General features: G+C 65.2%; 99 protein-coding genes, 1 tRNA gene and 1 pseudogene (1 of these 101 running past the window's edge). 42 read left to right on the top strand and 59 right to left on the bottom strand.

Features of this window, described 5'->3' with window-relative positions:
• The 3 genes from pdxY to U5A65_RS35045 all read left to right on the top strand — a co-directional run.
• Positions 1–126, top strand: partial view of a pyridoxal kinase PdxY gene (gene pdxY, locus U5A65_RS35055; protein WP_321940257.1) — the 3' portion only. 747 nt of this gene lie to the left of the window's left edge; 126 of the gene's 873 nt are visible here — the last part of the coding sequence; the start codon falls outside the window, past its left edge; it ends in the stop codon at positions 124–126.
• Positions 127–219: 93 nt separating this feature from the next.
• Positions 220–681, top strand: a complete 462-nt coding sequence (locus tag U5A65_RS35050; RefSeq protein ID WP_321949153.1) for a hypothetical protein — start codon at positions 220–222, stop codon at positions 679–681.
• A 196-nt stretch (positions 682–877) separates the two neighbouring features.
• Positions 878–2,110, top strand: a complete 1,233-nt coding sequence (locus U5A65_RS35045) for a branched-chain amino acid ABC transporter substrate-binding protein (protein WP_321949152.1) — start codon at positions 878–880, stop codon at positions 2,108–2,110.
• A gap of 7 nt (positions 2,111–2,117) precedes the next feature.
• On the opposite strand, the gene U5A65_RS35040 is transcribed toward U5A65_RS35045, so the two are convergent.
• The 3 genes from U5A65_RS35040 to U5A65_RS35030 form a co-directional block, all read right to left on the bottom strand.
• Complete coding sequence (locus tag U5A65_RS35040) at positions 2,118–4,067, bottom strand: DUF3857 and transglutaminase domain-containing protein (protein WP_321949151.1); 1,950 nt, start codon at positions 4,065–4,067, stop codon at positions 2,118–2,120.
• A 7-nt stretch (positions 4,068–4,074) separates the two neighbouring features.
• A complete protein-coding gene (locus U5A65_RS35035; protein WP_321949150.1) occupies positions 4,075–5,061 on the bottom strand; it encodes an AraC family transcriptional regulator in 987 nt (328 codons plus the stop codon).
• 89 nt (positions 5,062–5,150) lie between these two features.
• Entirely contained in the window at positions 5,151–6,401 is a 1,251-nt protein-coding gene (locus U5A65_RS35030) for an aminotransferase class I/II-fold pyridoxal phosphate-dependent enzyme (protein ID WP_321949149.1), read from the bottom strand.
• Between the two features lie 143 nt (positions 6,402–6,544).
• On the opposite strand from U5A65_RS35030, the gene U5A65_RS35025 reads away from it, so the two are divergent.
• Positions 6,545–7,423 (top strand): LysR substrate-binding domain-containing protein, encoded by an 879-nt coding sequence (locus tag U5A65_RS35025; RefSeq protein ID WP_321917915.1) that lies wholly within the window; start codon positions 6,545–6,547, stop codon positions 7,421–7,423.
• A gap of 43 nt (positions 7,424–7,466) precedes the next feature.
• Here the strand turns inward: U5A65_RS35025 and U5A65_RS35020 are convergent, their stop codons facing one another.
• From U5A65_RS35020 to U5A65_RS35000, 5 genes are all read right to left on the bottom strand, one after another.
• A complete protein-coding gene (locus U5A65_RS35020) occupies positions 7,467–8,117 on the bottom strand; it encodes a hypothetical protein (RefSeq protein ID WP_321940250.1) in 651 nt (216 codons plus the stop codon).
• Between the two features lie 219 nt (positions 8,118–8,336).
• Positions 8,337–9,032, bottom strand: coding sequence for a histidine utilization repressor (gene hutC / locus U5A65_RS35015; protein WP_321949148.1), 696 nt, complete (start codon positions 9,030–9,032; stop codon positions 8,337–8,339).
• A gap of 29 nt (positions 9,033–9,061) precedes the next feature.
• Entirely contained in the window at positions 9,062–10,597 is a 1,536-nt protein-coding gene (gene hutH / locus U5A65_RS35010) for a histidine ammonia-lyase (RefSeq protein WP_321949147.1), read from the bottom strand.
• A gap of 124 nt (positions 10,598–10,721) precedes the next feature.
• Positions 10,722–11,654, bottom strand: a complete 933-nt coding sequence (locus U5A65_RS35005; RefSeq protein WP_321949146.1) for a LysR family transcriptional regulator — start codon at positions 11,652–11,654, stop codon at positions 10,722–10,724.
• 130 nt (positions 11,655–11,784) lie between these two features.
• Positions 11,785–12,732, bottom strand: coding sequence for a LysR family transcriptional regulator (locus U5A65_RS35000; protein WP_321912266.1), 948 nt, complete (start codon positions 12,730–12,732; stop codon positions 11,785–11,787).
• Between the two features lie 226 nt (positions 12,733–12,958).
• Here U5A65_RS35000 and U5A65_RS34995 point away from each other — a divergent pair, with 226 nt between their 5' ends.
• From U5A65_RS34995 to U5A65_RS34975, 5 genes are all read left to right on the top strand, one after another.
• Positions 12,959–14,266 carry an MFS transporter gene (locus U5A65_RS34995; protein WP_321912268.1) on the top strand — a complete coding sequence of 436 codons (1,308 nt, stop codon included), beginning with the start codon at positions 12,959–12,961 and terminating at the stop codon, positions 14,264–14,266.
• Positions 14,267–14,437: 171 nt separating this feature from the next.
• Positions 14,438–15,514 (top strand): porin, encoded by a 1,077-nt coding sequence (locus tag U5A65_RS34990; RefSeq protein WP_321912270.1) that lies wholly within the window; start codon positions 14,438–14,440, stop codon positions 15,512–15,514.
• A gap of 26 nt (positions 15,515–15,540) precedes the next feature.
• Entirely contained in the window at positions 15,541–17,022 is a 1,482-nt protein-coding gene (locus U5A65_RS34985; protein WP_321949145.1) for a M20 family metallopeptidase, read from the top strand.
• A gap of 134 nt (positions 17,023–17,156) precedes the next feature.
• Positions 17,157–18,062 (top strand): NAD-dependent epimerase/dehydratase family protein, encoded by a 906-nt coding sequence (locus tag U5A65_RS34980; protein WP_321912273.1) that lies wholly within the window; start codon positions 17,157–17,159, stop codon positions 18,060–18,062.
• 106 nt (positions 18,063–18,168) lie between these two features.
• Complete coding sequence (locus U5A65_RS34975; RefSeq protein WP_321912275.1) at positions 18,169–18,351, top strand: hypothetical protein; 183 nt, start codon at positions 18,169–18,171, stop codon at positions 18,349–18,351.
• 71 nt (positions 18,352–18,422) lie between these two features.
• On the opposite strand, the gene U5A65_RS34970 is transcribed toward U5A65_RS34975, so the two are convergent.
• The 3 genes from U5A65_RS34970 to U5A65_RS34960 are packed head-to-tail and all read right to left on the bottom strand — an operon-like array spanning position 18,423 to position 19,985.
• Entirely contained in the window at positions 18,423–19,163 is a 741-nt protein-coding gene (locus tag U5A65_RS34970) for a thioredoxin family protein (RefSeq protein ID WP_321949144.1), read from the bottom strand.
• Between the two features lie 34 nt (positions 19,164–19,197).
• The gene (locus U5A65_RS34965; protein ID WP_321912279.1) at positions 19,198–19,536 is read right to left on the bottom strand and encodes an SRPBCC domain-containing protein; all 339 of its coding nucleotides are present in this window, start codon (positions 19,534–19,536) and stop codon (positions 19,198–19,200) included.
• Entirely contained in the window at positions 19,536–19,985 is a 450-nt protein-coding gene (locus U5A65_RS34960) for a metalloregulator ArsR/SmtB family transcription factor (RefSeq protein WP_321949143.1), read from the bottom strand. The genes U5A65_RS34965 and U5A65_RS34960 overlap by 1 nt, the downstream gene beginning before the upstream one ends.
• 141 nt (positions 19,986–20,126) lie before the next feature.
• On the opposite strand from U5A65_RS34960, the gene U5A65_RS34955 reads away from it, so the two are divergent.
• Complete coding sequence (locus U5A65_RS34955) at positions 20,127–20,522, top strand: hypothetical protein (RefSeq protein ID WP_321949142.1); 396 nt, start codon at positions 20,127–20,129, stop codon at positions 20,520–20,522.
• Positions 20,523–20,643: 121 nt separating this feature from the next.
• Here the strand turns inward: U5A65_RS34955 and U5A65_RS34950 are convergent, their stop codons facing one another.
• Complete coding sequence (locus U5A65_RS34950; RefSeq protein ID WP_321912285.1) at positions 20,644–22,044, bottom strand: NCS2 family permease; 1,401 nt, start codon at positions 22,042–22,044, stop codon at positions 20,644–20,646.
• 532 nt (positions 22,045–22,576) lie between these two features.
• Here U5A65_RS34950 and U5A65_RS34945 point away from each other — a divergent pair.
• Both U5A65_RS34945 and U5A65_RS34940 read left to right on the top strand, forming a co-directional pair.
• Positions 22,577–23,614: a PRC-barrel domain-containing protein gene (locus U5A65_RS34945; RefSeq protein WP_321912287.1), complete on the top strand. Its 1,038-nt coding sequence runs from the start codon at positions 22,577–22,579 to the stop codon at positions 23,612–23,614.
• 11 nt (positions 23,615–23,625) lie between these two features.
• A complete protein-coding gene (locus U5A65_RS34940; RefSeq protein WP_321912289.1) occupies positions 23,626–24,879 on the top strand; it encodes an MFS transporter in 1,254 nt (417 codons plus the stop codon).
• Positions 24,880–25,091: 212 nt separating this feature from the next.
• On the opposite strand, the gene U5A65_RS34935 is transcribed toward U5A65_RS34940, so the two are convergent.
• Together U5A65_RS34935 and U5A65_RS34930 are read right to left on the bottom strand one after the other, a co-directional pair.
• On the bottom strand, positions 25,092–25,565 hold the full coding sequence (locus U5A65_RS34935) for a DUF3331 domain-containing protein (protein ID WP_051482004.1): 474 nt from the start codon (positions 25,563–25,565) through the stop codon (positions 25,092–25,094).
• A 792-nt stretch (positions 25,566–26,357) separates the two neighbouring features.
• On the bottom strand, positions 26,358–27,266 hold the full coding sequence (locus U5A65_RS34930) for a LysR family transcriptional regulator ArgP (protein ID WP_321949141.1): 909 nt from the start codon (positions 27,264–27,266) through the stop codon (positions 26,358–26,360).
• Between the two features lie 143 nt (positions 27,267–27,409).
• On the opposite strand from U5A65_RS34930, the gene U5A65_RS34925 reads away from it, so the two are divergent.
• Positions 27,410–28,027 carry a LysE/ArgO family amino acid transporter gene (locus tag U5A65_RS34925; RefSeq protein WP_321949140.1) on the top strand — a complete coding sequence of 206 codons (618 nt, stop codon included), beginning with the start codon at positions 27,410–27,412 and terminating at the stop codon, positions 28,025–28,027.
• A gap of 46 nt (positions 28,028–28,073) precedes the next feature.
• Here U5A65_RS34925 and U5A65_RS34920 read toward each other — a convergent pair whose 3' ends face one another.
• The 5 genes from U5A65_RS34920 to wecB all read right to left on the bottom strand — a co-directional run bounded on the left by U5A65_RS34920 (position 28,074) and on the right by wecB (position 37,395).
• Complete coding sequence (locus tag U5A65_RS34920) at positions 28,074–29,006, bottom strand: hypothetical protein (RefSeq protein ID WP_321949139.1); 933 nt, start codon at positions 29,004–29,006, stop codon at positions 28,074–28,076.
• 9 nt (positions 29,007–29,015) lie between these two features.
• Positions 29,016–31,562, bottom strand: coding sequence for a bacteriophage N4 adsorption protein A (locus tag U5A65_RS34915; protein WP_321949138.1), 2,547 nt, complete (start codon positions 31,560–31,562; stop codon positions 29,016–29,018).
• The gene (locus U5A65_RS34910; RefSeq protein WP_321949137.1) at positions 31,559–33,739 is read right to left on the bottom strand and encodes a glycosyl transferase family protein; all 2,181 of its coding nucleotides are present in this window, start codon (positions 33,737–33,739) and stop codon (positions 31,559–31,561) included. The genes U5A65_RS34915 and U5A65_RS34910 overlap by 4 nt, the downstream gene beginning before the upstream one ends.
• Positions 33,736–36,039, bottom strand: coding sequence for a cellulose synthase (locus tag U5A65_RS34905; RefSeq protein ID WP_321949136.1), 2,304 nt, complete (start codon positions 36,037–36,039; stop codon positions 33,736–33,738). The genes U5A65_RS34910 and U5A65_RS34905 overlap by 4 nt, the downstream gene beginning before the upstream one ends.
• 126 nt (positions 36,040–36,165) lie before the next feature.
• Entirely contained in the window at positions 36,166–37,395 is a 1,230-nt protein-coding gene (wecB, locus tag U5A65_RS34900) for a non-hydrolyzing UDP-N-acetylglucosamine 2-epimerase (RefSeq protein ID WP_321949158.1), read from the bottom strand.
• A gap of 523 nt (positions 37,396–37,918) precedes the next feature.
• Here wecB and U5A65_RS34895 point away from each other — a divergent pair.
• The 3 genes from U5A65_RS34895 to U5A65_RS34885 all read left to right on the top strand — a co-directional run bounded on the left by U5A65_RS34895 (position 37,919) and on the right by U5A65_RS34885 (position 40,823).
• Positions 37,919–38,911: a ferritin-like domain-containing protein gene (locus tag U5A65_RS34895; protein WP_321949135.1), complete on the top strand. Its 993-nt coding sequence runs from the start codon at positions 37,919–37,921 to the stop codon at positions 38,909–38,911.
• A 200-nt stretch (positions 38,912–39,111) separates the two neighbouring features.
• Complete coding sequence (locus U5A65_RS34890) at positions 39,112–39,861, top strand: electron transfer flavoprotein subunit beta/FixA family protein (RefSeq protein WP_321949134.1); 750 nt, start codon at positions 39,112–39,114, stop codon at positions 39,859–39,861.
• 14 nt (positions 39,862–39,875) lie between these two features.
• Positions 39,876–40,823: an electron transfer flavoprotein subunit alpha/FixB family protein gene (locus U5A65_RS34885; RefSeq protein WP_321936047.1), complete on the top strand. Its 948-nt coding sequence runs from the start codon at positions 39,876–39,878 to the stop codon at positions 40,821–40,823.
• Between the two features lie 100 nt (positions 40,824–40,923).
• Here the strand turns inward: U5A65_RS34885 and U5A65_RS34880 are convergent, their stop codons facing one another.
• The 13 genes from U5A65_RS34880 to U5A65_RS34820 form a co-directional block, all read right to left on the bottom strand.
• The gene (locus tag U5A65_RS34880) at positions 40,924–41,727 is read right to left on the bottom strand and encodes a CoA ester lyase (RefSeq protein WP_321949133.1); all 804 of its coding nucleotides are present in this window, start codon (positions 41,725–41,727) and stop codon (positions 40,924–40,926) included.
• Positions 41,724–43,103 carry an MmgE/PrpD family protein gene (locus U5A65_RS34875; RefSeq protein WP_321949132.1) on the bottom strand — a complete coding sequence of 460 codons (1,380 nt, stop codon included), beginning with the start codon at positions 43,101–43,103 and terminating at the stop codon, positions 41,724–41,726. Before U5A65_RS34875 ends, U5A65_RS34880 begins: the two co-directional genes overlap by 4 nt.
• A gap of 45 nt (positions 43,104–43,148) precedes the next feature.
• Positions 43,149–44,327, bottom strand: a complete 1,179-nt coding sequence (locus tag U5A65_RS34870; RefSeq protein ID WP_321912314.1) for a CaiB/BaiF CoA-transferase family protein — start codon at positions 44,325–44,327, stop codon at positions 43,149–43,151.
• 15 nt (positions 44,328–44,342) lie between these two features.
• Positions 44,343–45,506, bottom strand: coding sequence for an acyl-CoA dehydrogenase family protein (locus tag U5A65_RS34865; RefSeq protein ID WP_321912316.1), 1,164 nt, complete (start codon positions 45,504–45,506; stop codon positions 44,343–44,345).
• A gap of 38 nt (positions 45,507–45,544) precedes the next feature.
• Positions 45,545–46,390, bottom strand: a complete 846-nt coding sequence (locus tag U5A65_RS34860) for an FAS1-like dehydratase domain-containing protein (RefSeq protein WP_321949131.1) — start codon at positions 46,388–46,390, stop codon at positions 45,545–45,547.
• Positions 46,391–46,548: 158 nt separating this feature from the next.
• Positions 46,549–47,337 (bottom strand): citryl-CoA lyase, encoded by a 789-nt coding sequence (locus U5A65_RS34855; protein ID WP_321949130.1) that lies wholly within the window; start codon positions 47,335–47,337, stop codon positions 46,549–46,551.
• A gap of 32 nt (positions 47,338–47,369) precedes the next feature.
• Positions 47,370–48,239, bottom strand: coding sequence for a MaoC/PaaZ C-terminal domain-containing protein (locus U5A65_RS34850; RefSeq protein WP_321949129.1), 870 nt, complete (start codon positions 48,237–48,239; stop codon positions 47,370–47,372).
• Positions 48,240–48,260: 21 nt separating this feature from the next.
• Complete coding sequence (locus U5A65_RS34845; RefSeq protein WP_321949128.1) at positions 48,261–49,052, bottom strand: enoyl-CoA hydratase/isomerase family protein; 792 nt, start codon at positions 49,050–49,052, stop codon at positions 48,261–48,263.
• Positions 49,049–50,185, bottom strand: coding sequence for a lipoyl protein ligase domain-containing protein (locus U5A65_RS34840; RefSeq protein ID WP_321949127.1), 1,137 nt, complete (start codon positions 50,183–50,185; stop codon positions 49,049–49,051). Before U5A65_RS34840 ends, U5A65_RS34845 begins: the two co-directional genes overlap by 4 nt.
• The gene (locus U5A65_RS34835; protein ID WP_321949126.1) at positions 50,182–51,357 is read right to left on the bottom strand and encodes a hypothetical protein; all 1,176 of its coding nucleotides are present in this window, start codon (positions 51,355–51,357) and stop codon (positions 50,182–50,184) included. Before U5A65_RS34835 ends, U5A65_RS34840 begins: the two co-directional genes overlap by 4 nt.
• A gap of 45 nt (positions 51,358–51,402) precedes the next feature.
• Positions 51,403–52,602 carry an acetyl-CoA C-acetyltransferase gene (locus tag U5A65_RS34830; RefSeq protein WP_321949125.1) on the bottom strand — a complete coding sequence of 400 codons (1,200 nt, stop codon included), beginning with the start codon at positions 52,600–52,602 and terminating at the stop codon, positions 51,403–51,405.
• A gap of 59 nt (positions 52,603–52,661) precedes the next feature.
• Positions 52,662–53,954, bottom strand: coding sequence for an acetyl-CoA hydrolase/transferase family protein (locus U5A65_RS34825; protein WP_321949124.1), 1,293 nt, complete (start codon positions 53,952–53,954; stop codon positions 52,662–52,664).
• A complete protein-coding gene (locus U5A65_RS34820) occupies positions 53,954–54,859 on the bottom strand; it encodes an SDR family NAD(P)-dependent oxidoreductase (RefSeq protein WP_321949157.1) in 906 nt (301 codons plus the stop codon). The genes U5A65_RS34825 and U5A65_RS34820 overlap by 1 nt, the downstream gene beginning before the upstream one ends.
• Before the next feature lie 307 nt (positions 54,860–55,166).
• Between U5A65_RS34820 and U5A65_RS34815 the strand changes: the two genes are divergently transcribed.
• Positions 55,167–56,069 (top strand): LysR substrate-binding domain-containing protein, encoded by a 903-nt coding sequence (locus tag U5A65_RS34815; RefSeq protein WP_321912329.1) that lies wholly within the window; start codon positions 55,167–55,169, stop codon positions 56,067–56,069.
• A 52-nt stretch (positions 56,070–56,121) separates the two neighbouring features.
• On the opposite strand, the gene U5A65_RS34810 is transcribed toward U5A65_RS34815, so the two are convergent.
• The 4 genes from U5A65_RS34810 to U5A65_RS34795 form a co-directional block, all read right to left on the bottom strand.
• Entirely contained in the window at positions 56,122–57,279 is a 1,158-nt protein-coding gene (locus U5A65_RS34810) for an acyl-CoA dehydrogenase family protein (protein ID WP_321912330.1), read from the bottom strand.
• 70 nt (positions 57,280–57,349) lie between these two features.
• A complete protein-coding gene (locus tag U5A65_RS34805; RefSeq protein ID WP_321949123.1) occupies positions 57,350–58,882 on the bottom strand; it encodes a class I adenylate-forming enzyme family protein in 1,533 nt (510 codons plus the stop codon).
• Positions 58,883–59,202: 320 nt separating this feature from the next.
• On the bottom strand, positions 59,203–60,576 hold the full coding sequence (locus U5A65_RS34800; RefSeq protein WP_321949122.1) for an MFS transporter: 1,374 nt from the start codon (positions 60,574–60,576) through the stop codon (positions 59,203–59,205).
• Positions 60,577–60,623: 47 nt separating this feature from the next.
• Positions 60,624–62,963, bottom strand: a complete 2,340-nt coding sequence (locus U5A65_RS34795; protein WP_321949121.1) for a cytochrome P450/oxidoreductase — start codon at positions 62,961–62,963, stop codon at positions 60,624–60,626.
• 162 nt (positions 62,964–63,125) lie between these two features.
• Here U5A65_RS34795 and U5A65_RS34790 point away from each other — a divergent pair, with 162 nt between their 5' ends.
• Together U5A65_RS34790 and U5A65_RS34785 are read left to right on the top strand one after the other, a co-directional pair.
• Entirely contained in the window at positions 63,126–64,022 is an 897-nt protein-coding gene (locus U5A65_RS34790) for an IclR family transcriptional regulator (RefSeq protein ID WP_415766162.1), read from the top strand.
• 299 nt (positions 64,023–64,321) lie between these two features.
• Entirely contained in the window at positions 64,322–65,686 is a 1,365-nt protein-coding gene (locus U5A65_RS34785) for an NYN domain-containing protein (protein ID WP_321912339.1), read from the top strand.
• A 294-nt stretch (positions 65,687–65,980) separates the two neighbouring features.
• Here U5A65_RS34785 and U5A65_RS34780 read toward each other — a convergent pair.
• The 9 genes and pseudogenes from U5A65_RS34780 to U5A65_RS34740 form a co-directional block, all read right to left on the bottom strand.
• A pseudogene (locus U5A65_RS34780) lies at positions 65,981–66,226 on the bottom strand (hypothetical protein); the annotation flags it as partial.
• Between the two features lie 39 nt (positions 66,227–66,265).
• On the bottom strand, positions 66,266–67,096 hold the full coding sequence (locus U5A65_RS34775) for a hypothetical protein (protein WP_321949119.1): 831 nt from the start codon (positions 67,094–67,096) through the stop codon (positions 66,266–66,268).
• A complete protein-coding gene (locus U5A65_RS34770; RefSeq protein ID WP_321949118.1) occupies positions 67,093–69,342 on the bottom strand; it encodes a cation:proton antiporter in 2,250 nt (749 codons plus the stop codon). The genes U5A65_RS34775 and U5A65_RS34770 overlap by 4 nt, the downstream gene beginning before the upstream one ends.
• A gap of 12 nt (positions 69,343–69,354) precedes the next feature.
• Positions 69,355–69,942, bottom strand: a complete 588-nt coding sequence (locus tag U5A65_RS34765; protein ID WP_321949117.1) for a LutC/YkgG family protein — start codon at positions 69,940–69,942, stop codon at positions 69,355–69,357.
• Positions 69,929–71,323: a lactate utilization protein B gene (locus U5A65_RS34760; RefSeq protein ID WP_321949116.1), complete on the bottom strand. Its 1,395-nt coding sequence runs from the start codon at positions 71,321–71,323 to the stop codon at positions 69,929–69,931. The genes U5A65_RS34765 and U5A65_RS34760 overlap by 14 nt, the downstream gene beginning before the upstream one ends.
• Positions 71,320–72,063 carry a (Fe-S)-binding protein gene (locus U5A65_RS34755; protein ID WP_321912347.1) on the bottom strand — a complete coding sequence of 248 codons (744 nt, stop codon included), beginning with the start codon at positions 72,061–72,063 and terminating at the stop codon, positions 71,320–71,322. Before U5A65_RS34755 ends, U5A65_RS34760 begins: the two co-directional genes overlap by 4 nt.
• A 120-nt stretch (positions 72,064–72,183) precedes the next feature.
• Positions 72,184–73,395 (bottom strand): porin, encoded by a 1,212-nt coding sequence (locus U5A65_RS34750; RefSeq protein WP_321949115.1) that lies wholly within the window; start codon positions 73,393–73,395, stop codon positions 72,184–72,186.
• Between the two features lie 153 nt (positions 73,396–73,548).
• The gene (locus tag U5A65_RS34745) at positions 73,549–75,000 is read right to left on the bottom strand and encodes an APC family permease (RefSeq protein ID WP_321912352.1); all 1,452 of its coding nucleotides are present in this window, start codon (positions 74,998–75,000) and stop codon (positions 73,549–73,551) included.
• A 289-nt stretch (positions 75,001–75,289) separates the two neighbouring features.
• Positions 75,290–76,297 (bottom strand): AraC family transcriptional regulator, encoded by a 1,008-nt coding sequence (locus U5A65_RS34740; RefSeq protein ID WP_321912354.1) that lies wholly within the window; start codon positions 76,295–76,297, stop codon positions 75,290–75,292.
• A gap of 207 nt (positions 76,298–76,504) precedes the next feature.
• Here U5A65_RS34740 and U5A65_RS34735 point away from each other — a divergent pair, with 207 nt between their 5' ends.
• From U5A65_RS34735 to crcB, 5 genes are all read left to right on the top strand, one after another.
• Positions 76,505–78,487 carry a primary-amine oxidase gene (locus U5A65_RS34735; RefSeq protein WP_321949114.1) on the top strand — a complete coding sequence of 661 codons (1,983 nt, stop codon included), beginning with the start codon at positions 76,505–76,507 and terminating at the stop codon, positions 78,485–78,487.
• Positions 78,488–78,494: 7 nt separating this feature from the next.
• The gene (locus U5A65_RS34730) at positions 78,495–79,475 is read left to right on the top strand and encodes a hypothetical protein (protein WP_321949113.1); all 981 of its coding nucleotides are present in this window, start codon (positions 78,495–78,497) and stop codon (positions 79,473–79,475) included.
• A gap of 48 nt (positions 79,476–79,523) precedes the next feature.
• Positions 79,524–81,002: a phenylacetaldehyde dehydrogenase StyD gene (gene styD / locus U5A65_RS34725; RefSeq protein ID WP_415766158.1), complete on the top strand. Its 1,479-nt coding sequence runs from the start codon at positions 79,524–79,526 to the stop codon at positions 81,000–81,002.
• 120 nt (positions 81,003–81,122) lie between these two features.
• Positions 81,123–81,869 carry an SDR family oxidoreductase gene (locus U5A65_RS34720; RefSeq protein WP_321949112.1) on the top strand — a complete coding sequence of 249 codons (747 nt, stop codon included), beginning with the start codon at positions 81,123–81,125 and terminating at the stop codon, positions 81,867–81,869.
• A gap of 168 nt (positions 81,870–82,037) precedes the next feature.
• Positions 82,038–82,418, top strand: coding sequence for a fluoride efflux transporter CrcB (gene crcB / locus U5A65_RS34715; protein ID WP_321912362.1), 381 nt, complete (start codon positions 82,038–82,040; stop codon positions 82,416–82,418).
• Between the two features lie 67 nt (positions 82,419–82,485).
• Here crcB and cfa read toward each other — a convergent pair whose 3' ends face one another.
• Positions 82,486–83,649: a cyclopropane fatty acyl phospholipid synthase gene (cfa, locus tag U5A65_RS34710; RefSeq protein WP_321936070.1), complete on the bottom strand. Its 1,164-nt coding sequence runs from the start codon at positions 83,647–83,649 to the stop codon at positions 82,486–82,488.
• 235 nt (positions 83,650–83,884) lie between these two features.
• Between cfa and U5A65_RS34705 the strand changes: the two genes are divergently transcribed.
• Complete coding sequence (locus tag U5A65_RS34705; protein WP_321949111.1) at positions 83,885–84,301, top strand: HIT family protein; 417 nt, start codon at positions 83,885–83,887, stop codon at positions 84,299–84,301.
• Between the two features lie 20 nt (positions 84,302–84,321).
• On the opposite strand, the gene U5A65_RS34700 is transcribed toward U5A65_RS34705, so the two are convergent.
• Together U5A65_RS34700 and U5A65_RS34695 are read right to left on the bottom strand one after the other, a co-directional pair.
• Entirely contained in the window at positions 84,322–84,993 is a 672-nt protein-coding gene (locus U5A65_RS34700) for a nitroreductase (protein ID WP_321912366.1), read from the bottom strand.
• A gap of 86 nt (positions 84,994–85,079) precedes the next feature.
• The gene (locus U5A65_RS34695) at positions 85,080–86,285 is read right to left on the bottom strand and encodes a porin (RefSeq protein WP_321949110.1); all 1,206 of its coding nucleotides are present in this window, start codon (positions 86,283–86,285) and stop codon (positions 85,080–85,082) included.
• Between the two features lie 220 nt (positions 86,286–86,505).
• Between U5A65_RS34695 and U5A65_RS34690 the strand changes: the two genes are divergently transcribed.
• From U5A65_RS34690 to U5A65_RS34680, 3 genes are all read left to right on the top strand, one after another.
• A tRNA-Ser gene (locus U5A65_RS34690) sits at positions 86,506–86,596 on the top strand.
• A gap of 744 nt (positions 86,597–87,340) precedes the next feature.
• A complete protein-coding gene (locus tag U5A65_RS34685; RefSeq protein ID WP_321949109.1) occupies positions 87,341–89,299 on the top strand; it encodes a hypothetical protein in 1,959 nt (652 codons plus the stop codon).
• A 98-nt stretch (positions 89,300–89,397) separates the two neighbouring features.
• Positions 89,398–90,363, top strand: a complete 966-nt coding sequence (locus U5A65_RS34680; RefSeq protein ID WP_321949108.1) for a T6SS immunity protein Tli4 family protein — start codon at positions 89,398–89,400, stop codon at positions 90,361–90,363.
• Between the two features lie 408 nt (positions 90,364–90,771).
• Here U5A65_RS34680 and U5A65_RS34675 read toward each other — a convergent pair whose 3' ends face one another.
• From U5A65_RS34675 to acs, 4 genes are all read right to left on the bottom strand, one after another.
• The gene (locus U5A65_RS34675; RefSeq protein ID WP_321949107.1) at positions 90,772–91,101 is read right to left on the bottom strand and encodes an Arm DNA-binding domain-containing protein; all 330 of its coding nucleotides are present in this window, start codon (positions 91,099–91,101) and stop codon (positions 90,772–90,774) included.
• A 431-nt stretch (positions 91,102–91,532) separates the two neighbouring features.
• Complete coding sequence (locus U5A65_RS34670) at positions 91,533–93,551, bottom strand: sodium:solute symporter family protein (RefSeq protein WP_321949106.1); 2,019 nt, start codon at positions 93,549–93,551, stop codon at positions 91,533–91,535.
• On the bottom strand, positions 93,548–93,913 hold the full coding sequence (locus U5A65_RS34665; RefSeq protein ID WP_321912372.1) for a DUF4212 domain-containing protein: 366 nt from the start codon (positions 93,911–93,913) through the stop codon (positions 93,548–93,550). The genes U5A65_RS34670 and U5A65_RS34665 overlap by 4 nt, the downstream gene beginning before the upstream one ends.
• 100 nt (positions 93,914–94,013) lie before the next feature.
• Complete coding sequence (acs, locus tag U5A65_RS34660) at positions 94,014–95,996, bottom strand: acetate--CoA ligase (protein ID WP_321912374.1); 1,983 nt, start codon at positions 95,994–95,996, stop codon at positions 94,014–94,016.
• A 356-nt stretch (positions 95,997–96,352) separates the two neighbouring features.
• Here acs and U5A65_RS34655 point away from each other — a divergent pair, with 356 nt between their 5' ends.
• The 9 genes from U5A65_RS34655 to U5A65_RS34615 all read left to right on the top strand — a co-directional run bounded on the left by U5A65_RS34655 (position 96,353) and on the right by U5A65_RS34615 (position 104,128).
• Complete coding sequence (locus U5A65_RS34655) at positions 96,353–97,246, top strand: DMT family transporter (RefSeq protein ID WP_321912376.1); 894 nt, start codon at positions 96,353–96,355, stop codon at positions 97,244–97,246.
• A gap of 176 nt (positions 97,247–97,422) precedes the next feature.
• A complete protein-coding gene (locus U5A65_RS34650) occupies positions 97,423–98,067 on the top strand; it encodes a TIGR00645 family protein (RefSeq protein ID WP_321912378.1) in 645 nt (214 codons plus the stop codon).
• Positions 98,068–98,119: 52 nt separating this feature from the next.
• On the top strand, positions 98,120–99,643 hold the full coding sequence (locus U5A65_RS34645) for a fumarate hydratase (RefSeq protein ID WP_321912380.1): 1,524 nt from the start codon (positions 98,120–98,122) through the stop codon (positions 99,641–99,643).
• A 203-nt stretch (positions 99,644–99,846) separates the two neighbouring features.
• A complete protein-coding gene (bfr, locus tag U5A65_RS34640) occupies positions 99,847–100,326 on the top strand; it encodes a bacterioferritin (RefSeq protein ID WP_233882110.1) in 480 nt (159 codons plus the stop codon).
• 71 nt (positions 100,327–100,397) lie between these two features.
• On the top strand, positions 100,398–101,258 hold the full coding sequence (gene murI, locus U5A65_RS34635) for a glutamate racemase (protein WP_321912382.1): 861 nt from the start codon (positions 100,398–100,400) through the stop codon (positions 101,256–101,258).
• 363 nt (positions 101,259–101,621) lie between these two features.
• Positions 101,622–101,876 (top strand): bacterioferritin-associated ferredoxin, encoded by a 255-nt coding sequence (locus U5A65_RS34630; RefSeq protein WP_321912384.1) that lies wholly within the window; start codon positions 101,622–101,624, stop codon positions 101,874–101,876.
• 288 nt (positions 101,877–102,164) lie between these two features.
• Positions 102,165–102,896, top strand: a complete 732-nt coding sequence (locus tag U5A65_RS34625) for an energy transducer TonB (RefSeq protein ID WP_321936075.1) — start codon at positions 102,165–102,167, stop codon at positions 102,894–102,896.
• A gap of 47 nt (positions 102,897–102,943) precedes the next feature.
• Positions 102,944–103,690, top strand: coding sequence for a MotA/TolQ/ExbB proton channel family protein (locus U5A65_RS34620; protein ID WP_321912387.1), 747 nt, complete (start codon positions 102,944–102,946; stop codon positions 103,688–103,690).
• Between the two features lie 18 nt (positions 103,691–103,708).
• The gene (locus tag U5A65_RS34615; RefSeq protein ID WP_133183537.1) at positions 103,709–104,128 is read left to right on the top strand and encodes an ExbD/TolR family protein; all 420 of its coding nucleotides are present in this window, start codon (positions 103,709–103,711) and stop codon (positions 104,126–104,128) included.
• A gap of 429 nt (positions 104,129–104,557) precedes the next feature.
• On the opposite strand, the gene U5A65_RS34610 is transcribed toward U5A65_RS34615, so the two are convergent.
• Positions 104,558–105,598, bottom strand: coding sequence for a LysR family transcriptional regulator (locus U5A65_RS34610; protein ID WP_321912390.1), 1,041 nt, complete (start codon positions 105,596–105,598; stop codon positions 104,558–104,560).
• 121 nt (positions 105,599–105,719) lie between these two features.
• On the opposite strand from U5A65_RS34610, the gene U5A65_RS34605 reads away from it, so the two are divergent.
• From U5A65_RS34605 to hemP, 4 genes are all read left to right on the top strand, one after another.
• Complete coding sequence (locus U5A65_RS34605) at positions 105,720–106,601, top strand: pirin family protein (protein ID WP_321936076.1); 882 nt, start codon at positions 105,720–105,722, stop codon at positions 106,599–106,601.
• A gap of 136 nt (positions 106,602–106,737) precedes the next feature.
• Positions 106,738–107,136 carry an OsmC family protein gene (locus tag U5A65_RS34600; protein ID WP_321912394.1) on the top strand — a complete coding sequence of 133 codons (399 nt, stop codon included), beginning with the start codon at positions 106,738–106,740 and terminating at the stop codon, positions 107,134–107,136.
• A 38-nt stretch (positions 107,137–107,174) separates the two neighbouring features.
• Positions 107,175–107,660 (top strand): SRPBCC family protein, encoded by a 486-nt coding sequence (locus tag U5A65_RS34595; RefSeq protein WP_321912395.1) that lies wholly within the window; start codon positions 107,175–107,177, stop codon positions 107,658–107,660.
• Between the two features lie 177 nt (positions 107,661–107,837).
• Positions 107,838–108,098: a hemin uptake protein HemP gene (gene hemP / locus U5A65_RS34590; protein WP_321912397.1), complete on the top strand. Its 261-nt coding sequence runs from the start codon at positions 107,838–107,840 to the stop codon at positions 108,096–108,098.
• 339 nt (positions 108,099–108,437) lie between these two features.
• Here the strand turns inward: hemP and U5A65_RS34585 are convergent, their stop codons facing one another.
• From U5A65_RS34585 to uvrB, 6 genes are all read right to left on the bottom strand, one after another.
• Complete coding sequence (locus U5A65_RS34585) at positions 108,438–108,845, bottom strand: GlcG/HbpS family heme-binding protein (protein WP_321936077.1); 408 nt, start codon at positions 108,843–108,845, stop codon at positions 108,438–108,440.
• A 141-nt stretch (positions 108,846–108,986) separates the two neighbouring features.
• Complete coding sequence (locus tag U5A65_RS34580) at positions 108,987–110,414, bottom strand: 4Fe-4S binding protein (protein WP_321949105.1); 1,428 nt, start codon at positions 110,412–110,414, stop codon at positions 108,987–108,989.
• Positions 110,411–111,256: an FTR1 family iron permease gene (locus U5A65_RS34575; RefSeq protein WP_321912404.1), complete on the bottom strand. Its 846-nt coding sequence runs from the start codon at positions 111,254–111,256 to the stop codon at positions 110,411–110,413. Before U5A65_RS34575 ends, U5A65_RS34580 begins: the two co-directional genes overlap by 4 nt.
• 52 nt (positions 111,257–111,308) lie before the next feature.
• Positions 111,309–111,662 (bottom strand): cupredoxin domain-containing protein, encoded by a 354-nt coding sequence (locus U5A65_RS34570; RefSeq protein ID WP_321912406.1) that lies wholly within the window; start codon positions 111,660–111,662, stop codon positions 111,309–111,311.
• Between the two features lie 91 nt (positions 111,663–111,753).
• Positions 111,754–112,302 carry an iron transporter gene (locus U5A65_RS34565; protein ID WP_201698127.1) on the bottom strand — a complete coding sequence of 183 codons (549 nt, stop codon included), beginning with the start codon at positions 112,300–112,302 and terminating at the stop codon, positions 111,754–111,756.
• A 295-nt stretch (positions 112,303–112,597) separates the two neighbouring features.
• Complete coding sequence (gene uvrB, locus U5A65_RS34560; protein WP_321949104.1) at positions 112,598–114,679, bottom strand: excinuclease ABC subunit UvrB; 2,082 nt, start codon at positions 114,677–114,679, stop codon at positions 112,598–112,600.
• Between the two features lie 337 nt (positions 114,680–115,016).
• On the opposite strand from uvrB, the gene U5A65_RS34555 reads away from it, so the two are divergent.
• Positions 115,017–115,343, top strand: a 327-nt coding sequence (locus U5A65_RS34555) for an aminotransferase class I/II-fold pyridoxal phosphate-dependent enzyme (RefSeq protein ID WP_321949103.1), incomplete at its 3' end; no start/stop codon positions are given.

Below are 115,343 nucleotides of genomic sequence, written 5' to 3'. Positions count from 1 at the left end.
GCGGTGAACGCCGTGGTGAAGGCGACCTACGACGCGGGCCGTTACGAACTGGAGATCGTCGCGGCGCAAGACCAGATCGCGCGCCCGCGAGAATGGTTCGATGCCTGGTCGGTGGATGCCGCCTAGACTAAGGAGGTGCGCGCGCGGCCTATAATGCGGTCCGCATGATATGCGGCGGCGGAAGCGGCCGCGGCGCCCACCGTCTTTAGAGAATGACCGATGTCCGATTCAATCCGTAGCGAACAGGAAGAGTATTTCGAGCAGCTTTGCGTTGCCGTCGACGCCGGCGAGACGCACGAGCAGGAAGCGATCGAATACTTCGAGGAACATAGTCACGAAAGCGATTTCGACGCCGCCGTGTGGCTCGACATCGCGCTTTACCATGCGCCCGACGTCGCGCGCGGCATCATCGACTTCGTCGACGAAAGCGAGCGCCAGCGCAGCGACATTGCCCAAACCATTGCCGACACGCTCGACATCTCGTACGGCGACGACGAATGCGAACGCTTCGAAGCGACGATTCGCTTCGCGCTCGCCAACGGCATTCCCGTGGATCTCGACGTGGTGCTCGACGGCTGCAATCGCGCGCTCGACGACCTCGAAGGCTGGGCGAGCGCCGACACCATGGCGCCGCTCGTGGGCCTGCGCGACGCGCTCTTCGAACTGCAACGGGACAACTAGTTCTATCCGCACGAGCAAGCAGCCGTTCGTAAAACACGTTCTGGCAAGCCGCAGTCGCTAACCGCAAGACCCAGCAAAGCCTGGCAAGACCCGAAGACGAGACGCCCCGCCTACGCGCCACGGCCGGCGCGCGGCGCGGCGTACCCGGAAAAAACGCACACAAGAGCACCGCGCCGCTGCCGCGCAAGGAGTCACGATGAGTCTCGCCACCGCGCCCAGATCCGCCACCGCCTACGCATTTGCCACGGCGTGCCGTGCGAGCGGTAAGCGCCGCAGATTGGGCAAATTGGGCAAGCTTGCAGCCGGACTCCTGATCGGCACGCTGTGCGCAATTGGCACCGGCAGCAGCGCGCTGGCCGCCGGGCCACTCGACGTACGCATCGGTTTCGTCTCGCCGCTCTCCGGCGACTACGCGAACTACGGCCGCGACCTGGAAAACGGCGTCCGGCTCGCCCTCGACGAAGCGAACGCGCAAAACCTCAAAATAGGCGAGCAGACGGCGCACTTCGAACTCGTGCCCATCGACGACCGCAGCGACCCGCGCCTCGGCGTGCAGGCCGCCGCAACGCTCGCGAACGAGGGCGTGAACGCCGTGGTCGGCCACTTCAACTCGGGCTCGGCCATTCCGGCCTCGCGCATCTACGAAAGCGCCGGCATTCCGATGATCAGCCCCGCCGCCACCAATCCGGTCATCACCTCGCAAGGCTTTGCCAACACCTTCATGGTGATTGCAAACGACGCGCAAAACGCAGGCGTAGCCGGCGCGTGGGCCGTGGACGTGATGAAAGCCAAACGCGTCGCCATCATCGACGACCGCACCGCGTTCGGCCAGGGCGAAGCCGACGTGTTCGAGCACGCGGTGCGCGAGCATGGCGGCAACGTGGTCGCGCGCGAGTTCGCGGAAAGCATCGCGAGCGACTTCGGTCCGCAGTTATCGAAGATCAAGGCCGCCGATGTCGACCTGCTCTACTTCGGCGGCCTGGCCCACCAGGGCGCGGCGCTCGTGAAGCAGATGAAGGCGCGCAGCATGAACGCGCAGTTCGTGGGCGGCGGGGGCGTGGCGAACGCCGACTTTATCCGCGACGCGGGCGCGGCCGCCGAAGGCGCAATGGCCTGGGAATACGGGCGCCCGCTCGCGCAACTGCCCGAGGGCCCGCGCTTCGAGCAGGCCTATAAAAGCCGCTTCGGCACCGACGTGCTCGCCTACGCGCCGTTCGGCTACGACGCGGCGTGGGCCGCGATCCATGCGATGGTCAATGCGAAGTCGGCAAAGCCCGAGGTTTACCGCAGCGCGCTCAAGGCGCTTGCCTTCGACGGCGTGACGGGCCGCATCGCCTTCGAGCCGGATGGCTCGCTCAAGAACGGCGCCTCCACGCTCTGGCAGGTGAAAAAAGGCGTGTGGGTGCCGGTGACGACGCGCGGCGGCTGAGCGCCGCTCATCGCGCCTGCGCCGCAGGCGCCGCCCGCACGACGATCTGGGCATGCGTGTCGCGCTCGATCCGCAGGAGCGCGTCGCGCATCTGCGCGAATTCGTCGGCTGTGCACATCTGGTGGCCAAAGCGCGCCGATAGCCGCCGCTCGATCTGCAGCGTGAGCGAGTGCGCGTCGAACACGTAGTGCGATGTGTAGTCGAGAAACGCGTCGCTCACTTGCGTATCGTGCGGCACGTCGGTCACGCGCGCGAACGCGGGCAGTTCGATTTGCGCGCTCTCCGCAAACTCCCCCCCGATGCACGCCCACGGTTGCGTCCGGCGCGGCTGCGCAAGCCAGCTGTCGATCTGCGTGGCGATGCCGCCCGTGAAACTGCTCGTCGCGGGAATCGCGGTTGTGCCGTCGCGCCAAACCATATGATCGAGCGTGCCTTGCATCGTCACCGAAAACGGGCCGTCGGTCGCGTCCGTCGCGCTCGTGCTCACGCGCGCGGTGCCGGCGAGGCCCGTGAGCCGCAAGCGTTGCGTTGCGAGTTGCTGCGCGCCCGCGTGCGTCGCGCGGCGAAACGAATTGCGCTCGGGCTCTGCGCCCGCGCCCTCGTCTTGCACGTAATAGCTGTAGGCGGCGTCGCCGGATGAGGCGACGTCGAGCGAGAGGCGCGCCGTGCGCTCGCGCCGCTCGGTCGCGGGCGCGCGCGAGAGCACGCCCTGGTCGACGAGCAGTACGGGCCGGTCCATCGCGCCCGGCGGCAAGTAGCCGAACGCGTAGCCGCCCGACGACGTGTCGGCGTACACGCCCAGGTCGGGCAGCCACGCGATCGCGTGATTGATCGCGTGCGCGCCATAGCCCGGCACGTCCGGCAGCGTGTAGACGGGGCCGAGATTGAGCAGCACGGGCTCGGCGCGGATGCCCACTGCCGCCAGCAGCGCGCTGAAAAGCGCCACGTGGTCCTTGCAGTCGCCGTAGCGGTTGCGCAGGATGTCGGTCGCGCGATGCGGCACCGCTGCGGTCTCGCCGAGAAAGAGCGCGACGTAGCGAATGTTGAAACGCATCCAGTCGTAGATGCGGCGCGCCTTCTCGCGCGGGTCGCTCACGTCCGACGTGAGCGCTTGAGCAAGCGATGCGATGGCCGCATCGGCCGAGGTGGGATCGGCGGCGGCTTCGCGGTAGCGCGCGGCGAACGCGGCGAAGTCGGGCACGGTCGAGACCATCAGCCGGTCGCCCCAGTTCACATAGGCCACCGCGCCCGCTTCGAGCGGCGCATAGGGGCCGTGCCGGTAGTCGAACGCGTAGCGGGTGCGGCCGTTCGCCGTCTCGGGAGCGAGCGCCGTATAGCCGCGCGCATCGGCGTGAAGCGGCACGTTGGCGGGCAGATCGAAGATGAGGCGTTGAAATTCGACGGGTTCGCCGGTCGGCTCGACGAAGTACGAGAACGTGCCCGCTTCCAGCGCTTTCGCACGGCGCTTCGCAAAATGCAGATGCACGCGCGAGCCGACCTGGACGCCAGGAAAGATCACCGTGCGCAGCACGCCGTCCTCGAACGTGGGCGCGCCCGCCGAGCGCGGCTCCTGCACGTCGCGTATACCGCTCGCGCCAACGGCGTGCGCGGTGCCGTCCGGGTCGATGGTTTCGGCCGCGAGTTTCGTGATCGTTTCGATATCCTTATTGAACCAGACGTAGCGCTGCGCAATCTCGTCCACGCCGGCAGTCGTGTTCGCGCGCAGCACGGTGTCGTCGTCCTCGACGACCGAGCCGTCCTGCTGCACGACGAAAAGATGCACGTCGCGCTCGAGCGTGAACGCAGGGAGGTCGATTTGTGCGGCACTTCCGGGGCTTCCGTCGCTCGCTTGTGCGCGGGCTTGTCCGCTCGCGAACGCAACGAGCAACGCGAGGGACAACGCAAGGCACGACGCGACGCACAGGCCGCCGCGCCTGAACCACTCGCCTCGCGTCATGGGCGCCTCAGGTGCGCACAGCCGCTTGCGCGGCGTTCGGCCATGAGGTCTGCGCGAGGTGGCGCCCGCGCTGCCCGGCACGCCACGCACGCGGACTCGCGCCGAACTCCGCGCGAAACGCGGCGTTGAAGTTCGACAGGTCATTGAATCCGCTCGCGAGGGCAACGTCGACGATTTTCGCTTCGTCGTCGGCGGCGAGACGCAGCGCGGCGGCGCGCAGCCGCGCACGCAGCAAGTACTGATGCGGGGTCACACCGGCCACGGCCGAGAACGTGCGCAGAAAATAGAACTCGCTCACACCCGCCGCGCTCGCAAGGCTGGCAAGCGTATGCGCGTCGTCGGGCGTCTCGTCGATCATGCGCAGCGTCGCGACCACGCGTGCCGCCGCGGCGGCGCCCGGCGTGGCTGGCGCAAGCGCGTCCTTGCCGCTCGCCACCACACGCAAGGTTGCGAGCGCCAGTTCCAGTGCGATTTCATCCCACGCTGCGCCGCCGAACTCGCTCGCGGGACTCCGTTCCTGCTCGAGCGCGGCGGCGCAAGCGTGCGCCACGAGCGGCGCGAGCGCGCGCACCGGCGGCACCCGCGCGGCCCGCCAGCGCCTCGCGCCTGGCGCGAGCCCCGCAGCCGCGGCCTGCTCGTCGAGCCAGGCCGGGTCGTAATGGAACGAAAGGCAGCGGTCGCCCGCCGCATGACGATGCCCGCATTCGAAGCAGGCGCCGGTTTCGCCCAGCATGAGCGCGCCGGGCGTCATGAGCGCGCGTGCGTTGCCGCTGCGGTAGCCGAACACGCCTGCCGCCACGATGGCGAGGCACGCGCTCGAGTGGCGCTCCTCGTAAGGCCGGTCGCCGGGCCCGAGCGTACAGACGACGTCGTCGACCGACCAGCCCGCGCCCGCCGCGAGCGGACGCGCCGTCGGCGCACGGCCGCTATCGGCGCGGCCTTCGCGCTCGCGTTGGGCAAGCGCGCGTTGCAGGGAAGCGGCGAGACCTTGCACGGCAACCTCGCGTGAGTTTGGCTACATTCGTGGGCTACGTCTGCCGTTGTAGCACATCGACGCGAGAGCCGCCGAGCCGGCCCTGAGCGCTACGCCCTGCGTTCGTCGACGGCGCGCAGCAGCGAAAGCGCGATGCCTTCGGCGGCGAGGCGCACCTCGTCGAGCGACGGATACGACGGCGCAATCCGCAGATGGCTGTCGCGCGCATCGACGCCATACGGAAACGCCGCGCCCGCAGGCGTGAGGACAAGGCCCGCCGACGCCGCGAGTTCGACGGTGCGCCGCGCGCAGCCCTCGGGTGCATAGAGGCTGATGAAATAGCCGCCGCGCGGCACGTTCCAGCTCACGCCGGGCACGGCGGCGAGGCGCTCGCGGAACACCTCGTCGACAGCGTCGAACTTCGGCTTGAGGAGCACCCGATGGCGCGCCATCAGTTCAGTGAGCGTTGCGCGGTCGCGCAGAAAGCGCACATGGCGCAACTGGTTGAGCTTGTCCGGCCCGATGGTGCGCACGGCCGAATGCCTCTGCCACCAGGCCACGTTGCGCGGCGCGGCGGCGAGCCACGCGAACGCCCCGCCGCCGAACGTCACTTTCGAAAGCGATGCGAACATCAGCGCGCGCTGCGCATGACCCGCCGCCGCGCAGGCCTCGAACACGTCGAGCGTCGCGAGCACGTCGTCGGTGAGAGGGTGGAAGCGGTAGGCATCGTCCCAGAAGAGACGGAAGTCGGGCGCGGCAGGCATGGCGGCAAGACGGCGTATGACCGCGTCGGACCAGATCGCGCCCGTCGGGTTGCTGTAGAGCGGCACGCACCACATGCCCTTGATCGACGGATCGTCGCGCACCAGCGCTTCCACGCGGTCCATGTCGGGGCCGTCCTCGCGCATCGGCACGGCGATCATGCGCACGCCGAGCGCCTCGCAGATCGCGAAGTGGCGGTCATAGCCCGGCACCGGGCACAGGAAGGCGATCTCGCCCTGCGCGCGCCACGGCGCACCGATGTCCGCGCCCTCGCCCACCGGCACGCCATGCAACAGCGCGAACGTCAGCGCGTCGTGCATCAGTTCGAGGCTCGAATTGCCCGCCGCGATCACCTGCGCGGCCGGCACGCCGAGCAGTTCCGCGCCCAGCTCGCGCGCCTCGGGCAAGCCGCTCGCGAGGCCATAGTTGCGGCAATCGAAGCCGTCGCGCGCGAGATAGCCCGCCTGCCCCGCTTCGTCGATGAGCGCCTGCGAAAGATCGAGCTGCTCGGGCGAAGGCTTGCCGCGCGACATGTCGAGCCGCATGTTCAGTTGCTGGAATCGTTCGTAGGTCAAATCGACGGGCGGCGACATCAACATGGGCTTCTCCCAGAAGCGAAGAACTGCGGCGAAGGACTGCGCGGGGAACGGCGCGAAGGGTCGGTACGTCCCCAGTATCGGCCTGCCCCCGCGTTCAGACAAACGCGTTATATTGAAGCCTTCGATCAATTTTTCTTATACCAATGAAGACCCTCGACCTCGACGTGCTCGCCATGGTGGTGGCCGTCGCCGACGCCGGCAGCTTCGTGCGCGGCGCCGCGCTCGTGCACCGCTCGCAGGCGGCGCTCAGCATGCAGATCCGCGCGCTCGAGGAATCCATCGGCAAGCCGCTCTTCATCCGCGCGCCGCGCAGCGTCACGCCCACGCCCGACGGCCAGACGCTCATCGCCTACGCGCGGCGCATGCTCGCGCTGCGCGACGAAGCGTGGGCCTCGCTCGCGCACCCGGAGGTGACAGGCCGCGTGTCGATCGGCGTGCCCGACGACTATGCGTCTTCCCTCATGCCGCCGGTGCTGCGCAAGTTCTCGGCGAACTGGCCGAAGGTGGAAATTCAGGTGATCGGGCTGCCGAGCAGCGCGCTCATGCCGCTCCTGAAAGACAACAAGATCGACCTCGCCTGCATCACGCGCACGCACGGACTGGCGGGCGAGTTCATCCGCTTCGAGCCGATGGTGTGGGCCGCACCGCCCGCGGCGGTCAGCGCGGCGAGCGGGCGCGAGATCTGGCGCGAGCGCCCGCTGCCGGTCGCCCTCTTCGGCGGCGGCAGCGTCGCGCACACGAACGCGATCCAGGCGCTGGAGCGCGCGAAGATCGCTTATCGCACTTCATATGAAAGCCCAAGCCTGATGGGCCTGTGCAGCATGGTGGCCGCGGGTCTCGCCATCGCGCCGCTCGCGCGCTGCGCGGTGCCCGAGACGTTCGTCACGCTCGGCCGCCAGCATGGCCTGCCGGCGCTGCCCGAGCTGGAAGTGGTGCTCGCACGCAGCGCGCGCTCGAACCGCCCGCCGTGCGACTTTCTCGCCGATCAGATACTCACGGAGCTGCGCGTGCAGGAGCGCTGATTCATCAGACGGCGTCGCTTCAAACGATGATTCGGGCAACGAATCATTCGTCGCCCAGCCGCGAAAGCAGCGCGTAGAGGCGCGAGACATGCCGCAGCAGCATCTCGCGATGTTTCTCGATCTGTTCGAGCCGCCCTTCGAGATCGGCGCGCACGCGCTCGTCGGGGTCGGCGTAATTAATGACGTCTTCAATGCGCGAGCGCAGCACCGCAGGCTCGACCGGCGGCACGCTCAAGTAGCGCTCGAGCTTGCGCACGTCCTGCGCCGCGAGATCGCGGATCTTGCGCATGCCCGCAAGACGCCGGTGAACGTCTGGCGTGGCCGGCGCCTCCTCGCGCTTCGCGCCCTGGCCGAAAATCGGCTCCACGCGCAGCACGGGCGCCTTGCGCACCGGATGCGCCGTGCCGCGAAAGCGCGCGCGCGGCGTCTCGCTCGCGATCGCCTCGCGCGTCTCGTCGGGCACGTCGGTGCTCTCGTGCTTCACGTCCATCCAGCCTTCGGGCAGGCCCGTGACGGCTTCCACGCCGCGCACGAACTCCGCGCTGAAGTCGCGCTCGCCCGACACGATCAGCTTCATGTAGCTCGCGGAAAACGTCATCATGCGCGCGAGCCGCGTCGCAGACCCAACCTCGCGCGTGAGCAGCGCCAGATTGGCCCGCCACATCGGCATGAGCGTGGCGTTGGCATCGTCCATTACGGCGCTCCTCCTTCGTTCGCGTCACGTCTCAATAATACGGGCTGCGGCGCTGCACGCGCGATTTCCCGCGCCGTCCGGCCCGATTGGCGCGATGTTGTCGGCGATCTGCAACGGCAGCAAGACGCATGCCGGCGCAAATCGGCCGGGTACGCGAAAAAGGCTGAGGAAATGGCGGTGTGCCGCGCAGCGCGCGTGGCGCGCGTCTGGGCGGCCCTGCTAGAAATGCCCGGTGAAGCGGTAGCGACTGCCCGGATGCCAGAGATTGGCGACCGAAGCGACGAGCCCGCGCGAGCGCGTGCGCCGGTGCAACACGAGGCACGGCTCGGACTCGCCCATGTTGAGGTGCACGCGCGTATCGGCCTCGGGGGCGAGCGCCTCGATGCGGTACTCCACGCCCTGCAGTGGCGCGACATGCACGAGGTACTGGTTCGGCGTGATATGCGTGAAGTCCTGCGCCGCGTAGTCGGGCGCGATGGCCGGATTGACCCAGCGCTCTTCGAGTTGTACGGGCTCGTCGTTCTCGAAGTGGAGCACGCGCGAGTTGAACACCTGGTCGTTCGCGGCGAGCCCCATTTCTACGGCGAGCGCCTCGTCGGCGCGATGCACGCCGATCTCGAGCACCTCGGCGCGGTACCGGTGCCCGCGCGCGAGGATTTCGTCGGAGATGCTGCGGATGGCGACGAGCGTCGATTCGTATTTGGGCCGCGCGACGAACGTGCCCGCACCCTGCACACGCGTGAGCACCTGTTCCGCGGTGAGTTCGCGCAGCGCCCGGTTCACGGTCATGCGCGCGACCTTGAACTCGCGCGCCAGTTCGTTCTCCGAAGGCACCTGGTCGCCCTCGCTCCACTCACCGGCGTGAATGCGCGCGAGGATGAAGTCCTTGATGCCCTGGTATGCGGGAGCGTTCATCGCATTGGCCCGTGCCACAGCAACGCGGCTTAGCGCGCCTCGGATTCGAACGAGAGCGGGCTGTGCGAAGCGATCGCGCCGTTCTGCACGAGACGCGTGATCGCTTCGATGTCCGGCGCGAAGTAACGGTCGAGGTCGTAATGCGGCACTTCGGCGCGCACCGACTGCATCACGTGCGCGAGCGCCGGGCTCGTGTGGTGCGGAGCGCGCAGGTCCACGCCCTGGGCTGCCGCGAGCAACTCAATCGCGAGGATGTTGGCCGTGTTGTCGGCGATATCGGCGAGCTTGCGCGCGGCGAACGTCGCCATCGAAACGTGGTCCTCCTGGTTCGCCGAAGTCGGCAGCGAATCGACCGAGGCCGGATGCGCGAGCGTCTTGTTTTCCGAAGCGAGCGCTGCTGCCGTGACGTGCGCGATCATGAAGCCCGAGTTCACGCCACCGTCCTTCACGAGGAAAGGCGGCAGGCCCGACAGCGTGGCGTCGATCAGCAGTGCGATGCGACGCTCGGCGAGCGCGCCGATTTCGGCTGCGGCCAACGCGAGATTGTCGGCGGCGAAGGCCACCGGCTCGGCGTGGAAGTTGCCGCCCGACAGCACTTCGTTCGTTTCCGGGAAGATCAGCGGGTTGTCCGACACCGCGTTCGCCTCGATGAGCAGCACCTGCGCCGCGTGGCGCATCTGGTCGAGACACGCGCCCATCACCTGCGGCTGGCAGCGCAGCGAGTACGGGTCCTGGACCTTGCCGCAGTCGCGATGCGAGAGATTGATCGCCGAGCCTTCGAGCAGCGTGCGATAGGCCGCGGCCGCATCGATCTGGCCGCGATGGCCGCGCAATTCGTGAATGCGCGCGTCGAACGGCTTGACCGAGCCAGCCGCTGCATCCACGCAGAGCGCGCCCGATACGAGCGCCGTGCGGTACAGGTCTTCGATCGCAAACATGTTGTAGATCGCGAGCGCGGCGGATGCCTGCGTGCCGTTGAGCAGCGCGAGACCTTCCTTCGCCTGCAGGGCGAGCGGCTTGAGGCCTGCGGCCGCCAGACCCGCCTCTGCGCTGGCGCGCTCGCCGCGGATGAACACTTCACCAATGCCGAGCAGCACGGCCGACATATGCGCGAGCGGCGCGAGGTCGCCCGAGGCGCCGACCGAGCCCTTCACGGGAATGAGCGGCAGCACGTCGGCGTTGAAGAGCGTGATGAGCGCGTCCATCACTTCGCGGCGGATGCCCGAGTAGCCGCGGCCGAGGCTCGAGAGCTTCAGCGCCATCAAGAGGCGTACGACCGGACGCGACATCGGCTCGCCCACGCCCACGGCGTGCGAAAGCACCAGGTTGCGCTGCAGCAGTTCGAGCTGGTCGCTCGGGATGTGCGTGCTCGCCAGACGCCCGAAGCCCGTATTGATGCCGTAGGCGGGCTCACCCTTTGCCGTGATCTCGGCAACGGCGCGTGCGCCGGCGTCGATGGCCGCGAAGCTGGCCGGATCGAGCTCGAGCCGCACTGCCTCGCGCGCGATCTGGCGCAGTTGGGGCAGGGTCAGATGGCCGGGCGTGAGGCGAAGGGTCGGGAGCATGGTCGAATCCTGTCTATACAAGTCGCGAAAGTGGCCGAAGTCTAGCCTGGCGCGCCTGTCTATACAACTCCTCTTTGCGGCCCTTGTGGCCTGGGACTATCCACGAGAAGGCCGCGAGCGACCGTCACGTATCGAGTTGCAGCCTGCCCCCAATAAACGCGAGAAAGCACTGCACGCGCGCCGCAAGCGCCGCGCTGCGGTAGTACACGGCGTGGATCGGCTGGCGCGATTCGATCAGCGCGTCGTCCAGCACCGTGACGAGGCGTCCCGCCCCACGGTCGGCCGTGGTGAGGAAGTCGGAAAGGCACGCGATGCCGCTTCCGGCGAGCGCGAGCTGGCGTATCGTCTCGCCGCTCGACGCCAAAAGCGCGGGCGCGATGGTGTAGCCGGATTCGGTCTCTTGCGTCCTTGCGGCCGCGCCCGCTTCGCCGCCGCCGGCCGCACGCAGCGGCCAGCCGTTCAGATGCGCGGGCGCCGTAAAACCGATCAGCCGATGTTCGCGCAACGCGGCCACGCTGCGCGGCGTGCCGTGCGCCGCGAGATAGCCGGGACTCGCGACGATGCGCAAACGGCTCGTGCCGAGCGAGCGCGCGTGCAGCGTGGAGTCCTGCAGCGTGCCGATGCGAATGGCGATATCCACGCGCTGCTCCAGCAAATCGACGATGCGCTCGTTATTCGTGAGCTCGAGTTCGATCTCGGGATACGCGTCGGCGAACGCCGCGACGTGCGGCACGATGCAGTGAAGCATGAACGGCGTGGCCGCATCCACGCGCAAGCGCCCCGAAGGACGCTCGCGGTGGCGCGTGACGGCCTCTTCGGCATCGGCCATCGCCGCGAGAATGGCGCGGGCGCGATCGAGGAACAGCTCGCCCTCCTCCGTGAGCTGCAAGCGCCGCGTGGTGCGCAAAATCAACGCGACGCCCAGCTGCTTTTCGAGCCGCGTCAGCGCGCGGCTCACGCCGGATACGGTTTGCTCGAGCTTTTCGGCGGCGGCGGTGATCGACCCCGCATCGATCACGGTGACGAATACGAGCAGTTCGTCGGTGGAGGTTTTCATGGTCGGTTCGCGCCTGGACTGCGTTGGCACGCAACGGGTGCGGCGCGCCTCTAGCGCCCGGATTGTCGCCCACGGCGCGGGCAACGCCAAGCGTCTGCGTGAGACGCCAGCGGCGCTCGGCAAGGCGCGCTCAGCGTGCCGCCGTCGGCCGTCTGGCAGGCGCACCGCGGCCGCGCGGCGTTTCGTCGATCGCCTGAATGGTTTCGGTGATGCAATCGACAAAGCGTTGGGCCATCGCGGTTAGCACCGCATCTCGGCGGAACAGCAGGTAGAGCCGTCGCGCGGGCGGCTGCCCGATCAGGTCGAGCGTTTGCAGATGCTCGAGCGCCTCTTCGGCGCGCAAGGCGAGATGCGTCCACGATGTCACCACGTTGGCGTTGAGCGCGAGCCCGTAATAGAGCGCCTGCGAGGCGCAGCGCGTCACCCGGCGCGGCGGCGGCAAACCCGCCTCGGCAAACTGTGCGGCGAGAAACGCGCGAAACTCCTCCGACGGCCCCGTGTGCAGCCATTCGGCATCCTGAAGATCGATGAGCGACTTCGCCTTCGTCAAACCACCGCGACGGCTCACAGCGAACCACATCGGAAACGTCGCCAACTCCACGCAACGCACCGTCGCGAACTCGCGCGGCTGCACGCTCGGGGCAAGTGCGAAATCCAGCTCGCCGTTCTTCAACAGTTCGACGAGCTGCGAAGGCGCGTGTTCGACGAACTCGAGCGCGACGTCGGGCATACGCTGCCGGAACCGGTCGTACGCGCCCGGCAGGACGCTGATGCCTGCGAGCGGCGTCACGCCGATTGTCACGCACCCCTGACGCTGATCGCGCAGGTTCGCCAACGCGTTCTCGGTACGCAGGATTTCGTTGACGATCAGCTCCGCGCGCGCGAGCAACACACGCCCGTCGCTCGTGAGCGTGACGCCCGATGAACTGCGCGTCATGAGCAAGAGCCCCACTTCGTCTTCGAGATCGCGCAGCGCACGCGTGACGGCAGGCTGCGTCACGCACAGCAGGCGCGCGCCCTCGTGCACGCTGCCCGCCCGCGCCACCGCCACGAGTGCGCGCAACTGATGCAGCTTCATGACCTATGCGCCTTCGCGAAGCGGTCTGCGCCGGACGACGCTGGCAGCGCTGCACGCCGCGACATGGATGTCAGTTCTGACGCGGGATTCACCTGATAAACCGTTTTTATCGGAATAAGAATTTATGTCTATTTCGATTATAGAGACGTTCCTATGATTTGCCGCATGACATTGCGCGACGTTTGTCCCGACGCAATGCGCGATATATCAATCAAGGAGACCGCGCGTGCAGCAAAACCTCGCCTCATCGATCGACACCGCCTCAGCTGCTTCCCACCGAGGCTCGCGGACCCGTACGATCATCGCCACATCCGCCGGCAATGCGCTGGAGATGTTCGACTTCACCGTGTTCAGCTACTTCGCCGCGCTGATCGCCAAGGCGTTCTTCCCGGTCGATTCCGGCGCGGGCTCGATGCTGCTCGCGCTCGCGACCTTCGGCGTGGGCTTCGTGATGCGGCCGCTCGGCGGCGTGCTGATCGGCGGCTACGCGGACCGCAAGGGGCGCAAGGCCGCGCTCACGCTCACCATCGCGCTGATGATGGCCGGCACGGCGCTCATCGCGCTCACCCCCACTTACGCGCAGATCGGCGTTGCCGCGCCGATCGCGGTGGTCGCGGGCCGTCTGCTGCAAGGGTTGTCGGCGGGCGGCGAAATCGGCACCGCGACGGCGTTTCTCATGGAGTCGGGGCCGCTCTCGCGGCGCGGCTTCATGGTGAGTTTCCAGATGATGAGCCAGGGCGTCGCGGCGCTGCTCGGCGCGCTCAGCGGCGCGCTGCTTTCGGCCGTGCTGCCGCCCGATGCGCTCGAAGCCTGGGGCTGGCGCCTGCCTTTTCTGTTCGGCCTGCTGGTCGGACCGGTCGGCTTGTACATCCGCCGCCATCTCGACGAAACCCACACGCCGGAACCGAAAACGCAGAGCGCCGTGCGCGAGTTGCTCGCCGGCTACAAATCGCGCCTGCTGCTCGGCGTGCTGATGATCGTCGGGCCGACCTCGATGCTCTACATCATGGTGTTCTATATGCCGGGTTACGCGGTGCGCGCGCTGCATCTGCCGGTGGCGACGTCGTTCCTCGCCGGCTGCGCTTCGGGTCTGACGATGACGCTCGCCGCGCTGCTCGCGGGCCTGTGCATCATCGACCGCCTGCCGCGCCGCAAGCCGCTCGTGTTCGTGACCACGCTGCTTTCGCTGCTGTGCGTGTATCCGTCGTTTCGCGTATTGCTCAGTTCACCGTCGATCCCCGTGCTGATCGCGATCGTTACCGTCGTCATGGGGCTCGCGACGCTCGGTACCTCGTCGTTCTTTCTGCTCATCATGGAAGCCTTTCCTCAGCGGGTGCGCGCCACGGCGCTCGCGGTGATCTACAGCGTGGGCGTGACGGTCTTCGGCGGCTTCGCGCAATTCAACGTCACGTGGCTGCTCCAGCACACCGGGGACGCCATGTCGCCCGCGTGGTATCTGCTCGCGGCGGGCACGGTCAGCCTCGTCGCCATCGCGAGCTTTCCCGAACGGCGCGGCATCGGCGCCGCGCAATGACCGCACGGTGATCGAGCGCTAACCATCGCTCGCACCGCGCCCCTCCTGGGCAACGTCTGCTTTTTCGTCTTTCCGGTGCGCCTTCGGCGCGTCGGAGGCAGGCGTGCGCGCGCCAGCTTGAGTCCCGTGCGCATCGCATCCGTGATCCATCAGACCAACAACATTAGAGACATGAAGACATTCTTTCCCACCGCTTCGCAATGCTTGCGCCCACTCGCGCTGGCAATCCTCGCCTTGGCCGCTCATGGCGCGCAGGCGTCGATGACGGTCTACGGCGCCGTCGACAGCTTCCTGCAATACTCGAACAACAGCGGAGACACCGCGCTGCGACTGCAAAGCGGCGGCGCGTCCACCTCGCGCTGGGGCATCACCGGCTCCGAGGACCTGGGTGCGGGCGTCTACTCGGGTTTCAAGCTCGAAGGCGGCATCAACCTGATGAACGGCCAGCAGCAGAGCGCCACCTCGATGTTCAATCGCGAGGCCAATCTCTGGATCGGCTCCGAGCGCTGGGGCCGCCTGAAACTCGGCAAGCAGTATCCGGCAATTCCACCCGAAGGCGCCGACCCGTTCTATGCCGTCGGCATGCTGTCGCCGTGGGCGAGCGCCGTGCTCGCGGTCGGCGACCTGGGCCCCGGCGCGACGACCGTGCAGGCGCGCGTGGACAACGCCGTGAGCTATCAGACGCCGACTTACAACGGCCTGAGCGCGACCGTGCTCTACGCACTGCGCAACGAGGCCGGCGCGAGTCCAGTCGCCCGCAACGTGGGCGGACTCGTCGACTACGCGAACGGTCCGCTCGACCTCACCGTCTCGTACAACGCGATCTGGGCCGACACGCCGCACGGCAAGGCACCTGGCACACCGGACGGTCCGCGCACCGACCTCGTGATGGCAAGCGCGCTCTATCAGTTCGGCGCGCTCGGCGCTTCGGCGACCTTCACGCTCACGCGCCCCACCGCCATCAACACTTACGTGGCGAGCGTGTACTCGCTCGGCGCGGTGTGGTCGCAGGGGCCGCACGCCGTGCGCGCCGGTGCGATCTACCGCAACGTGTCGGGCCGCGAGGACAGCGCGTTCGGCCTGCTGCTCGGCTACGACTATCAGTTCTCCAAGCTCACCGGCTTGTACGCGCGCGTGGGCGGATTCCGCAACCAGGGCCAGTCCCAGCTCTCGTTCGGCTCCGATCCGCTCGCGTCGCCGGGTCTCAATCCGCTCGTCGTCGCGCTCGGTCTGCGCAAAAAATTCTGATCGACTCTCTCACCTGCCTCGAAACCATGACACCTCCTACCGCTCTCGCCTCGCTCGCCACCGCATTCATCGACGAACATGCGCCGCGCTACACCGCGCTCGCCGACGCCATCTGGCAACTCGCCGAAGTGCGCTACGAGGAAACCGTCTCGGCGGCCCTGCATATCGACGCACTCGAAGCCGCGGGCTTTCGCGTGACACGCGGCGTTGCCGGCATACCCACTGCTTTCGTCGCCGAATACACGAACGACTCGCAAGGCGCCGCCACGGCCGATAACGCGCCGGTGGTCGCGATCCTTGGCGAATACGACGCGCTCTCGGGGCTGAGTCAGGAAGCAGGCGCACTCGCCTGCCATCCCGCCAGCGACATCGCCAACGGCAACGGCCACGGTTGCGGCCACCATCTGCTCGGCACCGCCGCGCATCTCGCGGCGGTCGCCGCTGCCGCCGAGTTGAAAGCGACCGGCCGGCCCGGCACGGTGCGCTTCTACGGCTGCCCGGCCGAGGAAGGCGGCTCCGGCAAAACCTTCATGGCGCGCGCCGGCTGCTTCGACGACGTCGACGCCGCGCTCTCGTGGCACCCCGCGACGCACACAGGCGTGTTCGCGGCCAGTTCGCTCGCCAATATTCAGGCGTACTTCCGGTTTCACGGCCGGGCGTCGCACGCGGCCGCGTCACCGCATCTCGGACGCAGCGCCCTCGACGCCGTCGAATTGATGAACGTGGGCGTCAACTATCTGCGCGAGCATATGCTGCCGGAAGCGCGCGTGCATTACGCCGTGACCAACACGGGCGGACTCTCGCCGAATGTCGTGCAGGCGAACGCCGAAGTGCTCTACCTCGTGCGTGCGCCTCGCAACGATCAGGCGCGCGATCTCTACGCGCGCGTGTGCGACGTCGCGCGCGGCGCGGCGCTGATGACGGGCTGCCGTCTCGAGATCGTGTTCGACAAGGCCTGTTCGAACCTGCTGCAAAACACGATCCTCAACCGCGTCGTCGATCGCCATCTGCATGCGTTCGGCGCGCCCGCCTGGAGCGAGCCCGAGACCGCGTTCGCACGCGCGCTCCAACAGGAAACCTTGAGCGCCGAGGACATAGACAGCGCGGCGCGCTCGCTCACCCATGCGTGGCGCGAACCGCAACCGCTTTTCGACCGCATCGATCCCTACGAGCCAGGCAACGAAAAACCGCTCTATGGCTCGACCGACGTCGGCGACGTCAGCTGGGTCACGCCGACGGCGCAATGCTTCGTGAGCTGCTTCGCGTTCGGCACGCCCTTCCATTCGTGGCAGCTGGTCGCGCAAGGCAAGACCTCCCTTGCGCACAAAGGCATGCTGCTCGCAGCGAAAACGCTGGCCGCCGCCGCGCTGGATCTGCTCGCCCACCCACGGCTCGCGGCCGAAGCGAAAGCCGAATTGATCGAACGCCGTCGCGGCAAGCCGTACGAATGCCCGATTCCCGCCGACGTGCCATTGCCCTTCACTCGTGCCACCCACGCAACGGCCTGAGCGCGGTGCGGCTCGTCGTCGTCCGCATTATTGATCGCGAGTCAAGATTCATTTGAGACTAAAGCGGTTTTTGCAAAGCCGGAATGCGCCGATACTGATCGCCGTCGCAAATCGAACAGAACCAGGAGCAACCCATGAAAGTATTCGTGACAGGCGCAGGCGGTTTTATCGGCGGCACGATCGCAGCGCATCTCGTGCGCGCGGGCCACACGGTGCGCGGCCTCGTACGCCGCCCCGAGCAGTTCGCCGACCTCGAAAAACTCGGCATCACACCCGTGCAGGGCGATCTCGACGACCGTGCGACGCTGATGGAGCAAGCGCGCGCCGCCGACGCCGTGATCAACGCGGCCAGCAGCGACCATCGCGGCGCGGTCGAGGCGCTCATCGACGCGCTCGCAGGCTCCGGCAAGCCGCTCCTGCACACGAGCGGCTCGAGCATCGTGGGCGACGCGTCGGGCGGCGAAGCGACCGATCGCATCTATTACGAAGACGCCCTGCCCGAGCCGACCGCCGACAAGGCGCCGCGCGTGGCGATCGATAATCTCGTGCTCGCGGCGGCGGCGCGCGGCGTGAAGAGCGCCGTGCTGTGCAACACGCTGATCTATGGCGTGGGCGCCGTGCCGGGCGCCGCAAGCGTGCAACTGCCGCGGCTCATCCGTCAGGCGCAGAAGAGTGGCGTGATGCGCCACGTCGGGCGCGGCCTGAATATCTGGTCGAACGTGCATGTCGACGACGTGGCCGAACTCTATCGCCTCGCGCTCGAAAATACGCCGGCGGGCACGTTCTACTTTGTCGAAAGCGGCGAAGCGAATTTCCGCGACATGACCACGGCGCTCGCCGATGTGATGGGTCTCGGCGCGCCGCAGGACTGGCCGCTCGAAGCAGCAATCGAGGAATGGGGTTATGAGATGGCGTCGTACGGCCTCGGCTCGAACAGCCGCGTGCGCGGCGAGCGCGCCCGCAAGCTGCTCGGCTGGCAGCCGCAGCGCACTTCGGTCACCGACTGGATTCGTAAAGAGATGCCAAAACCGCAAAGATAAGTGCTGTAGAGCACGTTATTGTTGCGTATCCGTAAGGTCGATTCGCTAGAATCCGAGCGTCTTGCACTAGCTGCTGGCGCGTTGCGCGCCGGCACCGGATACGCCGATGCTACTCGCGCTGAACTTCTACTGGCTGACCAATCTGCTGGCCGTCCTGATCATCGTCGCGTGCCTCTACGACACGCGCTACGATGAATATGGCACGCTGACGCTCGCCGCCAGCGCGATGGGACTGATCGTGATGGCGATCGAAGTGCTGCTGCGCCCCGCGTTCGAGATGTCGCTCTAGCCCATTTCTTACGCTGACATCGCAGCATCCTTTCGCTGTACTAACAACTGCCTATCCTTATTGCACGGCATTTACTGCTTCTCGTGCGCACAGCACGATGACTGCGCGGGCGCATCTTCATAGCGATCGTGGTGACGCATCCACTCGCGCATGTCCTTCTCTTCGTTGCGCCCCTTCGCGGTGAGTTCCAGCATCGCATACGTTCCGATCAGCATGTCCCCGCCGCGCGCGTATGTTGAATACGTGTGGTACACGTTGCCCGCTTCGTCGCGATAGAACGCGCTGACGCCGGGCAGTTCGTCGCTCATGTATTCCTGCTCGGTGTAGTTGTAGATTGCCTTGCCGCGCGCCTTGTCGGTCTCGCTGAACGACACGTGATAGTCGAAGTTGAAGTCGCTCGCATTCGACGACACCCACGGAAAGCGCCAGCCCATGCGCCGCTTGAACGCCTCGATCTTCGCGAGCGGCGCGCGCGATACGGCCACGTAGGTCACGTCGTGATGCTCCAGATGCGGCAGCATGCCGTCCACGTGGTCGGAGAGGAACGAGCAGCCCGGGCATCCCTCTTCCCACTCCGGCCCCAGCATGAAGTGGTAAATGATCAGCTGGCTGCGCGACCCGAATAGCTCGGCAAGCGTGCGCGCACCTTGCGGCGTATCGAACGTATAGGTTTTCTCGACTTTCACCCACGGCAGCGCCTGACGCTTCGCCACCAGCGCGTCGCGTGCATGCGTGAATGCGCGCTCCTCTGCCAGCAACGCCTTGCGGGCCTCAAGCCATTCGGCCTCCGAAACGATCTTGTGCGTCTCCATCGTCCAATCCTCCTTTCGGTTACATGCGCGCCGTTCAGGCGAACAGCGCCACCAGTTGATCCATCGCGCTTGTCCAACCCTCGTTATGCGAATCGCGCGCCGCTTCGTCGAAGAAGCGTTCGTGTTTGAGCGTGAGGTCGGTGGCGGGCCCATCGGCGCGCAGCGTCACCGTGACGAGCGACTCGCGCTCCGGCGTGCTGCGCCACGCCCACGTAAATACGAGCTTTTCGTCCGGCACGACTTCGAGATACGTGCCGCTCACGTCGTGCTCCTCGCCGTTCGCGCCGCGCATGATCACGCGAAAGCGCCCGCCCACGCGCACATCCGCTTCAGCGTGGATGCAAGTGTTGTCGAGCGGTTGCATCCAGCGCATCAGCTGCGCCGGCTGCGTCCACGCGGCGTAGACCTTCGCGGCAGTGGCGTTGAGCCGCCGCCGGATGGTGAGACTTGGAGCTTGCCAGGTGCCGGGTCCGGCTGCGGGCTGGGTAGACATGCATCTTCCTCCACGAAAGCGGCGAGTCGATCGAGCGTTTCGCTCCAGAAGCGTTGATAGTGCGCGAGCCACTGCATCGCGTCCTCCATCGGCCCCGCGGCGAGCCGGCACGCCACGGTGCGGCCGGTTTTCGCGCGCGTGACGAGGCCCGCCTGGGCGAGTACATCCAGATGCTTCATGACCGCGGGCAACGACATCGAGAACGGCTGCGCGAGCGCGCTCACAGAAAGATCGTCGTGCTGCGAGAGGCGCGCGAGCAGCGCGCGCCGCGTGGGATCGGCGAGCGCCGCGAAGGTGCGGTCGAGGGTGTCGTCTTCATACTTAACCATGCGGTTAAGCATAGACGGCGAGCGCGCGATGTCAAGGAAAGCGTCGGCATGGACTGGCGGCGGCGCGCACGGCCGCACAGCCGCCACTAAAATGGCCGTTTCACCGCGCCGCGCATTTCCCCATCTCTGCCACGTCACGCCATGCCGTCCAAAATCCGCAACTCGCTGCTCTGGATCTTCGACGCCTTCGAGCGCGAGCCCAGCTACCTCTGCAAGCCCATGTTCGGCTGCGACGCCGCGTATCTGGACGGCCTGCTGTGCCTCGTAGCCGCCGACCGCGACGCGCCGTTCAACGGCGTACTTGTCTGCACGTCGCGGGAGCACCATGCGTCGCTCATCGAAACGATCCCGGCGTTGCGAGCACATCCCGTGCTCGGCAAATGGCTCTATGTGCCGCAAGCCGATGCGGCCTTCGAAGATACCGCCGCGACGTTGAGCGCGCTTGTCCTCGCGCGCGACCCGCGCATCGGCGTGGAGCCTAAACCGCGCAAGCCACGCAACGCGGGCAAGGGGCGTAACAGCGTGCTGCCGAAGTAACGCGCCAAAACATCACGCGCCGAAAGCCACACGGCCCGCGCCGCCGTGAAGCGACGCGGGCCGTGCAGCCGCCCGGACGGGCCGCCGTGGCCGCCGGGCGAATGACCGGGTCATCCGATTCTCAGATGGCCCAGCCGCCCAGGTAGAACGCGGCCAGCACGCCGGCGATCACCACCGTGCCCACATTCAGCTTGCGGATCTCGCCGCTCACCACGCGGCCGATCACGAGCGTGCAGAAGCCCAGCATGATGCCGGTGACGATGTTCGCCGTGAGCACGATGAACACAGCGCACACGAGGCCCGACATCGCATCGACCATATCGGCCATGTCGAGGCGGCTCACGCTCGACAGCATCATGAGGCCCACGTACATCAGCGCGGGCGCCGTGGCGTACGAGGGCACGAGGCCCGCGAGCGGCGCGAAGAACATCACTGCGAGGAACAGCACGCCCACCGTAGCGGCGGCGAGGCCCGTCTTCGCGCCTGCGGCCACACCCACCGTCGATTCGATATAGGCCGCCGCCGGCGCGCCGCCCAGGAAGCCCGAGAAGATCGAGCTGACCGAGTCGGCCGTCAGTGCCCGCCCGCCGTTGACGATACGTCCGTTCGCGTCGAGCTGACCGGCCTGCCCCGCCACGGCGCGGATCGTGCCGGTGGCGTCGAACACGGCCGTCATCACGAGTGCCAGCACGCTCGGCAGCACGGCGAGCGAGAGCGCGCCCTTGATATCCATCGCACCAATCAGCGAGGCATGGCCCGGCGCCGAAAGCGACGGCCACGCGAACACGCCGTGAAAGCTCACGGCCGGGTCGATGGCGAGGCCGAGCGCCGAGATCGCGACGATCACGATCAGGATCGAGCCCGGCACACGGCGGCGCACGAGGCCGAAGATCGCGGCGAGGCCGACCACGGAAAGGATCACAGGCAGCGAAGTGATGTGGCCGAGCGAGACCGGCAGGCCCGCGCCCGGATTCTTGACGACGAGGCCCACGTCATTGGCGGCGATCAGCAGCAGGAACAGGCCAATGCCGATGCCCGTGCCATGTGCAATGCCGTGCGGGAGGTTGCGCAGGATCCACGAGCGCACGCCCGTCACCGAAATGCCCGTGAACACAAGGCCCATGAGGAACACCGCGCCGAGCGCCACTTCCGGCTTCAAGCCCTTGCCGAGCACGAGGCCGAAGGCCGTGAACGCCGTGAGCGAGATGGCGCAGCCGATGGCGATCGGCAGGCGCGCCCACAGGCCCATGAGCAGCGAGCCGAACGCCGTGGTCAGACACACGGCCACGAACACGGCGCTGGTGTCGAAGCCCGCCTTGCCGAGCATGCCCGGCACGACGAACACGGAATAGACCATCGCGAGGAAGGTCGTGACGCCCGCAATCGCCTCCTGGCGCAGCGAGCTGCCGCGCGCGGCAATGTCGAAATAACGGTCGATGAAGCCCGAGGCCTCGCCCAACTCGATGGGCTCGGCTTCGGCGGCGGTCGTGCCGGCAAGCGGCTGCGCGTGGGGTTCGATCATGGTGAGTGCCTCCTTTATCAGCATGCTGAAACGGTTCACGGCTCACCAGCCGATCCGTCATCAGGTTTGTCTCGAATGATGTAGTTGTGTCGACGCGTTGCCGGCGCCTGGCTCAACGTCCGGCGCTCATCGTTTTGACATCTCTTTATGGATGGAGCGAAGGTTAGGCGAACACGTTATGCGCTCCCATCGCATGAGTCGCATTGAGTTCATGCCGCGATGCTTATATGCCCGTGTACTGGGCGCGCCGCGCGGGCTGGCCCCGCGTTTACACCTGGACGCGCCTGGAAGCCCCTGAACGCGGCGCAGGCGGTTTTCAGGGCGGCCTGACCTGTTTCGTCTGACGAAGGCGCGACGAATCGCCATCGCTACGGCTCGAGCGGGCATCCTGCCGCCCGGCGCGGCGTTTGCGGCACGTCAACCGCGTCGTCATTAAGCGGATCGGCCTGGCGCGCGGGTTACACTCACGCATCCCGACCCGGTTTCCCCCCGCCGCGCGCGTCGCGCCGGCTGCTCCAAGGAGTTTCAGTAGATGAGACGCGGCATCTTGCGTTCCGCACGTCCTGTTTTTCACTTTCCGTACGCCCTGACGCTGCTGATGCTGCTCACGCTTTCGGGCTGCAGCCTGTTCCGGCCGGCCCCGCCGCCCGAGCCGGAAGCGCCCGTGGCCACGGAGCCCGAGCCGGCCGCAAGCGAGCCCGAGGCCGCGTCCGCGCCGGAGGCGGCGAGCGAGCCGGAAACGGAGAGCACGGTGAGGCCTGCGCCGAAGAAGCCGCGGCCCGCGCTGGTGCGCCGCCCCCGTCCGGCGCCGCCGCCGCCCGCGCCCGCGAGTGCCCCGCCGGCACCGCCCCGGCCGCCGCTCGTGCAGGTACGCACACTCGAGCGCGGCACCTTCCGCACGCTACTCGACAGCGAAGTCCAAAAAACCGACGGCAAGGTCGTGGGCCGTGCCGTCGATATGGTCACGGGCCCCGGCGGCAAGCCGGTCGACGTCGTGGTGAACCTGCAAGGCTTCATGGGCATTGGCGATCGCAAGGCCAACTTCCCGTGGAGCGGCGTGCGCGTGAACACCCAGGCAAAAACACCCGCCATCACGCTCGCCCTGCCCGCGAGCCAGCTGCAGGTGCCCGACCGGCCCAAGGCCGGCGCGCCGCAGCCCGGCAACCCCGAGGCGAGCGCGACGCGCCTGCCCATGCTCGACGCGGACGTGGAGCGCGCCAACGGCGCCAAGGTGGGCCGCGTGGTGGACGTGCTGCTCGACGGCAGCGCCGCCCCGCAGGCCGTGGTGCTCGACGTAAGCGGCACGCTCGAGAAGCGTCATACGATCGCGGCCGACTGGTCCGCGCTGCGCTTCGTCACGAAGAACAATGCGCTCGAGGCGCAGCTCGAAATGAGCGATCAGCAGGTGGATGCCTCGCCGCCCTACGCTCCCGACCAGCCGGTGCGCGCCGTGACGCCCGCGGCTCCGCCGCCCCCAGCCGCCCCGGCTGGACAAGCCGCCCCGCCGGCCCAAGCCGCGCCCGCTGCATCGCCTGTCGCCTCCGCAGCCAATGCCCACGGTGCCAAATGACGGACGGCACCATGCAACAACCCAATCCAGACCCGCGCAGCGTGCGCGCGCTCGACTGGCTGAACTTCTTCGTAGCGAACGTGCAGACGGGCTTCGGGCCGTTCATCGCGTCGTATCTGGCATCGCACAAGTGGACGCAGGGCGAGATCGGCCTCGCCCTTTCGGTGGGCACGATCAGCGCGATGGTGAGCCAGGTGCCGGGCGGCGCGGCGGTGGATGCCCTGCGCAACAAGAAGGCCGCTGCCGCGTGGGCGATCATCGCGATCATCGTCTCTGCCGTGCTGCTCGCCGCAAGCCCGACTGTCGTGGCGGTCATGGCCGCCGAGGTGTTCCACGGCTTCGCCAGCTGCATGCTCGTGCCGGCCATGGCGGCGCTCGCGCTCGCGCTGGTGGGCCGCCAGAACCTGGGCGACCGGCTCGGCCGCAATGCGCGCTGGGCCTCGATCGGCAGCGCGGTGGCCGCCGGGCTCATGGGCTTGTGCGGCGAGTACTTCTCGCCGCGCTCCGTGTTCTGGCTGACGGCCGCGCTCGCGCTGCCCGCACTCGTCGCCCTCGCGATGATCAAATACGACCAGAATGCCGCCTACGCCAAACCCGCAGCCAAGCCCGGCAAGGCTGGCGCCGCGGCGGGCTCGGGCGAAGCTCGCGAGACGATTTTCGACCTGCTGCGCGACCGGCGCATGCTGACCTTCGCGGCCTGTGTGGTGCTGTTCCACCTCTCGAACGCAGCGATGCTCAACCTCGCCGCCGGCGAGGTGACGGCCGGTATGGGCGACAACGTTCAGCTCGTGATCGCGGCGTGCATCATCGTGCCTCAGGCCATCGTCGCGCTGATGTCGCCGTGGGTGGGCCGCACCGCCCAGGCCTGGGGGCGCCGCCCCGTGCTGATTCTCGGCTTCTGTGCGCTCCCGCTGCGGGCGCTCCTGTTCGCGGCGGTCGGCAACCCGTACTTCCTCGTGCCGGTGCAGATGCTCGACGGCCTTTCGGCTGCCGTGTTCGGCGTGATGCTGCCGCTCATCGCCGCCGACGTGGCGGGCGGCAAGGGCCGCTACAACCTCTGTATCGGGCTCTTCGGACTTTCGGCGGGGATTGGGGCCACGCTCTCGACGGCGCTTGCCGGCTTTATCGCCGACCACCTGGGCAATACGGTGAGTTTCCTCGCGCTCGCGAGCGCGGGCGCCGCTGCGGTGCTGATGGTCTGGCTTGCGATGCCCGAGACGCGCGACGCGCTCGAAGAAGAAAACGCCCGCGACGCCACGGTTTGAGCGGTGCGCCGCCGCAGCGGGCGCCGGTTGCGCCTGCCCCGGCGGACGGTGGCAACCCGCTTTTGTCGGGACGCACGAAAACCGGCGCCCTCAGGGCGCCGGTTCGTGCAAATTCATGACGGTGGCTGACGGGGTGTGGCCCGGTTCAAGGACAAAGAAAGAGGCAAACCCCGCAAACCCGCGCGGGCGACCGGTACGCCCGTGCACGCCGCTCAGGCGGCCAGTGCCTCGTCCAGACGCGCCGCGACGACGGCGTTGGGAAGGTTGTCGAGCTTGCTCGCGAGGATCATCGCGTCGGCATTGGCCGGACGATGGCGGCGATTCGGGCTCGGCCGGAACACCGCGTCGCCGCGGCGGATCTTCTCGCCGGTCAGTGCGCAAACGGCGCTGCGGCGCGCTGTGCAAACCCGCCACAACTGGTCGGAGTACCGGCCATAGGTGGCGTCGCTCCAGCAAACGGTGATGCTGTCCGGATCATGCCGCCGGATCAAGGTAATGCCCTGCGCGTCCCACGAACGTACGGTGGCACGCCGCCGGTTGGCCGCCTCCGAAGCGCCGCGTGTGATGGGTACCGGTTTGCAGCTTCTGCCGCCTTCGAATTCGCTGTCCAGGCTTAGCGGCTCGGAAGCCGCGGACAGAAGGTCAATGGTTTGTTGCCAAACGCTGCCGGTATCTAATTTCGTCATAATGCACCTCGTGCACGTGGAAACGATTCAAATATGCCGGTCGAATAAGCACTCTGCCACGTCCGGATTATAGCGTGTCTAACTCGCAATCCACAGGAAAAACGCAATTTTCACACGATAATGCCAAACGCAAAAAACGAGATGGCGGAGCTTTCAGTTCCGACTGTAAGCCTCCAATGTTGGTTTCTTTACATCCGTGAACTTTTTTGCCGATTTGATGATACTTAACAATCCCGCTGCGGAAAAAATAACCGGTTTCTGGCTTGATGTCACTAGCGGCGTGACTTTCGAACATAACTGAATTGTTACAGCGCCCGCTGCGTCCGATAGGCGCATGCCGCCCGAAACGCCCGCCCAGTGCCCATCTAGCGGTCTTTACGCGGAACGCACTGGCTCCACTCTTACACACGACACGTGACCGATCAATGAAACGCAATGCCCTATTCGACATAGGCGCATCAGACATATCACATACTAAACGTCAGTCTATTGACCGTAATATTCTCGCACGAAGCTTGCATCATCCTGTGCATCGAATATCGAGACATTCCACTATTCGGAATAGCAATTAATGGATTTTGAATATTCCTTTAGCGGCTTTGCTACCTGTCAATCCTGTCATTGTGCGATGCGTTCCATACGAATAGCAACAAAGCGGTGATGTTACAAGCACCATCATCCGCACCGAAAGAATGCACACTAAACCCCCATTGAATCCGCGGATAAAGACAAACGAATGAAGATATCGCGCGGTTCGTCTTAGGTGCGTCTTAGGTGCGTGCTGGTTTCGCCTCAGGTGGCGCGGCCCTGATCGAGAAATTCGCCGGCGCGTACTCTGAGCATCGAGCCGAAGTCGTCGAGCCAGCCAATGGAAAGCCGCCAGCTCTGCCAGTAGAGTTCGACGTCGAGCGCCCGGCCCGGCGTGAGCTCAACGAGTTCGCCGCGCGCGAGATGCGGCGCGATCATGCGCTCGGGGCACATGCCCCAGCCCAGACCATTCAGGCAGCAACGCAGAAAACCGGCCACATGCGGAATCCAGTGCAGCGGCGCATCGATCTGCGCACGCGTGATGCGGCGAATGAAGCGCTTTTGCAACTGATCCTTGGGATTGAACTCGACGCACGGCGCGCGGCGCAGCGTGTCGCGCGTCACGCCCTGCGCGAAATACTGCTCGAAGAACGCCGGCGAGCACACCGCGAGATAGCGCATGCGGCCAAGGCGTGTCGAGCGGCAGCCCTGCACGGGCTCGGCCTGCGTCGTGACGGCGCCCTGCACGCTGCCGTCGCGCATGCGTTGCGCGGTGTGATCCTGGTCGTCGATCACAAGATCGAGCAGAATGCCGCGCTCAACGCAGAAGGCCGCCACGGCGTCGATGAACCAGGTGCCCACGCTGTCGTCGTTCACTGCCACCCGCAGCGTCGGCCGCGCTGCCCCCAGCGCGCTCGTGAAGGTCGGCATCGCCCCGCCCAACTCCGCCTCGAGCAACTGCACGCGCTCCGTGTGACGGCACAGCAGCGCACCCGAAGCCGTCGCGACGCAAGGCTGGCCACGTTTCACGAGCACGGTGCCCACGCGCTCCTCCAGCAGCTTCACGCGCTGCGAGACCGCCGACGGCGTGACGTTGAGCGCGCCCGCAGCACGATCGAACGAACCATGCCGCACGACGGCGGCGAGCGCATCGAGCAAGGCATAGTCGAGCATTAGCGTTCCTTAATCCGGTTAATGAAAATGAGCTGTTCTTATGCGGCTCATGGCGGCAGACTAGCGCCATTCCCTGTCGATGTCCAACGATCGCAGGCGCCGCGTACTGCGCCGCCCGCGCTCCCACTTTGCCCGCAACCGTCATGAACTGGCTCGCTTTCACTCACGGCGCAGCGCTTTGCGCCTCGCTCATCGTCACGATCGGCGCACAGAATGCGTTCGTACTGCGTCAGGGCATCCTGCGCTCGCACGTCGGCAAGATCGTCCTGCTTTGCACGCTGTCCGACTTCGTGCTGATCGGCGCGGGGGTGGGCGGCGCCTCGGCGCTCGTCGAGCGCTATCCGACTTTCGTGCACGTCGTGCTGTATGTGGGGCTTGCCTGGCTCGTGTGGTTCGGCATTGGCGCGCTGCGGCGCGCGGTGCGCCCTTCGCACGCGGTGCTGGAAAGCAATGCCGCGGCGGATGCGCCCGAGCAGCGCGCATGGCCGATCATCCTCATGACGCTCGCGTTCACCTGGCTCAATCCGCACGTGTATCTCGACACCTTCCTGCTGATCGGCACGGCCGGCGCGCGCGAACCGCAGGGCAGCCGCCTCGCCTTTGCGATCGGCGCCATGTGCGTGAGCGCGGTATGGTTCGTCGCGCTAGGCTACGGCGCACGTGCGCTCGCGCCGCTGTTCCGGCGTGCGAGTGCGTGGCGCGTGCTCGACGGCGCCATCGGCGGCATGGTGCTATTGATCGCATTTGCGCAATTGCGCTAACACGCGCGCCCACTCAACACGCGGTTGGCGATCGGCGCATGCGCCGCTACTGTGCCGCGCCCCTCGCCTTCTGCTGCTGCAGCAGGCCCTCGACGAGTTCCGGCGACATATAGTGCGGCCCGTCGAAGAGATAGACGCGATAACCGTGATACGCCTCGAGCTGCGGCGCGAGTTCCGCGGCCGTGGCTGCACGAAAGCCCCCACCCTGCTTCGGGCGGAACGCCTCCGCAATGATGCGCACGCGCTTGTGGCCCAGATGCGCCGATAAGGCGTCCGCGTATTCGCGCGCCGCCGCCGGGCCGCGCGCATAAACACCGCAGCCGTCCTGCAGCAGCACGCCGACATCTTTCGGCAGCCAGGTGTCGAGCCATTTCGCCAGCGCCTCGCCGCCCATGTTGCTGGTGTCGTACACGCTGAGCCACAACGGATGCGGCAGCTTTTCCAGCAGCGGCGCCATACGTGGCGCGTCGGCCCAGGTGGGATCGACTTCGACGGGGAAATACCAGCCCGTGATGTGCACCGGCGGCCGCACAGCCGCTAGCTTCAGCGATCGTTCGACCAGCGTTTCGAGGTTCTCGCGCGCTTTCTTCTCGTCCGAATAGCCCGCCAGCCCGACGATCACGCCGCGCGCCCACGGTTCATTGGCAATGCGCACCCAGTCGGGCACGCGCGGCGCGGGAATGCCCGCGCCCGCCATGAACGCCACGTCGTCCACGGCGATCCATTGCACCAGCAGTTCGTTCACGCCTAACCGGTCCCAGTCGCCGCGCAGGTCGAGATGGTCGTTATCGGGCTGCCAGACGATGCCTTGCGCGAGCGCATCGGCGTGTGCGGGAACCTGCAGCGTGCAACCGGCGGCAGCCAGCGCGCACAGTGCCGCGCCTGCCAGACGCGCGCAGCGCCGCACAACGCACGAGCGCTTTCGTGCGGCTTCTGCCGCGTGGCCCGCATTGCCCTGGGCCGTTCTTCGCACGATCATCAGGTTTCCTCAATAAGAAAGCACGGCGCCGAAGAACACGCCGCCCGCCCGGTCGTCGCCCGATATACGCCAACGGTATTGCACCGTCACGTCGACATACGAGCGCGGCATATCGTAGAAGCTGTCGCGGAACCAGTAGCGCGTGGAAACGCCTACCCCCATCCCCACCGGCACGCTGTGGTTGATGCTCGAATCGTAATCCACGCCGGCCACCGCGTATGGAAAGACCGTGAGCTTCGGGCTGATGGTGTCGAGCCGCCAAGTGCGGCCCGCCTCGATATAGCCGGTGCCGTAGTTCCAGCCGTTGCTCACGTAATGGCCGACTTCGCCGTAGTCTTGCACCGTCCACCACGACGGCACGTCGAGCCGCCGCTCGGTGCCGATGCCACCCGAGTAAGCCAGACGCAGCAGCCAGTCAGACGGCGCGCGCGAGCCAATGGGGATGAGCCGCTCGAACGCGATAACCGCATTGACCGTTTCGAACGGCTTCGCACGCGCACCGATCGCCCCGAGCGCCGTGGAAATGCCGCTAGGCGCGTCGCCCTTCGCGCCGACGTCCTGATACACGCGCGCGTAGACCTCGAAGTTGCGGTCGCCGAGCGCGCCGAACGGACGCCAGTATCCTTCGAGGCCCATCTGCCAGTTGTTGTACGAGCCTGGCACTTCACCCGTCGACACGCCGGGCTGCAGGCCCGAGCCGCGATAGTTGACCGCGGCGATGGCGCCCCAGTCGCGCGTGACGTCCGCGTGCGCGTTGCGCAGGTCCTGCAGCTGCACCAACGTGGCGGGCGCAACACCGGGCGGCGATGAGGTGCCGTAGTCGATCGCGCGTTTGAAATAGCTTGCGGCCAGCGCGTCGAAATTCGCGCGATACGCGCTGTAGCCCGCATCGCCGGCAGCCTGCGGCGGCAACTGCCCGGCTTCGTCGGCGCGCGCGAAATACGTGGCGGCGCGGCGGTCCTCTCCTGCGCGTTGCGCCAGGTACGCCGCAGAAAGCGGCGGCAGCGCGTCGAGCAGGCCCGCGTCGGCCATCGCACGTGCTTCGCGCTTTGCACCCTCCGTGTCGCCTGCGGCGGTGAGCGCATCGATCAGTTCGAGCCGATGCTGCGGATTGCGCGGGTCTGCGGCAACAGCCCGGCGCTGCGCGGCGAGCGCGGCTGCCTGATCGCCGCTTTGCGCTGCGACGATCGCGGCGCGCCGGTCGGCGAAGCCGGAGTCGGCTGCGTAGACGTCGCAGGCGCTGCCGTACTGGTCGACCGTGCAATCGAGCACCGGGCGCGCCGCCGTGGCAACACGCTCGCCGGGCGTGGATGGACCGGCAGGCTGCGCGAGCGCCGCGCGCGCGTAGTAGCGGCGCATGGCGATCAGCGCGTCGGTGTCGTCGCCAACGGGCGGCAGCGTGGCGAGCAGATCGAGCGCGCGCTGAGGCTGGCCTTCGGCCGTCCACACATCGGCGATGATCGCGTGCGCCACCCGCTCGTCGCGCACCGACGCGCCTTCGCTCAGCAGCGCCTGCGCAAAATCCTCATCGGCCTGTGCCGCCCTGCCCTGTGCCGCACGCGCATAGCCGCGCAACACGTACGGCATGAGAGTCGGCGTGGCGCCCGATGCAATCGCATCGCCCGCCGCGGTCTCGAGTCCGGCCATGTCGTTCTGTTCGAGCAGCATCTGGCACAGCAGCAGCCAGTTGCCGATCTGCGTTGGCGCGTAGCCGGTCGCCTCGCGCATGAGCGCGATCGCTTGCGCGTTGTCGCCGCGCGTGCGCGCGGCCTGCGCCGCTTGCACCGCCGTGGGCGCGAGTCGCGCGCCGATCTGCGTGCGGCGCTCGCGCAGCGCCTGGCTGTCGCCGAAACGCCGCTGCGCTTCCTGCGCCGCCTGCCAGGCTTCGCGGTCGTGGCCGCCCGCCGAGGCGGCGTCGATGGCGAGCAGGCGCAGACGCAATATGTCCGGCCGCAACGCGATCACGGCGTTCGCCTCGCGCCAGGCGGCGTCGTATTGCTTCGCGCCGTATGATTTGTAGGCATCCTGAGCAAGCTGCCATGCCCGGCCGGTCAGATAGTCGGGCGGTCCTGAGCCCGGCGGCGGCGCCGGGCGCGCCGTGCGAGCACCACTTGTCGCTGCGCCTGGCCGCGCCAGTGCCGCCACCTGCACATCGACCTCGCGGCGCCGTGCCGTGAGCGTCGCGTCGGGACCGATCTGCGCGATCGCGTCGGACAGCGTGCGGCTCGCCTCGCGCCACTGTCCGCGCGCCGCCTGCGAATTGGCAAGCAACAAACGCAGCGAAGCGAGATCGGGCCGTTGACGGATCGCCTCGCGCGCGTAGCGCTCGGCCCCAGCGTAGTCGTGGCGTGCGAAGGCTTCGTAGCCTTGCTGGGCGACGCGATAAGCCGCGCCGCTCAGCGGCAAAGGCTGCGTGCCTTGCGGCAGCGCCTGGGCATGGGCGCGGCCCGTGCCTGCGAGCGCACCCCACAACGCGGCGAGCAGCAACGCTCGCGGCACGTTCGCGCGACCGCGTGAAAATCGCCTCGCCGCAAAATGCTTCGGAGTCCGTCTCATGGCGTAGCGGCGCCTTCGGTGCGCAAACGTTCCTGCTCCGCGATCGCCGCGGCCAGCGCATCCCGAGTGATCACGCCCTGCTCGACCATGAAATCGCCGATGCGCCCGTGCTCGGCAGGGCGGTAGCGCTGCAGCGCGCCTTCGAACGCGGCGCGCTTCACCGCACCGCGTTCGATCAGCAGATCGCCTAGCAGCGGAACGCCCGGCGCGGCGGCGCCGCGTGCTTCGGCACTCGCCTTCGCCTCATGCGCTTCGCGCACCTGCACCGGCGGCACGCCGCGCAACAGGCGCAAGCCGTCCGCCACCTCGCCCTCGCGCACAATGCGCTGCACGATCGGCAACGCGCATTGGGCCTGCAGTTCCGCGAGCGACGCTTGCGCAAGCGGGCTCGCGCATAGCAGCACCTCGTGCCCCTTGCCGTCGTCGCCTTGTGGCAGCACGCGGTAGCGCACCGCGAGTTCGAGCGGCACATCGCCCGCGTAGCGCGTGAGCCGCTCGTGATCGAGCCGGCCGCGCGGCAGGTCTGCCTGGAACGCGATGGCCTCCGCGAGCGTTTCTTCATCGAGCCAGCCGTGCGCCATCAGCACGCGCCCGAGCGGCGCTTCATGCGCGTGCTCTTCCGCTAGCGCCTGCTCCAGTTCCTTCGGCCCGATCGCCTGCCAGGAAAGCAACAGCTCGCCAAGACGCTGCTTGCGATCCGTAAAACCGTCCGACGAGGGGAAGTCGTGCATGGTCTTGTCCCACACGAGCCGCTTGCCGGTGACGAGATACGCGAGATACATCTTCCACGCGCGCGAGACCGCCATGAAGTTCACGAAGTTGCCGATCACCATGCGCGGCACCGAAAGCACGCCATGCTCCCAGCCGTACAGACGCGAAACGAAGTACACGCGCTGAACTACGCGCAGCAGCAACGCGACACCGTTGGCCCACAGCACAATGGTCAGAAAGCGCGAATTCGCGAACGGCGACGCAATGAGATCAGGCCGGATGCCAAGGAACTCGGCGTACGCAAAGAGCAGGAACTGCGCGAGCAGCACATAAGCAATGATGCCGACGAACGCCGTGACGATGCCCTTGCGGTCCCGCGCAAGCAGATAGCGGTTGGCGAGCGTGCCGACCCAGCCTGTTTGCTCCCAGCCCTGCAGGCCGATGCCGAGCGTCCAGCGTGCGCGTTGACGGTAAGCGGTCCGAAACGTATCGGGAAAGAACTCGCGCACGCACAACGGCATGGTCAGCGTGACGTCGCGCTCGGGCCCGAAGCCGAACCACGACTTGCGCCGCGTGGCGAACTCCACGGGAAAGCGCGCAAAGATCGAATGCATGCCCATGCGGCCCAGCCGCTCGCCCACGTCGTAGTCTTCGGTCAGCGTTTCCGTATTGAAGGGCTGATTCTGCGTCTGCTCCGCGAGCCCGGCCAGCGCGCGGCGCGAAAAGCACGTGCCCACACCCGCCGACGGCACCGTGCCGGCCAGGCTCTCGCGCACCACGAGATCCTTTGCATGCCACTCGGCGAACTCATCCATATACGTGCCCGCAACGAGCTCGTACCATTCGCGCTCGAGCGAAGCCACTGGCAACTGGATCATGTCCTTGCGCGGCAACAGATAGTTGAAGAAGCGCAACTCGAGCGGATGCAGCACGTCCTCGCTGTCGTGCAGGATCACGCCCGCGAATTCGATGCCGGTTTCCTTCTCCATGCGAAAGATCGCCTGCACGATCCAGTTCAGGCAATCGGCCTTGCAGGTGGGACCGTCGTGCGGCACCTCAACGCGGTGAAGCTGCTTGTAGCGCCGCCGCATGCGCTCGACTTCGGCAATGGTCGCCGCATCGTTCTGGTAGGTGCCGGCGAACACGACATAGTTCTTGTAGTCGAGCACACGCACGAGATCGGTCACCATCGAGGCGATCACATCCTCCTCGCGCCAGGCAGGCACCATGATCGCCAGCGGCTGCTGCTCGCGCGTGTAGAGCTGCTCGGCGCGCAACGGCTCGTAGCGGCGCTCGATCGTGAAGTGACGGATGACGCGGCGAACCCAGTACCACGCGTCGATGAAAAGATCGTCGATGCTCGATAGCAGGATCACCACCGCCACCACCGCCGCGAGATACTCCATGCCCTCGTAATAGCGGCCGGCGTAGTAGTTGAGCCACCAGTCGATGGCGTGCGTGCTCACGATCCGCTCTGCGTGTTGTCCGGGTTTTCGGCGCTCTCCTGCGCCGCGCGCGCCGCGGCGGCGGCCGCCGTCCTCGCCCGCGCTCGCTTGCGCGCGAAGCCCGCGGCGAGCAGCAGCAACACCAGCACCGCGGTGGCGATGCTCGGCACGCCCCAGCCCGCCCAGTGCCGCGTGAGCCAACCGCGCTGATCGTCGGTCGGCGGCACGCCGCCTGGATACTGCGTGTCGAAGGTCTTGAGTACGCCGCTCGCGTCGACGATGGCCACGTCGCCCTGCTGCAACTGCATGCCCGGCGGCAGAACGGGCGCATTGCCCACGCTGCGGTACACGACGCCGGGCGTCGTGCCGGCGCGCACCACCTGAATCAGCCCGAGATTCGCGAGACCCGACATGTCGGCGAGCATCGAGCCGCCGCGCGCCTTGAGCGTGAGACGGCCGTCTGCGAAGCTCGCATGGCCCGCCTCGCTGTCGAGCGCGACATCGGCGGCGAGAAAGGCCTCTTTTGGTTGCGCGCTCTGGCCGTTGGGCACCACCTGAAGCGTCGCGCGCGTGGGCGCGACGCCCGCCGCGTTCGCAAGCCGTGCCACGCGCGGCAGCGTCGTTACCGGGTCGGCCAGATAGGCGTCGGGCACGAGCACGTCCGCCGTACGCGAGAAGCGCGCCACCATGCCCGTGAAATTCTCGCCGAGCGGACCCTGGCCGACGACCAGATGGCTACCTGGCAGCACGGCCGCAGGATAGCCCTGCTCGCGCGGGCGGCAGCCGCCCGCCGGCTGCCGCTGGAACAACACGCGCAGCGTATTGGTGGTGCCGAGCGCATAGACGGGAATGTCCGCGCTCACTCGCTGCGCATGACCGTCGGTGTCGAGCAGATGCGAGCCGATCAGCACGCCGTTGAAGAAAATCGACGCCGTCTGGCCATTGCGGTCCGCTGCAGGCGCGGCAGCCAGGTCGAGGACGACGCGGCGCGGAATGCGTCCATCGCCCGAGACGGCTGCAAGATCGAAGTTGGCGTCCCATGCCGCGCTCGTTAGCACATCTACCGTTCTCGGCGTGCCCCCGATCAGCGACAGTGCGATCCGGTCGCTCGTGCCTCCTGCGCTCAGGTTCGGCGACGCAGCCAGCTCGTGCACGACGAGCCTGCGCGACACGTCGATCCCGCTCCACGTGCGCGAAAGCGCGCTCACGCCGGTGTCGTCGCCGACCACCACGGTGGGCAGGCCGCCCAGATGCGCGAGGCGCAGCTCGCCCTTCTCGAATGGCGTGGCAAGCGCACCGCCGGAATGCGTGCGCCATGCATCGAAGGCGCTCGCGGCATCGGCGGAAACGGCCAGCGCTTCGCCGCGCAACGCGTCGAGCGCTGCACCCGCCTGCGCGCGCAGTGCGTCGTCGGCGACCACGACGTTGGGCGCGAAAGCGCCCGCCGGCGCAAGCGCGATGAGCGCGCCCAGTTCGGCGGGATTCGCGATCTTGTGCGAACCGCCCGCCGCGAGCGCGGCGAAAGCGGGCATCGCCTGCAGCGCGGCCGGCACCTGCACGGTGCCGAGATTCACGGTGTCGCCCACCGCAGGCATGCGCGTCGTGACGGGTGTCGCACCGCCGCGCATCAACAGGGCTTCGAGCCGCCACGCGACGTCATAAGCCGCGGCGTCGAGCTTGCCGCCGCTCACGAGCACCACTGGTTTCGCAGGCAGCGCGCTCCACGCGGTGCGCACGTCGTTCACGGCCGAGGTGTCGAACTGATACGTGAGGCGCGTGGTGGGCGCGACCTTCCAGACATTGCCGATGGCCGTCTGGTCCGTGCAAACGTTTTCGTTGAGAACCGACGACCATTGCAGCCCTACGCGCACGAAACCCGAAGGGCGCGGTGCGCCATCCACGCCGATGTTGAGCGACCCGTCGCCCTGCGCGTCGGTGACGTTGCGCACCTGTACGGGCGAGCCGTCGAGCGAGAGCAGGAAGGTCGTGCGTCCGCCGTTGCCGCGCAGATAATTCGCGTCGAGCTGCAGCGTTGCGTTGCTGATCGGCAAGCCCGCGGGCACGGGCAAATAGAGTTCCTGAATCGCGTCGGGCGCGCGCAGCACGACCGGATCGCGCACGCCGAGATCGGCCAGCGACACGGTTCGCGATTCCACGCGCCCGGCCCCCAACTGCGCAAACGCGCCGGCCAGGTCGCCAGGCGCTGCGTACGCGCAGTGCCCCAGCGCGGCGAGAAGCGCTGCGCCCACATACGCGCAATGCCGCGCACCCACGCCCTTGCGCCCCGCTGCACTCACCTGCCGGATCGAATGGAGTCTCACGTGTCATGCCTCATTTTGTGGGCGCGGCGGCGCACCCGCCGCGTCGCGGTACTGGCCATCCCGCCTATGGAATGCACTGATTGCCTGGTACTGCGATACAACTGCCAAGCCGGTGTCGAATCGGCGTCAGGACGCCGCGTCGGCCTCATCCGTCTCGCCGGGCTCCGGCCGCATGGCGACCACCGGATGCCGGTAGCCAGGCAACTCGCGGCTCGGAAATGGCTCGAACGGCCGGCCGGTGAGCGATGCGACGATGCGCTCCGAAGCGTGCCCGTCGCCGTAGGGGTTGACGCGCCGTGCATAGGCGCGCCGCTCGTCTTCGTTCTCGACGAGTTCGAGCACCGCGCGCACGATCGCCACACGGTCGGTGCCGATGAGTTTCACCGTGCCCGCAGCGAGCGCTTCGGGGCGCTCGGTCACGTCGCGCATCACGAGCACGGGCTTGCCGAGCGCGGGCGCCTCTTCCTGTACGCCGCCCGAATCGGTCAGCACGATCGCCGCGCGCTGCATGAGGCGCACGAACTCGGGATAATCGAGCGGGTCGGTAAGGTGAACGTTGGGTGCGTTGCCGAGCGTGGCGAGCACGGGGCCGCGCACGTTGGGATTCAGATGCACGGGATAGACGATCTGCATCTTGCCGGAATGCGCGAGCGTGGCGAGCGCCGCGCAGATATGCTCGAAGCCCTCGCCGAAGCTCTCGCGCCGATGGCCGGTCACGAGAAGCAACGGGCGGCCGCTGTCCATGGGTTCGAGAAACGGAAATTGCGCATCGAGGCGCTCGCGCAACGCCGCGTCGTTGTCGAGCCGCTCGCACATGAGATGCAGGGCATCGATCACGGTATTGCCCGTCACGACCACGCGCCCACCCAACGCCTCCGCTTCGAGATTCGCCCGCGAGCTTGCCGTAGGCGCGAAAAGCAGATCGCTCACGACGTCCACCACGCGCCGGTTCATTTCCTCGGGCCAAGGCTCGAACAGATTGCCGGTGCGCAGCCCGGCCTCCACATGACCAACCGGTATGCGCCGATGAAAGGCGGCAATGGCGCCGGCCATGCTCGTCAAGGTGTCGCCGTGCACGAGCACGCGTTCGGGCTGCTCGGCAGCGAGCACGTCGTCGAGCCCGCCGAACAGGCGCCCGGCGAGGCCGTTGAGCGTCTGGTTCGCGGTCATCGCGCCAAGGTTGTGGTCGGGCACGATGCCGAAGAGATCGAGCACCTGCTGCAGCATGGTCTGATGCTGCCCCGTCACGCAGACGATGGACTGCACGCCTGGCTCAGCCTCAAGATGTTTGACGAGCGGCGCCATCTTGATGGCTTCGGGCCGCGTACCGAATATCGACAGGATGCGCACAGGCAGGTTTCCGGTTAGCTGGAGTGTCCAGGCGCCGCGGCGTTGCCCGACGCCCCCTTTTACCGACTGTCTTCATGCCATTGCGCCGGCCATCTGTTCGCTGCCGCCTCGTTGAAGGCGGCTAACGGGCCGGTCAGCCGTACTCTACATGCTTAATTAGACCATTGCGTTCGGGCGTGCCGCGACGCAAAGCTCAGCCCGTCCGGTTGCGCCGCGATTATTCAAGGAATCGATATGACCCGAACGATTATTGCTTCGGGCGAGACGTATTCGATATTCAAGCCGCATTCGTCCATGCGCGGCGCGAGCATGAACGATAGCTAACGACTCAACGAGCCGGCACGCTCGTCGCGTTTTGCGCGGGTTCGAAGTAAGCTCGTGAGACGATAGCGATCTCTTCTGCATCAACTCGTGCACGCACGGCGACACCCGTCGAAGGCTCCTGCCAGGCCCCTGCCGCGGCGGCGCGCGGCCGTGAAAAAATCGCCTGCAAACCGCGTGTCCTGGCCACCAGCAAAAGAACAGCGAGATGGACGACCTGATACTCGACGCCTTCGATGCGTCGCAACTCATTCCCGGTTTCCATGCGCCGGCGTTGCCCGTCGAGCGTCCGGACCGCGAGACGCTCGACGCCGCCGAGCACAACACGCGCCACTGGACGAGCCGTGTAAGTGGTGCGCTTACGCGCGGCACCGACGTCCACCGCGACGAAATGTGCCGCATGTTCCGCGAGACCTTCAATCCTTACCGGCCCTCGGTGCTCGATTGGCCCACGCTTGAACCCGCCGCGCTCAAGCGCATCACCGATCTGCCCATCTGGGACATCGCGGTGCAAACGGAAGGCCGCGCGCGCCTGCGCATGGCCGCCTACGCCGCCTCGCTCGACGACGCGGTGATGCGCGACGCGCTCGCGCTCAACGCGTGGGAGGAGCACCGCCACAAGGAAGTGCTTTCGCGCATGGTGGCGGCGTATGGCATCAAGCTGGCGAGCGAGCCGCCCTACGTCTACCCTAAGGACGCCGAATGGGCTTATCTCGTGACGGGCTATAGCGAATGCGTGGACAGCTTCTTCGCGTTCGGCCTCTTCGAAGTCGCACATCGCTCGGGCCTCTTTCCGCCCGAGCTCATCGACACGTTCGAGCCCGTCATGCAGGAAGAATGCCGCCATATCCTGCTATTCGCGAACTGGGTTGCCTGGCACCGCGCCCGGCTCTCCTGGTGGCAACGCATTCGCTTCGAGCTGAAAGTGGCCGGCGTATGGGCCTTTCTGGCGTGGGAGCGCATCGGACTCGCGCGCGCCATGGATGCCGAGGGCAATGAGCACAAGCACGACAACAACTTCACGATGAACGGCGCACAGCAGGTGACCGACGTGGATATCAGCGTGCCGGATCTCATGCGCCTGTGCCTCGCCGAAAACGACCGGCGCTTTTCGGGCTACGACGCGCGCTTGCTGCGGCCTGAAACCATGCCGCGACTCGTGCGCTTCGCACTGCGCTTCGTGCGCGACAAGAAGAACTGACGCTTCCCTCTCGCCAGTACGTGCGCGTGCGCCGCTTCGTTCGAACGGCCGATTGCGGCGCGCGCGGCTTGCTTGCTCCGCTTCAACGCGCTCGAAGCACGCCTTCCACAAAGCTGAATTCCACGCCGCTCACGCGTCTGTCACAGTGACGAAGGCGTTCGTCAACGACGAAAGCATTGTCCCTATCGAGGAGAGAGAGCTTGAAAATTCTGGTGCCCGTCAAGCGCGTGGTCGATTACAACGTGAAGGTTCGTGTGAAGTCGGACGGCACGGGCGTGGATATCGCCAACGTGAAGTTCTCGATGAACCCGTTCGATGAAATTGCGGTTGAAGAAGCGGTACGCCTGAAGGAAGCGGGCGTGGCGACCGAAGTCATCGCCGTTTCCGCGGGCGTCACGCAAGCGCAGGAAACGCTGCGCACGGCGCTGGCCATCGGTGCAGATCGCGCCGTGCTGATCGAGTCGAATGACGATCTGCAGCCGCTCGCGGTGGCGAAGCTTTTGAAGGCGCTCGTCGATAAAGAGCAACCGTCGCTCGTCATTCTCGGCAAGCAGGCTATCGACGACGATTCGAATCAGACCGGGCAAATGCTCGCTGCGCTTGCGAATCTGCCGCAAGCGACGTTCGCTTCGAAGATTGTCGTCGCAGACGGTAGAGCCACGGTTTCGCGCGAAGTGGACGGCGGTGCGCAAACGCTCTCGCTCACGCTGCCCGCCGTGGTCACGACGGACCTGCGCCTGAACGAGCCGCGCTACGTCACGCTGCCGAACATCATGAAGGCGAAGAAGAAGCCTTTGGAAACGGTCAAGCCGGAAGACCTGGGCGTCGATGTCACGCCGCGTCTGAAGACGCTGAAGGTTGCCGAGCCGCTCAAGCGTAGCGCAGGCGTGAAAGTGCCGGACGTTGCGGCGCTCATCGCGAAGCTGAAGTACGAAGCCAAGGTGCTGTAAAGGAGTTGAGAGAAATGACGAATCTGGTTATTGCCGAACACGACAATCAGTGCATCAAGGCCGCGACGTTGAACGCCGTCGCAGCAGCACAGAAAATTGGTGGCGACGTGCACGTGCTGGTCGCGGGCCACAACGCGCAGGCCGCAGCCGACGCAGCCGCGAAGATCGCAGGCGTTGCGAAGGTGCTGCTCGCCGACGCCCCGCAACTCGAGCAAGGCCTTGCCGAGAACGTCGAATCGACGGTCCTTGCCCTTGTGCAAAATGCGGCGAAGCACTACTCGCATATCCTCGCGCCGGCCACGGCAGCGGGCAAGAACGTCACGCCGCGTATCGCCGCGAAGCTCGACGTCGCGCAGATCAGCGACATCACCGCCGTGCATAGCGCCGACACGTTCGAGCGCCCGATCTACGCAGGCAATGCGATCGCGACGGTTCAATCTCAGGATGTGATCAAGGTCATCACGGTTCGTACGACGGCGTTCGACGCAGTGGCAGCCGAAGGCGGCAACGCAACGGTAGAAAAGATCGAAGCCGCAGCAGACAGCGGCCTTTCGCAGTTCGTGAGCCGCGAAGTCACGAAGCTCGACCGCCCGGAACTCACGAGCGCGAAGATCATCGTCTCCGGCGGCCGGGGTCTTGGCAGCGGCGAGAACTACACGAAGGTGCTGGAGCCGCTCGCCGACAAGCTCAACGCAGCGCTCGGCGCTTCGCGCGCGGCAGTTGACGCAGGCTACGTCCCGAACGACTACCAGGTCGGTCAGACCGGCAAGATCGTCGCGCCGCAACTGTACGTGGCGGTGGGCATCTCCGGTGCAATCCAGCATCTCGCGGGCATGAAGGACTCGAAAGTCATCGTCGCGATCAACAAGGACGAAGAAGCCCCGATCTTCAGCGTGGCCGACTATGGCCTTGTGGGCGACCTGTTTACGGCCGTGCCCGAACTGGCTGGCGCAATCGGCTAAAACCAGCCGCAAGCTCGCTAGCAAAAACCAAGGCGCCTTTGCGAAAACAAAGGCGCCTTCTTTATCGACGCTACCGCAGCAAGCTCAGCTGCTTTCGTGATCAAACACCCAAAATCCGGCGTGCCTTGAGGATCACCGGCATGTCCACCATCTTGCCGTCGAGCGCCACGGCCGCCCCGCCGCTCGCCTGCACTGCGTCGAGCACGCGCTGCGCCCATGCGCGCTCCGCCTCGCTCCACGCGTACGCGCGATGCACGGGCTCGATCTGCTTCGGATGAATGCAAAGCTTGCCGCCGTAGCCAAATCGCCGAGCGCGCCGCGCCTCGCGCTCCAGCGCCTCTGCGTCGTCGAATACGGTCGACACGCCGTCGACGGGCGCTGCAATGCCCGCGAGCCGCGAGGCCAGCACGATCTGCGAACGGAACGTGTCGAGTTCTTCGCCGTCTCCGTCGATACCCATGTCCACCTGAAAGTCGAGCGTGCCGAACGCCACGCGTAGCACGCCTTGCGCGCCACACAGCGCGTTCAGGCCCGCGATGCCGCGCGCGGTCTCCACGATCGGCAGCACATGCAGCGTGCCGTGCGCGCCTGAGCGTACCGCCGTGATCTGCTCCGCGCTTTCCGCCTTCGGCAGCATGATGCCCGCCACGCCCGCGTGTGCGCCAAGCGCAGCGGCATCGTCGGCGAACCAGGGTGTGTCGGTGCCGTTCACGCGCACCCACACGGGGCGCGCAGCGTCCAGCGCCTTGAGCACGGCGTCGCGCGCGGCGCCCTTTTCCGCAGGCGGAACCGCATCCTCCAGATCGACGATCACGGCATCGGCGCCTGCGCTGCGTGCCTTTTCGAATCGCTCGGGCCGGTTGCCCGGCACGAACAGATAGGAGCGGGAAAGCGTCGCGCTCATGCGCTCGCCCCTGCGCCGAACAGCGAGCCAACTCGCTGCGCCTCGGCAATGCCCCACGCGGCGTCGAGCAGGCGCTGTGCGTCGCTATCGCTCGCTGCGCCCGAAAATGCGGCGAGGCGCACGAACTTCGCTGCGATCTCGTCTCGCGAGAGCGTATTGCCCGGGTCGCCCTTCGGCTCATCCACGCGCCCTTGCAACGTGCGGCCATCGCGCGTCGTGACGCTCACCTTGCCGATCCAGCGAGCGGGATACGCGCGGTCCACTTCCTCGTCGAGCGCCATCGTCACACGCTCACGAAACGCGGCGATATCGCCCGCCGAATAGTCGCGCTCGAACTCGTTCACGCCCGCGTACCCGCGATAAGCAACGAGGCCCAGCACGGTCCCCATGTTGAACTTCGCCTGGTGAACGGTGCTCGGCACGATCACGCTGCCGAGCACGTCGATCGCCCCCTGATGCACATGCGCCGTCACGCTCGCAATCTCGTCGGGATTCAGACGGTGCGCTTCGATCACAGACAGCAACGCGTCGGCGGCCGGATGCGTGTGGCGGCACGCCGCGTGATACTTGAACGACGTTTCAACCGTCGCCCAACGCTCGCCAAGGCGATCGACCAGCTTTGCGGGATCGGCGTCGCTCGACATGCCCGCCGCCATGCCCTGCGCGCCTTCGAGAATACGCTGCGCGCCGCGAAAGCCGTCCGCCGCGAGTTGGGCGGCCATCAAGCCGTTTGCGGCCGCCATGGCCGTGTGCAGTTGCTTCGAATCGGCCGCGTCGCGCAGGAACTCCCACAAGCCGCTCGCCTGTGTACCCGCCGAGCCGAACGCGTCGAGCATCTGCTCGGGCGTGAGCTTGAGCAGCCGGCCCGCCGCGGCAGCCGCCGCAATCGTGCCCACCGTGCCGGTCGTGTGAAATATCTTGTAGTGCGAACGACCCATGAATTCGCCTACCCGTATACCCACTTCATAGCCGGCCACCGAAGCTGCGATGAACTCCTGCCCTGAAGCGCCCAGCGCCTGTGCGAGCGCGAGTGTCACCGGGAACACGACGGTAGCCGGATGCAGCACTGAGCCGTTGTGCACGTCGTCCTGCTCGACGAAATGCGAAGCGGCGCCGTTGGTCATGGCCGCGAAATACGCCGTGGTGCGAGTGCGGTCGACGATGACGTCGCACGGACCTTGTGCGTCGGGCGCACCGCGCGCGGCGCGCGCGAAACGCGCGATCGTCTCGACCGGACGCGCGCCCTTGCCGCCCAGCGCGGAGCCGAGCCAGTCCACATAGAGATTGACGGTGCGCTCGACCACGTGAGGCGGAATCGAATCGAAACGCAGTTGCGAGGCGAAGGCCGCGAGCGCGCGGCTGGGATGATCTGTCATGGCAGCGTAGTTCAGTAATGTCGGTTTGCGACGCGCGAGGCGCGATCAGATTGCGCCGTCTTCGCGCAGCGCACCGATACGCGCCGCGTCAAAGCCAAGCTCACGCAAAATAGATTCGGTATGCTGACCGAGTGCGGGAACGGCATCCATGCGCGCATCGAATGCGCAGGGCGCGCCTGGCGGCAACAGCGCCGGCACCGTTCCCGCCGGTGTCTGCACCTCGCGCCAGCGCTCGCGCGCCTGCAGCTGCGGATGCGCCCACACATCGGCCATCGTGTTCATTTGCGCGTTGGCGATGCCAGCGCGGTCGAGCCGTTCGATGACCTGCGCCGCACTGAGCTTCGAAAACGCCTCGACGATCAACTCACGCAATTCGTCGCGGCGCGCGGAGCGCTGTGAATTGGCGGCAAAGCGTTCATCGGCGGCTAGCTCCGGCTGCGACAGAACGTGTTCGCAAAAGAGCTTCCATTCGCGGTCGTTCTGCAGGCCGAGCATCACCGACTTGCCGTCGCCTGCCGGAAACGGGCCATATGGGTAGATCGTCGCGTGCGAGGCACCTGCGAGCGGCGGCGGCGATTGACCGTCGATCGCGTAATAAAGCGGATAGCCCATCCACTCCACCATGCTTTCCAGCATCGAAACGTCAATGCGGCACCCACGTCCGGTGCGCCCACGCATCAGCAGCGCGCTCAAAATGTTCGAATACGCATACATGCCCGCGGCAATGTCGGCAATCGAGCAACCCGCTTTCGCCGGTTCGCCGGGCGACCCCGTGATCGAGAGAAATCCCGATTCGCTCTGGATCAGCAGGTCGTACGCCTTGCGCTCGCGGTAGGGACCGTCGTCGCCGTAACCGGAGATATCGCACACGATCAGCTTCGGGTAGCGCTCGCTGAGCGCCTCGTAGCTGAGCCCGAGCCGCGCCGCTGCGCCCGGTGCGAGATTCTGCACGAGCACGTCGGCGTCGGCGAGCAACGCGTCGAGAATCGGTGCGGCCTCCTTGTGCTTCACGTCGAGCGAGAGGCTTTCCTTCGAGCGGTTCGTCCACACGAAGTGCGAAGCGAGTCCATGCACGCGCTCGTCGTAGCCGCGCGCGAAGTCGCCCACGCCAGGCCGCTCGATCTTGATCACGCGCGCGCCGAGATCGGCAAGCTGGCGCGTGCAGAACGGCGCGGCAATCGCATGTTCGAGCGTGACGACCTTGATACCGTCGAGTGGTCTCATGACGCGCGCCTCAGCTCAGAACGAACGCGGCAGGCCGAGCACATGCTCCGCCACGTACGAGAGGATCAGATTGGTGGAGATCGGCGCGACCTGGTAGAGGCGCGTTTCGCGGAACTTGCGCTCCACGTCGTATTCGCAGGCGAAGCCGAAACCGCCGTGGAATTGCAGGCAGGCATTCGCGGCTTCCCACGAAGCGTCGGCTGCGAGCAGTTTCGCCATGTTGGCCTGTGCGCCGCAGGCTTCGTGCGCGTCGAACCGGCGCGCGGCCTCGAAGCGCATCAGGCTCGCGGCTTCGACGTTGACGAACGCGCGTGCAATGGGAAACTGCACGCCCTGGTTCTGGCCGATAGGCCGTCCGAACACGATGCGCTCCTTCGCATAAGCGCTCACCTTGTCGATGAACCAGTAGCCGTCGCCGATACATTCCGCCGCGATAAGCGTGCGCTCCGCGTTCAGGCCGTCGAGGATGTACTTGAAGCCCATGCCCTCTTCGCCGATCAGGTTTTCCGCCGGAATTTCGAGGTTGTCGAAGAAGAGCTCATTGGTCTCGTGATTGACCATGTTGAGAATCGGCTGCACGGTGAGGCCGTTGCCGATCGCTTCGCGCAGGTCGACCACGAAGATCGACATGCCCTCGGACTTCTTCTTCACGTCGGCGAGCGGCGTAGTGCGCGCAAGCAGGATCATGAGGTCCGAATGCTGCACGCGCGAAATCCACACCTTTTGCCCGTTGATCACGTAGCGGTCGCCCTTGCGCACCGCCGTGGTCTTGATCTTCGTGGTGTCGGTGCCCGTGGTGGGTTCGGTCACGCCCATCGACTGCAGGCGCAGTTCGCCGCTCGCGATCTTCGGCAGATACTTGCGCTTTTGCTCGGCCGAACCGTGGCGCAGCAGCGTGCCCATGTTGTACATCTGGCCGTGGCACACGCCCGAGTTGCCGCCCGCCCGGTTGATCTCCTCCATGATGACCGACGCCTCGGTCAGGCCCAGCCCCGATCCGCCGTACTCCTGAGGAATCAGCGCAGCGAGCCAGCCGGCTTTCGTGAGTGCGTCGACAAATTCCTCGGGATAGCCGCGCGCCTCGTCGATCTTGCGGAAATATTCGCCAGAAAACTGCTGGCACAGGTCACGTACGGCTTCGCGGATGTCCTGAAACGAATCTTGTTGCGTGGTTTGCATGATCGATATGAAGTCGCTATGAATGTTCGTGGTGCCGTTCAGGCGAGCGTTGCGGTGGCCTGCATCGTCAGATAACCGTCGTGGTCTTTCGCCCAGAGTTCGACCGAGCGCGCGTCGTCGGAGAGCTTGCCGCACAGCGTGAATGCGTTGCCCGCGAACGTGGGCCGTACCGCGCGAAATGCGTACGTTGCGATCGTGGCGTCGGGCCGCTCACGGTGCACGAGGTCGAGCAGCAGCGTGGCGATGAGCGGGCCGTGCACGACGAGGCCCGGATAGCCCTCTTCCTGCGTGACATACGGGAAGTCGTAGTGAATGCGATGACCGTTGAAGGTCAGCGCGGAATAGCGGAACAGCATGAGCGCGCTGGCGTTGAGCGTGCGCGACCAGGTCTCGCCTTGCGGCGCCACGACGGGCTTGGGCGCGCTCGCACCGGGCTGCGGCGCGTCGCGATAGACGATGTCGTGCTCTTCCTCGATGCACAGCGCCCCGCCGCTCTCGTAGCGATGCTGCACCGTCACGAACACGAGGCGGCCGCTGCGACCGGTCTTGTCCTCGATGTTCGCGATAGTGGAAGTGCGAGCGGCCACGTTGCCCGCATGGAGCGGTGTATGAAACGTCAGGCGCCCGCCTGCCCACATGCGGCGCGGCAGTTCGACGGGCGGCAGGAAGCCGCCGCGTTTCGGGTGTCCATCGGGACCCGCTTCGGCGAGCGGCGAGACAGGCAGAAAATAGAGCCAGTGCCACAGCGGCGGCACGGCGCTACCGGGCGCTTCGCGGTCGAGTGTGGCGGCGAGCGCGCGCAGCGGGAACGCGGTGATATCGTCGGTGAGCGTTTCGGTCTTGTCGAGCCACGCACTGAGCGATGGCGTTTGCGATTCCGGCATGGCGTTTCTCCGTTGCGAGACTAGTTGCCATACTATGAACGGCTCACGCCGTTTCGCGAAGTTGCCTTTGCCGAATCAGCCCTTTCGCTTTCGTTAATCCCCCGACCATTGCTGCGCGATACTTGCGCGCGGCTTTCAACCACAGCCGCGCGCCGCCCTTACGCTTCGCCGCGCAGATGAGCGGAGGCTTCGTCTTCCACACGCTGCCACAACTCGAACGACATGGGGCGCTCGCCCTCTTCGAGCAGATGGCCAACGAGGCCGATCGCGCGCGCCATCACGCCGAAGCCGCGCACGATGCGCCAGGGAAAGCCGAATTCGCAGCAAATCGCGCCGATTGCGCCCGTTGCGTTGATCGGCAGGGCTTTGCCCGACGCCCGCTCGGCCTCCGCGCCAATCAGCTGCATGAGCTTCACATAGCGCCCCGACATGCCGTTTTGCGCGGCCAGTTCGAAAAGGCGCGGTGTGCGCGGATCGATGGGCTTGTGCAGTGGATGACCGAGCCCCGGAATCGGCGTGCCGCGCGCGCGCCATGCGGCGACGGTATCGACGGCGAGCTTTTCCAGGTCGTCGCACTGGGCGTCATAAGGCAGCGCTTCGGAAAGCATGCGGCACGCCCCTTCCATGCTGCCGACGAACACCGACCCAAGCCCGCATAGCCCTGCCGCGACGGCAGCCTGCAGCGACTCGGGCGCGCCCGCATACGTCATGCGCGCGGCGATGGCGCTAGGCGTCATGCCGTGCTCGACGAGCGTAATGACGATGGCGTTGAACATCGCGGACTGCTGCGGCGTGGCCGTCTTGCCCGTGAGTTGCAGAAATGCAAAGTCGCCGAGATTCATGTGTCCGAGCACTTCGTCGGGCAGGCTCTTGCCGCGCACGACAATACGATCGGGTGTGCTGTACGCAATATCGGAGCGCACGAGCGGTTTCGGTTGACGGGCCATAATCCTGATTCCTTCGTTATACAGAATAGCGTTTAGCGCAGTTGAGCACGGCCGTGGTTGAGCACGAGCACGTCGCGTTCCAGCACACGCGCGCGAAAGCTCACCTCGTTGCCGTCACGCCACATCTCGGTACGGATCGTCTCGCCCGGATAAACCGGCGCGGTAAAACGCGCGTGAAATGCCGCAAGGCGTTGCGGGTCGCTTGCGCACAGCGTCTTGAGCACGGCATGCGCGGCCACGCCCCACGTGGCAAGTCCATGCAGGATAGGCCGCTCGAACCCCGCCGCGCGCGCAACCTGGGGGTCGGCATGCAACACGTTGTCGTCGCCGCACAGGCGGTAGAGCAACGCCGTTTCCGGGCGCGTAGGCAGATCGCAATGATGATCAGGGTCGCGCTCAGGCATCGGCGGCGGCGGCGCGGGCGCTTCGTCGCTCAAGCCGTTGTCCGCGCTGAAGCCGCCATCGCCCCGGCAGAACGTGAGTTGCGTAACGGTAGCGTACAGTTCGCCGCTTGCCTTGTCTGTAATGCTACGCTGGATTTCGAGTAGCGCGCCTTTGCCCGCGCCTTTATCGACCACGCGCGTGATGCGCGAGCGGCCGACCACGGTTGCGGCCGGCGGCAATGGCTTGTGCATCACGAGGCTCTGCTCGCCATGCAACAGCCGAACCCAGTCGATGCCCGAGCGCGGGTCGCGCGCCCAGAAGCCGGGAAAGCCGAGCACGACGGCAAGTGTCGGCGGCACGCGTAACTCCTTTTCGTAGACGAATGCCAGGTCGTCCGAATCAACGGGATTGGCGCCGTAGCCCACGGCCAGGCTGTAGAGCATGGCGTCGCGCGCGGTATAGGTCTGCTCAACGTCCTTGAACGGCCAGTTGCGCAGCGTGTGATAGTCGATCGTCATGGCTGTGTGCTCGGTGAGAGATCAGGCCTCGGCGGCGGGCCACTTGAAGAGCGGATCGGCCTTCTCGCGAAAGCGCTTCACGGCTTCGCGATGGAATTCGGTCGTAAACGCAATGCCCTGCGCCGCCGACTCGATTTCGAGCATCGCGCGCAGATCGCTGCCAAGCGACTGGTTCAGCGCGCGCTTGGCGAGGCCGAAAGCAATGGGAGACGCAGCCGCGAGGCCGCCCGCGACCTGCGCGGCGCGTGCATGAAGCTTGTCCGGCTCGACCACTTCGAGCACCGCGCCGATCTCCCTCGCTTCGGCAGCGCGTATCTCGCGCGCCGTAAACACGAGGTCTTTCGCGCGCGCTAGCCCCACCACGCGCGGCAGCGTATAAAACGCCCCGCAATCGGGCACGAGGCCGACTTTCATGAAAGGCATGCAAAAACGCGCGCGCGTGCTGGCGATCACGAAGTCGGCGGCGAGCGCAAAGCTGAAGCCCGCGCCGTAGCACACGCCATCCACGGCCGCGATCACCGGGCGATCGAGGTCAATCAGCATGCTCACCCAGCCGTGCAGATCGTCGATACGATCGCGTCCCGCGTCGGCGCTGGTCACATTCATGGCGCGTACATCGCCGCCCGAACAAAAGTCATTCCCCGCGCCGCGCAAAATGACCGCACGCACGCTGCGATCGGCACGAATACGCTGCACGGCTTCGAGCAGTTCCACCCGCATCTCGCCGTTGAGCGCGTTTTTGGCCTCCGGGCGATTGAATGTGAGCGTCGCAACGCCCGCCTCCTGTTCGACCCGTAGCGTCTTTTCGCTCATGCGCTCACCCCCGCGTTTGCCAGTTCAGCGAGCGCCTTGTCGAGCGCCGTAATGAGATGCACGGGTTCGACGCCCGCGAACTCCACGTCGGGACGCGCGAGGAACGCCTCGATATGCGCCGCGCACGCCTCGCGCGTGGCGGCGAGACCGGTGAACCCGTCTTCGAGCCAGGCGACCGAAGCGAGCGGACGCGGATGCCAGTCGCCATTCACGATCGCTTTGACCACGGTGCCGTCACGCACGAGCAGGCTCAGCCAGATCAGCCCGGCCGGGGCCTTTTCGCGTCCGCGCACGACACGGTCGCCCGCGCGGGTGACAGGGCTGTAACGCGTCGCTTCGCTCTTCTCATGGAACCAGCTTTCCTCATGCAGTTCGCGCTCGTATTGCTGCGCGAAAACGAGTTCTTCGCTGCCTAGCGCGCCTGACTCCAGCGCCATGTCACCGAACGTGCGGCGAACGCAGGCCGCAACCCAGGTGCTCAGTTCATCGGCGCTCACTTCGCGGCCCAGTTCCTGCTCCAGATACGTATAGCGCGAGCCAAGATCCTTGTGCTTCTTGTCCTTGACCTTTTCGGGCGCCATCGGCATCGCGCGCGCCGCAATTGCCGTGTCGATCGCCTTCACGTTCAGCAGAATGCGGAATGTCAGCACGCCGCCTTCGATCTTCAGCGACGTAGCCACGAGCTTGCGTCCGTCGATCTCGACGTCGTTGAGCGGACGATAAGCGGCCTGCAGGCCGAACACATCGCGTAGTGCTTCAGCAACGTGGCCGAGTATCGTGGGGAACGCCTGCGTCGCCGTTTGGGGCACACCGGGCAGACCGATCGGCAAATAGAACGCGAGGAAGGCCGAACCGCGCCCCGCATAGATCGCACCGCCGCCGCTCACGCGCCGCCGCGCGATCACTTCGTTTTCGCGGCAGAACGGCAGATCGAGCACCTGGTTCGGATCTTCGTTCACGCCTACGGTTATGCTGTCTTCGTCGAAGACGTTCAGATAGACCGTGGGTGGCGCGAGATTCTCGGCCACGGCGCGCTCGACGGCCGGCGATACCGAAATCGAGAAGTCAGCATAGCTGTGGCCGCCTACGACGAGGCGCCACGGGGTGTGGGTGTTCGTTGCGCTTGCATTCATGTTGTTTGTCTCCGTTGATCTTCTACCAGCGTTGCGCCTTCGAGCTTCGGCACAATCTCGATCGCGTCCGCGTGTATCAGCGTCTGGCGCTTGAAGCGCTCCGCGATGGCCTCGATGGCGGAACGCTCCACCGCGCCTTCCACCTGCAGCGTAAGATGGTCGCCGCCATGTTCCTTCGTGCCGACCACGAGGCGGTACGCAAGCGTCGCGCCTTCCACGCCCAGCAGCACCGTCTTCAACTCGGACGGATAAACCTTCACGCCCTTGATCTTCACCATCGAATCGGCGCGGCCGAACACCACGCGCGGCAACGACACCGTGCGCCCATGCACGGGCGCGGTATGTTCGAGCACGGTAAGGTCGCCGGTGCGGTAGCGCACGAGCGGCTGCAGTTCCTTCTTCAGATGCGTGAGCACAAGCTCGCCACGCTCGCCTTCGGCAACAGGCATGCCGGTGTCGGGGTCGATGACTTCGGCATACAGCAGTTCATCGAACACATGCACGCCCGTACCGCCGGGGAACGTACGTGCAACGGGCAGGCATTCGGAAAGCGAGAAACTGTCGATCAGCAACGTGCCCGGCATCGCTTCGCGCACGCGCGCGTAAAGCGCCGCATTACCCGTGAACGCTTCGCCGCCCGCAAAGAACACGCGCGGAACCGGGCAGCCCGCTTCGATGAGTTTGAGCGCGTGAGACGGATTGCCGGCGAGCACTGTCACGCCGCATTGCTGCGCAACGCGCGCGGCACGCTCGGTTTCGCCGGGGCCGTGCGGAATGCACGCCACGCCGCGCGCTTCCATCTGGGTCTGATAGAAAAGCCCGGCTACGAAGAGGTGATAGCCAAAGGTCACCATGCAGACGTCGCCGGGGCCGATGCCGCATGCGTCGAGATGTTGGCCGCACGCGGCTTCGATTGCGCGCAGATCGGCTGCACTGTGCAGGATCGGCACGAGCGCAGCGCCCATTGGCGTGAGGTGCACGCGCACCGGCGGCACCGCAGGCGCAAACTTGCCGTAGCCCGGCCGATTCATCTCGGCCACGAGTTCGGCACGCGTCATGAGCGGCACGCGCTCGGCGAACTCCGCCGCGCTCGCGACGCTGCGCGGCAAACGTCCCTCGTAGAACGGATGCGCTTGCAGTCGCGCTAGCTGCGCGTTCAGTGCATCGAGCATCGTCTCCTCCTTTTTATGTTCAGTAGGGATGCGAATCTTTCGTACTCAAGCCGCGCGCTCAAAGATCGCCGCAATCCCCTGCCCGCCGCCCACGCACATCGTTTCGAGGCCGTAGCGGCCCTTGCGGCGCTGCAGTTCATGGAGCAACGTAGTCAACATGCGCACGCCGGTCGCGCCGATCGGGTGACCGAGCGAAATGCCCGAGCCGTTCACGTTCAACCGCGATTCGTCGTGCCAGCCCCAGCCCTTGAGTACCGCGAGCACCTGGCACGCGAAGGCCTCGTTCAGTTCGACGAGATCGAGTTGATCGAATGTGATCCCGGTCTTTTGCAGCAGCTTTTGCACCGCGGGCACCGGGCCGATGCCCATCGTCGCAGGCTCGCATCCCGTGGCCGCCCATCCGGTCAGATAGCCCAGCGGCGTGAGGCCCAGTTTGTCGAGCTGATCTTCGGCGACGATCAGGCATGCGGCCGCGGCGTCGTTCTGCTGGCTTGCGTTGCCCGCCGTCACCGTGCCGCCTTTCATGAGCGGCTTGAGCTTGGCGAGCGATGCCTCGGTCGCGTCGGCGCGCACGCCTTCGTCGCGCGCGAACCGTACCGGGTCGCCCTTGCGTTGCGGCACCGTTACCGCCACCACTTCCTCGTCGAAGCGGCCCGCTTCCCATGCCGCCGCCGCGCGCTGGTGGCTGCGCACCGCGTACGCGTCCGCTTCCTCGCGCGTGATGCCATATTCTTTAGCGAGGTTCTCGGCCGTTTCGATCATTCCCGAGATGTAGCCGAAGCGCGCCTCGGGTTGCGAGCGTTCGCGGCCGCGCTCGAGGCGGTCGTGCATCTTCACCGAACCGGCGCGCGCGCCCCAGCGCATATCGGTCGTGTAGTACTCGATATTGCTCATGCTCTCCACGCCACCGGCCACGACCACATCGGCCGCGCCGCTCTGCACCATCATCGCGGCGGTCACGACCGCCTGAAGCCCACCGCCGCACCGGCGGTCGAGCTGCATGCCGGGCACCTGCACCGGCAGCCCCGCTTCGAGCGCGGCCCAGCGGCCGATGCAAGGCGTTTCGCTGTTCGCGTACGATTGCGCGAAGACCACGTCTTCGATGCGCGCCGGGTCCACGCCACTGCGCGCGATGGTTTCGCGCAGCACAGTGGCCGCGAGCGCTTCGACGGAAACGGGACGCAGGCTGCCGCCGAACGTGCCAACCGGCGTGCGCACCGGCGCGACTATCGCTGCTCTTCTCATTTCGGATTCCTTTTCATGTTGTCTGGTTGTCTGCCGCTTCGCTGTGCGCCTACACGGTGTCAAGCTGCGAGCGTGTGCCTTCGCGCGTGGTGCTCGGCCGCGAGCGGTTCGCGCCACTCGGGCGGTGCGATGGCGAGCATGCGCTCGACGCGCTGCGCGAGCGTGAGCCCGCGCAGGTCCGCCACGCCGTGCTCGGTGACGATCACGGCCGCGTCGCTACGCGGCGTGCTGACCGGCCCGGAAAGACGCGCGACGATACGGCTCCCGTGCCGCGTGCTCGCGGCGAGCGCAACGATCGCGACGCCACCGGCCGAGCGCGCCGCGCCGCGCATGAAATCGAGCGCCCCGCCCACCGCACCCACATAGCGGCCACCAGCCGCTTCCGCATTGACCTGCCCCGTTAAGTCGACTTCCAGCGCCGAATTGATCGCCACGAACCGATCGAGGCCGCCGAGCACGTCGATGTCGTGTGTATAAGCCGTGGAGCGGAACTGAAGCTGCGCGTTGCGGTGCGCATGCGCGTAGATCTTGCGCGTGCCCATCATCGTGCCGGCCACGCTCACGCCTCGGTCCCGCGACTTGCGGGCATTCGTCACCACACCGGCTTCGATCAGGTCGACTACAGCGTCGCCGATGGTGCCGCTATGCACGCCCAGGTCGCGACGATCGTGCAACTGCGCGACGATAGCCTCGGGCAGCGCGCCTAGCCCGAACTGGATCGTCGCGCCGTCTTCGATCAGCGAGGCCGCATGTTGCGCGATGCGCCGCTCGGTGTCGCCAGCCTGCGTTGCCGGCGCTTCCAGCGGCGCGCGGTCGGTGTGGATCAGCGCGTCGAAGTCTTCGGCTCGCAACCTGCGCTCGCCGTAAGTCCAGGGCGCCGCCGCATTCACCTCCGCAATCACCACGCGCGCACTGTCGATCAACGGCACGAGATACTCATGCGCAATCGAGAGGCTGTAGCAGCCCGCTTCGTCCGCCGGAGCGACTTGCAGCAGCAGCACGTCAACGCGATTCGGGCCGCCAGTCAGCACGGTGCGAAACTGCGAGTAGTGACACGGCAGGATGTCGAGCACGCCCTCGCGTTCGAGCCGACGGTTCGTACCCGATGCGCCATAGGCCATGAAGTCGATACAGTCGGCAAACGCGGGATCGAGCGTTTCGGACCACGAAGCGCCCACGAACACGCGAAACCGGCCGCCGATCGCCATGCGCTGCGACATCAGCAGCGCGGTGAGCGTGCACGGCTCCGCACCGCACTGGCCCCACGCAACCGTGTCGCCCGGACGCACATACTGCGCGAAATCGAGCTGCGCGGCATCGACCTGGCGCGCCGCGCGCGGGCCGCGCGTCATCAGACGGGGTCCCAGCTAAAGACGTCGGCCGACACGTCGAGCGTGTGGAACGACTTGCGCAGCGCCGGCATGGCATGCTCGGCAATCGTCTCCGGCGTCCAGCCCTCGCCGCGATGCACTGAACGCACGGGCCGCGGCTGGCTCATCAGGAAGATTTCGTTGTTGCGGACCGCGAAAATCTGGCCCGTCACATCGGCGGCCTGCTCGCTCGCGAGGTAGACGGCAAGCGGCGCGATCTTCGCGGGCGTCATCTGCTTGATCTTCGCAACGCGCGCTTCCTGCTCCGGCGAGTCGATCTTGATCGAGTTGATCATGCGGCTCCAGGCGAACGGCGCAATGCAGTTCGAGCGCACACCGAACTTTTCCAGATCGAGCGCGATGGATTTCGACAGGCCCGCAATGCCGAGCTTCGCCGCGCTGTAGTTGGCCTGCGCAAGGTTGCCGATCAGGCCGGACGTGGACGTCATATGCACGAACGCCCCACTACGCTGTTCCTTGAAGTGGTCGGCGGCGGCGCGCGAGACATAGTACGAGCCGTAGAGGTGAACCTTCAGCACGGCGTCCCATTCTTCATCGCTCATCTTGTGGAAGAAGCGGTCGCGCAAAATACCCGCGTTGTTGACCACGCAGTCGATGCGGCCGAACACATCCAGCGCGTTCTGCACGATGCGTGCGGCGCCAGCGGCGTCGGCCACGCTGTCGGTGTTCGCGGTGGCCTGGCCGTCGAAAGCCTTGATCTCGTTCACCACGGCCTGCGCGGGACCGTCGTTATGGCCCTCGCCGGTAAGCGAAGCGCCCACGTCGTTCACCACGACTTTCGCGCCGTGGCGCGCCATCATGAGCGCGATATCGCGGCCAATGCCGCCGCCCGACCCCGTCACCACCACAACCTTACCGTCCAGCATTCGTTGCGTCGTCATCGTTTTCGCTCCTCCAGCCCGCTTTGCGCCGGGCGTTCATTCGATTTGAATCGTTATGCGGCAAGCTGTGCCGTTCGTGTTGCAGCTTGACGCATCGGGTACGGGTGCACAATTTGGATATGCCGAACGCCCGTTTCGGCCAGGATTAACCCGTACTATCGCTAATGGCGTGCATTGCGCTGCGGCGCAATAATGCTCGGAGTCCGCTCGTGCCCCGTGTCTTCTCGAACGAACGGGCAGGCAGACGCAGGCAGGAAAACCCGCAGGAACTGGAGTCACGGCAAGTCAACCCATGCATTTCGATCTCGTCGACCTGAAGCTCTTCACCCACGTAGCCGAGGCGAGCAGCCTCACCCGCGGCGCGGAACGCGCGCACCTCTCGCTGCCCGCGGCCAGCACGCGTATCAAGAATCTCGAAGAACAGGTGGGCGTGAAGCTCTTGAGCCGCACGAGCCAGGGGGTCACGCTAACCGGGCCCGGCGAGACGTTGCTCGCGCACGCGCGCCGCGTGCTCAAGCAACTCGAGCAACTCACGGGCGACCTGCAGGAGTACTCGCAGGGCGTGAAGGGACATGTGCGCGTGTTTGCGAACACCACGGCGATGAGCGAGTTCCTGCCCGCCGTGCTGCGCACCTACCTTATCAACCATCCCGACGTGTACGTGGATATTCACGAGCGTCTTTCGCCCGATATCGTGCGCGCCGTGCAGGACGGCACGATCGATATCGGCATCGTGGCCGGCAATGTGCGCACCGAGGGCTTGCAGGTGCTGCCCTACCGGCGCGATCGCCTCGTGCTCGTCACGGCGCTGAGCCACCCGCTTTCGCAGGCGAGCGAAATGGCATTTGCCGATACGCTCGACTACGACTTCATCGGGCCGCCCGAGGAAAGCGCGATTTTCTCGTTCCTCAAGCGTGCGTCGTCGGATTTGCAGCGCACCATACGCTGGCGCATCCAGATCGGCAATTTCGAGGCCGCATGCCGCATGATCGAAGCGAACATCGGCATTGGCGTGCTGCCCGAGGGCACGGCGCGCCGCCACGCGCAAACCATGTCGCTGAAGATCGTGCCTCTCACCGACGAGTGGGCCGTGCGCAAGCTGCAGATCTGCATGGCCGATCGCGACGCGCTGCCGCTGTTCGCGCGCAAGCTCGTCGATCTGCTCGTGGCCGACGGCATCGGCCGGCTCGAATAAGCCCGAATAAACCCATCAAGCGGCGCGCGTGCTGCGCGCCGCTGCCTCTTGCTTACCGCCCGCCAGCCGCGCGAATCATGTTGCGTGCGATGACGATCTGCTGGATCTGGCTCGTGCCTTCGTAGATGCGGAAAATGCGCACATCGCGGTAAAAGCGCTCGATGCCATAGTCGGACATATAGCCCGCGCCACCGAAGATCTGCACCGCGCGGTCTGCCACACGCCCGCACATTTCCGATGCGAACAGCTTCGCACACGCCGCTTCCGTACTCACGTTCTGGCCGGCGTCGCGGCGGCGCGCCGCGTCGAGCACCATGCAGCGCGCCGCATAGAGTTCGGTCTGGCTGTCTGCGAGCATGGCCTGCACGAGCTGGAACTCGGCGATCTTTTCGCCGAACTGCTCGCGCTCCATTGCGTAGCGCAGCGCGTCGTCGAGCATGCGCTGCGCCACGCCCACGCAAATCGCCGCGATATGGATGCGCCCCTTGTCGAGCACCTTCATGGCCGTCTTGAAGCCCACGCCTTCCTTGCCGCCGATGATGTTTTCCGCGGGCACCTTCACGTCTTCGAAAATCACGTCGCAGGTATGCGCGCCGCGCTGCCCCATCTTCTTGTCGCGCTTGCCGAAGCTGATGCCGGGCGTTTTCGCGTCGACGATGAACGAGGTGATGCCGCCCGCGCGCGGCTCGTCGGGATTGGTGCGCGCCATCAGCGTGAACATGCCGGCCTGCGGCGCATTCGTGATGAAACGCTTGGTGCCGTTCACCACATAATGGTCGCCGCGCCGCTCGGCACGCGTCTTGATGGATGCGGCGTCCGAGCCCGCGCCCGGCTCCGTGAGCGCGAAGCTCGCAATGATCTCGCCGCTCGCAAGTTTCGGCAGCCAGCGGGCCTTTTGCTCCTCGGTGCCGTCGATCACGATGCCCTGCGAACCGATGCCCACCGTCGTGCCGATGATCGAGCGAAATGCGGGCGAGGTCTTGCCCAGCTCGAGCATCACGAGCACTTCTTCTTCCATCGTGAGATCGAGCCCGCCGTACTGCTCCGGAATGGTCAGGCCAAAGAGGCCCATGGCCTTCATATCGTCGACGATATCGGCCGGAATCTCATCCGTTTCCGCTACGCGCTCCTCGTTCGGCACGAGACGCTCGCGCACGAAGCGCGCGACGTTGTCGAGCAGAACGTTCATCGTTTCCTGGTCGCGAATCATGGTGTATGCCCTGCAATCGTTGATCGGGCGGCACGGCGCCGCCCGGAGAGAAATAAAAAATCAGGAATGCTCAGCGAGTGCGCACGGCGCGTTTGGCCATTTCGCGCAGCGGCTGCTTTTGCAGCTTGCCGCTCGCCGTGGTCGGAATCATGTCGATGGTCACGATTTCCGAGGGACGCTTGTACGCCGAAAGCCGCTCGCTCAGGTAGTGGGCGAGATCGGCCGCGTCGATCGTCGCGCCCTCCTTCGCTTCCACGAAGGCCACGACTTCCTCGTTGCCTTCGGCGTCGCGCCGCCCCACCACGGCACTCTGGCGCACCGCCTCGTAGGTATTGATGACCGACTCGACCTCGATCGGATAGACGTTGAAGCCCGAGCGGATGATGAGGTCCTTCGAGCGGCCCACGATGAAGAGCGCGCCGTCGGCGTCGAGCCGCCCGAGGTCGCCGGTCTTGAGCCAGCCTTGCGCGTCGAGCACTTCGGCGGTCAGGCCCGGCTCGCGATAGTAGCCACGCATGACGCCGGGACCGCGCACCCACAGCTCGCCCGGCTCGCCGCGCGGCACATCGTGGCCGTCGGGTCCGACCACGCGCAGCTCCGCACCCTCGACGATCTCGCCCGAGGACACATCCTTGCGCGGACGGTCCATGCGCGTGATGAAGAGCGAGCCCGCGTACTCGGTCATGCCGTAGCCGTGATGCAGCGGCATGCCGAAGAGCGTTTCGACCTGCTGCTTGAGCGTGGGATCGAGCGGACCGCCGCCCGTATAGAGGTAGCGCAGACGCGGCGCATGCACCGCGCCGCCGTGCTCGCGCACATAGGCGACGATACGCGTGAAGAGCGTTGGCACGCCCTGAAGAATGGAGATTTCGGAGGCGCCAAGCGCCTTCACGACCTCCTCCGCCGAAAAGCGCGCCGCGAGATGCAGGCTCGCGCCCGCTTCGAACGTGGCGAGCAGCAACGTGGCGAGGCCGAAGATATGCGACATCGGCATGACCGCGTAGGCGCAGTCCGCCTGCGTCATGTCGCGCGAGGTGGCCGAGACATGCGCGAAATGCAGCAAGCCGCGATGCGTGGCCATCACCCCCTTGGGCTGGCCCGTCGTGCCCGACGTATAGATGAGCACCGCCACTTCGTGCGCGAGCGCTTCGGGTTCGCGCACGGCGTTGGAGTCGGGCGCGGCCATCATCAGCGGCCCGAGTCCGGCCGGAGCGATTTCGCGCGCGCGATAACGCACGCCATGACGCAGCGCGTCGGGCGACGCGCCGTGCGTAAACAACATGAGACGCGGTCCGCAATGCGCGCGGATCGTCTCGATCTCGCGCTCCGAAAGCCGCGCGTTGACGACAGCCGGCCACGCGCCGATTTCCGAAAGCGCGAACAGCAGCGTCACCACGGCCGAACAATTTTCGGCCACGATCAGCACGCGGTCGCCCACGTCCACGCCCTGCTCGCGCAAAAACCGCTGCGCCTGCTCGACGTCGCTCCAGAGCTGCCCGAAGCTCGTCACCTTTGCTTCTTCGCGTATCGCCACCGCCTCGGGCGACACCTCCGCCCAGTGCCGCGCGATATCGCTGATCTTGCGCGCCGCTCGCCTCACCACTGTCACCTCCCGTCGTTGCTCTTTGACTGCGTACGGCGCGCCGTGGCACGCCGCATCGCGACAGGTATCAGTGTGGTTCAGGCGCGGCCTGCCAACAATTCGTTTTCGAGAAAGCCGGCATTCGTCTGCCGAGAAGTCGGAGTTGACCCCGATGACCGGGCGTTCACTCCTCGCTGGTGATGCGGGCGAAGCGCCTGCGGGCGCTCGCGCCGGCGCGCTCCGCGCACAGCCTCGCGGGCGCAGTCCACGCGCCGTCGCCGCCATGTCCGTGCGGGCGCCTAGCGGCTGCGAGCGCGGCCAGACGCAGGCGCTGCCGCCAGTCACTCCATCTGCGCCGCCGCACGCTCGCCTCCCATCGTGCCCCTGCAAGCGCCATTCGCCCGATGAATCGCCACGATGCCCGCGAGCGAGACACAGGCCGGCACGGCAGCCGCGATAAAGAGCGACGAGGACGACCATTGCAGGTGCAGAAGCGCGCCGCCGAGTACCGGGCCGACGACCGAGCCGATACGGCCCACGCCGAGGCTCCAGCCGATGCCGGTCGAGCGCAGCGAGGTCGGATAGTAGGTCGCGGCGAGCGCGTTGAGCGCCGGCTGGCCGCCGATGATCGTAAAGCCGGTGATAAAGATCGCGACGAACATCGCGGCCACCGAGACCATCACGGCCGGATTGCCGATCGCCGCCGTCGAGACGATGGCGATCAGGAACGTCGTGCCGAGCACGCGCGTAAAGCCCGCCATGTCGATGATGCGCCCGAGCAGCAGCGTGCCGATCACGCCGCCGCCCCACAGCGCCGTGCCTGCGAACACGGCGGTCTGCGTCGAATAGCCGGCGTCGCGGATCACGGTCGGCAACCAGTTCGAGAGGAAATACATGGCAAGCAGGTTCGCGAAGTTCACGACCCACAAAAGCACGGTCACCCGCGCGCGCCCTTCCTTGAACAGCTCGACGAACGGCACGCCGCGCGAGCGCGTTTCCGTGGTCGTGAACTGCGCGCCCGTGGGCAGATGCAGGGCGGGCGCCACACGCAACAGATTGCGGCGCACACGCGCCTCCGTTTGCTCGCCGCGATTGCGAAACAGCAGGAACTGGATCGACTCGGGCAGCGCGAGCCACATCAGCACGCCGAGCACGAGCGGAATCGCCCCGCCCACGAAGAACACGGCGCGCCAGCCGAACGCCGGAATCAGCGCCGCGGTGATGAGGCCGCCCAGCACGCCACCGAGCGTAAAGCCGCACGAGACGATCATCATGAGCGTGACGCGCATGCGGCGCGGGCTGTACTCGCCCGCGAGCGCCATCGCGTTCGGCATGATGCAGCCAAGGCCCAGACCCGCGACGAAGCGCCAGGCCACCAGTTCCGCAATGGAATGCGCGAAGCCCGTGGCGACCATGCACGCGGAAAAGAACAGCGTCGCGCCGATCAGCACCGGGCGGCGGCCGATCTTGTCCGCGAGCGTGCTGAACGTGAGCGAGCCCACCAGCATGCCGAAGAGGCCCGCGCCGAACACCGGCGAGAGCGTTTCCTTCGCAATGCCCCACTCGCGGATCACGACCGGCGCCACATATCCCATCGCCTGGACGTCGAACCCGTCCATGACGAGGCATAGCGCGCACAGCGTGACCACGAGCAACTGATACGGCCCGAACCGGCTTTCGTCGATGATGCCGGTGACCTCCACCGCCTTGTTCATGTTGTGTCTCCAATCCTTGTTTTATTGTCTCGATCGCGCTGCGGCGACTAGAGTTCGAGTACCAGCCGCCCGCTTTTCGCGCGCGAGCAGCAGGTCATCATGCGCGATTGCGTGTCGCGTTCGGCGCGCGTGAGCACCACGTCGCGGTGATCGATCTCGCCCGCCAGCACGCGCACCTCGCACGAGCCGCACAAGCCTTCTTCGCAGTCGCTTTGCACGTCGATGTTCGCGCGGCGCAGCGCGTCGAGCACGGTCTGATCCGCGCCCACGCTCAGCACGAGCCCCGAGTCTTTCAACTCGACTTCGAACGCCTGTTCCTGCGCGGGGTCGAGCTTGCCGCCGGTTGCGGCGAAGTGCTCCACGCGCAGCGCGTCTTCTGGCCACGCCTCGCTGCAGGCTTCGAGCGCTTCGAGCATGCGTGCGGGGCCACAGGCGTACACGCGCGTCTGTTCGTCGACGCGCAGCGCGGCGAAATCGTTGCGTGTGCCCTCTTCCGATACGTGCATATGCAGACGTTCGCCATGCAGTTGCGCGAGTTCGTCGGCAAGCGCCATCGTCTTGCGCGAGCGTCCGCTGTAGTGCAATTCATAATCGATGCCCAGTTCGCGCGCGCGGCGCGCCATGGCGCTCACCGGCGTGATGCCGATGCCGCCGGCAATGAAGATCGCGCGACGCCCTTCCTCGTCGAGCCGGAAATGATTACGCGGGCCGCGAATCTTCAGGCGCATACCGGTGCGCAACGTGTCGTGCACCCAGGCCGAACCGCCGCGGCTGTGCGTTTCGCGCAGCACGGCGATCTCGAATGCACGCGTGTCGGCGGGGTCCGAGCACAGCGAGTACTGGCGCGAGATGCCGGTGTCGCCACATTCCACGTCGATATGCGCGCCCGGCGCCCAGCGCGGCAGCGCGCCGCCGTCGGGCGCAACGAGCCGCAGGCGGACGATGCCTTCGGCCACGGCGTCCACCCGCTCGACCACCACGGGCCGCGAAAGCGCATGCGCCGAAGGCTCGCCAATGCGCACTGGAACGTGCGCGCCGAGCAGCGCCGCATTCGTGCGTTCCGGGTTCTGCGCGGGGTCCCATTCCACCAGCAGATGATCAGGACCCCGGAACGACGTGTTGGGTACGTAGGTGAAGCGTTGCTCGGCCAGACGCATGTGCGGCAAGCGGCGCGTGAACTCTTCGAGGAAGATCTGCATCTCCATGCGTGCGAGGTTCTTGCCCATGCACTGATGCGAACCGTAGCCGAACGTGACGTGATCGCTTGCGTTGTCGCGACGAATGTCGAACAGGTCGGCGTCCGCAAAATGGCGTTCGTCGTGATTCGCGGAGGACGTCACGATCAGCAGCTTCGAGCCCGCCTCAATGTCGATGCCGCCAATCTGCACGTTCTTCGTCGCGAGGCGCCGCCAGGCCGCCACCGACCCGTTGTGGCGCAGGCACTCCTCCACGGCGTTCGGAATGAGGCTCGGGTCCTCGCAGATCTCGCGCCACGCGTGCGGGTGCTGCAGCAGCAGCTTCATCGCGTTGGCCGTGGCATTGGCCGTGGTTTCGTGCGCGGCCACGATGCCCGCCATCATCATCGAATGCAGATAGGAGTCCGTGACGACTTCCGGATGGTCCTTCTGCTTGCGAATGCCGTACTGCATCCAGCCCGTGCCGTCCGGGTTCTGGCGCATCTTGTCGAGCACCTTGCCCGCGAACTGCCAGAAGTTGCCCACCGCGTGCGCGACTTCGACCTGCTCTTCGGGGCGCGGGCGGCCCCACGTATTGACCGTGTGCGCAATCGAGTACTTGCGCAGCAGGTCCATGTCCTCTTCAGGCACGCCCAGAAAATGCAGCGCTACGGTGAGCGGCACTTCCCAGAGCATCTCGTCGACGAGATCGGCGCGGCCGGCGTCGATGAAGCGGTCCACGTACTCGCGCGTGAGGCGCCGCACCATGGGTTCATGGTGCTTCAGATGTTCGGGCGTGAACGGCTCCATCAGCACGCGCCGGCGCGGCATGTGCGCAGGCTCGTCTTCGTTCACGAGCGTGCGGTTCATGGCGTAGCCGTAAGACGCCAGTACCGCGTTCGCCTCGGGGCCCGTGGGCGTGATCTTTTCGAGCGCAATAGAGGGCGAAAACGTGAGGTTGTCGCGGAAGATCGCCTTGATGTCGGCGTAGCGCGTGACCACCCAGTAGCCAAGCTGCGGGCTGTAGAACACGGGCTCCTGCTCGCGCGCCCAGCGCACGTACTCGGGCGGGTCCTGCTGGTAGCCGTCGCTGAACGGGTCGAATGCCGCGGCGTTGGCGCTGACCGGGCAGCGCGGCGCGGCGTTTCGCGCCTCGCCCGCTGCGTGGGGGAACGGGCAGCGGCCCGCCGACTGGGAAGATGTCTCGCTCATATGCCTCTCCTGCATCCTGCATGAATTACGTTTTGCGTAACTCTAGTACGCATTGCGTAATCGTGAGATAGGGGTTAACGTGCAAGCATGGCAGGCACTGTACTGCGCCTATGCGCCCTAAAATCCCGCGTGAACCCAACCGAACGTCCGTCCCCGCCCAGCATGGAAAGCAGGAAAACCACTCCCCGCCGCCCCGCGGCCAAAGCCGCCGAGGCCGTAGCAGCCACCACAGTGGCGGCCCCAAAAGTCGCGCGAGAAACGAAAGCCGCCGCACCGCGCGAACGCCGCCAGCGCGTGCAGTCCGCGCAAACCGGCATGGCGGTGCTGAAGGGGCTCGCGCGCCTGGGCGGCCGTGCGAGCCTCTCGGGTCTCGCGGCCTGCGTGGAAGAGAGTCCCGCGAAAGTGCATCGGTACCTCGTGAGCCTGATCGAGGAGGGTCTCGTCGCGCAGGACACCGCCACCCAGCAGTATCGGCTCGGCGTCGAGGCGATGATGATCGGCGTGGCCGCCATGCGTCAGGCCGATCCTGTGCGCATTGCGGAGCCTGCGCTCGTGCGCCTGCGCGAGACGCTCGAAGTGACGTCGTTCGTCGCGGTGATGGGCAACAAGGGGCCCACGATCATCCGTTTCGAGGAGCCGGGGCTGCCCGTGACGGTCAACGTGCGGGTGGGGTCGGTGATGTCGCTGCTATGGTCGTCCACGGGCCGCGTCTTCCTCGGCCTGCTCGACGACACGCGCGTGCTCGCGCAAGCCGAGGAAGAACTCGCGCACGCCGACGCTTCGTTGCGTGCGCAACTGAGTGCGAGCGACCCGATCGACACGCTGCGCCGCGACGTGCAGGCGGCGCGCTGCGCAAGCGTGCGCGATACGAATCTCAAGGGCATCAGCGCCGTTTCGGCGCCGCTCTTCGATCACACCGGCAAGCTGTGCGGCGCGCTCACGGTGCTGGGCGCCACGGGCGGCTTCGACGCGACGCCCGAGGGGCCGAACGGGCGCGCCGTGCGCCGCGAGGCCCAGGCTGTGAGCGCCCTGCTCGGCTATGTGGCGCGCGGCGCTTAACGTCCACCGTCGTCGAGTCGTTTTTGGTTTTTTGCCGCTATGGGGCTTGGGAGCGCTTGCGGCTTTGGGTACCCTGCCGATCCGGAAAGCCAGGGCGGCGTAAGGCTACGAATGCGCTGTGACGCTTACGTGAAAAAGAGGGGTTTTACGATCGGACGCTCGAAAATGGCTGCAATGAACCATGCTTGCTCACACAACTAGCTCGTCCGCAGGGAGCGGCACCGCTATCGCGATTCCCGGCCTGCCGCGGTTCAACCGGCTATCATGTGAATTCAACGTAGATGGAACGAATCAATCACATGGCTTCCCCACAGGAAAACGTCAGCATGGCGGTGTTCTGCGACTTCGAGAACGTCGCGCTCGGCGTGCGCGACGCGAAGATCGACCGCTTCGATATCCAGCCCGTGCTGGAGCGGCTCTTGCTCAAGGGCAGCATCGTCGTGAAGAAGGCTTATTGCGACTGGGAGCGCTACAAGGGCTTCAAGGCCGCGATGCACGAGGCGAGCTTCGAACTGATCGAAATTCCGCACGTGCGCCAGTCGGGCAAGAACTCGGCCGATATCCGCCTCGTCGTGGACGCGCTCGATCTCTGCTATACGAAGTCGCACGTGGACACCTTCGTGATCGTGAGCGGCGACTCCGACTTTTCGCCACTCGTCTCGAAGCTGCGCGAAAACGCCAAGAAGGTGATCGGCGTGGGCGTGAAGCACTCCACCTCCGACCTGCTCGTCGCCAACTGCGACGAGTTCATCTTCTACGACGACCTGGTGCGCGACCTCGTGCGCGATCAGCAGACTCGCGGCAAAGGCAAGCACAAGGACGGCGGCGACGCGAAACGCCAGGGCGGCGAAGAACGCCAGCCGAAGCAGGACGGCGAAGAGCGCAAGTCGAAGGCCGTTACCTTTGCGATCGAAACGCTCGACGCGCTCGTGCTCGAGCGCGGCGAAAGCGGCAAGATCTGGGCCTCGGTGCTCAAGAGCGCCATCAAGCGCCGCCGGCCCGACTTCAACGAAACGCGCTACGGCTTTCGCGCATTCGGCAATCTGCTCGAAGAGGCGCAGTCGCGCGGCCTGCTTGAAGTGGGCCGCGACGACAAGTCGGGCACATGGGTGTCGCGGCTGAACCCGCCGCCCCTCCCGGCGCCCGCCGCCAGCGTGCCGGCGCCGGAAAGCCCGGCGCCGCGCACCGAGGAGCCGCGCGGCAGGCGCAAAGGCCGTCGCAATGGCCGCGGCGGCGGTGCGGCGGACGCGCGCGAAGCCGCGGTCGAGCAACCGGTCGAGACACAAGGCGAGATTCCGTTCGAGCCGGTCCAAGCGCATGCAGCGCACGGCCACGAAGCCGCGCCGCCCTTCTTCGCCGAGCCATTCGACGCGAACGAGCGTGACCACGCGCCGCAAGCGGCACACGACGCGCCCGTGACGCCCGAACCGGCGGCCGATTTCGAAACCGTCGAGACCGCCGCGCCCGCCCCCGCGCGAGCGCGAAAGACGGCTGCGCGCAAGAGCCCCGCGCGCAAGAAGACTTCGAAGAAAGCCGCCGAACCGGCGCCGAGCGCCGCGGACGAACCAGCGAGCGCTGCCGCTACGCCGGCCGAGCCCGCCGCCAGGAAAGCGCCCGCGCGTGCACGCCGCACACGCAGCAAGGCCGCCGCGGAAGAAAACTGAAAATAGGCTGAATATCGCACCGCGCACGCCGCTCAAGACGGGCGGCGCGCGGCGCACCCATCATTCGCCGAACGGATTCGCGGGCCGCTTGCCCTTGGCCGGTGGCGCTTCGTCGCTCGCGGGCGTGGCACTTCCAAAAGGATCCTGCTTGCCCGACGGCTTCGCGTCGCCAAACGGGTTCGCAGCCGAAGCGGGCTTCGCCCCGCCAAACGGATTCTGCGCGGCAGCGCGCTTCGCCCCGCCGAACGGATCGCGCGCGTCGGGCGTCTCGCCGGCGTCGTCCTCTACAGCTTCGTCCTGTGTCTCAGTGAGGTTGTACTCGGAGCGCATCTGCTCCAGCACGCGCGCCACGCTCGCCTCGAAGCCTGCCGCGTTGTGAAAGTGCTGCATCGTCCAGTTGCAGCCGCTGCGATCGGGCGCTTGAAGTTGCGGACGCGGCACGCCGATCTTCACGCCGTCTTCGACCACCTCCTGCAGCCGGTGGATGCGCCGGTGCACCTCCTCTTGCAGCCGCGAAGCATTGAGCGTCTTGCGCAACATTGCGAATCTCCTTTCCTGTACGCATCGAGTCGCGCGAGTCTAGCGCAATGGCTCGCTCGCGTCGCTACTAGCGGGCGCATTCATGTGCGCGAGCGCGTCGCGCATCGAATCGCTCGGCACCACGAGCTGTCCCGTAAACGGCGTATCGAGGTCGGCGATCACGAAGACCGCCGACGAAATGGACACCGCGCCCAGTACGATCAGCACGATCGCGAGCGCGTTATGCGGCGCGACGAGGCCAAAGCTCAGAAAGATCAGCACCAGCCAGAGCGCCAGCATCGTGAAGAACGGCCGCGAAATCGAGCCATGCGCCTCTTCGATGAGACGCCAGCGCGTATCGGTCACGCGGTCGAACATCTGCGCGAGCGGGCTCACGAGCGCCTGGTGGTAGGCGTCGTGCGGCACGAGCGTGTCGATTTCGTGCCCTACCGAGTCGAGCAGCGCGCCGAGCTGCCGGCTCTCGAGTTCGTCGTTGCCAACGCCTGGATCATGCGGATAGTAGTTGCCCGGCGGCGGCTTTTCCTGCTCCCATGTCGAGGCGATGGCGCTTGCCGTATAGGCGCGCAGCAAGGTGCGCGCCGTTGCCGCGTCGGGACCGTAATCGCGCAGGCGTTGATCGAGCTGGATCAGGTCGGCGGCGTAGGTGCGCATGTCGTTGGTCGCCGTATCGAAGCTCGATTTCGCCGACGCGGTGAGCAGGCTCAGCACGAGCGCCGCAAACGTCACCAGCATGCCGATCACGAGTTGCACGAGCTGCACGGTTTCATGCTTGCGATGCTCCTCGGGCAACAACGGCCGCAGCAGGACGCCCAGGCCCGTGCCTCCGAGCAGCAGCACGAACACGAGCACGGCCTGCTGCACTTCGGTCATGGCGACGCCCTCCGCTCCTCGGCGGAGGCGTTTTCCACCGGCGCGGCCGCATCGGCGGGCGCCGCTTCGGGTGCTTCCGATGCAGCGGGCTCCCTGTGCGCATTGGCGCCGTTCAATGCGTCGATGCGCGTATGAACCGCCTTAGCCTTCGCTTCAGCCTCGCCCGGCACCAGATCCGGGTGCGCCCGCGGCACCGCGAGCTTCCACGCGACGTCCAGTTCGCGCCGGATCGAATCGTAGATCTCTTTCGAAATGGAACGGTCTTCGTACATGGCCTGCACGCGCTCGCGCCCTTCGCGCAGCGCGTAGAGCAGCAGCATGCGCCGCTCGAGCACGTCGGCCGCGTGACCGAAACACTGGCGCACGTCCTCAAGCCCATGTTCAGCCTTCTCGATGCGCGTCTTCAAGATTGTCTTGAGCAGCGCCGCGAGACGCTCGCCTAGCAGCGGCGTGAGGCTTTGGTCGTTGAATACGATCAGCTGATGCAGCACCACCCGGCGACACATCAGGAGTTCGAAGCGATCGGCGAGTGCGTCGACATACGGCTGCTGCAAGCGCAGCCAGCGATAGAGCAAGCGCGCGATGCGCATGCCCGCCGTATCCGCGAGAATTTTCGCCGCGGCGCGCTGATAGCCGAGGCGCCCGCCCGCGCGAGCCTCTTCGATCATGGCGTCGGTGTTGCGCATCATCGCGTCGAGATTGCGGATCGTGATGATGCCGCTGCCGTACTGCGGAATCAGGTCGCGCTCCTTCGCCGCGAGCGTGACGAGGCCGATGACGAGACGCTCGCGGTCGGAGAGCGCGGCTTCGATATCGTACCCCGTGGCGCCGATATAGACGCTCTGCCGGAACGTGTGACAGGCCTCGTCGGCGATCGCATCGGGAATGTGAAAGGTGCGCGCCGCCATATGCACGCGCTCGGATACGCCAATCGACGAAAGCTGCACCGCCTTGCTTTGCAACGCCTGCTCCTGCGGCGAGAGCAGATCGAGATGCAGCCGCCGGATCAGCAGCTTGAGCGACGTGCCGTTCACGATCAGGCTCACGAGCACGAAGCCCGTCGCGAGAATCGCGACGAAACGGCGTGTGGAATCGGGCAGCGCCGTGTCCTGCGCGAGACCGAGCGCGAGCACGAGCGTCACCGCGCCGCGCAACCCGCCCCAGGCAATCACGAGCTTGTAGGCGGCGCTCACCGGCTCGGTGAGCCGCACGCGGCTCAAGAGCGGAAGCATGCCGAACACCACGACCACGCGCGCGACGAACGCCGCCACCACCACCACCGCGAGCGCGACGAGATCGATCCACTGCGCGTTTCGCAGCGTGGCGGGAATTTGCATGGCCGCGAGCAGAAAGATCGCCGCGCCCGCCATGGCCGCGATCTGTTCCCAGATCAGTTGCAGATGTTTCCAGTTCACAGGCGACAGGCGCGTGCTCCCCAGGCCGCTAATGACGAGCCCGGCCGCGACCACAGCCACCACGCCCGAGACGTGCAACATCTGGTCGGCGAGAAGATAAAGCGGATACGGCAACGCGAAACTGAGCGAGATCTCGGCCTTGCCCTCCCCGCCCAGCAACGGCAAGAGCCACGCGAACAGGCGCCCGGCCAGCGCCCCGACCAGCAGGCCGCCGCCAAGCGCGATACCGAGTGCACGCAGCGCGGCCGTGGCCGACACATTGGCGGCGTCGCCCGTGATCGCGGCGATCAGCACGCCGGCAATGGCAATGGCGGCCGCATCGTTGAGCAGGCTCTCGCCTTCCACGAGGCGCACGAGCCGCTCCGGCGCGCCCACTTCGCGGAACACGGCCAGCACGGCGGAGGGGTCGGTGGTCGCGATCATCGCGCCGAGCAGGAGGCCGTCGGCGAGTGGACCGAGACCCGTGAGCCGGACCGCGCCGCCCACCACGCCGGTCGCGACGAACACGGCCACCACGGCGAGCAGCAAAATGGGCGCCGCGTCGCCGAGCATCTCACGCACGTTCACGCTGAGCGCGGCCTGGAATAGCAGCGGCGGCAGGAAGATCCACAAGTACGCCTCGGGCGGCAGCCGCGGCGCGAGCGCAGGTATCACGAAGTTGGCAGAGAGCGCGGGCCAGGCCTCGCCGCTCACGAGATAGATGCCGCCGAGCGTGAAACCCCACGCGGCCAGCAAGACCGATTCGGAAATCGACCAGCGCAGGCTCACCGCCTGAACGAGCGCGATGCTCGCCAGCAGAAAGCCGCTCAGGAGAAGGACGTGGATGACCATGGCGTGCAACCGTCACGGGGCCGGCAGCCACACCACCGTCAACGACCTCACGCCTTGCGCCCCCTGGATCAGCACGCCTTCGATATCGGCCGTCGCGGACGGCCCCGTGACGAGCGCCGCGTAGCGCGCGCCGCGAAAATCGTCGCGCCGGTACGCGTCCTGCAAGCCCGCCACCAGCTTCGCGGGATCGAGCAGCACCACGAGATGCTGCACGAGATAGCCAAGCGCGTTCACCACGTACTCGCGCTCGCTCAGCCACAGCGAACCCGTTTCCGCGACGCCGAAGCGCGCGCGCACCACCCCGACGTCGACGTCCTGGAGCGACGCCGGCTGCGTGGCGGCGCTGATCTCGCGCGTGCCCTGCACCTCCGGCGTGGCCGACGCGATGCGCGCCTCGCTGCCAAAGCGGCGCAGGATCATGGCACGCACCTCGGCCGCGCTCTGCACCTCGGTCTCGCTGCCGCCCATCAGTTTGAGCGCAGCGCAAAAGCGCTCGCGCAAGTCGCCAGGAGGGGCGGCGAACAGCGGCACCTCGGGCAACGGTTCGTGCGCGGGTTGCGCGGCGCGCACGCGCGCGAGAAATGCCTCACGATCCGCCATCGCCGCCTCCCTTGCGGTTTTTCCGGTACCACGCGTGGAACGTGGTGTGCGGTACGTGCGGCAGATCGCGCTGTTTGCCCCAGATATTGAGCGGGTTGTAGAGCATGAAGTTGGGCAAGCGGCGCAATGCGCCCTCGAGTGACTTTACCGCGCCGCGATAAAGCGTCGGACTGCCGAGCAACCGGCCGGCCATCTTCAGCACTTCCTGCTTCACGAACGGCACTTCGTGCTGCGCCGCGATGACTTGCCGCCACTGATAGATCTGCTCGTGAATATTGATCTTCACCGGGCACACATTCGTGCAGCTGCCGTTGAGCGTAGACGCGAACGGCAATGCGCTGAAGCGCTTGAGATCGAAGGTCGGATTGATGATCGCGCCGATCGGCCCCGCATAGGTGCTGCCGTACGAGAGACCGCCGCTGCGCCGGTATACGGGACACGTATTCATGCACGCGCCGCAGCGAATGCACTTGAGCGAGTACCAGAACTCGGGCATGGCGAGCCGCTCGGTACGGCCGTTGTCGACGAGCACGAAGTGCATTTCGGCGCCGGGCCGCGGCGCGCGAAAATGCGAGGTGTATTGCGTGATGGGCGAGCCGAGCGCACTGCGCGAGAGCATGCGCACGAATACGCCGAGATCGGAAAGGCGGGGAATCAGCTTCTCGATGCCCATCGAGACGATATGCAACGGCGGCACGTTGGCCGAAAGGTCCGCGTTGCCCTCATTGGTGCAGACCACCACCGTACCCGTTTCGGCCACTGCGAAATTGCAGCCGGTCATGCCCGCCGTTTTCTCGCGCACGAACCACGGCCGCGTATTCATGCGCTGGCTTTCCGCCAGGTAGTGAATGTCGTTGTTGTGCGGGTCCGTGCCGATGGTGCGGCCGAACACTTCGGCCACGTCGTCGCGCAGCTTGTGCACGGCGGGCACGACGATATGGCTGGGCGGCTGCTTGTCGAGTTGCTGGATGCGCTCGCCCAGGTCGGTCTCCATCACCGAGATGCCGCGCGACTCCAGATACGAGCGCATCTCGCACTCGTCGGTGAGCATGGACTTGCTCTTCACGAGCGCGGTCATGCCGCGCTCGCTCAGAATGCGATACACGATTTCGTTGTGCTCCTCGGCCGTATCCGCAAAGTGGACCTGTACGCCATTGGCCTGCGCCGTGCGAGTGAAATGGTCGAGGTAGTCGGCAAGATGCGAGAGCGTATGCGCCTTGATTTGCGAGGCGAGCGTGCGCAGCATTTCCCATTCGGGAATGGCGTGAGCCTGCGCGTCGCGTTTCGAGCGCAAGTCCCACAGACGTTTGTCGTGAAAGGCCACATGCTCGGGCCGCGAGAGAAACGCGCCGGCGAGCTTTGCATGTTCGACTCGCTTCATTCGCGCGCTCCGTTGAGCACCTGGGCAATATGAATGAAGCGGATGTCCGCGCTCATGCGTTCGGCGCAGCCCTGCTGGTGCATGAGGCAGGACATGTCGGCGGAAACGATGTACTGCGCGCCCGCGCTCACGTGATCGACCACCTTGTCCTGGCCCATGCGCACCGACACCGCTTCTTCGGTTACGGCGAACGTGCCGCCAAAACCACAGCATTCGTCGGGGCGCGCCGGCTTCACGAACTCGATGCCCTTCACATGTTCGAGCAGCGCGAGCGGCTTCGAGAACACCGGGCCTGCGATTTCGGAAACGGACGCTTCCTTCAAATGGCGCAGCGCGCTGCAGCTATTGTGCAGACCTACGCGCCAGGGAAATTCGGCCCAGGGAAATTCGCGCGCGCCCAGCACGTCGTGCAGAAACTCGACGAGTTCGTACGTGCTCTCGCGCACCTTGCGCACCGCTTCGGTCTGCTCGATCGCGGTGAAGTGGTCGCGCACGTGATTCACGCAGCTCGCCGAAGGCCCGACGATATAGTCGTAGCCCGCGAAGGCGCGGGCGAATACCCGCTCCGCGCCGGCTGCCTCGGCCTGCGCGCCGCTGTTGGCCATGGGCTGCCCACAGCAGGTTTGATCTAGCGGATAGTCGACCTCGCAGCCGAAGCGCTCGAGCAATTCCAGTGTGGCGATGGCCACCTCGGGGTAGAACGCGTCGATGAAGCAAGGGACAAACAAGGCAACTTTCATGTGCGGGCTCACACGAAAAGCGGACCCGAACATTCTACTGCCGAACGGCGCGGGCGGCTTGCGAAGCGTGCACGCGCGCGAAGTTGCCGCGGCGCATCATGCTGCGCCGCGGTTCCTCGCTTAGAAGTTGTGGCGAATGCCCGCGATCACGGCGAGTTGCTTGTCGGTGTCCGAATTCACGAGATTCGGGATCTGCGCCAGGTTCTGCGTCGCGCCGCTCGTGGCGTCGATCCCAAGCCCTGCACCCGACGACTTCTGCCCGATCGCCACGGCATAAACCGCCGTACGCTTGGACAGGCTGTACACCGCGCCGAGGTTGATCTGATGCAGCCGCGTGGACGATCCGCCGTCCGGATGCGCATCGTTGAAGATATAAGCGAAGCCGAACTGCAGCGCGGGCGAGTATTGCCACGTCGTGTTCAACTCGGCAATGTCGAACGAGATGTCCGCGCCTTGTGGTCGCGCCGCGTCCGCGAAATAGAGACTCTGCGACAAACGCGTGTGCGTATAGCTGAGCGCCACGCTGATCTTGTCGAACGCGTACGAGCCGCCTGCGCCAAAAATGCTGATGCGTTGCGCGTTTTGTAGTTCGCAGTACGATGCATTTGGATTGCTGCAGCTAAAGTCACCGATATAACCGCTCTCGCCGCCGAGCGCTGCCTGCAGCGGATTGCGCAATTCGAGGTAACCGGCAGAAAGCGAAAGCGGCCCGTTGGCGTAATTTGCAGCCAGCGACCAGCCACGGTTTTGCGAGAAATTCCCCGCCACGCCGCCAAAACTGAACAGGCCTCCAAGTGTGAAGCCGCCGAAACTCGGGCTCACATATTTGATCGAGTTATTGAAGTTGAACGCTTCGTTGAGATTGTCCACGTCCCCGAAGTGCGAACCATAGAGCGTTGCCCAGTTGTTGCTCGACACGTAGGCGCCCAGGTCGTCGGAAAACGGATCGTACTGACGGCCAAGCGTGAGCGTGCCGTAGCGGTTGTTTGCGACCCCTACCCAGGCATTGCGGTTGAAGAGTGTGCCGCCCTGCAGCAGTGCACCGTTCTGCGAAAAGAAGCTGTTTTCCAGTGTGAAATTGACGCTCGTGCCGCCACCGATCTCTTCGCTGCCCGTGAGACCCCAGCGCGACGGCACGAGGTTGCCGCCGCCCAGTTGCCAGTTTGCGTGGCCGCTCGTGCTGCCGTCTGCGTGCGTGGTCTGCTGGTTGGTCGAATAAACGAGGCCCGCGTCCACCGTGCCGTAAAGCGTGACTGAAGATTGCGCGTGCGCGCCAATCGCGAAGGCGCAGGAAGCCAGCGCCAGCGCCGTGCGCTTGACGGTATTTGCCATGTCGTTGTCTTTTCGAAGAGGAGGTAGGCCACGCCCTTGCATGCACGCGCGCGACCGGAGCGCGGCGCGTCTGGCGCGCCGCTCTTGTCTGGAACTACGGGAAACGCAGGAAACTGCGTGAATCGAACGCTTCGCGCGAAGCGCGCCGCGGTGCTATTGACCGAATCGCGCGTAGATGTCCGGGCGCGAGCGCTTGAGGATGATCGCAATCGCCACGCCGACCAGTGCGGCCGCGAGCACGATCCAGGGGAACGCGCGCACGACAGGGCTATCGGAGCCGGCGAGCGCGTCGAGGTTGCCGATCAGCACGATGCCGATGGAGAGCAGACCGCAGCCGCCGAGCACAGGCGCGAGGAACGCGTGCCAGAGGCGCGTGTCCTTTTTCGTGGCGCGGAAAAATGCCGCCACCGAGAAGCTCGTGACCGCCTGCAGCATGACGATGCCGATGGTGCCGAGCGCCGAACCCCAGCTGAACACGATATTGAACGGATCGCTGCCCGCGACTACGAAAAGACCCACCGGCACCGCAACCGAAAGCGTCTGCAGATAGCTCGCGAGATACGGCGAACCATACTTCGGATGCAGACGATCGAGCACGGCCGGAAGAATCCCTTCGCCCGAAAGTGCGTGGATGTAACGCACGATCGTGTTGTGGAACGACAGCAGGCTCGCGAAGATGCTGGAAAGCAGCAGGAAGCTCATCGTCGTGGTCATCGCGCCGCCCAGGTACTGCGTCGACTGGATGAACCAGAAGTCGCCCGGCTGCTTCGTCGCCACGTCCGTCACGTTGCTGATGCCGTAGGCGCAAACGATGGCCCACGTGACAAACGCGAAGAACACGAGAATCAGCGTGACGGAAACATAGGTGGCTCGCGGCACCGTGACCTTCGGGTCGCGGCACTCCTTGCCGTAGATCGCCGTGGCCTCGAAGCCGATGAACGACGCGAGCGCGAACATCACCGCAATGCCGAGATGGCCGCTGAATACGTGGCGCGGCGAAAACGGCGCAAGCGTGAGGCCGTCCGGTCCGCCATGATGAATGACGATCGCGAGGCTCAGCAGCAGCAGGATGCCGAGTTCGAGACACATGAGCACGCCGAGCAGACGGCTATTCAGGTCGATGCCGCGAATGCCGGTGAACTGCACGACGACGAGGCACGCGAACGAATACGCGTACCACGGCAGCGAACTATGCATCAATGGCCCGAGCACCACTGTGCAGAAAAAGCCGAACAGGCCGTACAGCGCAATCTGGATGCTCGTGTACGAGAGCAGCGCGACGAGCGCGCCGGCCATGCCGACGGGACGCCCGAAACCTGCCGTGATGTAGGCGTAGAACGCGCCGGCGCGCACGATGTGCCGGCTCATCGAAGCGAAGCCCACGCTGAACACGAGCAGCACGACGCCCGCAATCACGAATGCGCCGGGAATGCCCGCGCCGTTGCCAAGGCTGATGGCCGGCGGCACCGCGCCGAGCATGCCGGTGAGCGGCGCCGCTGCGGAAATGACGAGAAAGACGATCTGCCAAAGCCCGAGCAGGCTGCGTTGTGAGTCCACTGCCGCGTCGTCTCCAACGAGGTGAGCGGGAGAATACGGTTCGTTCATCGTTGCCTCTGCTGGTGTCTGTTCTGGGTTCGCCGTACGACACGATGAAGAACCGCGTGCCTCTGGCGCTCGACGAATCGAATTTCCCGATTCGGATTGAGCGCATGGTAGGCAGCTAATAAATTCGCCGACTTGGCGCAACGCGCCAAATACTCGATAAAGTGCGCCAGGGCTGGAGCGGGTTTTCACTTAACCGCCGTGAAGCGGTCGAGATTACCTTCGGCATCCTGATCAATGCCGCAAACTGGAAATTCGTACTTTATTCAGTCCACATACTTACCGACAGCCATCATTTAGCTTTCACCGCTTGCCAGTTGCGCGTTGCGCGCCATAGCACAGTGGCGTCGGCATACCCCACCGCGCGGGCCACAGCAGCGTTGGTCATGCCCTCCTGCTCGCGCAGCACCGCCACGCTGCGTTCGCGCTCCTCGCGAATGATCTGGCGCACGGAAGTGCCGGCGTCGGCGAGATGCCGCTGCAAGGAGCGGTCCGAAAGCCCGAGGTCCTTCGCGATGTCGCCGACCACGAGCTTCTCGCGCGCAAGCCGCCGCGTCACGAGATCGCGCACCTGGTCCACGAGCGTATGCGGGATCGTGTCGCGCGAAATGAGGTCGGTGGCGTGGCGCTCCATCATGCGCGCCATCTGCACGTCGGCGCTTTTGAGCGGCGTGTCGAGATCGTGCGGGTGCACGACCACGCCGTTTGCCGGCTGCTGGAAGCGCACCGGCACGCGGAAGAGCCGCATATACGGCTTGAGGTCCTCGGGCGCCGCGTGCTCGAAATGAATCTCACACGGCGTCCACGCCGCGCCCCGCACCTGACGAATCATGTGGCACATCGCCGACACGCTGTATTCGGCGTCTTGCCGGCGCGGCCAGATCTGCGTATGTGCAATGCGGTAGCTCCACATCGGCCATGCGTTGTCGGTCACGAGGTCGACGGCCGTTGCGCTCTGCCACGAGCCAAGCGTATCGGTGAACTTACGGATTGCGGCGCCGAGCGTGGGCGACGACATGAACACGAGGCCAGCTGGCCCCAGTTCCGTGAGCTGCAATTCGGCGCCTAAGCGCAGACCGAGAAACGGTTCGTCGAGCACCTGCGCCGCGCGTTCGAATGCGCCCACATAACGCCCCAGCGCCACGATTTCATAGGGATTGGAAAGCTGCCGGCGGCTCAAGCCGAACTCGGCCAGCAATGCATCGCAGTCCGCACCAGCGGCGTCGAGCGCACGCACGATGGGACCCATCACGGCGCCACGAATCATGGGGAAACCGCTATTGACAGGCACTCTTTTCATGTCTCGCTCCATTAGGGCCTGTATGCGCCGACGGCTTGAACCATCGTTCGTCTCTGGCGCACTCTATCGCCCCTTTGGCGCGTTTTGCAAGCGCGAAAAAAATACGGCGTTTCTACGATTGACCCATCGACAAGGCACGAGACGAATGCGAATTCCTCATACCGCCCCCTGCCCTGTTGCGCCCAACGTCATCCTTACGAAATGCTTATGAACACGAAACCGAACGCGCATCCGCTCGACCCATTGAGCCTCGCCGAAATGCAGCTTGCCTGTGACATCGTGAAAGCCGCCGAGCAGCTCGATGAATATGGGCGCTTTCCCGTTACCGAACTGCATGAACCGCCCAAGGCGGAAGTGCTCGCCTACAAACCCGGCGAGTACTATTCGCGCCGCGCCTTTGTCATCGCGATCGACCGCACGCGCAGCCAGACGCTCGAATTCGTCGTGGACCTGCGCGAGAAAAAAGTGGAATCGCGCAAGGCGCTCGCACTGCAAAGCGCGCCCTATGGCCAGCCGCCCGTGATGATCGAAGACTTCATGAATGCGGAGCGCATCGTGAAGGAAGACACTGCGTGGCGCGCGGCCGTCAAGAAGCGCGGCCTCACCGACGACGATCTCGAGCGTGTGCAAGTCGATCCGTTCTCCGCAGGCGCCTTCGACCGCCCTAACGAAAACGGCCGCCGCCTCGTGCGCTGCGTGAGCTACTACCGCGAGTCGTTGACCGACAATGGCTATGCGCACCCCATCGAAGGCGTCGTCGCCGTGGTGGACCTGCTGGCGCACAAGGTGATCGAGCTGATCGACGACGGCCGTATCATCCCCATCCCGCGCGCCAAGCACAACTACGACACGCCGAGCCTCGGCGAGCCGCGCACCACCGTCAAGCCGCTCTCCATCAGCCAGCCCGAAGGGCCGAGCTTTACGATAGACGGCTGGCAGGTTAGTTGGCAGAACTGGAAATTCCGCGTGGGCTTCACGCCGCGTGAAGGGCTCGTGCTGCACCAGATCACCTGGGACGACGGCAAGAGCGCGCCGCGCCCGATCGTGTACCGCGCGAGCGTGACCGAGATGTGCGTGCCCTACTCGGACCCCACCACGAACCACTACTGGAAAAGCGCGTTCGACGCGGGTGAATACGGACTCGGCAAGCTCGCGAACCAGCTCGAACTGGGCTGCGATTGCCTTGGCACGATCCGCTATTTCGACATTCCTTCCGCCGACGATTTCGGCAACGGCTTCACCATGAAGAACGCCGTGTGCCTGCACGAAGAAGATTACGGCACGCTCTGGAAGCACTACGAATTCCGCACCGGCGTGTTCGAGATGCGCCGCTCGCGCCGCCTCGTCATCTCGTTCTTCGCGACCGTGGGCAACTACGACTACGGCTTTTACTGGTACTTCTATCAGGACGGCACGATCCAGCTCGAATGCAAGCTCACGGGCATCATCCAGACTTCGGCGGTGGCAGACGGCGACACGTACCCGTGGGGCGGCATGGTCACGGAAAACCTGGGCGGCCCGACGCATCAGCACTTCTTCAACGCGCGCCTGCACATGATGGTGGATGGCGAGAAGAACTCCGTGACCGAGCACGAATTCGTGCCGCTTGCGATGGGCGCGGAGAATCCGTACGGCAACGTGTTCGATACGACCAAACGCGTGCTCAAGACCGAGCAGGAAGCGGCGCGCAACGCCAACGGTCAGACCGGGCGCTTCTGGAAAGTCGTGAATCCGAACGTGAAAAACCGCGTGGGCGCGAATCCGGGCTACAAGCTCATCGTCAACGACTCGCCGCTCATGCTCGCCGATCCCAACTCGAAGGTGCGCCAGCGCGGCGGCTTCGCCACGCGCCACGTGTGGGTCACGCCGTACGACACGACGCAGCGCTACGCGAGCGGCGATTACCCGAACCAGCACGCGGGCGGCGACGGCCTGCCGCGCTACATCGAGGCGAACCGCAACGTGGAGAACGAGGACATCGTGCTGTGGCACAGCTTCGGCCACACGCACGTGTGCAAGCCCGAGGATTTCCCCGTGATGCCGGTGGAGTATGCGGGCTTCATGCTCAAGCCCAATAACTTCTTCTACGGCAATGCGGCGATGGACCTGCCGGGCGGGCGCGATCCGCACAGCGTGCAGGACGGCGCACCTGCGCCCGAAGCGAAATCGTGCTGCCACAGCAAGCAGTGAGCACGCAATGATGCCGCGCGAGCGCCGCCTTGCTGTGATGCACGTGGCACGGCTCTTGTGCCTCTGGGCGGCGATCACAGGCGGCGCAAGCGCGCTTGCCGCAGGCATCATGAGCGCGGCGATGCAGGCCGGCGCATCGTTCGCCACATTCGCCGCAAGCGCAATTGCCTTGCTTTCGATGGCCCTGCTGCCCGGCGTGCTGGCACGCTGCTTCGTTACGCGCGCCACCGTACCGGTCGCGAGCGCACTCGCACTCACGATGGCGGCAATGGGCGAAGGCGCGCGTGCCGGCGCGACGGGGGCACAGACGCCGCTCATACTGGGCGGCGCAGCCCTGATCGCCGCAGCGTGCCTGCACTTGCGGCGTACAGGTGAGAACGCCGCAAGCTCGACGCATAGGCACGCAACGACGCCAGCGTGGCGCAACGGCATGCTGCTCGTTGCACCCGCGCTGCTTGCCGGGCTTTCGAGCGGTGTGCTCGCGCGCTTCCAGTTCTTCGCGCTGTGCGGCGGCGCTGCGGTTTCCGTCACACAGGTCGCGATCTCGCTCGCCGTGGTGGGCGTCGCAGGCTGGCTCGCCGAGCGCGTCGATTACCGGCGCGCGCTGCTAGCGCTCTTCGTATTGCGCGGCGCGTTGCTCACCGCGTTCACGATAGATTCGCTTGCACCGTGGGCCGCGCTCGCTGCGCCCGCTTTCGCCGTGCTCGACTATCTGACGCTCCCCACGCTCATGCGCGGCGGGCGAGCGACCCGCGCATCGGGTGCCGGCTGCCCGGGCCTCGCCCACCATGCCGGCATGCTGGCAGGCGCGGCGCTCGCCACCACGTCATGGGGCTTTGGACAAGGGTTCTACGTGCTGTTTCTCGTTGGGGGCGCGCTCAATCTTGCATGCGCATACGCATTCGCGGCCCCGCGCCGATTCCGCACGCGTACCCACTACTCCGCTTCAGCCGCACTCGCGGCGGGCAGCACGATCGACTTACGCTGAAACCACCACCCAAATACGTTCGCATTACTACCTAAACCAGGAGACGGTATGGACCGCCAGGACTTCACGCACACGATCCGCACGCAGATGTTCGTTGACGGACGTTTTAGCGAAAGCGGCAACGGCCGCACGTTCGCCGTATTCAATCCCGCCACCGGCGCCGAGATCGCGCAGGTGCCCGACGCCAGCGACGCCGACATCGACGCAGCCGTCACGGCCGCGCGCCGCGCTTTCGAAGCCGATACGTGGCGAAGCATGCCGCCGGCCGCGCGCGAGCGCCTGCTGCTCAAGCTCGCCGATCTCGTGGAGCAGCACGGCGACGAACTCGCGGCGCTCGAAACGCTCAATCAGGGCAAGCTGCTGGGCTTTTCGAAGATGCTCGAAGTAGGCGGCAGCGTGCAATGGCTGCGCTATATGGCCGGATGGGCGACCAAGATCGAGGGCAGCACCGTGGATCTCTCGCTCGCGTTCCCGCCCGGCGTGCGCTACAACGCCTCCACGCGGCGCGTGCCCGCAGGCGTGGTCGCCGCGATCGTGCCGTGGAATTTCCCGCTGCTGATGGCGGTCTGGAAGATCGCGCCTGCTCTCGCCTGCGGCTGCACCGTGGTGCTCAAGCCCGCCGAGGAAACACCGCTCACGGCCATACGTCTCGCCGAACTTGCACACGAAGCCGGCTTTCCGCCGGGCGTATTCAACGTCGTCACGGGCCAGGGCGAAACGGCAGGCGCGGCGCTGGTGCGCCATGCGCAGGTGGACAAGGTCACCTTCACGGGCTCGACCGAAGTGGGCCGCATCATCGGCAAGCAATGCGCAAGCGACCTCAAACGCGTGTCGCTGGAACTGGGCGGCAAGAGCCCCGTGATCGTGCTCGACGACTGCGATCCGCAGCGGGCGATCGAAGGCGCGGCCGGCGCGATCTTCTTCAATCACGGCCAGGTGTGTACGGCTGGCTCGCGCCTGTATCTGCCGCGCGCGCGTTACGAGCAGATCGTCGATGGCATCGCACACGTTGCGCGCGCAACGGTACTCGGCTCGGGCTTCGACGCGGCCACGCAGATGGGCCCGCTCGTTTCGGCGCGCCATCGCGCCAAGGTTGCGGGAATGATCGCGCAGGGACGCGCCGAAGGCGGCGACATCGTGGCGGGCGGCGGCGACGGCAATCGCCCCGGCTACTTCATCGAGCCCACCGTGATCTCGAACGCGGCGAACAAGCCGCTTACCGTCGTGCACGAAGAAGTGTTCGGGCCGGTGCTCGTCGCCATGCCGTACGACGATGTCGAGGAAGCCATCGCGGCGGCGAATGCTTCCGAGTACGGTCTTGGCGCCAGCGTCTGGACCAACCAGCTCGACCAGGCTTTGCGTGTGGTGGATGGCGTTCAGGCAGGCACGGTATGGGTGAACACGCACAACATGGTCGATCCGGCGCTGCCCTTCGGCGGCTTCAAGGCCTCGGGCATTGGCCGCGAGCATGGCCGCGCGATCATCGACGCGTACACGGAGACCAAATCCGTCTGCATCGCCTATTGAGCGCCGCCGTGCATTGTTAATCGAAATGGAATGATGAAACCCGGCGGCAAGCAATGATCGCCGCCGCGGTTTCATTCATGATCGATCCCGTCCACATCACTCACGAGAAGGGTTCCGATCATGAACGCATCCGCGAACGCGAGCGGCGTCGCCATCGTCACGGGCGCCTCGCGCGGCATAGGCGCCGCCATTGCCGAACGCCTCGCACGCGACGGTTACGCCGTCGTCATCAACTACGCCTCGCGCAGCGCCGAAGCCGAAGCGCTGGTCGCGAAAATCGCGGCGCAAGGCGGTCGCGCCATCGCTGTGCAAGCGAACATCGCGAAGGCCGACGAAGTGCGGCGGCTCTTCGAAACCACAGCAGAAACGCTGGGCCAGCCCACGTTGCTGGTGAATAACGCAGGCATCATGAAAACGGTCACCGTTGCGGAATCGACCGACGCACTCTACGACGAAACCTTCGACATCAACGTACGCGGCACGCTCAACACGCTGCGCGAAGCGGCGACGAAACTCGCGGACGGCGGCCGCGTGGTCAACTTCTCGACCTCCGTGCTCGCGATGAACCTGCCCGGCTACGCGCTCTATACGGCAAGCAAGGCCGCTGTGGAGACGATCACGCGCGTGTTCGCACGTGAATTGCGCGGACGCTCCATTTGCGTGAACGCGGTCGCGCCGGGGCCGGTGGCGACGGAATTGTTCCTCAGCGGCAAGACCGAAGAGCAGGTCCAGCATTTCGCGAACATGCCGCCGCTTCAGCGCCTCGGGCAACCTGACGACATTGCGAGTGTCGTGTCGTTTCTCGCCGGGCCGGACGGCGGCTGGGTCAACGGCCAGGTGCTGCGTGCGAACGGCGGGATCGTCTGACGCACCGCCCTGCAATGGTTCGAGACAGAACCAGGTCTGAGGATAAAGCGCCATGGCATGGAACCGCCGGTCTCGGCCGGTGCTACACTCCGTGCTCGAAAGCGGTAGAAAAACAGAGCCGGCGGGATGGCGCGCCGGCGCATATTGCGCCCTCAACCACTCCAGACCATGTATCTGTCCATCCTCGCCGTCGGCATTGGCGGCGCGCTCGGTTCGCTGCTGCGCTGGGTTCTCGGGCTGCGTCTGAATGCCCTCTACCCTGAGCTGCCGCTCGGCACGCTCGCGTCGAACGTCATCGCGGGCTATGTGATCGGCGTCGCAGTCGCGTACTTCGGACGCATGCCGCAGCTTTCCGCCGAATGGCGCCTCTTCGTGATCACGGGCCTTATGGGCGGGCTCTCCACGTTCTCGACCTTCTCAGCAGAAGTCGTTTCGCATCTGCAGCACGGACGTTTCGGCTGGGCCGCGGGCGAAATCGCCATACACGTATGCGCCTCGGTCATCATGACGATCCTTGGCATTGCAACGGTCTCGGCACTGATTCGCTGATGCGCAAAGCAAACGGCCGCGTTCGCCATTCGCGCAACGCGGCCGCATGGGTGATGCGACGGAAAGATCAGGCAGGACGCTGATAGCCGCCCAGCAAGCCGTTCTTCGAAAACACCCACTGCCACAACTGGATATCGCGCGCGCGGAATGCCCCGGCGCACGACAGCAGGTAGTAACGCCACATGCGGTAGAACCGCTCGCCCATCTGCGCCTTGAACCGCGGCCACGCTGCCTCGAAATTCGCATGCCACGCCATGAGCGTGCGATCGTAGTCGGCGCCGAAGTTATGCAGGTCCTCGGTCACGAAGAGGCCGCCCGAAGCGTCGGCGATCTGGCCGATAGTCGGCAGCATGCCGTTCGGGAAGATGTATTTGTCGACCCACGGGTCGGGCGTGGTGTCGCGGCGGTTCTTGCCAATGGTGTGCAGTACGAAGAGACCGTCGTCGGCAAGACAGCGCTGTGCGACTTCCATATAGGTGCGATAGTTCTTCGGGCCCACATGCTCGAACATGCCCACGCTCGCGATGCGGTCGAACTTCTCGTCGAGCAACCGGTAGTCCTGCAAACGGAATTCGACGGGCAGATCCTTGCAGCGCTCGGCGCCGAGCGCGGCCTGCTCCTTCGAGATCGTCACGCCCACGCACGACACGCCATAGTTTTCGGCCGCGAATTTCATGAGGCTGCCCCAGCCACACCCAATGTCGAGCAGGCGCATACCGGGCTTCAGACCCAGCTTGCGGCAGATGAGATCGAGCTTCGCGTCCTGCGCCTCATCGAGTGTCTTCGCGCCGCCCGACCAGTAGCCGCAGGTATAGGCCATGTGCTTGTCGAGCATCGCCTCGTAGAACTCGTTGCCGATATCGTAGTGCTGCTGGCCCACCTTCCATGCCCGGCGCACGGTCTGGCGGTTCATGAGGCGCGCTTTGAGCGCGTAGAAGACGAGACGGGAGGGATCGATCTGGTCATCCAGATGCGCGCGCAACACATGTGCGAAGAATTCGTCGAGTTGCTCGCAGTCCCACTGGCCGTCCATGTAGGCCTCGCCAAGGCCCAGGTTGCCTAGCGCCAGCACGCGCTCGGGCACCTGCGGGTCATGGATGCGCATGTCCCACGGCCGGGTGCCGTTGAATTTGACGTCTGCGCGCGCCAATAGCTGGGCTATAAAGCGCCAGGCCCCCGATACGGCGGCCTCACGAACGGGATGAGCTGCTTCGAGATCAGTCGTTGCCATACGTGCTCCATGTCGGCTGGAGTCGGGTCCTTGGTACCTGGCTCCCATGCCATTCAAGAGGTTGCAATCAAGACATTCGTCGTCGCGCGCGCTGCGAGAAACTCTATGATGCACCTACTTCAAAAAACGTGCAGGAACACGCACAGCCCATACAGGGCGGGCCATAATCGCAAACTCGACAAAACCCATCGCCCGGACGCTGGCAAACAGCGCGCCTGAACTGGAGAAACCCACCATGGCCTATGACGACAAAAATATCTTCGCCCGCATCCTGCGCGGCGAAGCGCCCTGCATCAAGGTGTATGAAGACGACGCGACGCTCGCGATCATGGACGTCATGCCGCAATCCGAAGGCCACTTGCTCGTGCTGCCGAAGGAAGGCGCTGAATTGATTTACGATCTTTCGCCGGAAGCCGGTGCCGCTGCGATGGCGACGGTGCAAAAGATGGCGGCTGCGCTGCGCAAGGTACTTGCACCCGAAGGCCTGTTGATCGCGCAGTTCAACGGCGCCGCCGCCGGACAGACAGTACCGCACGTGCACTTTCATCTGATTCCGCGCCGCGCGGGCGAAGAACTGCGCCCGCACGCACGTGAAATGGCCGACATGGCGCAGCTCGAAGCGCTCGCCGCGCGCATTCGCGCAGCACTGTAAGCGATATGTATTATTAAAGCTTAAATGCCGTCGAATTGAACGAATTCGTCGAGCGGTGCGCGCGCCGAGCGCCACTGGTTAATAGGCGCGCGCGTGTCTTCATGACCGATCGCCATGCCGCAGAACACCATGCGTTCGCGCGGCAAGGCGAGAAACTCGCCAACGCTTTGCGCGTAGCGCGCCCAGCATTCCTGCGCGCAACTATGCAGACCGGCTTCGCGCAGGAGCAGCATCACCGTCTGCAGGAACATGCCGAGATCGGCCCATTGCGGCGGCCCCATCTGACGATCCACGGTGCAAAAGAGCGCGAGCGGCGCGTCGAAAAACGCGTAGTTGCGCGCAAACTGACGCAACCGGCCCGGCCGGTCCTCACGAGCGACGTCGATGCTTCGGTAGAGATCCTCGCCCACCTGATAACGACGCTCGCGATACGGCGAACCCAGGTCGCGCGGATACACGTCGTACTCCATCGGCTCGCCCGCAGGCGCCTGCGCAATGCGATCGGCCATGATCGACTTGAGCTTCGCGAGCGATTCGCCGCCCACGACATGAACGTGCCACGGTTGCAGATTACCGCCAGAGGGTGCGCGCGCAGCGGTATCGAGCACGCGGCGAATGACGGCGGGGTCCACCGGATCGGGCAAAAACTGACGCACGGACTTGCGGCTGGTAACGGCTTCGCTGACCTTCAAGCAGGTTCTCCTCGGGGGATCGACGAAGCATTATCGGCGATCCCCCGCGCGGCTGCCGACGCTGGCCGCAGGTACGCGTGCTGGCGTCAGAACTTGTGACGGATCCCCACCACGACGAGCGCCTGATTGTCGGCGCCCGAACTCACGCCGAAGTCGCCGATCGATGCCTGCGCAACGATGCTGGAGCCATTCGTGCTGAGCGTGTGGCCGCTCGCCTTCTGGTAACCGGCGAGCGCATAGAGATCGGTGCGTCTGGAAAGCGAGTAGTCGCTACCCAGGTTCACCTGGTTGTAGTGCGCCGACGAGGGGCCGGTGAGCGATGTGTAGTTGTAGCCCGCGCCCGCACGCAGCGCCGGTGTGATCTGATAGTTCAGGAACGCCGAGCCGCTGTTGAATTTTGCGGTTTGGTGGAAAGTTGAGTACGCATCGTTTGCGTATTGCGTGTTCGACCAGGCCAGCCCGAAGCTCAATGCGCCCACCGCATAGCTGCCGCCCGCGCGCACGATCTGGATGGAGCTTGCGCTCGCGAAGCCCTGGTTGATGACCGTGTTGAAGAGACTGTCCGAACTGCTCGTCCACGTGCGCACGCCGGAAGTGAGCGTGCTGCCGCCGTTGGCGAAGAAGTAGCCGGCCGCGAGCGAGAGCGGGCCGTTCGAGTATGCGGCGCCGAAGCTGTAGGTCTGGCCGCTGCCGGTGGCGCCGGCTACGCCGCCGAAGGCGTACAACGCTTCGAACTGCAGCCCGGCGACAAGCGGGCTCGCGTACTTGACCGAGTTGCTCACGCGCAGGCTGTTGTCGTAGTTGTCGAGGTCGCCTGGCGTGCCGAACACACCGCCGAATGGACCGTCGGCGGTAAGCGGCTGCACGAGATCGACGAGCGGATCGTACTGGCGGCCGAGCGTGAGCGTGCCCCACGTCGTGCTGGCGAGACCGACGATGGCCTTGCGCCCGAATTCGCGGCTGCCCTGCCCGAGCGCGCCGGTGCCCACGTTGAAGCCGTTTTCGAGCTGGAAGATGGCGGCGAGGCCATTGCCGAGATCCTCGGTGCCGCGCAAGCCCCAGCGGCTGCCCGAGAGATTGCCGCTGCTGAACTTGACGAGCGTGGACTGGTTCTGGCCGCTCTTGCTCTGGGCATTGTGCACGTAGGCGATGCCGGCGTCGACAATGCCGTACAGCGTGACGCTGCTTTGTGCGTGAGCGGTGGTGGCGAGTGTCGCGCAAGTTGCGGCGAAGGCGAGCGCGAGCGCAGCGGTTAGCGGGCGGCGTGAGAGGGCGGCGTTTTTGTTGTTCATGCAGGGCGTTCCGTTGCGTGTGGTGGTGGTCGCTGCGCGGTCCTTGCGAGGCGGCTGCAAGGCCGGTGCGGCAACGTTACGGAAAGCCCGGGAAGCGGGGAACGAACGAATTCTGCGTTGCTTAGCGGGGTCGGCGGTCTTTGCAAAGCGCAGATCGTGCCAGCTTCTGCGCGAGCGCTTTCCTCCCGCGCGCGGACTCTGCTATAATTCGCCTCCCGCCGGAGAGATGGATGAGCGGTTTAAGTCGCACGCCTGGAAAGCGTGTATAGGTTAATAGCCTATCGGGGGTTCGAATCCCCCTCTCTCCGCCAGAACAGAACACCAAAACCCCGTAAGTGCAAAGACTTACGGGGTTTTTGTTTTTTCTGGCCCTTCAATTAGCCCATCGGTAAGCGTAAACTCGCTGCCGTTCATATCCGTAGCCATCCGTTGAAATTCATCTTTCTCTTGCCATACAAGCAGGCAGCGAGGGGACGACGATGGACGGACGGAAACCGGTGAATCGCTGGAGGAAATCGCGGCCGGTCTGAAAGCCCATGGCTTAAGCGAGCTTTACAACGCCTGTCTCGACGGTATCGACGATGCCATGCGCCGCTATCCGTACGGCGGCCTTTCGGGCTGGAAACGCTATTGGACGCGACGATCAGGCGCGGAGCAGTTGTGTCCGCGAACTACGATTCACGGGACCCCGACTATGAGCCTGATCGCGTGAGATGGATGCGCGAGCCGTTCATCTCGGCGCTGAGGGCAGCCGGTCTACCTTGTCCCGATTCACTCAACGAGCCGCCGCTCTATCAACCGCGAACGACTCCTCGCCGCCGTGTGTCGCAGATTTGCGTCGCTCAGCGACGAGAGCCGCACGGTTTCGCCGCGTGAATTCAAAGCGCGCATGGAAGACATGGGGGCGCGGTACGAGGAGACCATGCACGAGCGCATCTACCGTGGCGTGCGGTTCGACGTCGCCACCGAATGCGTCAACAAATCGCAAGCATGACGGCCATCACGCCTATGAGACTACTTAGCTACGAGATTGCAAAACCTGTCTGAGGTGGAGCATGTACGCTAACGTAAAGTGCGACGGCGAACGCGCGCCACGTAACTACCGCGAACAGACGGACGAAGAACTAACAGAAATCATTCTGGCGAGCAAGGCTCGCCAAGCCACGGCAAAGATCCCACATAGGGAGGTGCTGGCCACGAGGACTTCAGCCAGCCGCATTGCTCGCGATCAATCCTTTGTGATTTTCGGACTGACACCTCTTGAAGCGCCGTCCCCTGAAGGGCTATTAACGAGGACGGACCTGAAAATGGTCCTGCATCGCGGCCACTCTTCCCCATGCAGACCGAATGCATCAGGCCGCGCGTGCCGCCAGAACCCGCCTGAGCGCGTCGCTCGCAAATGGGAGAAGCCTGCATTGGCTACACAAGAACGCACCATCCAGCAGAAGATTGCCGACGACGGATCAGTTCACTATTCATCCGTCACTTCGGCGCCTGACGACAGTACAGCAGTCTGTTACATGGTCCCACACAGGGTTATTCCTGTGGTCTTCGTGCCTGGCGTGATGGGAACGAATCTGGCGAAAAAAGACAGCAATCCGCCCGAGCCAGTTTGGCTGCTTGACGACAACACGACAATTGGGCCGTGGATGATGAAAGGGGCGGCAGATCGCAAACGGATTCTCGACCCAGACAAGACTCAAGTTTTTTGTGGTGGCCGGATTCCGCCCGGCACAGCACAGACCGAAGACGAATTGCGTCGTCGCGGATGGGGTGAGGTTGCGTACAAGAGCTATGGCGAGTGGCTGGTGTGGCTCGAAAACGCACTGAACGATGCGAACGCGGGCACGGACTATGGTCGAAAGGGCTTGCGGGAGAGCCTCTGCCATATCGTTACGCCCGGTCTCGAAAAGTTGGAGCGCGACGAGGTGGCGCTCTCGTATAAGTATCAGTTCCCCGTGCACGCAGTGGGCTACAACTGGCTGCAATCGAACGCTGTATCAGCGGCCCGACTCGCTTCCCGTATTGATGAAATTACGGCCTGGTACCGCAAGCAGTTCAACTACCGGTGCGACAGAGTAATTCTCGTCACCCACTCAATGGGCGGACTGGTGGCCCGCTACTACTCGGAAGTCATGGGCAAGCGCGATGCGGTGCTGGGCATCGTGCACGGCGTGATGCCCGCTACGGGTGCGGCGGCAACCTACAAGCGAATGAAGACTGGCACAGAAGGCGCGGGGGTTGTCGGTACTCTGACGGCTTTTGCATTGGGACCGAACGCGGCCACCATGACCGCGGTGGTTGGCAACGCACCCGGCCCGTTGCAACTGTTGCCGAGTCGCGACTACGGCATGGGATGGCTCAGGATCAGGGACAGCGAACGGTTTGTTGCGCTACCTCAGGCAGACAAGGCCGGCAAGGTCGATCCCTACAGCCAGATCTATACGGTGCGTGGTACCTGGTGGGGGCTATGCGATGACCAGTTGCTCAACCCGCTCGACACCGGAAAGAAGGCCATCGATCAGAATTGGAAGACGTTCGCGGACCTAATACTGGACGACGTTCAGCCATTTCACGACGATATCAGCGGGAAGTATCACGCCAACACCTACGCGTTCTATGGTGACGATGAGAAACACCTGGCGTACGGCAACGTCACATGGACGCAGCAAACGCCGCCGCTGCTGCGCGGTGGTGTTCCGTCGACGGCTAACCTGCTTGGAACACGCGGCAGCGACGACCCGGCGACCGGCGGTCAACTGGTCGCGACGACACAGGACGGCAAGCCCACGGTTTCCAATTTCGTCCTGCGGGATGCCGAAGAGCATGGGGATGGTACGGTGCCCGTTCGCTCGGGCCGTGCGCTTGGCCAGCAGGTGCGCGCCTGTACGGCCTTTGCAGGTATCGACCACGAAGGGGCATACAAGTTGGACGCGACGCGGCGTTTCACCCTTCACGCCATTACGCGCATTGCGCAGAATCTGAAAGGCACGACGCTGGACTACAAGGCATGAGGGGCCTACGCACAACATTGACCGTCGCCAGCCTGCTATCTGTCGTTGCCGCGTGCGATCACAGACCGCCACCGTTGAGCCAACAGGAAAAGAAAATCGTGACTGAACTGACAGCAAACTTGAAGACGCGGTGTGTGGGCCGCTATCTGGTCGATATTCCGGAGGATGCACTGGAATACGGCTACGCCAAGATTGGGGGCGTCGATATCGAAGCCAAGGCGATGACCGAAGACGCCTGGCTGCAGGAAGTTGCTCAGCGTGAGGCGGCGTTGAAAGCAACGAAGAGCCGGGATGCGTATCCATTCCTATATGCGACAGGTAACCCGCGGGGGGAAAAAACCTACTACTTCATCCATCGCGGAACGATCTATGAGGCCCCAAACAGACGCTATATCGAGGGCTACAAGTGGGATCGGGGTTATCGCTTCCTGCTGAAGGTAAAAACCTACGACTACACCAGACCGGATCGGAGTAGTGATCCCATTGTCAAACAGTTCGACGTGAAGAATGAGGTACCGGCAAAAACAAGTTTGGTTTTTGACTTGCTGGATAAATTGCGAGGTCGCGCCAAAGATGAAGTTCCGACAGAGCCGGGGATATGTTTCGCGGGCGGTTTCTTGCCCGGAAAAGCAACGGATGACCAGTACGTTAGCGGCGGATTTACATTGACGAATTATCCCGATGTTGCATTTGACGTATCGGTCGATACCGAGCCTCAGGGCAATACGTCGCTCTTGCAGCGCACCGACAGTCCCGAACTGCGCGCGATGCTTAAGGCGGCAGACGGTAGTGTTATCCGTAAGGGTACTGTGGGCCTGCCCGGTCTGAAAGCCGAGGAATGGCTAAGTGAGGGGCGCAGACCCGGCGGCGGACGCGGCGACTCATTCTCGCTCATGGTCAATGAAACCACGAGCGCGCCTTCGTCACCGTATTTCGCCCTCGACATGAATACCGGCGGGCAACTGGAGATTCAGGGAAAACTTGTCAAGCTCGACAAAGGCGAAGCCGTTGCACTGTGGGATAGCGTTTCGAGGACAGTACGGATCAGGCCGGGCTCGCTCTGAATTGGCAAATCACGAACAGACGCAAAATCAGTTAAATGAAAGTGATAATTTCCCGGACGTTTTGCTATGCGCTTTCGGCCTGGAAGTGTTTTCTGTGATCACACTCTTGGTGTGGAACCACAACACTATCTACCAGGGAGGCTGGCAGGACCTAGCCACCGGTTTGGCAGACATGGTCATTCTTGGAGGAGCCCTGCTTTATTCGTTCTTGTGGACCGTTACAGCGCTAATCAAACTCGTAATGTATAAGAGAACGGCTGAGCCCATTGCGGGCACCACGACCCGCTACGGATATGAAATAGCACTGCACTGCGTAGCCATGATCGCTCTCTCAATTGTGGTTAGTCGTTTGTAACGGTGACACTGCGCAGCGTGCTTTTCGTTCCGACGGCCCGGCTTAAGTTCTTCTCAGGCAGTGCGCGCCGCCTTCTCGAACGTGAGCGAGGCGGCGACGACGCTGGCGGCCTGCAGTCCGCGGTCGCGGTCGTCGATGGGGCCTTTGCCCTCGTCAATTGGTTTGCGCATCGCGAGCGCCTTGTCGCGCGCGTTGACAATTGAGATTTCGGGATAGAAGCCGTGACTCGCATCGCGCCGCTTGCCCGTTACGGGACTGGTAACGCGCAACGCCCACTTACTGCCCGATTTGCCGGGGATGAGCATCAAGCCTGTGATCTTGCCGTCGAACACCGGCTTGTCGCCAGATTGGAGCACCTTTGCCTGTCTGTCCGTAAGTGCCATTTCACTTCCCCGAACAAACGCCACTGTTTCGGGCCGTTTCTGGCTATTTTATGGCTTGACGCGCCACGTTTTCCGATGTGGCGGCGCGCAAATTTCTACCCCGGCCGCCAAAGCGATCCACCCACCGGCTACGCAGGATAGTCGCCCGCCCGGAACCCAATCTATTGGCGGACAAAAAGTGAATGACTTGATATCGCAGCGGTAGGCAATGGGTCTGCGATCGGCCACGCTGCGCTTCGTTGTGTGCTCAACGCGGGAAGCAAAGCCAAGCCGGCCCGATCAGCAGCAGAAAAAAGCGTCGGGCCAAGGCCCGACGCCGAATTCCCGCGTACTGCTTCGAGGACCGGCGCGGGAACGAGAGGACTTCAGTATCTCCTCTCCCGCGCATTGGCAAAGTGCTCGAACGCACACCCGCAATCACGTCCGTACCGTCACGGGTGCCGGATATAGTCCACCAACGCAAGCGTATAAGCGTCCGGCTTACGATCGAGCAAACTCACGCCAATCGCCACGAGAAATCCTGCGGGCACACCGAACACACCCGAACTGATAGGCTCGATGCCAAACCATCGCGGACCCACAAAGCCCGTAAGTTGCGTAAAGAACGGGTACGTCGAGACGATGTAATAGACGCACACGGTCAAGCCCGCAACCATGCCGGCCACCGCCCCCAACCGCGTCGTGCGCTTCCAGAACACGCCGAGCACGAGCACGGGAAAGAGACTCGAAGCCGCGAGTGAAAACGCCGCCCCCACCAGAAAAAGAATGTTGCCCGCGTTGAGCGACGCCACATACGAAGCGAACAGCGCCACGCCGAGCAGCAGGATCTTCGACATCGTCACGCGCCGCTGGCTCGACGCGTCCGGATCGACCATGTGGTAGTACACGTCGTGCGAAAGCACGTTCGAGATCGTGAGCAGCAGGCCGTCCGCAGTCGAAAGCGCCGCCGCGAGCGCGCCCGAAGCAATGAGCCCCGACATCACGTACGGCAGCCCCGCGATTTCCGGTGCAGCGAGCACGACCATGTCGGGCTGCATCTGAATATCGCTCCATCGCACCACGCCGTCGCCGTTCACATCCGCGATGCCGATGAGATACGGCTCGACGCGCCGCCACTGCATGACCCAATGCGGCAGATCGTCGAAGCGCTGCCCTACCAGATGCGTGAGGATCTCGAACTTGATCAGCACCGCGAGCACGGGCACGGTCAGATAAAAGAGCGCGACGAAGAAGAGCGTCCAGCCCACCGAGCGCCGCGCCGAGGCCACCGAAGTCGTCGTGTTGTAGCGCGTGAGGATGTGCGGCAGGCTCGCCGTGCCAAGCGACAGGCACAAGAGCAGCGAGAGGAAATTGCGTTGATGAATGCGCCGCTCCGCTTCGTCGGCGGCGGGGAACGGCTCGTTCATCGGCACGGGCGGCGTGGCGCGCTCGAGCAGGTCGTCGCGCTGGCGCGTCCACATCATGCGTGCGGCGTCCACGTCTCGCGGGAACGCGTTCAATTGACGCTCGAGCGAATCGATATCGCGCAGCGGACCGTTGTGGCGGCGCAGGTCCGCAAGCGACTCGACGAGGTGCGTCTTCTCCGCGACATACGACTGCGGCAGCGTGTCAAGGCGCGTCTGCCACTGCGCCGCGCCCTTGCGGTATGCGTCGCGCACGCTAGCCTCGGCACTCGCGCCGCGCACGTCGCGCTCGAGCGCTTCCACGCGCTGCATCACGTTGCCGTAGTCGGCTTGCGGCAGCCAGCCGAGGCCGTCGCGATGCGCGATCAGCGAGACTGGAATCAGGATGGCCGCAATCAGAATGATGTATTGCGCGACCTGGGTCCACGTGACGGCGCGCATGCCGCCGAGAAACGAGCACACGAGTATGCCCGCCAGCCCGCAAAAAATGCCGATGGCGAAATCCACGCCGATAAAGCGCGTGGCGATGAGCCCGACACCCTGGATCTGCGCGACGAGGTAGACGAACGAGCAGAGGATGGTCGCGAGCACGGCGAGCGCACGCACGAGGTTGCTCGAAAAGCGCGTGCCGAGGAAGTCGGGAATCGTATAGCGCGCGAGCTTGCGCACATACGGCGCGAGCAGGAAGGCGACGAGGCAGTAGCCGCCTGTCCAGCCCATCAGATACGCGAGGCCGTCGTAGCCGCTCGCGTAGAGCGAACCTGCGAGGCCGATGAACGACGCGGCGGAAAGCCAGTCTGCGGCCGTCGCCATGCCGTTGAAGAACGAGGGCACGCGCCGCCCGGCCACATAGTATTCGACGAGGTCGGACGTGCGCGAAAGCAGCCCGATCACCGCGTACACCGCGATCGGCACGAACAGGAACACGTAGCCGATCCACATACCGGGGCCGGTGGAAAGCTCGATGCGCCACATCACATAGACGAAGGCGAGAAACCCGAGCGTGTACAGCGCGTAGGAGCGGATTAGCCGGTGCGCGAGCTTCATCGTTGCTGGGCCCTGCTCGCCTCGCGTATGGCGGCGTCGGCTTCGCGCGCGGCTTGCAGCACGCGGTCGGCGCGCTGCATCAGCACGATATAGATCGTGACAAGCAGCACGTACAGCAGGATCGCGCCCTGTGCGCCCAGGTAGAACGGCAGGCTGAAACCCGCGAAACGCACGTTGGCGAGCGTGCGCGCAAAGAGCGGCGCGACGAACGAGACGAGAAAGCCGATCGTCATGAGCACGGCGATCAGCGCGACGTTGAAGCGCCAGTAGCGCCGATGCGCATGCGCCATCGCCTCGCTCACCGGAGGCGGCTCAGGCAAGGGATTGAGATTGTTCTGTGGTGTCGTGTGTGGCGCGGCCATGCGCCTGTGTAGCAAAAACGCGTATGGCCGGCAATCGGGGTCAATGCGGGGAGCAATGCGACGCGCGGCGCCAGGCAAGGCGCCGCGCGAACCTCAGCGTTTAGAGCGATTCGCCAAGCTGATCGAGAATCGCCGGGTTTTCCAGCGTGGAAACGTCCTGCGTGATCGCCTCGCCCTTCGCGAGCGAGCGCAGCAGGCGGCGCATGATCTTGCCCGAACGCGTCTTCGGCAGGTTTTCGCCGAAGCGGATGTCCTTCGGCTTCGCGATCGGGCCGATTTCCTTGCCCACCCAGGCGCGCAGATCGTTGGCGAGCTTCACGGCTTCGTCGCCTTGCGGACGCGTGGCCTTGAGCACCACGAACGCCACCACGGCTTCGCCGGTGGTGTCGTCGGGGCGGCCCACCACGGCGGCTTCGGCCACGAGCGGGTTCGCCACCAGCGCCGACTCGATCTCCATCGTGCCAAGGCGGTGCCCCGAGACGTTCAGCACGTCGTCGATACGGCCCATGATCGTGAAGTAGCCGGTGTCCTTGTCGCGCACGCTGCCGTCGCCCGCCAGATACAGCGTGCCGCCCAGTTCCTCGGGGAAGTAGCCCGACTTGTAGCGTTCCGGCTGCCCCCAGACGTTGCGGATCATCGACGGCCACGGGCGCTTGACGACGAGAATGCCGCCCTGCCCGTTCGGCACGTCCTGGCCGGTTTCGTCGACGATCGCGGCCATGATGCCTGGCAGCGGCAGCGTGCACGAGCCCGGTACGAGCGGCGTCGCGCCCGGCAGCGGCGTGATCATGTGGCCGCCCGTTTCGGTCTGCCACCACGTATCGACGATCGGGCAGCGCTTGCCGCCCACGTTTTCGTAGTACCACACCCACGCTTCGGGATTGATCGGCTCGCCAACCGTGCCGAGAATGCGCAGCGACGAAAGGTCGTAGCTCTTCGGGTGCACCTTCGCATCGGCTTCGGACATCTTGATGAGCGAGCGAATGGCGGTGGGCGCCGTGTAGAACACTGTGACCTTGTGCTTGGCGATCATGTCCCAGAAGCGGCCCGCGTTCGGGTACGTGGGCACGCCTTCGAACACCACCTGGGTCGCGCCGATCGAGAGCGGTCCATAAGCAATGTAGCTGTGGCCCGTGATCCAGCCGATGTCGGCCGTGCACCAGAACACGTCGCTCGGCTTGTAGTCGAAGGTCCACTTCATGGTTTGCGCGGCCCACAGCAAGTAGCCGCCCGTGCTGTGCTGCACGCCCTTCGGCTTGCCCGTCGAGCCCGACGTGTAGAGGATGAAGAGCGGGTGTTCCGCGCCCACGGGCACCGGCGCGCACGTGTCGCTCTCGGCCGCCGAGACTTCGTGCATCCAGTGGTCGCGGCCTTCGCGCCAGGCGACCTTGCCACCCGTGCGCTGGTACACGATCACGCTGTGCACCGCTTCACAGCCGCCCATGGCGAGCGCTTCGTCGGCGATGTTCTTCAGCGGCAGCGCCTTGCCGCCGCGCATCTGTTCGTCGGCGGTAATGAGCGCGACCGCGCCCACGTCGACCATGCGCTCGTTGAGCGACTTCGACGAGAAGCCGCCGAACACCACCGAGTGCGTCGCGCCAATACGTGCGCAGGCCTGCATGGCGACTACGCCTTCGACCGACATCGGCATGTAAATGACCACGCGGTCGCCCTTCTTCACGCCGCGTTTCTTCAGCGCATTGGCGAAGCGCGAGACGCGCGCAAGCAGGTCCTTGTAGGTGACGTTCGTGACGGTGCCGTCGTCGGCTTCGAAGACGATCGCGACGCGCTCGCCATTGCCCGCTTCGACGTGGCGGTCGAGGCTGTTGTACGAGGCGTTGAGTTCGCCGTCTTCGAACCACGTGTAGAACGGCGCTTTCGATTCGTCGAGCACCTTCGTGAACGGCTTTTGCCAGGTCAGCGTTTCACGCGCGAGGCGCGCCCAGAAGCCTTCGTAATCGCGTTCGGCTTCGGCGCACAGCGCCTTGTAGGCGTCCATGCCGGACACCGTGGCGCCAGCCACCGTTTGCTCGGAAGGCGCAAAGACGCGGCGTTCCTGAAGAACCGATTCAATCGCAGACATCGACAACCCCTTGGTGAAGATGAAACGTCAAACTCGTGGACACGCATGAGCATCTTCAATGCCCCTGCGCGCCGTCTCCGTGCGCCGCCGCCCATACGGGCGCGCGGCGCTATTGGCTTGCGCTGCAAGCCGCCATTGTGGCATTGCAGCATGCATGGGGGCGCGCTTCTGAGCACGACTCGCAGCACGAACGTGCGGCAAGACGATCGGCGCAAACCACCCATGCCGGCAAGATTAAGCGTAGCAACTTACCACCCACTTACGCGCGCACATGCAGGCATTGCAAGTCGCGCGCCATGGCACGCAAGTAAGCAGACATTTAGAATGCTAACTGAACTGCGCACCCGGATTCCAGCTTGAATCGCTATTACATGTTTCTCATTGCCTCGATGCTGCTCGTGGGCAGCAACGTCGGCATCGGCAAGTCGATCGTCGCCTTCATTCCTGTTCCACTCTTCGCGCTGCTGCGCTTCGTGGTCGCCCTCGCGGTGCTCGGCCCGCTGCTGCGCCGCTCCAAAATGCAACAGGTGAAGCGCGGCGAATGGGTCAATCTGTTCCTCCAGGCGCTCTTTGGGACATTCGGGTTTACGCTGCTGATGCTCGGCGGCGTGCATCGCACGAGCGCGGTCGCGGCCGGCGTCATCACGAGCACGATTCCCGCCGTGGTCGCCCTCTTCTCCTGGCTCTTCCTGCGCGAGCGCCCCGATGCGCGCGCGCTCGCCTCCATCGCGCTCGCCATTGCCGGCATCGCCGTCATCAATCTCGCACACGTGGGCGGCGGCGATACCGGCGCAAGCTCGTTCGTCGGCAACCTGATGGTGCTCGGCGCGGTGTGCTGCGAATCGCTCTATGTGATCCTGTCGCGCCGGCTCACCCAAACGCTCGCGCCACTCGACATCTGCGCATACACACACTTGTTCGGCTTTCTGCTGATGCTGCCCGTGGGACTGCCCGGCGCACTGTCGTTCGATTTTTCTGCCGTGCCCGCAGGCATCTGGTGGCTCGCGCTCTGGTACGGGCTTTCGGCGAGCGTGTTCTCGTTCTGTCTCTGGATGATGGGCATTCGCCACGTGCCGGGCAGTATCGCGGGCGTGTTTACCGCCGTGCTGCCCGTGGCGGCCGCTCTCTATGGCATCACGTTCCTTGGCGAGCGCCCCACACCCGCGCACGGCATTGCGCTCGCCTGCGTGGTAGCCGGCATCGGGCTCGCGAGCCTCAAGGCAAAGCGTCTGCCGACCGTGGTCTCATGAGCGCTGCGTAATCAGGTTGAAAGCATCGTAGCGGGCGCGGGCCTGTCGGAATCCCGGCGGGCCCCTCCTGCGACGCTGTACAATAGCGCCCGCCCGGCCCCTCGCGCGCGCCTTCTGGCCCCAACCAGACGACCTCGCCCCTGCGGCCCCGCCCGATTTCGCCACCGTGATTGCCCATGTCCGCCGCACGCCCCCAGCCGCCTTCCGCCGCCGCACCGGGTAAAGCCCGTCGCCGCATGCGTCCGCTGCCCAGCATCATCTTCATGAGCCGCTGGCTGCAGGTGCCGCTCTATCTGGGTCTGATCGTCGCGCAAGCCGTGTACTGCGTGCTGTTCCTCAAGGAGGTCTGGCACCTCGTGAGCCACGCCACCACACTCGACGAAACCAGCATCATGCTGGCCGTGCTCGGCCTGATCGACGTGGTGATGATCTCGAACCTGCTCATCATGGTGATCGTGGGCGGCTACGAGACTTTCGTCTCGCGCCTGAATCTCGAAGGCCATCCCGACGAGCCCGAATGGCTCGACCACGTGAACGCCGGCGTGCTGAAGGTCAAGCTCGCCATGGCGCTCATTAGCATTTCGTCGATCCACCTGCTCAAGACCTTCATCAATCCCGACGCGGCTTCGTCGCATACGGTGATGTGGCAGGTGATCATCCACGTGGCGTTCCTCGCTTCCGCGCTCGTGATGGCGTGGATCGACCGCATCACCACGCATACGCACCCCGAACACTATCAGGAGCTCGCCGCGCGCCATCCGGTGCCAGGCGGGCATGCGCTCGCGCGTCAGGCGGTTCCCGAAACCGCCGACGCAGACTGAACCGCGCTCGCTGTACATAAATTCAAAACACCCGTCCCCACAGAAGCTAGCTATGACCGTCATCAAACAGGAAGACCTCATCCAGAGCATTGCGGATTCGCTGCAATACATCAGCTACTACCATCCGCAGGACTACATCGAGGCACTCGGCCGCGCGTACGAGCTCGAAGAGAGCCCGGCCGCGAAGGACGCGATCGCGCAGATCCTCACGAACAGCCGCATGTGCGCCGAAGGCCGCCGCCCGATCTGCCAGGACACCGGCATCGTCACGATCTTCGTGAAGGTCGGCATGGACGTGCGTTGGGACGGCGCCACGATGGGCGTGACCGACATGATCAACGAAGGCGTGCGCCGCGGTTACCTGAACCCGGACAACGTGCTGCGCGCCTCGATCGTGAGCCCGCCCGAAGGCGGCCGCAAGAACACGAAGGACAACACGCCGGCCGTGATCCACTACGAGATCGTGCCGGGTGACAAGGTCGACGTTCAGGTGGCGGCCAAGGGCGGCGGCTCGGAGAACAAGTCGAAGTTCGTCATGCTCAACCCGTCCGACTCGATCGTGGACTGGGTGCTCAAGACCGTGCCGACGATGGGCGCGGGCTGGTGCCCGCCGGGCATGCTCGGCATCGGCATCGGCGGCACCGCCGAAAAGGCGATGCTGATGGCCAAGGAATCGTTGATGGAATCCATCGACATTCAGGACATCATCAAGCGCGGTCCGAAGGACTGGATCGAAGAACTGCGCGTAGAACTGCACGAGAAGGTCAACGCGCTCGGCATCGGCGCGCAGGGTCTGGGCGGCCTCGCCACCGTGCTCGACGTGAAGATTCACGCGGCTCCCACGCACGCCGCTTCGAAGCCCGTCGCGATGATCCCGAACTGCGCGGCCACGCGCCACGCGCACTTCGTGCTCGACGGCTCGGGCCCGGCCAAGCTCGAAGCGCCCTCGCTCGACGCATGGCCGAAGGTCAACTGGGAACCGAACACGGAAACGAGCAAGCGCGTTGACCTCAACACGCTCACGCCGGAAGAAGTCGCTTCGTGGAAGCCGGGCCAGACGCTCTTGCTCTCGGGCAAGATGCTCACGGGCCGCGACGCCGCGCACAAGCGCATCGCCGACATGCTCGCGAAGGGCGAGAAGCTGCCGGTGGACTTCAAGAACCGCGTGATCTACTACGTTGGCCCGGTCGATCCGGTGCGCGACGAAGTGGTCGGCCCGGCAGGCCCCACCACGGCCACCCGCATGGACAAGTTCACCGAACTGATGCTCTCGCAAACGGGCCTCATCTCGATGGTCGGCAAGGCCGAGCGCGGCCCGGTCGCGATCGAGGCGATCCAGAAGCACAAGGCGGCTTACCTGATGGCGGTGGGCGGCGCGGCTTACCTCGTTTCGAAGGCGATCCGCGGCTCGAAGGTCCTCGCGTTCGAAGACCTCGGCATGGAAGCCATCTACGAGTTCGACGTGCAGGACATGCCGGTGACGGTCGCGGTCGATTCGTCGGGCACCTCGGTCCACAAGACCGGCCCCGCCGAATGGCAAGCAAAGATCGGCAAGATTCCGGTCGCCACGGTTTGATGCTCGCCTGATGCCTGTTTAAAAACCGGGGCCTCGCGCCCCGGTTTTTATTTGCGCCGCGAGAAAGCGTACTGAGATTAATTCTCAGCACACAGTAAATCGCCGATATTTACCGCAATTCAACGTAGATTCGGCCTTGGCTTTTGTGTATTGAGCGTTTATTGTTGGAAACCAGCCACCGCCCCACAAAGAAAGGAAAGACTATGCAAGGCGACAAGAAGGTCATCGAATATCTGAACGCGCAGCTCAAGAACGAGCTCACGGCTATCAATCAGTATTTTCTGCATGCCCGCATGTACAAGCACTGGGGCCTCGAGAAACTCGGCAAGCATGAATATGACGAATCGATCGGCGAAATGAAGCATGCCGACTGGCTCATCGAACGTATTTTCATGCTCGACGGTCTGCCGAACCTGCAAGACCTGCACAAGCTGCTGATTGGTGAAGAAACCAAGGAAATCATCGAGTGCGATTTGAAGCTCGAACAGATTTCGCAGTCCACCTGCAAGGAAGCCATTGTGTATTGCGAATCGGTGCGTGATTTCATTTCGCGCGAAATCTTCGTGAAGATTCTCGACGACACCGAAGAGCATATCGACTGGCTCGAAACGCAACTCGACCTCATCGGTAAGATCGGCATCCAGAATTACCAGCAGTCGGCCATGGGTTCGGTAGAATCCTGATCGCACGCCTCTCGGCTTGCGCGCATCCGTCCGCCTTGCGGATGCGCACCCACCCTTCTGCGCCCATCTCCGTGAACCTACCGGCCTCTTCCCGCGCTGCGCCTGTCGGCATTTTCGACTCCGGTCTCGGCGGCCTTTCGGTGCTTCGCGCCGTGCGCGCGCTGCTGCCCGCGGAACGGCTCGTGTACGTCGCCGACTCGCGCTACGCGCCGTATGGCCAGCGCGACGACGACTTCATTGCCGACCGCACGCTCGCGATCTGCGAATGGCTAGTCGCGCAGGGTGCGAAGGCGCTGGTGGTGGCCTGCAACACGGCCACGGCGCAGTCCATCGCGCTCGTGCGCGAGCGGCTCTCCGTCCCGCTCGTCGGGGTGGAGCCTGGGATCAAGCCGGCGGCGCTGGTTTCGAAATCGCGCGTGGCCGGCGTGCTCGCCACCCAGGTCACGCTGCGCAGCGCACGCTTTCAGGCGCTCGTGGAACGTCACGCCGCCGACCTGCGCGTGCTGTGCCAGCCTGGCCATGGCCTCGTGGAAGCCGTGGAGCGCTGCGACATTAGTTCGGCCGAATTGCTCGCGCTGCTGCGCGCCTACGTCGAGCCCATGCTCGACGCGGGCGCCGACACGCTCGTGCTCGGCTGCACGCACTACCCGTTTCTCGACACCGCGATCCGCTCGATCGTCGGCGAACGCATGACGCTCGTCGACACGAGCGTCGCCATCGCCCGGCAGCTCGAACGCGTGCTCGACCAGCACGGCCTGCGCGCGGGCGGCGAGCCTGCAGGCGCGGGCGCCGACGACATCCGCTTCTGCTCGACGAGCGACGGCGCGCATTTGCATGAGCTGGCCGCCGCGCTGCTGGGGCTCGACGCCAATGTCGAACGCGTGGTCATCCCCTCGCGCCGCACGCGGGAACTCGAAGCGAACGCGGCCTGACGCGCCGGCGCTACACCAGGCGCAATTCCAGAGTTTGCGATTCGCGTTTCGCAGGGTGTTGTCGTTTCAACCCCGTTTCTGCGCGCCTGACTCACCGCCCGCGTACCATCTGGCTCCTGCCTGAAGCCCGCTAGCAAGCTCCATCGCCGCTACCCAAACCTGCGGGGCTAATGCCACGGCTGACCGCTTGCCGGCCCGTTCAGCGCCTTGGCAACCATCCCTCTCTCGTCCGTCATTTCCTGACCCAAAGCAAAACCCCTGCTAAACATCCGGTTTTGTTACAAAAAATCCGTCTACCCGCTTGCCAAACCCAGCAAACATAATGATAATAATTCGCATTAACTCTCTCTATTGCGGTCCATCATGATTGTCTGCGTTTGCAAATCCGTCTCCGACCGGACGATCCGCGCCTCCATCGAGGAAGGCATGGATTCTTTCGACGAGCTGCAGTTCGAGCTCGGCGTCGCGACCTGCTGCGGCAAGTGCGAAGAATCCGTTCGTGACGTGATGGCGCAAAGCGGTGTTTGCGCGAGCCGCTGCGGGGTGACGCATCCGGTCGCCCCCGCCGTAGTCCCTCATGCGGTTCCGCTCACGTTTTACGAGCGCAAGGCTGCCTGAAGCCATGGCGCGCATCCAGCCACCGATGCGCGCCCGCCCCGTCCGCCCGCTTAGCCAAAGGCGCCTCGCGTGCCAGGCGCCGCGGACGTCAAATCGCCGCCGACAGCAAGCCCGTCTCCCGACCAGCCAGCTACCGCTCGTGACCCTCAAAGGAGGTCGTGATGGAATTGCTGATCGGATTCGTAACGACGCTGTGCATCTCGCTGTTGATCTTTCGCAAATAAAGCTGCCCGACACGACGCGCCGGTTCGCCTGCGCGCCGCTGTCCGCATGGCAGCCACGCTAAACATGCAGGCTTTCCAAACCACCGCTGGCACGCTGCCGTCTTCCACTGTTCACGTCAATCGCCGTGTCGTCACGGCGAGCGCGATCGTGGTCGCGCTGCATGCCGCGCTCATCGGCGTCGTGCTGATGAAGCGCGAACCCGTGACGCCCGTCGCACTCCAGTCGCAAACGATGACGGCCGAACTGCTCAAGCCCGAGCCGGTCGCCGCCCCCGCTGCGATTCAGTCCACGCCCACGCCGCCACCGCCCAAGCCGGTCCCGCACGTGACGCGCGAAAAGCCGAAGGTGCAGCCCAAGCCCAAGCCGACTCCGCTGCCCGTGGCCGAAGCGCCCTCGCAGCACGCGATCGAGTCGGCCGCGCCTAGCGCGCCAACGCCGCCGGCTCCCACGCCGCCCGCGCCCGCACCGCAAGCCGCCGCGGCCACCGACGCCAAGCCGACCATGGCGCTTTCGGCGCCCAAGAACGTATCGCACCTCGACTGCCGCATCGTGCAGCCCGACTATCCGACGCTCTCGCGCCGGCGCGGCGAAACGGGCACGGCCTTCGTGCACTTCGTCGTGGGCCTCACCGGCAAGATCGAGAACATCGAGCTGAAGAAGTCGAGCGGCTCCGCCCGCCTCGACGACGCCGCGCTCGACGCGATGCGCCAAAGCTCGTGCAAGCCGTACCTGGAAAACGGCGAAGCCGTGCGCGCGGCCTACACGCAACCCTTCGAGTTCAGCCTGAACGATTGACCGGCTGAAGTCACACGCTTTCATGAATTGAATAAAGAGGACTAACAATGCAGAACTACGGTATCGCCCACGTCTGGGCGCAAGGGGATTTCGTGACGCGCGGCATCGCGCTCGCGCTGTTGATCATGTCGGTGCTGTCGTGGTGCGTGATCGTCGTGAAGGGCTGGAACGTCGCGCGACTCAAGCGCCTCACGAAGAACGCCGAGCAGCAGTTCTGGCACTCGGACGATCTCGCCGACGGCGTGAAGAAACTCGGCAGCGGCTCGCCTGAAGACAACCCGTTCCTCGCGCTCGCGCTGTCGGGCCAGGAAGCCGCCGATCATCATCACCAGACGCAGCCGCATCTGCACGACCGCATGGACGTGTCGGACTGGGTCACCCGCTGCCTTAAGGACACCATGGACGAGTCGGTCGCGAAGATGCAAAGCGGCCTCGCCATTCTTGCCTCGATCGGCAGCACGGCGCCGTTCGTCGGCCTGTTCGGCACGGTGTGGGGCATCTATCACGCACTGCTTACGATTGGCGCAACGGGCCAAACCTCGATCGACGCCGTGGCCGGCCCCGTGGGTGAAGCGCTCATCATGACCGCGTTCGGCCTGTTCGTCGCCATTCCCGCCGTGCTGGGCTACAACGCCCTCACCCGCGCCAACAAGGCAATCGTCTCGAAGCTCAACCGCTTCGCGCACGGCCTGCATGCCTTCTTCGTGACGGGCGCGCGCCTCTCCTCGACGGCCCGTGGCCAGTCGAAGGAAGGCAACACGGGCAACCTGCGTGTCGCTGCGCGCAGCCATTAAAGAGCGGAGGCAAGCATCATGGCGATGAGCCCCTTTGCCAGCGACGACGACGATGGCCTGATGAACGAAATCAACATGACGCCGCTCGTCGACGTCATGTTGGTTCTCCTGATCGTTTTCATGGTGACGATTCCCGTGATTCGTCACGCCGTGAAGATCGACCTGCCGCACGCGAGCAGTCAGAAGGAAGACACGAAGCCCGCGCAGATCAATATCTCGATCGAAGCGGACGGCACGGTGCTGTGGGACGGCACGCAAGTGGACGACGCAGCGCTGAACCAGAAGATCGCGGCCGCGGCGCAAACCACGCCGCAGCCGGAACTGCATTTGAACGCGGACCGCAAGGTGCAATACGAACGCGTTGCACAGGTGATGTCCGCGGCGCAGAGCGGCGGCCTCACGAAGCTTGGCTTCGTCACCGACCCGGCGCATCACTAAGCGGCTCGCTGCGTGCATCGGTACGCGCAGCACGCTTAATTCAGCGGTACAAAGTAAAAGGCCTTCATCGTCAGATGAAGGCCTTTTTTCGTGCGCACGCGGCGCATTCGGGCGGTGGCGGCGACTCCCCGACAATCGATCGGTTCACACCGGCACATGCGACTGCCGTGGGCAACACGGACTGCGCTTTCGGCCCTGAAGGCCCACTATGATAGCGGCCATCAATTCCCGCTCAAGACCGGTGCTTGGCGAGAAGGACTTCAATATATTCCTCTCGCTTCACGCCTACAAGAGTTAGGCCATTGAATGTAGCGATGGCTGGTCACGCTTGAATGCCTAAAAACAAATGGCGCTATACGTAATGCACGAATGCACTGCGCAGCAAGCCAAGCTTCATACAAGCGCACGCGCGTGCACGTTCGCAAAGCTTCATGCCGTTTCGATCTTGCTGGCGCTCTTTGTGCGTGGCAGCCCAACCTGCGCGCTCGGTGTGCTCTGCCCTTCTGCCTTCGCTGCAAGCGCGGCAACGTCGCTTCTGAGCGGACACTCCTGCTGCAAGCTCTTATCGGCATCGAGCACTTCCACGAGGTAATCGACGAAGGCGCGCACGGCGGGAACCATACCCTGACGCGAGAGGAATACCGCATAGAGTTGCGGCACCGGCAACGTCCAGCCCGGCATCACGGGCGAGAGCTTGCCCGTGCGCAGCGCGGCGCCATACATCATCTCCGGCAATGCAGCGATGCCAAGGCCTTGCAAGGCGGCCTCACGGATCGTCGTGAGATCCGCGGTGATGAGGCGCGGCTCGTGTTCGTGTGAATGACGCGTGCCATCGGGTGCGATGAGCTGGAACACGTGGCGCCCGTCGCCCGTGGGTGTATCGAGCGTTTCGAAGCGCGAAAGGTCCTCGGGGGTGAGCGGCGGCGCGTTCTGCGAGAGCAGGCTCGGCGCACCCACCAGCATCTGCTCGGTGCGCCACAGCGGCCGCACCACGATATTGGCGTTCTGCGGCGGCTCGGAGCGCACGCGCAGCGCGATATCCACGGAATCTTCGAACAGGTCGATCACGCGGTTCGTCACGCGCATCACCACCCGCACCTCGGGGTAGCGATGCATGAATTCAGGAATCACCTGCGAAAAGATGGTCTGCGAAAGCGTGACGGGCACACTCACGCGCACCGTGCCGCGCGGCGACGAGCGCAGCGACTGAACGACGTTCACCGCGGCCTGCGCTTCGGCGAGCATCGCACGGCAATGCTCGTAGAAGAGTTCGCCCGCCTCCGTCAGCGCGAGCTTGCGCGTGGAGCGCTGCAACAGGCGCACGCCGAGCGAGGCCTCGAGTTCGCTCACCCGTCGCGACAGACGCGACTTCGAGATGCCAAGCACGCGTTCGGCGGCGGAAAAGCCGCCATGCTCGATCACCTGCGAGAAGTACATCAGGTCGTTGAGGTTATGCGAATCGATTTTCATGTCGTCGTTCCAGCGATGGGACAATCCATTGCGATGAGGCCGTAAAACAGGCCAAATTGGGTACCTATAATAGCGGTTTGTTTCGCATATAACGCAATTCCCACAATTCGAGGTGAGATCCATGACCACGACCCGCACGATCGAACGCGTTTATCCCGCAGTTCGCACCACCGAGGGTGGCGGATTCATCGTCCATCGGCCGTTCCCGACCCGCCAGCTGATGGACTTCGATCCGTTCCTGCTGCTCGACGAGATGGGCCCCGTTGATTACGCGCCCGGCGAGGCCAAGGGCGCGCCCGACCACCCGCACCGCGGCTTCGAAACCGTCACTTACATGGTCGAGGGCCGCTTCGGCCATAAGGACTCGGCGGGCCACTCGGGCACGCTGCGCCCCGGCGACGTGCAATGGATGACGGCCGGCGCAGGCGTGATCCACAGCGAAATGCCCGACCCCGAATTCACGCGCACGGGCGGCCGCATGCATGGTCTGCAGCTGTGGGTGAACCTGCCCGCGCGCGACAAAATGATGGCGCCGCGCTACCAGGAACTGCCCACGGAGCAAATTCCGGTGGGCCGCTCGAAGGACGGCAAGGTCTCGGTGAAGGTCATTGCCGGCGAAGCGCTCGGTGCAAAGGCCGCAATCGAAACGCGCACGCCGATTCTCTACCAGCACTTCACGCTCGCGCCCGGCGCGCGCGTGGAGCAGCCGGTGCCGAGCGAATACCGCGTGTTTGCATACGGGCTCTCGGGCACCGGTCTGTACGGCCCGCAGGGGCAAGCCATCGATGCCCAGCAGATGGTGACGTTCGCGAGCGACGGCGACACCGTCACGATCGCCGCTCCGGCCGACGCGAGCGCGCCGCTCGAGGTGCTGCTGATCGGCGGCGTGCCGCTGAACGAACCGGTCGTGCGCTATGGCCCGTTCGTGATGAACACGGAGCAGGAGATCCGCCAGGCCGTGCTCGACTATCAGGCCGGGCGCATGGGACGCATCGCTCACTGAAACCGGGGCGAGCGCCGCAGCGGGTTCTGTCGCATCGCCACAGGCACGCCCGCTTTCCGTCACAATAAGGTTTCCGGAGCGCGCACCGCTGGTCGCGCGCCCGTCCCTCTTTAACCGTCCCGCCCGCGAGGAGCGCATGGCCGAACCCGCAGTCACCGCACACATTGGCTCGACGAACTATCAGGTCCAGTTCGACGACGGCACCCACACCTGGATCGCGGACGAACCCGCCTCGCTCGGCGGCGGCGACCGCGGACCGTCGCCCTTCTCGCTCTTGCTCTCGAGCCTTGGCGCCTGCACTTCCATCACGCTGAAGATGTACGCGCAGCGCAAGGAGTGGCCGCTCGAAGGCGTACGCGTGAAGCTCACGATGGAAACCGGCAGCGAAGGCACCAGGATCGACCGCCAGATCGCGCTCGAAGGCGCACTCACCGAAGAGCAGCGCGAGCGCCTGCTGCAGATCGCCAACGCCTGCCCGGTCCACAAGGTGCTCACGAACACGATCGCGATCCGCACGGGCCTCGTCGTCGCTTGAGCGGCGGCGCAAGGACACAAACACAGGAAGGCGCCGCCTTGAATTTCGAACACCTCATCCAGATCAACGATCCGCTGAACCCGCTCGTCGAGGCCATGACGCGCGAGCAGCTGTGGGAAGGGCTGGTGCTGCGCGCCGAGCAGCCGCAGCTCTTCGTGATCGGGCTCGACAGCTGCACGATCCTCTCGCGCACCGAGAGCACGATGGAGCGCGAGCTGCACTATGGCCACGCCACGGTGCGCGACCGCGTCACGCTCACACCCAACGAGAGCGTGCGCTACGACATCATGGCAACGCCCGAGTACGTGGGCGGCTCGCTCACGATGACGATCGAGCAGCCCGATCCGCTGCAGCTCTTTCTGCGCTTCGAGTACCGCACGACGCTGCCGACCGCCGACACCGAGGACGATCGCCAGACCTCCGAGATCGTGAAGTCGGCTTATCGCGAGTCGGATATCGACACCGTGCGGCTCATCCGCCAGTTCGTGCAGGGCGACGGCAACGCGCCGAACGCGCTGCACTGAAGGCTCCCGGCGTTTGTCAAACCGCCCTGTGCGGGATGGCAAACGCCGATTCATGACACAACGCCCGCTTCGGCTCAGGCTATCGGTGTTCGATTTCGATGAATATCTCGTAGTTGTAAATGTGAACGATTATCATTTAGAATCATTCCATCGAATCGAGACAAAGACGTCACGTTCATGACCGAACTGAACCGCACCTCCACGCTAAGCTTGCGCCGCAACGGCAGCTCGGCACTGACCAGCGCACGGCCCAAACCTGCCGTCGCTCAGCCGAAGCCGCGCAAGATCGCCGAAACGGCGGCCGCCGCGCCAGGCGACGAGCGCAAGCTGGATAGCGCGGCGCTGCTGCAAGGCCGCAGCCATGTGAGCATCATGCACAACGGCGAGACGTATCAGCTGCGGGCCACCCGGCTCGGCAAGCTGATCCTGACGAAATAGGAAACCGCAAGGTTTCAACCGGGTATTGTGGGGACCGCCTCCTCTGAGAGGCGTTGGGGCATTAGCCAGCAACGACGGCTTGCACGCGAGATCTAGACCCCTTCGTGCAGACATCCTTCAAGCTTCAAGCCAGCCGTCGAAGCAAGCCACGCCATTTTTTTGTTCTCACAGCTGTGTCGATCCGGAGTTGGCGCTTTAGCGCGTACTCCGGTCCCATGCAAAGCACGGAGTGGCGCGCGAAGCGTGAGCCGCCCGAGGCTATGCACCCCGAGCAAAAGCCGCGGCACGAGTCCGCGGCTTTTGTTTTTCTGGCGCCGCTACGCGCGGCGATGGATGCGCTTACTCGACCCCAAGCGCCACAATGCCAGCACGCGCAATAGCCGCATCCTGATCGGACTTCACGCCCGACACCCCTACCGCGCCAATGACATCGCCGTTCACGATCACGGGCACGCCGCCTTCCAGCATGCCGGTGAGCGGCGCGCTGAGAAACGCCGTGCGGCCCTGCTTGATGACGTCCTCGTAGACCTTGCTCTCGCGGCGCCCTAGCGCGGCGGTGCGGGCCTTGGCTACGGCGATCTCCGAGGTAATGGGCGAGGCGGCGTCGAGCCGGCGTAGATACAGCAGATGGCCGCCATCATCGACGATGGCAATCGTCACGATCCATTCATTCGCGCGGGCGTGCGCAACGGCTGCGTCGGCTACCCGGATCACGTCTTCGTCGGTCAGTACTGCTCGCGTTCGCATGCGTCTCTCCGAAAAGTCAAAAACCGGGTTTGGCAAGATAGCCAACCCGGTCTTTGAGAGTAACCCAGACTTGTGCCGCGACGCGCTGATGCCTCGTATGTCGGCTATATCAGCAGCAGACGAAGAAACGTCGACGCGCGCTCAGCGCACCCAGCCCCAGAACATGAGCCACCACGCGCTGTCCACCACGGCGAGCGCGAGCGCGAAGCCCGCGAACGCCAGCGCGCGCTGCCAGAACCGCGAGCTGTAGCGGCCCGTCACACGCCAGGCGAGCCAGGCGCTCCAGAGATTCGTGATGACGAGAATCGCAATGCGCACCTCGGCGGCCCAGTCTAGCGGCACGTGCTCGGCGCGCAGAAGCGAGAGCGTCGTGGCCGAGAGGCCGAGGAACACGCCCGCGCCCGCCAGAGGAATCAGCGACTGCGCGAAGTGATGCAGGCGCCGCATCTCGAAACGCCCGAGCACTGCCGTCGAGCCCGCGAGGATCACGAGCAGCGCCGTGCCATACACGAGCGCCGTGGCGACGATATAGCCCACGATCATCGAGCCGTCGAGCCACGAGAACACGTCGTTCTGCTCCGGGTAATGCGTGAGCAGGAACCACGGCGCGTTCGTGTCGAGCGGCCAGGTGATGTCGCGGTCGATGAGCCAGCCGGCGAGCCATTGCTTGATGCCGATAAACCACGGCGAGCCCGTCCAGTGGAACGCGCCGATCGCCACACCGAGCAGGCCGTAGAGAATCAGCGCGGTGTCCCACGGGTTCGCCTGGCTGTCGCCCAGCTCGACCACTTCTTCCCCGGGCGAGCGCCACGAGAGCGCAATGGCGTCGCGATGGCCGCTGCAGCGTCCGCACATGTGGCACTGCGCGGCGCCCTTCATGTTGCGCAGCGGCACGAGCGGCGCGCAGTTCACGGGAATCACACGATGCCCGCCGTGCTCGCCGTGCGTGTAGGAGTTGCGCCAGGCGTCTTCGTCGACCTTGAAGCGAAACGGCGCGAGACGCGCGAGAAGCGCAAAAACCCCGTTCACGGGGCAGAGATACTTGCACCAGACGCGCTTCTCGCGCCCGTACAGAAAACCGATCACCATCGCGCCGAGCGTCGAGCCGCCCAGCACCAGCAGCACTGCCTTCGGGTACTGGTAGACGCTCACCATCTGACCGTAGATCGTGGTGAGGCCAAAGGCCACGAAAGGCCAGCCGCCCCAGCGCATCCAGCGCGGAATCGCGCGGCCGCGTCCGAACTTGCTGGCGAACTCGGTGAGCGCGCCTTCGGGGCAAAGCACGCCGCACCACACGCGGCCGAGCATCACCATCGAGAGCAGCACGAACGGCCACCAGATGCCCCAGAACACGAACTGCGCCGCGAGCGTGAGGTTGTTCCACAGGTGCGCCGTGTCTCCGGGCAGCGGCATCGCCGCCGGCACGAGAATCAGGAATGCGTAGACGGCAACGACGACCCACTGCACGGCGCGGATCGCCGCGCCGTGACGTTGCATCCACTGGCCCGCCTGGGCGAGCTTGCCAGGGCGCCCGTTTGGCTGCGTCGGGCGAGCGGATGCACAACTCATGCTGCCTTCCTCTTCGCAACCACGCCCGCGCGGCCGGTCGCGCGCCGCACGAGGAACCACACCACGAGCCAGTACACGGCATAGGCGACCAGGTTCATGAGCGCCGGATGCGCGCGGTAGCCCGTGAGCGTCGCGACGAGCGAGCCGAAGGTGCTCGAGTCGTCGAGGATCGCCGAGGAGTTCCACACCTGGTCGACGATGGTCGGCAGGATTTCCTTGTCGATCAGCTTGTCTACGCCGGTCTGGAACAGGCCCGCGCCGAGGAACAGCAGCATGATCTCGGTGATGCGGAAGAAGTGCCGCCACGAGAAGATCTTGCCGCCCAGCTGAAGCAGATAGAACGTGAGGAACGCCAGCGCGAGGCCGATCAGCACTGCGAGATACTGGCTCGCGTCCACATGGCCCGACTGACCGAAGCCGAGGCCGTAGAGAAAGATCACCGTCTCGCTGCCTTCACGCGCGATGGCCAGCGCGACGAGAATCGTCACGCCCCACCAGTTCGCGTCGCGCGTGCTCTTTTCCAGCGACTCTTCCATCTCGCGCTTGAGCGTGCGGCCGTGGCGTTTCATCCACAGCACCATCTGCACGATCAGCACGCACGCCACCAGCACCATGCCGGTCTGGAAGTAGTCCTGCGCGTCGCCCGACAGCACTTCGGTGAAGCCGACCAGCGCCGCGCCGAGCGCGACGGCGGCAACGATGCCGAGCGCCACGCCGCCCCACAGGTACGGCACGCCGCGCCGCGCATCGGCGTCGCCGTTTTTCAGCCACGCATAAAGAATCCCGACGACGAGCAGCGCTTCGACGCTCTCCCGCCACACGATGAACATCACCTGACCCATTCAACACCTCCCGCTACCGGCGCTACACGCCAGCGGCCTTACTTCGCTACGCTTATTTCGCGACGATCACGCCCTGCGCCTGCTGGTGGAAATCGTCGAAGAACTTGTACTCGCCCGGATCGAGCGGCGCGATCACAACGAAGGAATCCGCGCCGGGCGCCAGCACCTTTTCCTTGCGCAACTGAACGCTCTCGAACTCCGCGGCGCCCTTGCCCGTATTGCGCACCTCGATCTTGATGCGCTTGCCCGCCGGCACTTCGATGCGCGCCGGGTTGAGCTTGCCGTCGTTCATTTCGAGCTTGAACGTGGGCAGATCTTCGGCGTGCGCGATCGTGGCCACGCCCGCGAGCGACACCGCAAAAGACGCGCTGAGCGCGAGCGCCGCAAACTTCCGCTTTCCAGTCATGGGTTTTACCTGCTCCTTGCTGCCATTCATGCGGCGGCGCTGGACGAGATACGCGCCGCCGCTCGCACTGCCGGGTGACACTAACTACGACTTAGTAACCGCCCTTCTTGCCGATGCCCGCGAACGGGAAATCGTATTCCAGCGTGATCGGCTTGAACCACGGGCCCACGCCCGTTTCCTTGTCGACGTGACGGCCGAACGCCATGTGGCCCGTCTGCATCGGCGCCTCGACGATCAGCTTGAGGTGGTACTTGCCGGGGCCGGCGAGCTTCACGTTGTCGCCGTAGTGCGGGCCGTCGTTGGCGACCATCGGCATCAGGTCGCCCTTTTGCACGTAGCTCGAACCCGGCTTGGTGAGTTCGTAGTGAACCTGCAGATACGGCATCCAGTCGCCTTCGGCGAAGCCGGTCGGGTTGTTCTTGACCGCGTGGATGTCCGATTCGAGGTGAATGTCGGAATCCGAGGCCTTGCGCATCATGCCTTCCGGCTCCATCGTGATCGGCTGCAGATAGACCGCGCCAATTTCCATGCCGCCCTGGATTGCCTGCTTGCCGATCGGGTATTCCGCCGCGTTGGCCGCAAACGCCGCCGTGGCGGCCGCGATGACGGCAGTGCCGCGCAAGAGAGAGTGAATCCGCATCGAAACTCCTGGTTTTTATATATGAGGGTTACATCCGACCTACGTTCGCTGCGTCCATGTAATAACGCTAATGCGAACAATTCTCAATAATGGCGAAGTTTAACACCGATGCAGATGAGGGACAAATTCGGAGGCGCGGAAAACCCAACCGCGACAGGGTTTTAGCAGCGATTTGTTAACAGGGGCTTACGGCGGCTAGCGGCCCGGTTGCAGCGTCGGGATCTGACGAAAGGCATTCGAATGGAACAGGCAGGGTGCGGCGCAAAGCCGCCCCACCCGCCTCGTGGCCCGATGCTCAGATCGGATGGTCGCCCACGTTCGCCCCGAACACGCGCTGGCGCAGCACCGCGAGTTGATCGCGCGTCTGGGCAGCCTTCTCGAATTCGAGGTTCTTCGCGTAGTCCATCATCTGCTTTTCGAGCTTCTTGATTTCCTTGGCGATCTGCTTCTCGGACATGTCCTCGAACTTCGCGCGCTCCTGCTCCTCGCGCAGCTCGGCGCGGGCTTCATCGACGTTGTAGACGCCGTCGATGATGTCCTTGATGCGCTTGACCACGCCGCGCGGCACGATGCCGTTCTCTTCGTTGAAGTGGATCTGCTTGGCGCGGCGGCGCTCGGTTTCGTCGATCGCTCGGCGCATCGAGTCGGTAATGCGGTCGCCATAGAGAATGGCCTTGCCGTTCACGTTGCGCGCGGCACGCCCGATCGTCTGGATGAGTGAGCGCTCGGCGCGCAGGAAGCCTTCCTTGTCGGCGTCGAGAATCGCCACGAGCGAGACCTCGGGAATGTCGAGGCCCTCGCGCAGCAGGTTGATGCCCACGAGCACGTCGAAAGTGCCCAGACGCAGGTCGCGGATGATCTCCACGCGCTCGACCGTATCGATGTCGCTATGCAGGTAGCGCACCTTCACGCCGTGGTCCGAGAGAAACTCGGTGAGCTGCTCGGCCATGCGCTTGGTGAGCGTCGTGACGAGCACGCGCTCGCCCACGGCCACGCGCTCGTTGATCTCGCCGAGCACGTCGTCGACCTGCGTCGATGCGGGCCGCACCTCGATCACCGGGTCGACGAGGCCCGTGGGCCGCACGACCTGTTCCGCGATCTGACCCGTCACCTTCTTCTCGTAGTCGGCGGGCGTGGCCGAAACGAACACGACCTGGCGCATCTTGCGCTCGAACTCGTTGAACTTGAGCGGCCGGTTGTCGAGCGCAGAAGGCAGCCGGAAGCCGTAATCGACGAGATTTTCCTTGCGCGCGCGGTCGCCGTTGTACATGCCGTTGAACTGGCCGATCAGCACGTGCGACTCGTCGAGGAACATCATGGCGTCGGTCGGCAGGTAATCGACGAGCGTGGGCGGCGGCTCGCCGGGCAGCGCGCCCGAAAAGTGCCGCGAATAGTTCTCGATGCCCTTGCAGAAGCCCAGCTCCTGAAGCATTTCCAGGTCGAAGCGCGTGCGCTGCTCGAGGCGCTGCGCCTCCACGAGCTTGCCTTCCGTATGGAAGAACTCGAGGCGCTCGCGCAATTCGGACTTGATGGTTTCAACGGCGCGCAGCACGGTCTCGCGCGGCGTCACATAGTGCGACGACGGATAGACGGTAAAGCGCGGAATCTTCTGGCGCACGCGGCCCGTGAGCGGATCGAAGAGCTGCAGCGTTTCCACTTCGTCGTCGAACAGTTCCACGCGCACGGCCATTTCGGCGTGTTCGGCCGGGAAAATGTCGATGGTGTCGCCGCGCACGCGGAACGTGCCGCGCTGGAAGTCCTGCTCGTTGCGCGTGTATTGCATGGCGATCAGGCGCGCGATGACGTCGCGCTGGCCGAGACGGTCGCCGTGGCGCAGCGTGAGAATCATCTGGTGGTACTCGGACGGATTGCCGATACCGTAGATTGCCGAAACCGTCGCAACGATCACCACGTCGCGCCGCTCCATCAGGCTCTTGGTGGCCGAAAGCCGCATCTGCTCGATGTGCTCGTTGATCGACGAATCCTTCTCGATGAAGAGATCGCGCTGCGGCACATAGGCTTCCGGCTGGTAGTAGTCGTAGTACGAGACGAAGTACTCGACGGCATTGCGCGGGAAGAACTCGCGGAACTCGGCGTAGAGCTGCGCGGCGAGCGTCTTGTTCGGCGCGAACACGATGGCCGGGCGGCCCAGGCGCGCGATGGTGTTCGCCATCGTGTAGGTCTTGCCCGAGCCCGTCACGCCAAGCAGCGTCTGGAACGAGAGGCCGTCCTCCACGCCTTCCACGAGTGTTTCGATGGCCGTCGGCTGGTCGCCGGCCGGCGGGTACGGCTGGTAGAGCTGGAACGGCGAGCCTTCGTACTGGACGAATTTCGACTCGTCGAGCGCGGGCGCGTCGGCGACGGTGTGGTCGGACATGGGGGGCATCCTGTGCGCGGAGCAAACAACTATTCTAGCGTCTTGCCGAATCTTGCCGATGGGCAAGCCTGGGGCGAGACGAGGCGGGGTCAGCCATACATGGGGCGCAACGGCAGTAGTGCAAGGCCCGCGCGTCGCGGCCACGGCGAGCGCCCAGGCAGACGCCCAAGCGGGCGCGCGCCAGAAATCGCCCAATCGTGCCGGAAATAGCCCTGAAAGCGGCGCGGAGAATGGCAAATCCGCGGAAATCCGGCTTGAGGATTCGTTACAATAGCGAGTTCCGTGGCCGGTGCAGCATGCGGCCCAACCGATCTTCCTTCACTTTTGCCGAACGATCATGTCCCTCTTTTCCGCTGTCGAACTCGCCCCCCGCGACCCGATCCTGGGTCTGAACGAAGCCTATAACGCCGATGCGCGCGCGACCAAGGTGAACCTCGGTGTGGGCGTGTACACCAACGAAGAAGGCAAGATCCCGCTGCTGCGCGCGGTGCGCGAAGCCGAAAAGGCGCGTGTGGAAGCCGGTCTGCCGCGCGGCTATCTGCCGATCGAAGGTCTCGGCGCATATGACGCCGCCGTGCAAAAACTGCTGCTCGGCGACGATTCGCCGCTGATCGCCGCGGGCCGCGTCGTGACGGCGCAGGCGCTGGGCGGCACGGGGGCGCTT

Origin of the sequence: Paraburkholderia sp. J10-1 (assembly GCF_905220165.1) — a bacterium.
Classification (GTDB): Bacteria; Pseudomonadota; Gammaproteobacteria; order Burkholderiales; family Burkholderiaceae; genus Paraburkholderia.
The sequence above is the reverse complement of the archived record's forward strand: the minus strand, read 5'-3'. Positions and strand labels throughout refer to the sequence as shown.

What these genes read in the sequence shown, in the direction of transcription:
- U5A65_RS34830 (WP_321949125.1), bottom strand. Translation starts at nt 52,602, where the DNA reads ATGAGAAGAGCAGCGATAGTCGCGCCGGTGCGCACGCCGGTTGGCACG.
- U5A65_RS34925 (WP_321949140.1), top strand. Translation starts at nt 27,410, where the DNA reads ATGAACTGGCTCGCTTTCACTCACGGCGCAGCGCTTTGCGCCTCGCTC.
- U5A65_RS34695 (WP_321949110.1), bottom strand. Translation starts at nt 86,285, where the DNA reads ATGAACAACAAAAACGCCGCCCTCTCACGCCGCCCGCTAACCGCTGCG.
- U5A65_RS34600 (WP_321912394.1), top strand. Translation starts at nt 106,738, where the DNA reads ATGGCCGAACCCGCAGTCACCGCACACATTGGCTCGACGAACTATCAG.
- U5A65_RS34980 (WP_321912273.1), top strand. Translation starts at nt 17,157, where the DNA reads ATGAAAGTATTCGTGACAGGCGCAGGCGGTTTTATCGGCGGCACGATC.
- U5A65_RS34840 (WP_321949127.1), bottom strand. Translation starts at nt 50,185, where the DNA reads ATGAATGCAAGCGCAACGAACACCCACACCCCGTGGCGCCTCGTCGTA.
- U5A65_RS34775 (WP_321949119.1), bottom strand. Translation starts at nt 67,096, where the DNA reads ATGACCGAAGTGCAGCAGGCCGTGCTCGTGTTCGTGCTGCTGCTCGGA.
- U5A65_RS34675 (WP_321949107.1), bottom strand. Translation starts at nt 91,101, where the DNA reads ATGGCACTTACGGACAGACAGGCAAAGGTGCTCCAATCTGGCGACAAG.
- U5A65_RS34920 (WP_321949139.1), bottom strand. Translation starts at nt 29,006, where the DNA reads ATGATCGTGCGAAGAACGGCCCAGGGCAATGCGGGCCACGCGGCAGAA.
- U5A65_RS34565 (WP_201698127.1), bottom strand. Translation starts at nt 112,302, where the DNA reads ATGCGGATTCACTCTCTCTTGCGCGGCACTGCCGTCATCGCGGCCGCC.
- U5A65_RS34975 (WP_321912275.1), top strand. Translation starts at nt 18,169, where the DNA reads ATGCTACTCGCGCTGAACTTCTACTGGCTGACCAATCTGCTGGCCGTC.
- U5A65_RS34985 (WP_321949145.1), top strand. Translation starts at nt 15,541, where the DNA reads ATGACACCTCCTACCGCTCTCGCCTCGCTCGCCACCGCATTCATCGAC.
- U5A65_RS34580 (WP_321949105.1), bottom strand. Translation starts at nt 110,414, where the DNA reads ATGAGTTGTGCATCCGCTCGCCCGACGCAGCCAAACGGGCGCCCTGGC.
- U5A65_RS34875 (WP_321949132.1), bottom strand. Translation starts at nt 43,103, where the DNA reads ATGACAGATCATCCCAGCCGCGCGCTCGCGGCCTTCGCCTCGCAACTG.
- U5A65_RS34760 (WP_321949116.1), bottom strand. Translation starts at nt 71,323, where the DNA reads ATGAAGCGAGTCGAACATGCAAAGCTCGCCGGCGCGTTTCTCTCGCGG.
- U5A65_RS34620 (WP_321912387.1), top strand. Translation starts at nt 102,944, where the DNA reads ATGCAGAACTACGGTATCGCCCACGTCTGGGCGCAAGGGGATTTCGTG.
- U5A65_RS35050 (WP_321949153.1), top strand. Translation starts at nt 220, where the DNA reads ATGTCCGATTCAATCCGTAGCGAACAGGAAGAGTATTTCGAGCAGCTT.
- U5A65_RS34720 (WP_321949112.1), top strand. Translation starts at nt 81,123, where the DNA reads ATGAACGCATCCGCGAACGCGAGCGGCGTCGCCATCGTCACGGGCGCC.
- U5A65_RS34750 (WP_321949115.1), bottom strand. Translation starts at nt 73,395, where the DNA reads ATGGCAAATACCGTCAAGCGCACGGCGCTGGCGCTGGCTTCCTGCGCC.
- U5A65_RS34575 (WP_321912404.1), bottom strand. Translation starts at nt 111,256, where the DNA reads ATGGGTCAGGTGATGTTCATCGTGTGGCGGGAGAGCGTCGAAGCGCTG.
- U5A65_RS34645 (WP_321912380.1), top strand. Translation starts at nt 98,120, where the DNA reads ATGACCGTCATCAAACAGGAAGACCTCATCCAGAGCATTGCGGATTCG.
- U5A65_RS35030 (WP_321949149.1), bottom strand. Translation starts at nt 6,401, where the DNA reads ATGTTGATGTCGCCGCCCGTCGATTTGACCTACGAACGATTCCAGCAA.
- U5A65_RS34955 (WP_321949142.1), top strand. Translation starts at nt 20,127, where the DNA reads ATGCCGTCCAAAATCCGCAACTCGCTGCTCTGGATCTTCGACGCCTTC.
- crcB (WP_321912362.1), top strand. Translation starts at nt 82,038, where the DNA reads ATGTATCTGTCCATCCTCGCCGTCGGCATTGGCGGCGCGCTCGGTTCG.
- U5A65_RS34940 (WP_321912289.1), top strand. Translation starts at nt 23,626, where the DNA reads ATGCAACAACCCAATCCAGACCCGCGCAGCGTGCGCGCGCTCGACTGG.
- U5A65_RS34570 (WP_321912406.1), bottom strand. Translation starts at nt 111,662, where the DNA reads ATGACTGGAAAGCGGAAGTTTGCGGCGCTCGCGCTCAGCGCGTCTTTT.
- U5A65_RS34705 (WP_321949111.1), top strand. Translation starts at nt 83,885, where the DNA reads ATGGCCTATGACGACAAAAATATCTTCGCCCGCATCCTGCGCGGCGAA.
- hutH (WP_321949147.1), bottom strand. Translation starts at nt 10,597, where the DNA reads ATGCTCCCGACCCTTCGCCTCACGCCCGGCCATCTGACCCTGCCCCAA.
- U5A65_RS35020 (WP_321940250.1), bottom strand. Translation starts at nt 8,117, where the DNA reads ATGGACGATGCCAACGCCACGCTCATGCCGATGTGGCGGGCCAATCTG.
- U5A65_RS34895 (WP_321949135.1), top strand. Translation starts at nt 37,919, where the DNA reads ATGGACGACCTGATACTCGACGCCTTCGATGCGTCGCAACTCATTCCC.
- U5A65_RS34685 (WP_321949109.1), top strand. Translation starts at nt 87,341, where the DNA reads ATGTACGCTAACGTAAAGTGCGACGGCGAACGCGCGCCACGTAACTAC.
- U5A65_RS34885 (WP_321936047.1), top strand. Translation starts at nt 39,876, where the DNA reads ATGACGAATCTGGTTATTGCCGAACACGACAATCAGTGCATCAAGGCC.
- U5A65_RS34630 (WP_321912384.1), top strand. Translation starts at nt 101,622, where the DNA reads ATGATTGTCTGCGTTTGCAAATCCGTCTCCGACCGGACGATCCGCGCC.
- U5A65_RS34945 (WP_321912287.1), top strand. Translation starts at nt 22,577, where the DNA reads ATGAGACGCGGCATCTTGCGTTCCGCACGTCCTGTTTTTCACTTTCCG.
- U5A65_RS35005 (WP_321949146.1), bottom strand. Translation starts at nt 11,654, where the DNA reads ATGAAAACCTCCACCGACGAACTGCTCGTATTCGTCACCGTGATCGAT.
- U5A65_RS34820 (WP_321949157.1), bottom strand. Translation starts at nt 54,859, where the DNA reads ATGCTGGACGGTAAGGTTGTGGTGGTGACGGGGTCGGGCGGCGGCATT.
- U5A65_RS34740 (WP_321912354.1), bottom strand. Translation starts at nt 76,297, where the DNA reads ATGAAAAGAGTGCCTGTCAATAGCGGTTTCCCCATGATTCGTGGCGCC.
- U5A65_RS34605 (WP_321936076.1), top strand. Translation starts at nt 105,720, where the DNA reads ATGACCACGACCCGCACGATCGAACGCGTTTATCCCGCAGTTCGCACC.
- U5A65_RS34810 (WP_321912330.1), bottom strand. Translation starts at nt 57,279, where the DNA reads ATGATTCGCGACCAGGAAACGATGAACGTTCTGCTCGACAACGTCGCG.
- cfa (WP_321936070.1), bottom strand. Translation starts at nt 83,649, where the DNA reads ATGGCAACGACTGATCTCGAAGCAGCTCATCCCGTTCGTGAGGCCGCC.
- U5A65_RS34835 (WP_321949126.1), bottom strand. Translation starts at nt 51,357, where the DNA reads ATGCTCGATGCACTGAACGCGCAGCTAGCGCGACTGCAAGCGCATCCG.
- U5A65_RS34615 (WP_133183537.1), top strand. Translation starts at nt 103,709, where the DNA reads ATGGCGATGAGCCCCTTTGCCAGCGACGACGACGATGGCCTGATGAAC.
- U5A65_RS34745 (WP_321912352.1), bottom strand. Translation starts at nt 75,000, where the DNA reads ATGAACGAACCGTATTCTCCCGCTCACCTCGTTGGAGACGACGCGGCA.
- U5A65_RS34730 (WP_321949113.1), top strand. Translation starts at nt 78,495, where the DNA reads ATGATGCCGCGCGAGCGCCGCCTTGCTGTGATGCACGTGGCACGGCTC.
- U5A65_RS34990 (WP_321912270.1), top strand. Translation starts at nt 14,438, where the DNA reads ATGAAGACATTCTTTCCCACCGCTTCGCAATGCTTGCGCCCACTCGCG.
- U5A65_RS34870 (WP_321912314.1), bottom strand. Translation starts at nt 44,327, where the DNA reads ATGAGACCACTCGACGGTATCAAGGTCGTCACGCTCGAACATGCGATT.
- hutC (WP_321949148.1), bottom strand. Translation starts at nt 9,032, where the DNA reads ATGAACGCTCCCGCATACCAGGGCATCAAGGACTTCATCCTCGCGCGC.
- U5A65_RS34860 (WP_321949131.1), bottom strand. Translation starts at nt 46,390, where the DNA reads ATGCCGGAATCGCAAACGCCATCGCTCAGTGCGTGGCTCGACAAGACC.
- U5A65_RS34765 (WP_321949117.1), bottom strand. Translation starts at nt 69,942, where the DNA reads ATGGCGGATCGTGAGGCATTTCTCGCGCGCGTGCGCGCCGCGCAACCC.
- hemP (WP_321912397.1), top strand. Translation starts at nt 107,838, where the DNA reads ATGACCGAACTGAACCGCACCTCCACGCTAAGCTTGCGCCGCAACGGC.
- U5A65_RS34735 (WP_321949114.1), top strand. Translation starts at nt 76,505, where the DNA reads ATGAACACGAAACCGAACGCGCATCCGCTCGACCCATTGAGCCTCGCC.
- U5A65_RS34930 (WP_321949141.1), bottom strand. Translation starts at nt 27,266, where the DNA reads ATGCTCGACTATGCCTTGCTCGATGCGCTCGCCGCCGTCGTGCGGCAT.
- U5A65_RS34790 (WP_415766162.1), top strand. Translation starts at nt 63,126, where the DNA reads ATGGAAAGCAGGAAAACCACTCCCCGCCGCCCCGCGGCCAAAGCCGCC.
- U5A65_RS34650 (WP_321912378.1), top strand. Translation starts at nt 97,423, where the DNA reads ATGTCCGCCGCACGCCCCCAGCCGCCTTCCGCCGCCGCACCGGGTAAA.
- U5A65_RS35025 (WP_321917915.1), top strand. Translation starts at nt 6,545, where the DNA reads ATGAAGACCCTCGACCTCGACGTGCTCGCCATGGTGGTGGCCGTCGCC.
- U5A65_RS34965 (WP_321912279.1), bottom strand. Translation starts at nt 19,536, where the DNA reads ATGCGCTGGATGCAACCGCTCGACAACACTTGCATCCACGCTGAAGCG.
- U5A65_RS35000 (WP_321912266.1), bottom strand. Translation starts at nt 12,732, where the DNA reads ATGAAGCTGCATCAGTTGCGCGCACTCGTGGCGGTGGCGCGGGCGGGC.
- styD (WP_415766158.1), top strand. Translation starts at nt 79,524, where the DNA reads ATGGACCGCCAGGACTTCACGCACACGATCCGCACGCAGATGTTCGTT.
- U5A65_RS34815 (WP_321912329.1), top strand. Translation starts at nt 55,167, where the DNA reads ATGCATTTCGATCTCGTCGACCTGAAGCTCTTCACCCACGTAGCCGAG.
- acs (WP_321912374.1), bottom strand. Translation starts at nt 95,996, where the DNA reads ATGTCTGCGATTGAATCGGTTCTTCAGGAACGCCGCGTCTTTGCGCCT.
- U5A65_RS34665 (WP_321912372.1), bottom strand. Translation starts at nt 93,913, where the DNA reads ATGGCCGCGCCACACACGACACCACAGAACAATCTCAATCCCTTGCCT.
- U5A65_RS34770 (WP_321949118.1), bottom strand. Translation starts at nt 69,342, where the DNA reads ATGGTCATCCACGTCCTTCTCCTGAGCGGCTTTCTGCTGGCGAGCATC.
- U5A65_RS34825 (WP_321949124.1), bottom strand. Translation starts at nt 53,954, where the DNA reads ATGACGCGCGGCCCGCGCGCGGCGCGCCAGGTCGATGCCGCGCAGCTC.
- U5A65_RS34950 (WP_321912285.1), bottom strand. Translation starts at nt 22,044, where the DNA reads ATGATCGAACCCCACGCGCAGCCGCTTGCCGGCACGACCGCCGCCGAA.
- U5A65_RS34880 (WP_321949133.1), bottom strand. Translation starts at nt 41,727, where the DNA reads ATGAGCGCGACGCTTTCCCGCTCCTATCTGTTCGTGCCGGGCAACCGG.
- U5A65_RS35045 (WP_321949152.1), top strand. Translation starts at nt 878, where the DNA reads ATGAGTCTCGCCACCGCGCCCAGATCCGCCACCGCCTACGCATTTGCC.
- U5A65_RS34610 (WP_321912390.1), bottom strand. Translation starts at nt 105,598, where the DNA reads ATGAAAATCGATTCGCATAACCTCAACGACCTGATGTACTTCTCGCAG.
- U5A65_RS34865 (WP_321912316.1), bottom strand. Translation starts at nt 45,506, where the DNA reads ATGCAAACCACGCAACAAGATTCGTTTCAGGACATCCGCGAAGCCGTA.
- bfr (WP_233882110.1), top strand. Translation starts at nt 99,847, where the DNA reads ATGCAAGGCGACAAGAAGGTCATCGAATATCTGAACGCGCAGCTCAAG.
- U5A65_RS34845 (WP_321949128.1), bottom strand. Translation starts at nt 49,052, where the DNA reads ATGAGCGAAAAGACGCTACGGGTCGAACAGGAGGCGGGCGTTGCGACG.
- U5A65_RS34795 (WP_321949121.1), bottom strand. Translation starts at nt 62,963, where the DNA reads ATGAGCGAGACATCTTCCCAGTCGGCGGGCCGCTGCCCGTTCCCCCAC.
- U5A65_RS34625 (WP_321936075.1), top strand. Translation starts at nt 102,165, where the DNA reads ATGCAGGCTTTCCAAACCACCGCTGGCACGCTGCCGTCTTCCACTGTT.
- U5A65_RS35040 (WP_321949151.1), bottom strand. Translation starts at nt 4,067, where the DNA reads ATGACGCGAGGCGAGTGGTTCAGGCGCGGCGGCCTGTGCGTCGCGTCG.
- U5A65_RS34960 (WP_321949143.1), bottom strand. Translation starts at nt 19,985, where the DNA reads ATGGTTAAGTATGAAGACGACACCCTCGACCGCACCTTCGCGGCGCTC.
- U5A65_RS34755 (WP_321912347.1), bottom strand. Translation starts at nt 72,063, where the DNA reads ATGAAAGTTGCCTTGTTTGTCCCTTGCTTCATCGACGCGTTCTACCCC.
- U5A65_RS34785 (WP_321912339.1), top strand. Translation starts at nt 64,322, where the DNA reads ATGGCTTCCCCACAGGAAAACGTCAGCATGGCGGTGTTCTGCGACTTC.
- U5A65_RS34970 (WP_321949144.1), bottom strand. Translation starts at nt 19,163, where the DNA reads ATGGAGACGCACAAGATCGTTTCGGAGGCCGAATGGCTTGAGGCCCGC.
- uvrB (WP_321949104.1), bottom strand. Translation starts at nt 114,679, where the DNA reads ATGTCCGACCACACCGTCGCCGACGCGCCCGCGCTCGACGAGTCGAAA.
- U5A65_RS34800 (WP_321949122.1), bottom strand. Translation starts at nt 60,576, where the DNA reads ATGAACAAGGCGGTGGAGGTCACCGGCATCATCGACGAAAGCCGGTTC.
- U5A65_RS34855 (WP_321949130.1), bottom strand. Translation starts at nt 47,337, where the DNA reads ATGGCCCGTCAACCGAAACCGCTCGTGCGCTCCGATATTGCGTACAGC.
- U5A65_RS34670 (WP_321949106.1), bottom strand. Translation starts at nt 93,551, where the DNA reads ATGAAGCTCGCGCACCGGCTAATCCGCTCCTACGCGCTGTACACGCTC.
- U5A65_RS34850 (WP_321949129.1), bottom strand. Translation starts at nt 48,239, where the DNA reads ATGACGATCGACTATCACACGCTGCGCAACTGGCCGTTCAAGGACGTT.
- U5A65_RS34915 (WP_321949138.1), bottom strand. Translation starts at nt 31,562, where the DNA reads ATGAGACGGACTCCGAAGCATTTTGCGGCGAGGCGATTTTCACGCGGT.
- U5A65_RS34585 (WP_321936077.1), bottom strand. Translation starts at nt 108,845, where the DNA reads ATGCGAACGCGAGCAGTACTGACCGACGAAGACGTGATCCGGGTAGCC.
- U5A65_RS34935 (WP_051482004.1), bottom strand. Translation starts at nt 25,565, where the DNA reads ATGACGAAATTAGATACCGGCAGCGTTTGGCAACAAACCATTGACCTT.